At 71.3% G+C, this 115,343-nt stretch carries 98 protein-coding genes and 3 pseudogenes (2 of these 101 only partly in view); 50 read left to right on the top strand and 51 right to left on the bottom strand.

Translation table 11 applies throughout. The features are described 5' to 3' along the window. The 5 genes from O3597_RS01110 to O3597_RS01130 all read right to left on the bottom strand — a co-directional run. Positions 1-584: the 5' portion of a substrate-binding domain-containing protein gene (locus O3597_RS01110; RefSeq protein ID WP_281603030.1), read on the bottom strand. It extends 511 nt beyond the left edge of the window; the window shows 584 of its 1,095 coding nt (coding positions 1-584); its start codon is at positions 582-584; its stop codon lies off the left edge, out of view. Positions 585-796: 212 nt separating this feature from the next. Next, positions 797-1,276 carry a Cys-tRNA(Pro) deacylase gene (ybaK, locus tag O3597_RS01115; protein ID WP_281603031.1) on the bottom strand — a complete coding sequence of 160 codons (480 nt, stop codon included), beginning with the start codon at positions 1,274-1,276 and terminating at the stop codon, positions 797-799. Between the two features lie 76 nt (positions 1,277-1,352). Next, entirely contained in the window at positions 1,353-2,561 is a 1,209-nt protein-coding gene (locus O3597_RS01120) for a methyltransferase domain-containing protein (protein WP_281603032.1), read from the bottom strand. A 463-nt stretch (positions 2,562-3,024) separates the two neighbouring features. Further along, complete coding sequence (locus tag O3597_RS01125; RefSeq protein WP_164447833.1) at positions 3,025-3,210, bottom strand: DUF397 domain-containing protein; 186 nt, start codon at positions 3,208-3,210, stop codon at positions 3,025-3,027. Next, positions 3,201-4,001 carry a helix-turn-helix transcriptional regulator gene (locus O3597_RS01130; protein WP_281603033.1) on the bottom strand — a complete coding sequence of 267 codons (801 nt, stop codon included), beginning with the start codon at positions 3,999-4,001 and terminating at the stop codon, positions 3,201-3,203. The genes O3597_RS01125 and O3597_RS01130 overlap by 10 nt, the downstream gene beginning before the upstream one ends. A 370-nt stretch (positions 4,002-4,371) precedes the next feature. Between O3597_RS01130 and groES the strand changes: the two genes are divergently transcribed. The 3 genes from groES (at position 4,372) to O3597_RS01145 (ending at position 8,264) form a co-directional block, all read left to right on the top strand. Further along, entirely contained in the window at positions 4,372-4,686 is a 315-nt protein-coding gene (gene groES / locus O3597_RS01135; RefSeq protein ID WP_089155197.1) for a co-chaperone GroES, read from the top strand. 72 nt (positions 4,687-4,758) lie between these two features. Beyond that, positions 4,759-6,408, top strand: a complete 1,650-nt coding sequence (gene groL / locus O3597_RS01140) for a chaperonin GroEL (protein ID WP_281603034.1) — start codon at positions 4,759-4,761, stop codon at positions 6,406-6,408. A 140-nt stretch (positions 6,409-6,548) separates the two neighbouring features. Continuing rightward, the gene (locus tag O3597_RS01145) at positions 6,549-8,264 is read left to right on the top strand and encodes a molybdopterin-dependent oxidoreductase (RefSeq protein WP_281603035.1); all 1,716 of its coding nucleotides are present in this window, start codon (positions 6,549-6,551) and stop codon (positions 8,262-8,264) included. 181 nt (positions 8,265-8,445) lie between these two features. On the opposite strand, the gene O3597_RS01150 is transcribed toward O3597_RS01145, so the two are convergent. Next, positions 8,446-8,829, bottom strand: a complete 384-nt coding sequence (locus tag O3597_RS01150; RefSeq protein ID WP_164447830.1) for a WhiB family transcriptional regulator — start codon at positions 8,827-8,829, stop codon at positions 8,446-8,448. Between the two features lie 252 nt (positions 8,830-9,081). Between O3597_RS01150 and O3597_RS01155 the strand changes: the two genes are divergently transcribed. After that, positions 9,082-9,882, top strand: coding sequence for a helix-turn-helix transcriptional regulator (locus tag O3597_RS01155; RefSeq protein ID WP_281603036.1), 801 nt, complete (start codon positions 9,082-9,084; stop codon positions 9,880-9,882). Positions 9,883-9,981: 99 nt separating this feature from the next. On the opposite strand, the gene O3597_RS01160 is transcribed toward O3597_RS01155, so the two are convergent. Further along, positions 9,982-10,392: a DUF5319 domain-containing protein gene (locus tag O3597_RS01160; protein WP_281603037.1), complete on the bottom strand. Its 411-nt coding sequence runs from the start codon at positions 10,390-10,392 to the stop codon at positions 9,982-9,984. Between the two features lie 196 nt (positions 10,393-10,588). Between O3597_RS01160 and guaB the strand changes: the two genes are divergently transcribed. The 3 genes from guaB (at position 10,589) to O3597_RS01175 (ending at position 14,825) form a co-directional block, all read left to right on the top strand. Beyond that, entirely contained in the window at positions 10,589-12,151 is a 1,563-nt protein-coding gene (gene guaB / locus O3597_RS01165) for an IMP dehydrogenase (RefSeq protein ID WP_164447828.1), read from the top strand. 37 nt (positions 12,152-12,188) lie between these two features. Continuing rightward, positions 12,189-13,307 (top strand): GuaB3 family IMP dehydrogenase-related protein, encoded by a 1,119-nt coding sequence (locus tag O3597_RS01170; RefSeq protein WP_164447827.1) that lies wholly within the window; start codon positions 12,189-12,191, stop codon positions 13,305-13,307. Between the two features lie 132 nt (positions 13,308-13,439). Then, positions 13,440-14,825 carry a M1 family metallopeptidase gene (locus tag O3597_RS01175; RefSeq protein ID WP_281604439.1) on the top strand — a complete coding sequence of 462 codons (1,386 nt, stop codon included), beginning with the start codon at positions 13,440-13,442 and terminating at the stop codon, positions 14,823-14,825. A gap of 28 nt (positions 14,826-14,853) precedes the next feature. Here O3597_RS01175 and O3597_RS01180 read toward each other — a convergent pair whose 3' ends face one another. Beyond that, complete coding sequence (locus O3597_RS01180) at positions 14,854-15,966, bottom strand: LCP family protein (RefSeq protein ID WP_281603038.1); 1,113 nt, start codon at positions 15,964-15,966, stop codon at positions 14,854-14,856. 213 nt (positions 15,967-16,179) lie between these two features. Between O3597_RS01180 and O3597_RS01185 the strand changes: the two genes are divergently transcribed. Next, complete coding sequence (locus O3597_RS01185) at positions 16,180-17,877, top strand: GMC family oxidoreductase (protein ID WP_281603039.1); 1,698 nt, start codon at positions 16,180-16,182, stop codon at positions 17,875-17,877. A 143-nt stretch (positions 17,878-18,020) separates the two neighbouring features. Next, entirely contained in the window at positions 18,021-19,577 is a 1,557-nt protein-coding gene (guaA, locus tag O3597_RS01190; protein WP_164447823.1) for a glutamine-hydrolyzing GMP synthase, read from the top strand. Between the two features lie 222 nt (positions 19,578-19,799). On the opposite strand, the pseudogene O3597_RS01195 reads toward guaA, so the two are convergent. Next, positions 19,800-20,141, bottom strand: a pseudogene (locus tag O3597_RS01195) (PspC domain-containing protein); the annotation flags it as partial. Between the two features lie 144 nt (positions 20,142-20,285). Between O3597_RS01195 and O3597_RS01200 the strand changes: the two are divergent. From O3597_RS01200 to O3597_RS01210, 3 genes are all read left to right on the top strand, one after another. Further along, the gene (locus tag O3597_RS01200; protein ID WP_164447822.1) at positions 20,286-21,233 is read left to right on the top strand and encodes an NUDIX hydrolase; all 948 of its coding nucleotides are present in this window, start codon (positions 20,286-20,288) and stop codon (positions 21,231-21,233) included. 153 nt (positions 21,234-21,386) lie between these two features. Beyond that, positions 21,387-22,295: an NUDIX domain-containing protein gene (locus O3597_RS01205; protein WP_281604440.1), complete on the top strand. Its 909-nt coding sequence runs from the start codon at positions 21,387-21,389 to the stop codon at positions 22,293-22,295. Between the two features lie 363 nt (positions 22,296-22,658). Then, positions 22,659-23,606 carry a CDP-alcohol phosphatidyltransferase family protein gene (locus O3597_RS01210; RefSeq protein ID WP_164447936.1) on the top strand — a complete coding sequence of 316 codons (948 nt, stop codon included), beginning with the start codon at positions 22,659-22,661 and terminating at the stop codon, positions 23,604-23,606. Between the two features lie 65 nt (positions 23,607-23,671). Here the strand turns inward: O3597_RS01210 and O3597_RS01215 are convergent, their stop codons facing one another. From O3597_RS01215 to O3597_RS01225, 3 genes and pseudogenes are all read right to left on the bottom strand, one after another. After that, positions 23,672-24,919 carry a phosphatidylserine decarboxylase gene (locus O3597_RS01215; RefSeq protein ID WP_281603040.1) on the bottom strand — a complete coding sequence of 416 codons (1,248 nt, stop codon included), beginning with the start codon at positions 24,917-24,919 and terminating at the stop codon, positions 23,672-23,674. Between the two features lie 407 nt (positions 24,920-25,326). Continuing rightward, positions 25,327-25,536: pseudogene (locus tag O3597_RS28505) on the bottom strand (hypothetical protein); the annotation flags it as partial. Then, a complete protein-coding gene (locus O3597_RS01225; protein WP_281603042.1) occupies positions 25,533-27,278 on the bottom strand; it encodes a PspC domain-containing protein in 1,746 nt (581 codons plus the stop codon). The pseudogene O3597_RS28505 and the gene O3597_RS01225, both read right to left, overlap by 4 nt. A gap of 170 nt (positions 27,279-27,448) precedes the next feature. On the opposite strand from O3597_RS01225, the gene O3597_RS01230 reads away from it, so the two are divergent. The 8 genes from O3597_RS01230 (at position 27,449) to O3597_RS01265 (ending at position 37,112) form a co-directional block, all read left to right on the top strand. Further along, positions 27,449-28,714 carry an ATP-binding protein gene (locus O3597_RS01230; protein ID WP_164447934.1) on the top strand — a complete coding sequence of 422 codons (1,266 nt, stop codon included), beginning with the start codon at positions 27,449-27,451 and terminating at the stop codon, positions 28,712-28,714. Then, positions 28,714-29,400, top strand: coding sequence for a response regulator transcription factor (locus O3597_RS01235; RefSeq protein ID WP_164447933.1), 687 nt, complete (start codon positions 28,714-28,716; stop codon positions 29,398-29,400). Before O3597_RS01230 ends, O3597_RS01235 begins: the two co-directional genes overlap by 1 nt. 176 nt (positions 29,401-29,576) lie before the next feature. Beyond that, positions 29,577-30,761, top strand: coding sequence for a thioester domain-containing protein (locus tag O3597_RS01240; protein ID WP_164447820.1), 1,185 nt, complete (start codon positions 29,577-29,579; stop codon positions 30,759-30,761). A gap of 418 nt (positions 30,762-31,179) precedes the next feature. Further along, positions 31,180-32,817, top strand: a complete 1,638-nt coding sequence (locus O3597_RS01245; RefSeq protein WP_164447819.1) for an ABC transporter substrate-binding protein — start codon at positions 31,180-31,182, stop codon at positions 32,815-32,817. 100 nt (positions 32,818-32,917) lie between these two features. Continuing rightward, complete coding sequence (locus tag O3597_RS01250; RefSeq protein ID WP_164447818.1) at positions 32,918-33,979, top strand: ABC transporter permease; 1,062 nt, start codon at positions 32,918-32,920, stop codon at positions 33,977-33,979. 72 nt (positions 33,980-34,051) lie between these two features. Continuing rightward, positions 34,052-34,987 carry an ABC transporter permease gene (locus O3597_RS01255; RefSeq protein WP_164447817.1) on the top strand — a complete coding sequence of 312 codons (936 nt, stop codon included), beginning with the start codon at positions 34,052-34,054 and terminating at the stop codon, positions 34,985-34,987. Between the two features lie 84 nt (positions 34,988-35,071). After that, positions 35,072-36,109, top strand: coding sequence for an ABC transporter ATP-binding protein (locus O3597_RS01260; protein ID WP_164447816.1), 1,038 nt, complete (start codon positions 35,072-35,074; stop codon positions 36,107-36,109). After that, positions 36,102-37,112 carry a dipeptide ABC transporter ATP-binding protein gene (locus tag O3597_RS01265; RefSeq protein ID WP_164447815.1) on the top strand — a complete coding sequence of 337 codons (1,011 nt, stop codon included), beginning with the start codon at positions 36,102-36,104 and terminating at the stop codon, positions 37,110-37,112. Before O3597_RS01260 ends, O3597_RS01265 begins: the two co-directional genes overlap by 8 nt. 147 nt (positions 37,113-37,259) lie before the next feature. Here O3597_RS01265 and O3597_RS01270 read toward each other — a convergent pair whose 3' ends face one another. Further along, the gene (locus tag O3597_RS01270) at positions 37,260-37,586 is read right to left on the bottom strand and encodes a chorismate mutase (RefSeq protein ID WP_208020912.1); all 327 of its coding nucleotides are present in this window, start codon (positions 37,584-37,586) and stop codon (positions 37,260-37,262) included. Positions 37,587-37,881: 295 nt separating this feature from the next. Between O3597_RS01270 and pcrA the strand changes: the two genes are divergently transcribed. Continuing rightward, positions 37,882-40,284: a DNA helicase PcrA gene (gene pcrA, locus O3597_RS01275; protein WP_281603043.1), complete on the top strand. Its 2,403-nt coding sequence runs from the start codon at positions 37,882-37,884 to the stop codon at positions 40,282-40,284. 5 nt (positions 40,285-40,289) lie between these two features. On the opposite strand, the gene O3597_RS01280 is transcribed toward pcrA, so the two are convergent. Continuing rightward, complete coding sequence (locus O3597_RS01280; RefSeq protein ID WP_281603044.1) at positions 40,290-41,006, bottom strand: M23 family metallopeptidase; 717 nt, start codon at positions 41,004-41,006, stop codon at positions 40,290-40,292. Between the two features lie 344 nt (positions 41,007-41,350). Further along, complete coding sequence (locus O3597_RS01285; RefSeq protein WP_164447811.1) at positions 41,351-42,064, bottom strand: M23 family metallopeptidase; 714 nt, start codon at positions 42,062-42,064, stop codon at positions 41,351-41,353. Positions 42,065-42,535: 471 nt separating this feature from the next. Between O3597_RS01285 and O3597_RS01290 the strand changes: the two genes are divergently transcribed. The 3 genes from O3597_RS01290 to sucD all read left to right on the top strand — a co-directional run bounded on the left by O3597_RS01290 (position 42,536) and on the right by sucD (position 45,531). Continuing rightward, complete coding sequence (locus tag O3597_RS01290) at positions 42,536-42,940, top strand: cobalamin B12-binding domain-containing protein (protein ID WP_164447810.1); 405 nt, start codon at positions 42,536-42,538, stop codon at positions 42,938-42,940. 521 nt (positions 42,941-43,461) lie between these two features. Continuing rightward, positions 43,462-44,640, top strand: coding sequence for an ADP-forming succinate--CoA ligase subunit beta (gene sucC / locus O3597_RS01295; protein WP_164447809.1), 1,179 nt, complete (start codon positions 43,462-43,464; stop codon positions 44,638-44,640). Between the two features lie 3 nt (positions 44,641-44,643). Next, positions 44,644-45,531: a succinate--CoA ligase subunit alpha gene (sucD, locus tag O3597_RS01300; protein ID WP_164447808.1), complete on the top strand. Its 888-nt coding sequence runs from the start codon at positions 44,644-44,646 to the stop codon at positions 45,529-45,531. A gap of 42 nt (positions 45,532-45,573) precedes the next feature. Here the strand turns inward: sucD and O3597_RS01305 are convergent, their stop codons facing one another. Further along, positions 45,574-45,834, bottom strand: a complete 261-nt coding sequence (locus O3597_RS01305) for a DUF4190 domain-containing protein (protein ID WP_164447807.1) — start codon at positions 45,832-45,834, stop codon at positions 45,574-45,576. Between the two features lie 179 nt (positions 45,835-46,013). On the opposite strand from O3597_RS01305, the gene O3597_RS01310 reads away from it, so the two are divergent. Next, positions 46,014-47,306 carry a DUF6350 family protein gene (locus tag O3597_RS01310; RefSeq protein ID WP_281603045.1) on the top strand — a complete coding sequence of 431 codons (1,293 nt, stop codon included), beginning with the start codon at positions 46,014-46,016 and terminating at the stop codon, positions 47,304-47,306. Between the two features lie 130 nt (positions 47,307-47,436). Here the strand turns inward: O3597_RS01310 and O3597_RS01315 are convergent, their stop codons facing one another. Then, positions 47,437-48,156 carry a DUF4190 domain-containing protein gene (locus O3597_RS01315; RefSeq protein WP_281603046.1) on the bottom strand — a complete coding sequence of 240 codons (720 nt, stop codon included), beginning with the start codon at positions 48,154-48,156 and terminating at the stop codon, positions 47,437-47,439. 7 nt (positions 48,157-48,163) lie between these two features. Continuing rightward, positions 48,164-48,463: a CD225/dispanin family protein gene (locus tag O3597_RS01320; protein WP_164447804.1), complete on the bottom strand. Its 300-nt coding sequence runs from the start codon at positions 48,461-48,463 to the stop codon at positions 48,164-48,166. A 154-nt stretch (positions 48,464-48,617) separates the two neighbouring features. Between O3597_RS01320 and purN the strand changes: the two are divergent. Beyond that, a pseudogene (purN, locus tag O3597_RS01325) lies at positions 48,618-49,223 on the top strand (phosphoribosylglycinamide formyltransferase); the annotation flags it as partial. Positions 49,224-49,232: 9 nt separating this feature from the next. Then, the gene (gene purH / locus O3597_RS01330; RefSeq protein WP_281604441.1) at positions 49,233-50,804 is read left to right on the top strand and encodes a bifunctional phosphoribosylaminoimidazolecarboxamide formyltransferase/IMP cyclohydrolase; all 1,572 of its coding nucleotides are present in this window, start codon (positions 49,233-49,235) and stop codon (positions 50,802-50,804) included. An 88-nt stretch (positions 50,805-50,892) separates the two neighbouring features. On the opposite strand, the gene O3597_RS01335 is transcribed toward purH, so the two are convergent. From O3597_RS01335 to O3597_RS01360, 6 genes are all read right to left on the bottom strand, one after another. Continuing rightward, positions 50,893-53,190 (bottom strand): EAL domain-containing protein, encoded by a 2,298-nt coding sequence (locus tag O3597_RS01335; protein ID WP_281603047.1) that lies wholly within the window; start codon positions 53,188-53,190, stop codon positions 50,893-50,895. A gap of 165 nt (positions 53,191-53,355) precedes the next feature. Beyond that, positions 53,356-54,384 carry a dipeptide ABC transporter ATP-binding protein gene (locus tag O3597_RS01340; protein WP_281603048.1) on the bottom strand — a complete coding sequence of 343 codons (1,029 nt, stop codon included), beginning with the start codon at positions 54,382-54,384 and terminating at the stop codon, positions 53,356-53,358. Next, positions 54,368-55,405: an ABC transporter ATP-binding protein gene (locus O3597_RS01345; RefSeq protein WP_281603049.1), complete on the bottom strand. Its 1,038-nt coding sequence runs from the start codon at positions 55,403-55,405 to the stop codon at positions 54,368-54,370. The genes O3597_RS01340 and O3597_RS01345 overlap by 17 nt, the downstream gene beginning before the upstream one ends. Positions 55,406-55,528: 123 nt before the next feature. Further along, the gene (locus O3597_RS01350; protein WP_164447799.1) at positions 55,529-56,485 is read right to left on the bottom strand and encodes an ABC transporter permease; all 957 of its coding nucleotides are present in this window, start codon (positions 56,483-56,485) and stop codon (positions 55,529-55,531) included. A 15-nt stretch (positions 56,486-56,500) separates the two neighbouring features. After that, positions 56,501-57,439, bottom strand: a complete 939-nt coding sequence (locus O3597_RS01355) for an ABC transporter permease (protein ID WP_281603050.1) — start codon at positions 57,437-57,439, stop codon at positions 56,501-56,503. An 81-nt stretch (positions 57,440-57,520) separates the two neighbouring features. Next, a complete protein-coding gene (locus O3597_RS01360) occupies positions 57,521-59,125 on the bottom strand; it encodes an ABC transporter substrate-binding protein (protein ID WP_281603051.1) in 1,605 nt (534 codons plus the stop codon). Between the two features lie 524 nt (positions 59,126-59,649). On the opposite strand from O3597_RS01360, the gene O3597_RS01365 reads away from it, so the two are divergent. Continuing rightward, a complete protein-coding gene (locus tag O3597_RS01365; RefSeq protein ID WP_164447796.1) occupies positions 59,650-60,510 on the top strand; it encodes a bifunctional methylenetetrahydrofolate dehydrogenase/methenyltetrahydrofolate cyclohydrolase in 861 nt (286 codons plus the stop codon). A gap of 80 nt (positions 60,511-60,590) precedes the next feature. After that, positions 60,591-61,541 carry a malate dehydrogenase gene (locus tag O3597_RS01370; RefSeq protein ID WP_164447795.1) on the top strand — a complete coding sequence of 317 codons (951 nt, stop codon included), beginning with the start codon at positions 60,591-60,593 and terminating at the stop codon, positions 61,539-61,541. A gap of 68 nt (positions 61,542-61,609) precedes the next feature. Here the strand turns inward: O3597_RS01370 and O3597_RS01375 are convergent, their stop codons facing one another. Beyond that, positions 61,610-62,383 (bottom strand): TetR/AcrR family transcriptional regulator, encoded by a 774-nt coding sequence (locus O3597_RS01375; RefSeq protein WP_164447794.1) that lies wholly within the window; start codon positions 62,381-62,383, stop codon positions 61,610-61,612. Between the two features lie 82 nt (positions 62,384-62,465). Between O3597_RS01375 and O3597_RS01380 the strand changes: the two genes are divergently transcribed. Together O3597_RS01380 and O3597_RS01385 are read left to right on the top strand one after the other, a co-directional pair. Further along, positions 62,466-62,864, top strand: coding sequence for a VOC family protein (locus tag O3597_RS01380; RefSeq protein ID WP_281603052.1), 399 nt, complete (start codon positions 62,466-62,468; stop codon positions 62,862-62,864). Between the two features lie 184 nt (positions 62,865-63,048). Then, positions 63,049-64,266: an NADP-dependent isocitrate dehydrogenase gene (locus tag O3597_RS01385; protein ID WP_164447792.1), complete on the top strand. Its 1,218-nt coding sequence runs from the start codon at positions 63,049-63,051 to the stop codon at positions 64,264-64,266. 339 nt (positions 64,267-64,605) lie between these two features. On the opposite strand, the gene galT is transcribed toward O3597_RS01385, so the two are convergent. The 5 genes from galT to O3597_RS01410 form a co-directional block, all read right to left on the bottom strand. Beyond that, positions 64,606-65,682 (bottom strand): galactose-1-phosphate uridylyltransferase, encoded by a 1,077-nt coding sequence (galT, locus tag O3597_RS01390; protein ID WP_281603053.1) that lies wholly within the window; start codon positions 65,680-65,682, stop codon positions 64,606-64,608. Then, positions 65,679-66,467, bottom strand: a complete 789-nt coding sequence (locus O3597_RS01395; protein ID WP_281603054.1) for a DeoR/GlpR family DNA-binding transcription regulator — start codon at positions 66,465-66,467, stop codon at positions 65,679-65,681. Before O3597_RS01395 ends, galT begins: the two co-directional genes overlap by 4 nt. Before the next feature lie 94 nt (positions 66,468-66,561). Then, positions 66,562-68,091: an adenylyl-sulfate kinase gene (gene cysC / locus O3597_RS01400; protein WP_281603055.1), complete on the bottom strand. Its 1,530-nt coding sequence runs from the start codon at positions 68,089-68,091 to the stop codon at positions 66,562-66,564. Positions 68,092-68,274: 183 nt separating this feature from the next. Then, a complete protein-coding gene (locus tag O3597_RS01405) occupies positions 68,275-68,832 on the bottom strand; it encodes a DM13 domain-containing protein (RefSeq protein WP_164447788.1) in 558 nt (185 codons plus the stop codon). 46 nt (positions 68,833-68,878) lie between these two features. Further along, on the bottom strand, positions 68,879-70,423 hold the full coding sequence (locus O3597_RS01410; protein WP_281603056.1) for a glycosyltransferase family 2 protein: 1,545 nt from the start codon (positions 70,421-70,423) through the stop codon (positions 68,879-68,881). Positions 70,424-70,625: 202 nt separating this feature from the next. On the opposite strand from O3597_RS01410, the gene O3597_RS01415 reads away from it, so the two are divergent. From O3597_RS01415 to O3597_RS01430, 4 genes are read left to right on the top strand one after another with little or no spacing between them, the layout of a single operon-like run. Further along, on the top strand, positions 70,626-71,540 hold the full coding sequence (locus O3597_RS01415) for an ABC transporter ATP-binding protein (RefSeq protein ID WP_164447786.1): 915 nt from the start codon (positions 70,626-70,628) through the stop codon (positions 71,538-71,540). Continuing rightward, a complete protein-coding gene (locus O3597_RS01420) occupies positions 71,533-72,414 on the top strand; it encodes an ABC transporter permease (RefSeq protein ID WP_164447785.1) in 882 nt (293 codons plus the stop codon). The genes O3597_RS01415 and O3597_RS01420 overlap by 8 nt, the downstream gene beginning before the upstream one ends. Next, entirely contained in the window at positions 72,411-73,361 is a 951-nt protein-coding gene (locus O3597_RS01425) for an ABC transporter ATP-binding protein (RefSeq protein WP_164447784.1), read from the top strand. The genes O3597_RS01420 and O3597_RS01425 overlap by 4 nt, the downstream gene beginning before the upstream one ends. Beyond that, positions 73,361-74,071, top strand: a complete 711-nt coding sequence (locus O3597_RS01430; protein ID WP_164447783.1) for an ABC transporter permease subunit — start codon at positions 73,361-73,363, stop codon at positions 74,069-74,071. The genes O3597_RS01425 and O3597_RS01430 overlap by 1 nt, the downstream gene beginning before the upstream one ends. 97 nt (positions 74,072-74,168) lie before the next feature. Here O3597_RS01430 and valS read toward each other — a convergent pair whose 3' ends face one another. The 5 genes from valS to O3597_RS01455 all read right to left on the bottom strand — a co-directional run bounded on the left by valS (position 74,169) and on the right by O3597_RS01455 (position 83,043). After that, positions 74,169-76,733, bottom strand: coding sequence for a valine--tRNA ligase (gene valS, locus O3597_RS01435; RefSeq protein WP_281603057.1), 2,565 nt, complete (start codon positions 76,731-76,733; stop codon positions 74,169-74,171). Positions 76,734-76,791: 58 nt separating this feature from the next. Then, on the bottom strand, positions 76,792-78,669 hold the full coding sequence (locus O3597_RS01440) for an ABC transporter ATP-binding protein (protein WP_281603058.1): 1,878 nt from the start codon (positions 78,667-78,669) through the stop codon (positions 76,792-76,794). Then, entirely contained in the window at positions 78,666-80,516 is a 1,851-nt protein-coding gene (locus O3597_RS01445; RefSeq protein WP_281603059.1) for an ABC transporter ATP-binding protein, read from the bottom strand. The genes O3597_RS01440 and O3597_RS01445 overlap by 4 nt, the downstream gene beginning before the upstream one ends. A gap of 430 nt (positions 80,517-80,946) precedes the next feature. Further along, a complete protein-coding gene (locus O3597_RS01450) occupies positions 80,947-81,471 on the bottom strand; it encodes a methylated-DNA--[protein]-cysteine S-methyltransferase (protein ID WP_281603060.1) in 525 nt (174 codons plus the stop codon). Positions 81,472-81,561: 90 nt separating this feature from the next. Then, a complete protein-coding gene (locus O3597_RS01455; RefSeq protein ID WP_281603061.1) occupies positions 81,562-83,043 on the bottom strand; it encodes an AlkA N-terminal domain-containing protein in 1,482 nt (493 codons plus the stop codon). A gap of 149 nt (positions 83,044-83,192) precedes the next feature. On the opposite strand from O3597_RS01455, the gene O3597_RS01460 reads away from it, so the two are divergent. The 5 genes from O3597_RS01460 to O3597_RS01480 all read left to right on the top strand — a co-directional run bounded on the left by O3597_RS01460 (position 83,193) and on the right by O3597_RS01480 (position 87,587). Continuing rightward, positions 83,193-83,678 carry a hypothetical protein gene (locus tag O3597_RS01460; RefSeq protein ID WP_281603062.1) on the top strand — a complete coding sequence of 162 codons (486 nt, stop codon included), beginning with the start codon at positions 83,193-83,195 and terminating at the stop codon, positions 83,676-83,678. Between the two features lie 302 nt (positions 83,679-83,980). After that, the gene (locus O3597_RS01465; protein WP_281603063.1) at positions 83,981-84,982 is read left to right on the top strand and encodes a hypothetical protein; all 1,002 of its coding nucleotides are present in this window, start codon (positions 83,981-83,983) and stop codon (positions 84,980-84,982) included. 76 nt (positions 84,983-85,058) lie between these two features. Next, positions 85,059-86,144, top strand: coding sequence for a redox-regulated ATPase YchF (gene ychF / locus O3597_RS01470; RefSeq protein WP_164447776.1), 1,086 nt, complete (start codon positions 85,059-85,061; stop codon positions 86,142-86,144). Between the two features lie 41 nt (positions 86,145-86,185). Then, on the top strand, positions 86,186-86,554 hold the full coding sequence (locus O3597_RS01475) for a hypothetical protein (RefSeq protein WP_281603064.1): 369 nt from the start codon (positions 86,186-86,188) through the stop codon (positions 86,552-86,554). Positions 86,555-86,714: 160 nt separating this feature from the next. Then, positions 86,715-87,587, top strand: a complete 873-nt coding sequence (locus O3597_RS01480; protein WP_281603065.1) for an LPXTG cell wall anchor domain-containing protein — start codon at positions 86,715-86,717, stop codon at positions 87,585-87,587. A 22-nt stretch (positions 87,588-87,609) separates the two neighbouring features. Here the strand turns inward: O3597_RS01480 and O3597_RS01485 are convergent, their stop codons facing one another. From O3597_RS01485 to O3597_RS01500, 4 genes are all read right to left on the bottom strand, one after another. Next, positions 87,610-88,341 carry an ElyC/SanA/YdcF family protein gene (locus tag O3597_RS01485; RefSeq protein WP_281604442.1) on the bottom strand — a complete coding sequence of 244 codons (732 nt, stop codon included), beginning with the start codon at positions 88,339-88,341 and terminating at the stop codon, positions 87,610-87,612. A gap of 79 nt (positions 88,342-88,420) precedes the next feature. Then, the gene (locus O3597_RS01490) at positions 88,421-89,155 is read right to left on the bottom strand and encodes a class I SAM-dependent methyltransferase (protein WP_164447773.1); all 735 of its coding nucleotides are present in this window, start codon (positions 89,153-89,155) and stop codon (positions 88,421-88,423) included. A gap of 236 nt (positions 89,156-89,391) precedes the next feature. Continuing rightward, the gene (locus O3597_RS01495) at positions 89,392-89,754 is read right to left on the bottom strand and encodes a PH domain-containing protein (protein ID WP_093405480.1); all 363 of its coding nucleotides are present in this window, start codon (positions 89,752-89,754) and stop codon (positions 89,392-89,394) included. A gap of 39 nt (positions 89,755-89,793) precedes the next feature. Next, entirely contained in the window at positions 89,794-90,099 is a 306-nt protein-coding gene (locus O3597_RS01500) for a 4a-hydroxytetrahydrobiopterin dehydratase (protein ID WP_164447772.1), read from the bottom strand. A gap of 183 nt (positions 90,100-90,282) precedes the next feature. Between O3597_RS01500 and O3597_RS01505 the strand changes: the two genes are divergently transcribed. Further along, positions 90,283-90,723 carry a (deoxy)nucleoside triphosphate pyrophosphohydrolase gene (locus O3597_RS01505; protein ID WP_281603066.1) on the top strand — a complete coding sequence of 147 codons (441 nt, stop codon included), beginning with the start codon at positions 90,283-90,285 and terminating at the stop codon, positions 90,721-90,723. Positions 90,724-90,809: 86 nt separating this feature from the next. Here O3597_RS01505 and O3597_RS01510 read toward each other — a convergent pair whose 3' ends face one another. The 8 genes from O3597_RS01510 to O3597_RS01545 form a co-directional block, all read right to left on the bottom strand. Beyond that, positions 90,810-91,688, bottom strand: a complete 879-nt coding sequence (locus O3597_RS01510) for a hypothetical protein (protein WP_281603067.1) — start codon at positions 91,686-91,688, stop codon at positions 90,810-90,812. A 188-nt stretch (positions 91,689-91,876) separates the two neighbouring features. Then, positions 91,877-92,980: a succinate dehydrogenase/fumarate reductase iron-sulfur subunit gene (locus O3597_RS01515; RefSeq protein WP_164447770.1), complete on the bottom strand. Its 1,104-nt coding sequence runs from the start codon at positions 92,978-92,980 to the stop codon at positions 91,877-91,879. Between the two features lie 3 nt (positions 92,981-92,983). Further along, positions 92,984-94,945 carry a fumarate reductase/succinate dehydrogenase flavoprotein subunit gene (locus O3597_RS01520; RefSeq protein WP_281603068.1) on the bottom strand — a complete coding sequence of 654 codons (1,962 nt, stop codon included), beginning with the start codon at positions 94,943-94,945 and terminating at the stop codon, positions 92,984-92,986. 11 nt (positions 94,946-94,956) lie between these two features. After that, positions 94,957-95,763: a hypothetical protein gene (locus O3597_RS01525; protein WP_164447768.1), complete on the bottom strand. Its 807-nt coding sequence runs from the start codon at positions 95,761-95,763 to the stop codon at positions 94,957-94,959. 259 nt (positions 95,764-96,022) lie between these two features. After that, positions 96,023-97,465 carry a metallopeptidase TldD-related protein gene (locus O3597_RS01530; RefSeq protein ID WP_281604443.1) on the bottom strand — a complete coding sequence of 481 codons (1,443 nt, stop codon included), beginning with the start codon at positions 97,463-97,465 and terminating at the stop codon, positions 96,023-96,025. A gap of 82 nt (positions 97,466-97,547) precedes the next feature. After that, positions 97,548-98,984 carry a TldD/PmbA family protein gene (locus O3597_RS01535; RefSeq protein ID WP_281603069.1) on the bottom strand — a complete coding sequence of 479 codons (1,437 nt, stop codon included), beginning with the start codon at positions 98,982-98,984 and terminating at the stop codon, positions 97,548-97,550. Positions 98,985-99,016: 32 nt separating this feature from the next. Beyond that, positions 99,017-99,565, bottom strand: coding sequence for a Uma2 family endonuclease (locus O3597_RS01540; protein WP_164447932.1), 549 nt, complete (start codon positions 99,563-99,565; stop codon positions 99,017-99,019). Positions 99,566-99,663: 98 nt separating this feature from the next. Further along, positions 99,664-101,811 carry a prolyl oligopeptidase family serine peptidase gene (locus O3597_RS01545; RefSeq protein WP_164447766.1) on the bottom strand — a complete coding sequence of 716 codons (2,148 nt, stop codon included), beginning with the start codon at positions 101,809-101,811 and terminating at the stop codon, positions 99,664-99,666. A gap of 86 nt (positions 101,812-101,897) precedes the next feature. On the opposite strand from O3597_RS01545, the gene mshB reads away from it, so the two are divergent. The 3 genes from mshB (at position 101,898) to O3597_RS01560 (ending at position 103,852) form a co-directional block, all read left to right on the top strand. Then, the gene (mshB, locus tag O3597_RS01550; RefSeq protein ID WP_281603070.1) at positions 101,898-102,857 is read left to right on the top strand and encodes an N-acetyl-1-D-myo-inositol-2-amino-2-deoxy-alpha-D-glucopyranoside deacetylase; all 960 of its coding nucleotides are present in this window, start codon (positions 101,898-101,900) and stop codon (positions 102,855-102,857) included. Between the two features lie 14 nt (positions 102,858-102,871). After that, positions 102,872-103,309, top strand: a complete 438-nt coding sequence (locus tag O3597_RS01555; protein WP_281603071.1) for a hypothetical protein — start codon at positions 102,872-102,874, stop codon at positions 103,307-103,309. A gap of 78 nt (positions 103,310-103,387) precedes the next feature. After that, positions 103,388-103,852: a hypothetical protein gene (locus O3597_RS01560; RefSeq protein ID WP_281603072.1), complete on the top strand. Its 465-nt coding sequence runs from the start codon at positions 103,388-103,390 to the stop codon at positions 103,850-103,852. A gap of 10 nt (positions 103,853-103,862) precedes the next feature. On the opposite strand, the gene O3597_RS01565 is transcribed toward O3597_RS01560, so the two are convergent. Beyond that, positions 103,863-104,909: a GNAT family N-acetyltransferase gene (locus tag O3597_RS01565; RefSeq protein WP_281603073.1), complete on the bottom strand. Its 1,047-nt coding sequence runs from the start codon at positions 104,907-104,909 to the stop codon at positions 103,863-103,865. A 79-nt stretch (positions 104,910-104,988) separates the two neighbouring features. Here O3597_RS01565 and fdxA point away from each other — a divergent pair, with 79 nt between their 5' ends. Then, on the top strand, positions 104,989-105,315 hold the full coding sequence (gene fdxA, locus O3597_RS01570; RefSeq protein WP_030490464.1) for a ferredoxin: 327 nt from the start codon (positions 104,989-104,991) through the stop codon (positions 105,313-105,315). Next, the gene (gene dapC / locus O3597_RS01575; protein ID WP_281604444.1) at positions 105,312-106,415 is read left to right on the top strand and encodes a succinyldiaminopimelate transaminase; all 1,104 of its coding nucleotides are present in this window, start codon (positions 105,312-105,314) and stop codon (positions 106,413-106,415) included. Before fdxA ends, dapC begins: the two co-directional genes overlap by 4 nt. 101 nt (positions 106,416-106,516) lie before the next feature. Here dapC and O3597_RS01580 read toward each other — a convergent pair whose 3' ends face one another. Next, positions 106,517-108,361, bottom strand: a complete 1,845-nt coding sequence (locus O3597_RS01580; protein WP_164447762.1) for a M48 family metallopeptidase — start codon at positions 108,359-108,361, stop codon at positions 106,517-106,519. A 219-nt stretch (positions 108,362-108,580) separates the two neighbouring features. Here O3597_RS01580 and O3597_RS01585 point away from each other — a divergent pair, with 219 nt between their 5' ends. From O3597_RS01585 to O3597_RS01595, 3 genes are read left to right on the top strand one after another with little or no spacing between them, the layout of a single operon-like run. Continuing rightward, the gene (locus O3597_RS01585; RefSeq protein WP_281603074.1) at positions 108,581-109,750 is read left to right on the top strand and encodes a prephenate dehydrogenase/arogenate dehydrogenase family protein; all 1,170 of its coding nucleotides are present in this window, start codon (positions 108,581-108,583) and stop codon (positions 109,748-109,750) included. Positions 109,751-109,801: 51 nt separating this feature from the next. Beyond that, a complete protein-coding gene (locus tag O3597_RS01590) occupies positions 109,802-110,449 on the top strand; it encodes an SIMPL domain-containing protein (protein WP_281603075.1) in 648 nt (215 codons plus the stop codon). Continuing rightward, complete coding sequence (locus O3597_RS01595) at positions 110,449-111,096, top strand: nucleoside/nucleotide kinase family protein (protein WP_164447759.1); 648 nt, start codon at positions 110,449-110,451, stop codon at positions 111,094-111,096. The genes O3597_RS01590 and O3597_RS01595 overlap by 1 nt, the downstream gene beginning before the upstream one ends. On the opposite strand, the gene O3597_RS01600 is transcribed toward O3597_RS01595, so the two are convergent. Further along, positions 111,073-113,700: a hypothetical protein gene (locus O3597_RS01600; protein WP_281603076.1), complete on the bottom strand. Its 2,628-nt coding sequence runs from the start codon at positions 113,698-113,700 to the stop codon at positions 111,073-111,075. The genes O3597_RS01595 and O3597_RS01600 overlap by 24 nt on opposite strands. 101 nt (positions 113,701-113,801) lie before the next feature. Further along, the gene (locus tag O3597_RS01605; protein ID WP_164447757.1) at positions 113,802-114,359 is read right to left on the bottom strand and encodes a sugar O-acetyltransferase; all 558 of its coding nucleotides are present in this window, start codon (positions 114,357-114,359) and stop codon (positions 113,802-113,804) included. 140 nt (positions 114,360-114,499) lie between these two features. Between O3597_RS01605 and O3597_RS01610 the strand changes: the two genes are divergently transcribed. Continuing rightward, positions 114,500-115,343: the 5' end (the start) of a S8 family serine peptidase gene (locus O3597_RS01610; RefSeq protein ID WP_281603077.1), read on the top strand. 2,486 nt of this gene lie beyond the right edge of the window; only the first 844 of its 3,330 coding nucleotides appear in the window; its start codon is at positions 114,500-114,502; its stop codon lies off the right edge, out of view.

A 115,343-nucleotide genomic window follows, 5' to 3' on the forward strand; every position in this document is an offset into this window, starting at 1 on the left:
TCGAACTTCGGCTTGAGGACCGAGTCGTAGCCGTTCTTGAACAGGGTGGCGTTGTTGTCGGTCGGCGAACCGTTCAGGTACGCCACGACCGGCTTCTCGGCCTTCTGGTCGGTCAGGCACTTGACCAGGCCCTCGCCCTGGAGCTTGCCGACAGCCTCGTTGTCGAAGCTGACGTAGTACTCCGCCGAGCCGCCGAGGGTGAGGCGGTCGTAGTCGATGGTGGCGACGCCCTGCGACTTGGCCTTGTCGAGGACGGCCTTGCCGGTGCCGGAGTCCAGGTTGACGATCATCAGCGCGGTGACGCCACTCGTGATCATCTGGTCGGCGATGGTCTGGAAGGCGGTCTTGTCGCCCTGCGCGTTCTGGATGTCGTACTCGACGCCGGCGGCCTCGAAGGCGGCCTGGAGGAACTTGCGGTCGGCGCCCTCCCAGCGGGCGGAGGACTTGCTGTCCGGCAGGATCACGCCGATCTTCGGGGTCACGTCGGAGCCGGCCTGGTCGCCGCCGGACTCGTCGCCACAGGCCGTCAGGCTGCCGAGGGCCAGCAGGCCCACGGTGCCGACAGCGAGGAAGCCCTTGCGCATGTGCAGGGTCCTTTCGAGGGTGGGGAAGGGTGTCGGTGTTTTGTTTTGTTGTGTCCGGCAACGTATTCCGCGCCACACGCCAGCACAAGGCCGGGCCGGTCACGAGTTTGTTGTCGGCGGTAACAATTCAGCAACGCCAGCGACACCTCGCCGCCACCGTGCCGGCGACGACCCTGGTGTCCGGGTCCGCCGGCGGGATGGAACGGCGGCGGTCAGGCGCTCGCGAGGGGGGCGAACCGGGCGTCGGTGAGGGTGGCCAGGTCGGCCGGGGCCAGTTCCACCTGGAGCCCTCGGCGACCGGCGGAGACGTACACCGTCGGATGCGCCAGGGCCGAGACGTCGACGACCGTGGGCAGGTGCCGCCGCTGGCCCAGTGGGCTGATGCCGCCGCGTACGTACCCGGTGGCCCGCTCGGCTGCCGCCCGCTCGGCCAGCGTGGCCCGCTTGCCGCCCACGGCCGCCGCGAGCGCCTTGAGGTCGAGGTCGCCGGTGACCGGCACCACCGCCACCGTCAGTGCCCCGTCGACCTCGGTGACCAGGGTCTTGAAGACCCGCTCGGGCGCCACCGCCAGCGCGGCGGCGACCAGCGCGCCGTAGTTGGGCTCGTCGGGCGAGACATCGTACGGATGGGTGCGATGGTCGACCTTCCGCTTCGCCAGCAGCGCGGTCGCCGGGGTGCCACGTCCCGCCATGCCCGCCAAGGTAGCCGCGGCCCGATGTTCGAGCCAGCGCCTTCTCAGCCGATGGTTCGGCTCCGGGCCGCGGGGTTCAGACCGCTGGGCGGCAGACCAGGACCGTCGGGGCGGTGGCGACCCGGGTGAGCACCAGGCTCGCCGGCTGGTCGCCGGCCAGCCGCAGGTCGCGCCGGAGCCGCTCGGGCTCCAGCGCGGAGCCGCGCTTGAGGATCTCCACCCGGCCGACCCGCCGTTCCCGCAGCAGCGCCCGCAGCCGCTTGAGGGAGAACGGCAACACGTCGGTGACCTCCAGGCACCGGGCGTACGGGGTGCGCTGCGCCGCGTCGGCGTAGAGGTAGGCGATGCTCGGGTCGGCGAGGGTGGCGTCCAGGTCGGCGGCCAGCTCGGAGATCAGGTGCGCGCGCACCACCGCGGGGTCCGGGTCGTACACGAAGCGCCGCACCGCCCCGACCGGTGCTTCACTGGTGCCCGACCCCGCGAGCTGGTGCACCGACTCGCCGCTGGCCCGGCCGGCTCTGTCGGCGGTGAGCACGGTCGCGCGGCGGGGGACCTCGGCCAACTCGCCGCACCAGAGGGCCGCCTCGACCAGGTCGCCGTCGACGCTCACCCACTCCGCCTCGGCGCCGGGTGGGATCAGCGCGTGGTCGATTCCCGGCGCGACCTTCACCACCGTGCGCGGCACCCGCTCGGCCAGCCCGGTCACGAAGTCCCACGGCGGCGAGTACGAATTCGGGTCGAAGATCCGGCGGCCGGTGCCGGCCCGGCGTCGGGCCGGGTCGCAGAAGACCGCCTCGACCCGGCTCACGTCGAACGCGGTCGCGTCGCCACATTCGACGGTGACCAGGTCGGCCAGCCCGGCGGCCTGGGCGTTCGCCTCGGCCAGCGCGGCGGTGAGCGGGTCCGTCTCCACCGCGTACACCCGGATGCCGGTGCGGGCGGCGGCGAGTGCGTCGGCACCCAGCCCGCAGCCCAGGTCGGCGAGCGTGCTCACCCCGGCGGCGCGCAGCCGCCGCGCCCGCCGGTCGGCGACGACCCGCCGGGTGGCCTGCTCCAGCCCCGGCCGGGTGAAGAACATGCCGGCCGCCGCAGGCCCGAACTTGCCGGTCGCCCGGCGGCGCAGCTCCGCCTGGGTCAGCGCCGCCGCCGCGAGTCCGGCTGGCACTCCGGCCGAACGCAGCGCCGCCGCCGCGACCAGCGGATCGCCGCCGGCCACCCGGCCCGCCGCGTCGAGCGCGGCCGACCCCTCGGCCGTACGCAACGCGCCGAACTGCTCCAGATCCACCCGCCCATCCTCCCGCCCGCCCTGTCCGCCCCGCCCGAGGCCCAGGCCGGCCCCTCGCCGGCATGCCGGTCGCGACTCGCGGCATCTCGGGCCCTCACGCTGGCCGGAAGGCACGACTTGCGGCATCTCGGGATTTCGGTTCGCTCGGAGGCCGTTCGGCCCGGGGCCGCAGTCCGGCATGCCACGCGCGGCCGGCGGGCGCGGGTTGCGGCATCTGGGGCTGTCAGCTCGGCGGGAGGGCGCGTCATGCCGCAACCCGCGCGCACACCCGCGGAGGCAAGCGCGCACACCCGCGGAGGCAAGCGCGCACACCCGCGGTGGCAAGCGCGCACACCTGTGGGGCAAGGGCGGGCAACTCGGCGGTCCGAGCCGAGTCGGGCCGAGTTGGGCCGAGCCGAGCCGAGCCGGGCCGGAGGCGGTTACCGGGCGCGCGGCGCGGGCGGACGCGGCGTCCGGGTCGGGTCTAGCGGCTGTGGGTGGCGACGAAGGCGCGCCAGGCGGCGGGGGTGAAGGCGAGTGCCGGGCCGGCCGGGTCCTTGCTGTCGCGGACGGCGACGACACCGGGCAGGTTGTCGGCGACCTCGACGCAGGCGCCGCCATTCTGGTTGCTGCGGGAGGACTTGCGCCAGGCCGCGCGGGTCAGGTCCATGACTTCGCCACTTCCTCGATCAGGCGGGCGGACTGCCGGCGCGGCAGCGCCTCACCGGCCACAGTCTCCCAACGTCGCCCCAGGCTGGCAAGGTCGTTCGGGCTGTCCACTGTGTGCCCCCGGAGCTGGTTGTCCAGGTGGGCCACCTCGGTGCCGTCGGCGAGCCGGGCCAGCACGAACGGGCCGGCAAGACCGCCGTACCACGGGGTCTCGGCCGGCACGATCCGCACCTGGACGTGCGGGCGGTCGGTGAGGGTGCGCAGGTGCTCCAACTGCTCGCGCATGGTCGCGCGCTCGCCGACCTGCCGGCGCAGCACCTGTTCGTCGAGCACCGCGACGAGCTGCGGTGGCTCCTCGCGGGTGAGCACCTCCTGCCGGGCCATCCGGGCCAGCACCCGCTTCTCGATCTGCTCGTCGGTGAGCGGTGGACCAGCCCGGAGCATCGCCCGGGCGTACGCCTCGGTCTGGAGCAGGCCCGGCACCACGGCCGGGTCGTACCAGCGCAGCGCGACCGCCTCCCGCTCGATCTCACCCCACGACCGGAACCAGTCCGGCTCGGCGTGCAGCCGGATCAGCTCCAGCATGCCGACGAAGAGCCCGCCGGTCTCCAGCACCTTGTCGAACCGGGCCAGGTAGTCGGCGCTGAGCTGGTTCGGGCCGATCTCCATCGCGCTCACCGCCGACGTCGAATAGTTGATCATTTTGCTCAGCTCCTCCTGGCTGAGCCCGCGCACCTTACGCGCCCGGCGCAACTGGTCGCGTAGGAACCCCAGGGTTGGTACGTCCGCCATCTGTCCGCCCTCCGTGACGTGATAGCGCCGGAGAGTAAGGGCCGGTCCTCCGGCGGGAAAGTGACTGTCGGCGTGTTGCGGTGAACGCTGGCGAACGACCGCGGAACCGTGTGGAAGAAGTGGCGACGGGGTGCCGAGGAGCCGCGACACGAGGGTGGCGGATTGGCACTCTCCTTGACGGAGTGCTAGCCGAGGAATAACCTGCGATTAGCACTCTCACCCTGAGGGTGCCAACCTTCGGGCCCTGGTGTCCGGGGGTTGAACGCCAGGCGGACCGGCACCCGCGACGACGGCCCCGCCCGGTGGCATGTGGCAGATTGACGCCGGTCGGCATGCCGATCGGCAACGAAACCAAGTACCCCAGGAGGGTATGCCCGTGACTACCGCGACCAAGGTTGCGATCAAGCCGCTCGAGGACCGCATCGTGGTCCAGGCGAACGAGGCCGAGACCACCACCGCCTCGGGCATCGTGATCCCCGACACCGCCAAGGAGAAGCCGCAGGAGGGCACCGTCCTCGCTGTCGGCCCGGGCCGGATCGACGACAAGGGCAACCGCGTGCCGATCGACGTCTCCGTCGGCGACACCGTCCTCTACTCGAAGTACGGCGGCACCGAGGTCAAGTACGCCGGCGAGGAGTACCTGGTGCTCTCCGCCCGCGACGTCCTCGCGGTCATCGAGAAGTAAGACAGACCGATCAGTGTCGTTGCCCCGGTCCGGCTCGCCGGGCCGGGGCAACGTCGCTTCGAAGGGACATTAATGGCGAAGATCCTGAGCTTCTCGGACGACGCCCGGCACCTGCTGGAGCACGGTGTCAACGCGCTCGCTGACGCGGTCAAGGTCACCCTCGGGCCGCGCGGGCGCAACGTCGTCCTCGACAAGAAATTCGGTGCGCCGACGATCACCAACGATGGCGTGACCATCGCCAAGGAGATCGAGCTCACCAACCCGTACGAGAACCTCGGCGCGCAGCTGGTCAAGGAGGTGGCGACCAAGACCAACGACGTCGCCGGCGACGGGACCACCACCGCGACCGTGCTCGCCCAGGCCATGGTCCGCGAGGGCCTGCGCAACGTCACCGCGGGCGCCAACCCGGCCGGCCTCAAGCGCGGCGTCGACGCCGCCGCCACCAAGGTCTCCGAGGCGCTGCTCGACAAGGCCGTCGAGGTCTCCGACAAGAAGTCGGTGGCGCATGTCGCCACGATCTCGGCCCAGGACGCCACGATCGGTGAGCTGATCGCCGAGGCGATGGAGAAGGTCGGCCGCGACGGTGTGATCACCGTCGAGGAAGGCTCCGCCCTGCACACCGAGCTGGACGTCACCGAGGGCCTCCAGTTCGACAAGGGCTTCATCTCGCCGAACTTCGTCACCGACGCGGAGTCGCAGGAGTCCGTCCTGGAGGACGCGTACATCCTGATCACCACGCAGAAGATCTCCGCGATCGAGGAGCTGCTGCCGCTGCTGGAGAAGGTCCTCCAGAACAACAAGCCGCTGCTCATCATCGCCGAGGACGTCGAGGGTCAGGCGCTGTCCACCCTGGTGGTCAACGCGATCCGCAAGACCATCAAGGTCTGCGCGGTCAAGGCGCCCGGTTTCGGTGACCGGCGCAAGGCGATGCTCCAGGACATGGCGATCCTCACCGGCGCCGAGCTGGTCGCCCCCGAGCTGGGTTACAAGCTGGACCAGGTTGGCCTGGAGGTGCTGGGTAGCGCCCGGCGCATCGTGGTCGACAAGGAGAACACCACCATCGTCGATGGTGGTGGCCAGACCAGCGAGGTGACCGACCGGGTCGCGCAGATCCGCAAGGAGATCGAGGCCTCGGACTCCGAGTGGGACCGGGAGAAGCTCGCCGAGCGGCTGGCCAAGCTCTCCGGCGGTGTCGCGGTGGTCAAGGTCGGCGCCGCCACCGAGGTCGAGATGAAGGAGCGCAAGCACCGCATCGAGGACGCGATCGCCGCGACCAAGGCCGCGGTCGAGGAGGGTACGGTGCCCGGCGGCGGTGCCGCCCTGGCGCAGATCCGGTCGGTGCTCGACGACGACCTCGGCTTCACCGGTGACGAGAAGGTCGGCGTGTCGATCGTGCGTAAGGCACTTGTCGAGCCGCTGCGCTGGATCGCCCAGAACGCCGGCCACGACGGCTACGTCGTCGTGCAGAAGGTCTCCGGCAGCGACTGGGGCCACGGTCTCGACGCCGCCGTCGGCGAGTACGTCGACCTGACCAAGTCCGGCATCATCGACCCGGTGAAGGTGACCCGCAACGCGGTCACCAACGCCGCGTCGATCGCCGGTCTGCTGCTCACCACCGAAAGTCTCGTGGTGGAGAAGCCGGCCGAGCCGGAGCCCGCCGCGGGCGGCCACGGCCACTCGCACGGCCACGGTCACAGCCACCAGCACGGCCCGGGCTTCTGACCCGGCCGTACGCCGGACGTGGGGCGCACCGTCGACGAGACGGTGCGCCCCACGCGCTTTGAGTCGGCGTACCGGTGACGAGAGGTTACGAACGCTGACGCCGACTACCGGACCGTTGGTCGGTGGGAAACACTGGGCGGGTGAGCAGCACGACACCACGGTTCGCGGCCATGGCCGGCGTCGCCGCCGCCGCTGCGGCCATCGGCACCGCCGAACTGGTTGCCGCCCTGACCGGTCCCCGGTCGTCCCCGCTCGTCGCGGTCGGCGGTCTCGTCGTGGACACCGCTCCCGAGCCGGTCAAGCGGTTCGGCATCGAGGTCTTCGGCACGTACGACAAGATCGCCCTGCTGGTCGGCACGGCGCTGCTGCTCGGCGGCTTCGCCGCCCTGATCGGCATGGTGGCGGCCCGGCGGCTGATGGTGGGCCTGGCCGGCATCGTCGTCTTCGGCGGCGTCGGCGCGGCGGCGGCCCTGACCCGCGCCGGTGCGGACGCCGCCGACGTGCTGCCGTCGCTGTTCGGCGCGGCGGTCGGCGGGGTGGTGCTGTGGGCATTCGTCGCCGGTCCACTGGAACTCGACCCCTGGCCCTGGTCCCCGCCGACGCCGGCCGGCCCGCCCAAGGCGACCGGTCCCGCCGCCGTACCGGACCCGAATCCGGTCGGAACCGCCGGGGCCGCCGACGGGACGGCGACCGATCCGACCGCGCCCGCCGACGGGACGGCGACCGCCGGAAGCCCGCCGATCCTGGGAAGTCCGCCGGTCCCGGGAGGTGCGGGAGGCCGGGTCGACCCGGACTCTCGGCGGCGGTTCCTCACCGGCGTCGGCACCGTGCTCGGGGTGGCCGCCGTGGGGGGAGTAGCGGGGCGTTGGCTGGCCGGTCGGCAGGGCGTGTCGGCGGCCCGTGAGGCGATCACGCTGCCGGCCCCGGTCTCGCCAGCACCACCGGTGCCGGCCGGCGCCGACCTGGCCCAGCCCGGACTGGCCAGCTACGTCACGTCCAACCGGAACTTCTACCGGATCGACACCGCGCTTGTGGTGCCGCAGGTCGACCCGGAGACCTGGCAACTGCGCATCCACGGCCGGGTCCGCAACCCGGTCACGCTGAGCTATGCCGATCTGCTCGCCCGGCCGATGGTGGAGCGGTACGTGACGCTGGCCTGCGTCTCCAACGAGGTAGGCGGCGACCTGATCGGCAACGCGCGCTGGCTCGGCGTACCGATCCGGGAACTGCTCGACGAGGTGGGGCCGCTGGACGGTGCCGACCAGGTGGTCGGGCGTTCGGTCGACGGTTGGACCTGCGGCACCCCGACCGCCGTGCTGCGCGACGGGCGGGACGCGCTGCTCGCCGTCGGCATGAACGGCGAGCCACTGCCGGTGCAGCACGGCTTCCCGGTCCGGATGGTGGTGCCGGGTCTCTACGGCTACGTGTCGGCCTGCAAGTGGATCACCGAGCTGGAGCTGACCAGTTTCGCGGACTTCGACGCGTACTGGGTGCCCCGGGGCTGGTCGGCGCAGGGGCCGGTGAAGACGCAGTCGCGGATCGACACGCCCCGCCCGCGTAACCGACCGGCCGCCGGCCCGGTGACGGTCGCCGGCGTCGCCTGGGCGCAGCACCGGGGCATCGACCGCGTCGAGGTCCGCGTCGACGAGGGGCCCTGGCAGCAGGCGCAACTGGCGCCGACCATTTCGGTGGACACCTGGGTGCAGTGGTCGTGGCAGTGGCAGGCCACCCCGGGCGAGCACACCCTCCAGGTGCGGGCGACGGACAGCACCGGCGAGACCCAAACCGGTGAGCCACGGGATGTCGCCCCCGACGGCGCGACCGGCTGGCACTCCGTCACCCTCACCATCACCTGACCCCGCGCACCACCCCGCCCACACCGCCCCCCGCCCACACCCGTTGATCATGAAGTTGTTGTCACCCCGTCGGCGTGTCGGGAACAACAACTTCATGATCAACCGGCTGGTGGTGGCGGGAGTGGGCGGACAGGGCGACGCCGCGTCCGGGTCGGGACGCGGCGTCGGTGGTGCGGTCTGGTCAGGCGACGTTGCGCTGGACGGGCACCGTCGACCGGTGCGAGCTGCCCAGCCTGGCCTCCAGTCGGTTGACGTCGACGCGGGTCTGGCGTCGGTCGGCGAGGTCCTCCCAGCCGACCGCGAGCAGTCGTAGCCGCTCGGACTCACTGAAGCCACCCCACACGCCGTACGGCTCGCGTACCGCGAGGGCGTGCGCGGCGCACTCGGCGCGGACCGGGCAGGCACGGCACACGGCCTTGGCGGAGGACTCCCGGCGCAACCGGGACGAGCCCCGCTCACCGTCAGGGTGGAAGAACTGGGCGCTGTCGCGGCCTCGGCAGGCACCGAGCCGCTGCCAGTCCCAAAGGTCGATGATGGGTCCGGGCAGTCTACGTACGTTCGACATCAGCACCCCTCCTCTCGCGCGGCACCGCGAGACGCTTGTGGCCGGTTGTCCGGGCGGCGGGCCGCGCAGGCGCACCGTTCCCGGCCTGGCCCCTCCCTACCCTGCTGCCTCACGCCTCACACGTCTTTGATCCAAAACGTCCAACGGATTGCGTCATATGCCCTATCTGTCGGAAAAGTTGGGAGGATTGCCCGGAACCTCCTCCCGACCGGGGCTGCTCATGGTCTGCTCGTCAGCGGAGAGGAGATGCCTGTGCGTACCGTTCTCGTGTGCGTTCGAACGCCGCTCGCGGCGCAGCACCTGACCTCCGCGGCAGCGCGGTTGGGATTGTCGGGTGCCGTCCGGACGGCGGTCTCCGACCCCGAGGTGATGTTGCGGCTGGCCGAACGTCCGGCCGATGTGGTGCTCGCCGACACCGCGCTCACCCGCCCGGACAGCGTCGGCTTCGTCCGGCGGGTGCTGGCCCGCGCCCCGCAGGCCGCCGTCCTGCTGCTCGGTGCCGAGGAGTCCGAGGCGGCGGCGGCGACCATCGGCGCCGGGGCACGCGGGCTGATCCAGGGGGTCGACCAGGATCTGACCAGCGCCGTCGCCAAGGCGTTGCTGCTGCTGGCCGCGCCCGGCCGGGCCAACCGGCACCGGATCGCTGATCCCGCCCGCGACGCCGCGGCGGTCGGCAGCCCGGCCCGCCCGGCACCCGGTGGTCGCACCGCGGGCGAGGCGCCGACCGCCTGGCCGGGTACGGACGCGGCGGGCGGCCCGGCGGTGGTGCCGGTGCAGCGGGGCGACGATCCGGCCGAGTCTGGTGCCGAGCCCGAGCCGGACAAGCCCGCGTCGGCAGCACGGGCCGACCGGTCCGCGATCGGCCTCACCGAACGGGAGCTGCAGGTGCTGCTCGGCATGGCCGAGGGCAAGAGCAACGCCGAGATCGGCCGGGAACTGTTCGTCTCCGAGGACACCGTGAAGACCCACGCCCGGCGGCTGTTCCGCAAGCTCGGTGCCCGCGACCGGGCGCACGCCGTGGCCGCCGGATTCCGGGCCGGGCTGGTCGCGTAGCTGGTCGGCCGGATCGGTCCGGCCGTGCCGGTCGGTCAAGCCGGCGGGCCGAGTCCGCCGGGCGGGTTGGCCCGGCCGGGCTGAGCTGTCGGTGGCCGGTCAGCGATCCCCGCCGGGCTCGTCCTCGGTGCCTTCGCTGAGGGTGTCGTGCACGCCGTCGGCGTAGCCGCGAGCGTAGTCCCAGGTGACGTAGTGGTCCGGGTCGGGATCGTAGGCCGGCTCGTGCACCCGGGGTCGACCGGAACTGAGCAGGTGCCGCAGGTTGCCCCGGAGCAGGTCCCAGTCGAAGTAGTGCGGTTCCCGGCAGTCCTCACACTCGATGACCAGCCCGCGTACGCCGATCGGCGCGAGCAGCGCCTGGTAGATCTCCAGGTCGGCGAGGTCCTCAAGCACGTCCTGGCGCTCGACGTCGGTCAGTGGGTCCAGCGGCGCGTCGTCGCCGGGGGCCTCCAGGTCGGCCGCCGGATCGGTCGGGTCGCCGGTGAACGGGTCGATGGGATCGTCGTGCACCCCCTCACCGTAGTCCCCTGCCCCGGTCGACGCCTGTCCCCCGGTCGCGCGAGCCGTTACCGGTGCCGGCACCGCGCGGTTCAAGGGACAAAGCTTCAGTGGGTACGATGAGGCCGACGCACCCTCGCCCGGCGTTCGCCGGTGCCCACCGTGCCACCTCGCTGAAGCCCGGTTCAAGCAGCTCAGGAGAGCAATCGTGGAGAATTCGCCCCGTACCGACCGTTCCGCCGGCGTCGAGGGCGGCGAGCTGGGCGGCCATCTGCCCGAGCTGCCCTCCGGTTCGGCCAGGGTGGTGCCGCTGGGGTTGACCTTCGATGACGTGCTGCTCCAGCCGGGCGAGTCCGACGTGGTACCGAGCCGGGTGAACACGATCACCCGGTTGACCCGTAACGTCTCGCTCTCCATCCCGCTGCTGTCCAGTGCCATGGACACGGTCACCGAGGCCCGGATGGCGATCGCGATGGCCCGCCAGGGTGGCATCGGGGTGCTGCACCGCAACCTCTCGGTGGAGGACCAGGCGCTCCAGGTCGACCTGGTGAAGCGGTCCGAGTCCGGCATGATCACCAACCCGGTGACCGCGAGCCCCGACGACACCCTGCGCGAGGTCGACCAGCTCTGCGGGCGCTACCGCATCTCGGGGGTGCCGGTGGTGGACGCCCAGGGGCAACTGGTCGGCATCGTCACCAACCGGGACATGCGCTTCGTCTCCGACCCGGCCATGCCGGTCCGCGAGATCATGACCAGGGCACCGCTGGTCACCGCCCCGGTCGGGGTGAGCAAGGACGAGGCGCTCGGCCTGCTGCGCCAGCACAAGGTCGAGAAGCTGCCGATCGTCGACGACTCCGGCAAGCTGCGCGGGCTGATCACCGTCAAGGACTTCACCAAGAGCGAGCAGTACCCGAGCGCCACCAAGGACGAGGCGGGCCGGCTGCGGGTGGCGGCGGCCATCGGCGTCGGCGAGGACGCGTACAAGCGCGCCCGGGCGCTCGTCGACGCCGGTGTCGACGTCATCATCGTGGACACCGCCCACGGCCACCAGCGCGCGGTGCTGGAGATGGTCAGCCGGCTCAAGAGGGACGTCACGGTCGACATCGTCGGCGGCAACGTGGCGACCTACGCCGGCACCAGGGCGCTGGTCGAGGCCGGAGCCGACGGCGTGAAGGTGGGTGTCGGCCCGGGTGCCATCTGCACCACCCGGATCGTGGCGGGCGTCGGCGTCCCACAGATCACGGCGATCATGGAGGCCGCCCGGGCGGCCCGCCCGGCCGGCGTACCGGTCATCGGTGACGGCGGCATCCAGTATTCCGGCGACATCGCCAAGGCGCTTGTCGCCGGCGCGGACACGGTGATGCTCGGCAGTCTGCTGGCCGGCTGCGAGGAGAGCCCCGGCGAGCTGATCTTCGTCAACGGCAAGCAGTTCAAGGCGTACCGCGGCATGGGCTCGCTCGGCGCCATGCAGTCCCGTGGGCAGGCCAAGTCGTACTCCAAGGACCGCTACTTCCAGCAGGACGTGACGAGCGACGAGAAGTTGGTCCCGGAGGGCGTCGAGGGTCAGGTGCCGTACCGTGGGCCGTTGGCCCGGGTGGCCCATCAGCTGGTCGGTGGCCTGCGGCTGGCGATGGGGTACGCGGGCGCGGAGAGCATCCCCGAGCTGCACCAGCGGGGACAGCTCATCCGGATCACCGCGGCCGGGCTCAAGGAGAGCCACCCGCACGACATCCAGATGACCGTCGAAGCGCCCAATTACCACACCCGCTGACCTCTCCCACCACCCCCGAAGACATCTGGAGTGCCCCATGCGTGACGTGGTCGAGATCGGGCTGGGCAAGACCGCGCAGCGCGGCTACCACCTGGACGACATCGCCATCGTGCCGTCCCGTCGGACCCGCGACGTCGACGACGTCTCCACCGGGTGGCAGCTGGACGCGTACCAGTTCGGCATCCCGTGCGTCGGGCACCCCTCGGACGCGACGATGAGCCCGGCCTCCGCGGTGAAGCTCGGTCAGCTCGGCGGGCTCGGCGTACTCAACGTCGAAGGGCTGTGGACCCGCTACGAGAACCCGAGCAAGGTGCTCGAGGAACTCGGCGGTCTCGACGAGGACGCCCGCGCCACCAAGCGGCTCCAGGAGGTGTACGCCGAGCCGATCCGCCCGGATCTGATCACCGAGCGGGTCCGTGAGCTGCGCGACGGCGGCGGCACGGTGGCGGTGCGGGTGTCGCCGCAGCACACGCTGGCGCTGGCGCCGGTCATCCTCGACGCGGGCGTCGACATCCTGGTCATCCAGGGCACCATCGTCTCGGCCGAGCACGTGTCCACCACCGACGAGCCGCTCAACCTCAAGGAGTTCATCGCCGACCTCGACCTCCCGGTCGTCGTCGGCGGGTGCACCGACTACAAGACTGCCCTGCACCTGATGCGGACCGGCGCGGCCGGCGTGATCATCGGTATCGGCGGGGACGAGTGGTCCACCACGGAGTCGGTGCTCGGCATCCGGGTGCCGATGGCCACCGCGATCGCCGACGCCGCCGCGGCCCGACGCGACTACCTCGACGAGACCGGCGGGCGGTACGTGCACCTCATCGCCGACGGCGACATCCGGACCTCCGGCGACATCGCCAAGGCGCTCGGCTGCGGCGCCGACGCGGTGATGCTCGGCGAGCCGCTCTCGCTGTGCGAGGAGGCGCCGGCCGGCGGGTCCTGGTGGCACTCGGCGGCCAGCCACCCGTCGCTGCCCCGCGGCGCCTTCGAGACCGCCGGTGAGCCCATCGGCTCCATGGAGCGTCTCCTCTTCGGCCCGGCCGACGAGCCGGACGGTCAGCTCAACCTCTTCGGCGGCCTCCGCCGGGCCATGGCCAAGTGCGGCTACCGCGACCTCAAGGAATTCCAGAAGGTCGGCCTGGTCCTCGACCGCTGACCCGCACCCGGTTGGATGGCTGATGCCCGATTCGCCACGTGCCACAACTCCATGATCGACGGAGCGGGCGGCAGTAGGCTCGGGCTGGTGAGCAGCAGGGTTGGCAGGTGGTGGGGGGCCGGCGCGGCGGCGGTGGCCGCTGCCGTGGTGGCGGCGGTGGTGCTGGTCAGCGGCATCGGGGACCGGGACGCGGCGGAGCCGGGCGGATTCCGGGCGGGCAGCGTCGATCTCGGCGACCCGTACGTGCCGGGCAGCGGCAACGGCGGATACGACGTCGCCCACTACCGGCTCGTGGTGCGCTACGACCCGGCTGACGACCGGCTCACCGGCAGCGCCGAGATCACCGCGACCGCGACCCACGGGCTGTCCCGGTTCAACCTGGACCTGTCCGGGTTGCAGGTCGGTTCGGTGACCGTGGACGGCGCGTCGGCCGAGCACCGGCGGGACGACGGCGAACTGGTGGTCACTCCGGCCCGAGGGCTCGACGCCGGCAGCCGGTTCACGGTGGACGTCGCCTACGGCGGCGTACCCGAGGCGGACGCCGACGGCGTGCTCGGCAGTGGCGGTTTCCAGCACACCGACGACGGCGCGATCGCCCTCGGCCAACCGCACTCGGCGGCCACCTGGTTCCCGGTCAACGACCACCCGTCGGACAAGGCCACCTACGACCTCGAGGTGACCGTCCCGGACGGGCTCGCCGCGCTCAGCAACGGAGTGCCGGGGGAGCGGACCAGCGCCGACGGCTGGACCACCTGGCGCTGGGCCGAGCGCTCACCGATGGCGAGTTACCTGACCACGCTCGTGATCGGCGACTACCGGGTGCGCAGCGAGGAACACGCCGGCAAGCCCATGGTCACCGCCGTACCGGACGGGCTTCCGGTGACCGGGCCGGCGGCCACCTCGCTGGCCCGCACCGGCGAGATCGCCGACTTCCTGGCCACCCGTTTCGGCCCGTACCCCTTCGAGTCGTACGGCGGCGTGGTGGTCTCGGACGGGCGGATCGGATACGCGCTGGAGACCCAGTCCCGGCCGGTCTACGGACCGGGGTTCTTCCGTGGCGGCGAACCGAACTACAGCGTGGTCGCCCACGAACTGGCCCACCAGTGGTTCGGCAACAGCGTGGCGCTGGCCCGCTGGGGTGACATCTGGCTCAACGAGGGCTTCGCCAGCTACGCCGAGTGGCTGTGGGAGGAGCACGACGGCGGGCGCAGCGCCCAACGCAACTTCGAGATCCAGTACGCGGCCACCAACTGGTCCCGGCGCACCCTCGATCCCGGCCCCGGGCAGATGTTCAGCACCGCCGTCTACAAGCGCGGGGCGCTCACCGTGCACGCGCTGCGGCGTACCGTCGGCGACGACGCCTTCTTCGAGATCCTGCGGACGTGGACCAGCGAACGCCGGGACGGCACGGCCACCACCGCCGACTTCGTCGCCCTGGCCGAGCGGGTCTCCGGCCGCGAGCTGGGACCCTTCTTCGACGCCTGGCTGACCGGCACCGCCGCACCCGGCCAGCCCTGACCGGAGACCCCGTCTACGGTCGTTCCGGTCAGCTCTTGACCTTGAGTTTCGGATTGTCGGCCAGGAAGGCGTCTGCCTTGCCGGCGCGCAGTTGGGTGAGGAAGCGGCGGCCGACGGAGGTCAGTTCCTCGCCCCGGTAGGCGTTGCCCCGACCCACCGACGCTCCGGGCAGCCCGACCAGCGTGACCGCCTGCGGCGACAACGAGCCGAGGGCGTACGCGAAGTCCACGATTCGCCGGCCGCCGACGTAGAGCAGCGCGTCGCCGAGCGCCGCGACCACCTGTTCGACCCGCTCGGGCTGCCGGGCCAGGTTCTGGTCGAGGATCTTCCCGAGCAGCGCCCGGATCAGCTGCTGGTGGTGGCGTTGCCGGGCGTAGTCGCCGCCGGGCAGGTAGCGCTGGCGTGCGTAGTCGAGCGCCTGCCAGCCGTTGAGGTGTCGTTCGCCGGGCTCGTAGACCATCTGCGGCCCGACGTAGCCGCCGACACCCGGGCCCGGCTCCCGGTGCTTGCCGTCGGGCTGCCGGTGCCGGGACACGACCCGCTGGTCGACCCGGATGTCCACGCCACCCAGGCTGTCGACCAACTCGTCGAAGCCGCCGAAGGTGAGCACCGCGCCCGCGTCGATGCGCAGGCCGGTGTACTCGCTGACCGTCCGGCGCAGCAGCTCGTACCCCTGGGCGGGGTCGGGTCGCTTGGGACGGTCCGGCACCCGGCTGCCGTAGCTCATCGCGTGGGTGAGCTTGGTCCGCCCGCCCGGGTAGCCGGCGGGCTTGTAGGCCGGGATGTCCACCACCAGGTCGCGGGGGAGGGAGAAGAGATACGCCTTGGACAGCCCCGCCGGTACGTGCAACACGAGTACCGCGTCGGCGTGCGGTTCCCAGCCGGGCACGCTCACCCGGGTGTCGACCCCGACCAGCAGCAGGTTGAGCGGGCCGGTGATGTCGGCACCCGGCGGCGGGCTCGGGCTCGGGCTGGCGCTGGGACTGGGCGAGGTGCTCGGGCCGCCCGTGGCGGCGGTCGGCGTCCGGGGGTCGTCGCCGACCGTACGGGCCACCACCACGCCGATCACCGCGACCACCACGAGCGTGACCAGACCGGCCAGCGCCAACGTCAACCGTCTCCGGTCTGCTCCGAGCATCATCCCCCGCCTCCTTGGGGCGTCCGTCGAAGTCCCTGCCCGACCGCTGAGGTCACCGACGGCGGACTTCGACACTCGCCCTGGGTCGATACCGGTCCAACGCGCTGAACCGGGCTCATGGTTGCGTCCCGGTCGGGCGAGAGTGACGCGGTGCGGAGCATGATCGCGCGGAATGAGGTCCTGGCGCGAGAGCTACTCGCGAGTAATGATGCGTCCATGCGGTACGACGTGGTGGTCATCGGGTCGGGGTTCGGCGGCAGCGTCGCCGCGTTGCGGCTGGCCGAGAAGGGCTACTCGGTCGGCGTCCTGGAGGCGGGCCGGCGGTTCGCCGACGACGAGTTCCCGCAGACGTCGTGGCGGCTGCGGCGCTTCCTGTGGGCGCCGAGGCTTGGTTGTTTCGGCCTCCAGCGGATCACCCTGCTCCGGGCGGCCGATCGGCGAGCCGGCGGCGGCGTGCTGGTGCTCTCCGGAGCGGGCGTCGGTGGTGGCTCACTCGTCTACGCCAACACCCTCTACGAACCGCTCGACGCCTTCTACGACGACCCGCAGTGGCGGCACCTCGCCGACTGGCGGGCCGAACTCGCCCCCCACTACGACCAGGCCAAGCGGATGCTCGGGGCGACCACGTACCCGGTCACCACCGGAGCGGACCGGGCGATGCGGCGGGTCGCCGAGCGGATGGGAGTGGGGCAAACCTTCCACGCCACCCCGGTCGGGGTGCACCTGGGACGGCCGCGCGAGCGGGTCACCGACCCGTACTTCGGCGGGGCCGGCCCGGAGCGGACCGGCTGCACCCACTGCGGCGCCTGCATGACCGGCTGCCGGATCGGCGCCAAGAACACGCTTGTCAAGAACTATCTGTGGCTGGCCGAGCGGCTCGGTGTCCGGGTTCATCCGTTGACTACGGTCCGCGCGGTCCGGCCGGTCGACGGTGGTTACCAGGTCGACACCGAACGTACCGGCGCCTGGCTGCGCCGACGGCGGCAGGTGGTCCACGCCGACCAGGTGGTCTTCGCGGCCGGCGCGCTGGGCACCCAGCGACTGCTGCACGAGATGCGGGAACGTGGTCACCTGCCCAACCTCTCACCCCGCCTCGGCGAGCTGACCCGGACCAACTCGGAGGCGATCCTCGGCGCCTCCGTGCCGCACCGGCGGGCCCGCAAGCGTGGCGTGGACTTCACCCAGGGGGTCGCCATCACCAGCTCGTTCCACCCGGATCCGCAGACCCACGTCGAGCCGGTCCGCTACGGCCGGGGTTCGAACGCGATGGGGCTGCTCCAGTCGCTGCTGGTCGACGGCGGGCCGCACCGGCTGCGCCGATGGCTCGGGCAACTGCTCCGGCAGCCGCGGGTGGCCGCCCGGATGCTCTCCGTCCGCCGCTGGTCGGAGCGTACGGTGATCGCCCTGGTCATGCAGTCGACCGACAACTCGCTCGCCCTCCGGCTGCGGCGCGGGCCGCTCGGCCGCCGGCTCGTCTCCGGTCCGGGTCACGGCCCTGCCAACCCGACCTGGATCCCGGCGGGCAACGAGGCGGTCCGGCTGCTCGCCGAGGAGATCGACGGTACGCCGGGCGGCGCGCTGACCGAGCCGTTCGACATCCCGGTGACCGCGCACATCCTGGGCGGAGCGGTGATCGGTGCCACCGCCGCCGACGGCGTGATCGACCCCTACCACCGCGTGCACGGCCACCCCGGCCTGCACGTCGTCGACGGTGCCGCCGTCTCGGCCAACCTGGGCGTCAACCCGTCGCTCACCATCACCGCCCAGGCCGAACGCGCCCTGTCCCTCTGGCCCAACAAGGGCGACCCCGACCCCCGCCCCGCCCCCGGCACCCCGTACCGCCGCCTCCCTCCCATCCCTCCCCACCGCCCCGCCGTCCCCCCGCACGCCCCCGCCGCCCTCCGCCACCCCTGACCCCAGCGATCTTGCACTTTGTGTCCCCGCACAGCGCCATGTAACGGGCATAACAGCGACCAAAAGTGCAAGATCGACGGGGGTGCGTTGACGGGGGCGGTCAGCGGGGGGAGGGAATGTCACGCTGGGTAGGATTGCCGGCTATGAGCCTGCCGCGTCCTGTCCTCGTGGTCGACTTCGGAGCCCAGTACGCCCAGCTGATCGCGCGTCGGGTGCGTGAGGCGAAGGTCTACTCCGAGATCGTTCCGCACACCATGCCCGTGGCCGAGATGCTGGCCCGCGATCCCGCCGCGATCATCCTCTCCGGCGGCCCGGCCAGCGTCTACGAGCCGGGCGCACCGCAGGTCGACGACGGGCTGTTCACTGCGGGCGTGCCGGTCTTCGGCATCTGCTACGGCTTCCAGGCGATGGCCCGCTCCCTCGGCGGCACGGTGGCGCGCACCGGCAGCCGCGAGTACGGCGGCACCCCGCTGCGCCCCCGTCTGCTCGACCCCGGCGTACTCCTGCGGGATCTGCCGGCCGACCTGCCGGTGTGGATGAGTCACGGCGACTGCGTGACCGAGGCGCCGGCGGGCTTCACGGTGACCGCCGAGTCGGCCGGCGCACCGGTCGCCGCATTCGAGGACGTGGCCGGTCGGCGGGCCGGCGTGCAGTTCCACCCGGAGGTGGGGCACACCGCGCACGGGCAGGAGATGCTCACCCGCTTCCTCTACGAGATCGCCGGGATCGAGCCGACCTGGACGGCCGAGAACATCATCGACGAGCAGGTGGCCCGGATCCGTGAGCAGGTCGGCGAGAAGGAGGTCATCTGCGGTCTAAGCGGCGGAGTGGACTCTGCGGTCGCCGCCGCGCTGGTCCACAAGGCCGTCGGCGACCAGCTCACCTGCGTCTTCGTCGACCACGGGCTGCTGCGGGCGGGCGAGGCCGAGCAGGTGGAGAAGGACTACGTCGCGGCGACCGGCATCAAGCTGAAGGTGGTCGACGCGGCCGACCGGTTCCTCGGTGCGTTGGCCGGGGTGACCGACCCGGAGCAGAAGCGCAAGATCATCGGCCGGGAGTTCATCCGGGTCTTCGAATCCGCCGCCCGGGAGATCGCCTCGCACGGCGACGTCGAGTTCCTGGTGCAGGGCACCCTCTATCCGGACGTGGTCGAGTCGGGTGGCGGCACCGGCACCGCGAACATCAAGAGCCACCACAACGTCGGCGGGCTGCCCGAGGATCTGAAGTTCGCCCTGGTTGAGCCGCTGCGCACGCTGTTCAAGGACGAGGTCCGTGCGCTCGGCCTCCAGCTCGGGCTGCCGGAGGCGATGGTCTGGCGGCACCCGTTCCCCGGCCCCGGTCTGGCCATCCGGATCATCGGGGCGGTCGACCGCGAGCGGCTCGACGTGCTCCGCCGGGCCGACTTCATCGCCCGCCAGGAACTCAGCGCCGCCGGCCTCGACCGGGGTGTCTGGCAGTTCCCGGTGGTGCTCCTGGCCGACGTGCGCAGCGTCGGCGTGCAGGGTGACGGGCGCAGCTACGGGCATCCCGTGGTGCTGCGCCCGGTCTCCAGCGAGGACGCGATGACCGCCGACTGGTCGCGGTTGCCCTACGACGTCATCGCCCGGATCTCCACCCGGATCACCAACGAGGTGGCCGAGGTGAACCGGGTGGTGCTGGACGTCACCAGCAAGCCCCCGGGCACCATCGAGTGGGAGTGACGCGGTAGCCCGTCCTGGTGCCCTGAGGGTGCCTCACGCCGGCGGCTGCGGTGCCGGTCGCGGTGCCGGCTCCGGCGTCGTCCCGGTCTCCGGCGTGGTGTCCGGATGGGCCGCTTCGGTGTCGGTTGGCGCCGAGCCGGGCGGGGCGTCGGGGTGTTGGACCGGTGCTGCCGGCGGTGCGGGCGGGCTGGCCGCCGGGGGCCAGGCGGTCGGTGCCGGCGGTCCGGCGTGCGGCACCGGGCCGGTCGGCCCGGGGAACGGCCAGGCGGGGTGCGGTGTGGCGGCCGGCTGGGGCGGCGCGCCGGCGGGTCCGTGTGGCGCGCCGGGCGCCGGGTGCGGCCAGGCGGGTGCGCCGGCCGGCTCCTCGGGCATCAGGAACCACATGATCGGGTACGCCAGGGCGGCGATCCCGCCGGTCACCAGCGTGACGACGGCGAAGGCCACCCGGACCAGGGTGGGGTCGACGGCGAAGTAGCGGCCGAGTCCGCTGGCCACACCGGCGATCATCCGGTCGGTGGTGGGGCGTCGGAGTTGCCGGTACGGAGCGTGAGGTGTGGAGGTCATGTCTCCACGGTCCTCGTCGCGCAGCGTATCGACCTCGGTGACCGCCCGGATCCTTACCCTGAACCAAGTCTCAGGGGCGAGCCATCAGTCAGGAATCCGACTCTTTTCCGCGTCGGTAACCGGTTGCGGGGAGAATTTGGCTCCGTGACCACCATGCTGGAGCCGCTGCGCAGGATCGCGGCATACGCAGTCTGTACTGATTCCGTAGACCGAGTGTTGCTGGTCCGCGCATCGGAGCGCTCCGGCACCCCCGGCACGTGGTCCCTGCCCGGCGGGGCGGTCGACCACGGCGAGGACCCGCACCACACCGTCGTCCGCGAGACCGCCGCCGAGACCGGCCTGTCGGTGGCCGTCGCCGGTCTGCACGACGTGCTGGCCGACATGCGGGCACTGCCGGAGCGAGGCATCACCATCCACACCGACCGGTTGGTCTACCGGGTGTCGGTGCGGGGCGGCTCGCTCTCCGACCGGGTCGACCGGCCCACCGACCTGGCCCGCTGGTTCACCCGGGACGAGGCGGCACGGTTGCCGCTTCGCTCGTTCACCGCCCGCGCTCTCGGGCTGCCGGCCTCCTCGGCGGACATCGTGCCGGACGAGCCGCCGGAGTTCCCCTCCTTCTACGCGGTACCCGGCCCGGACGGGCTGCACCGGGCGCAGCGCTTCGCCGCGTACGCCGTGGTGACCGACCCGGAGGGGCGGGTGCTGCTGACCCGGGTCTCCGACGGCTACCCGGGCGCCGGCTGCTGGCACCTGCCCGGCGGCGGTACCGACTACGGCGAGCAGCCGGGCGCGGCGCTGATCCGGGAACTGGTCGAGGAGACCGGGCAGACCGGACGGCTCGTCGAGTTGCTCGGCGTGGCCAGTCATCGGGATGCCGCCTCGCTCGGCCCCGAGGGCTACCCGATCGACTGGCACGGGGTACGCGCCTTCTACCGGGTGGTGGTGGACCAGCCGGCCCCGCCCACCGTCGGCGACGTCGGCGGCTCCACCTGCGAGGCCCGCTGGTTCGCCCGGGAGGAACTCGGCGCCCTGCCCACCGACCGCCTCACCGAGGTCACCGCCGAAGCCGTCCAAGCCGCCCACCTAACCTGACCCACCCCCACCCCCTGCGCCCCCGCGCCCTGCCCGCGCCCTGCCCCCCGCCCATGCGTCGATCATGAAGTTATTGTCGGGACACGCCGATGACGAAGGCGATAACTTCATGATCGACGCGGCGTGGGGCGCGGGGCGGCGGGGGTGGGGGAGTTGGTGGAGCGGGTGCGGCGGGTGGGGGCGTACGGGGTCCTGCGGGACACCGGGCGGCGGGTGTTGCTGGTGCGGGGCTCCGCGTCGGCGGACTTTCCCGGGGTCTGGTCGCTGCCCGGAGGTGGGCTGGAGCACGCCGAACATCCCGCGCACGCGGTGGTCCGCGAGGTCGCCGAGGAGACCGGGCTGACCGTCGAGGTGACCGGGTTGCGGGCGGTCGTCGCGGACGTGGTGCCGTACCCGGACCTCGGGGTCGCCCTGCACACCGATCGGATGCTGTTCGACGTGACCGTGGTGGGCGGGCGGCTGCGTGCCGAGCGTGACGGCAGCACCGACCTGGCCCGTTGGCTGACCCTGGACGAGACGGCCAAGCTGCCGCTGCTGCCGTTCACCGCCGAAGCCGTCGGTCTGCCGGTCGTTCCGCTGCCGGCCGGTGCTCTGCGTCGCCGGGAGCCGTTCCCCGGCCCCGCTGGCGACCGCCGGCAGCGCTTCGGAGCGTACGGAGTGGTCACCGATCCGGCCGGACGGGTGTTGCTGACCATGATCGCCGAGGGCTATCCCGGTGCCGGGCGATGGCACCTGCCCGGCGGAGGCACCGATCACGGCGAACAGCCCGTCACCGCGTTGCTACGGGAGCTGGTCGAGGAGTCCGGCCAACTGGGCCGGGTGACCGAGCTGATCGGGGTGGACAACCTGCACAACCCGGCGGCCCTGGGACCGGAGGGGTACCCCCTCGACTGGCACGGCGTCCGGGTCGTCTACCGGGTGGCGGTCGACGTGCCGACCGAACCGGCGGTGACCGAGACGGCCGGCGGCTCCACCGCCCGCGCCGCCTGGTTCACCCCTGCTGAGCTGCGCACCCTTCCCTTGACTGAGATCGCCGTCATTGCCCTGGACTCGTCGAGGTGACCCGTCGTGGCCCTGCCGCGTCGATCTCACCACCGAGCCGGGACGGACCACCTCCGGTACAGTCGAGGCAGGGCAGGCGTAGAAAACGGGCGATCGTGTCCCGGATGGGAATAAGACGGCGGTTCGCGCGGTTAAAGGAGATATAAGTACCGCCGGCAGCTATCGCCATTCCCCCACCCCCTGTGCGATGGTGTACTCCGCAAAACGGCTGCCGGGCCAGGAAGGTCCGGCACGAGACAGCCGGACGCCCGCCACATGGCGGTAAGCCGATCCGGTGATGGAGGAAACGTGCCGAGAGCCCCATGGCGCCGGCGTCGTACGACTGACAGCCCGCGTCCCGCAGGGCGAAGCTGGACGGGCCCGCTGCGCCGCAGCGGCACCCTCGCCCGCCAGGTCCTGCTGGTTCGCGTCGGCCGCCGAGATGCAGAACTGCACGGCGTGACCGACGTGTTGCCCGAGCCCCGGTACCAGGACCGCCCGCGTCGCCGGTACGGCCTGAGGCGGTTCCACCGCACCGGGATGGAGACCATCGCCCCGGTCGCCCCGCTGGTCGGCCCGGTCACGGTCAACCCACCCGTCGCGCCGACTCCGGTGCCGGCCGCGTCGACAGTGACGCCGGCACCGCTGCTGCCGGGCGAGCGGACACCGGCCCGGCGGATGAAGTTCGCCCTGGTCAACGCGTGCACCCTGGCCAGCCTGCTGCTCGGCATCAACGCGATCTTCGTCGCCATGCAGGGCGAGGTGCGACTGGCCGCGTTGCTCCTGATCGCCTGCGTCGCGTTCGACGGCCTGGACGGCGCGCTGGCCCGCAAGCTCGGGGTGTCCAGCCCGTTCGGCGCCCAGATGGACTCGCTGGCCGACATGTGCTCCTTCGGCCTCGCCGCCCCCGTGGTGGTCTACGCCTCGTTGGCCGGTTCCGCGCCGACAGCCGCCGCCGCGGTGGCCGCCGCGCTCGTCGCCGCCTGCGCTGCCATCCGGCTGGCGCGGTTCAACGTCTCGCCCAACGACGGGCGGTTCTTCTCCGGCGTACCCACCACGATGGCCGCCGCCGTGCTCGCCCTGATGGTGGTGATCGGCATGCCGGTGCCGGGGGCGGTGCAGATCGCCGGGGTGGCGCTGCTCGCCTTCACCATGGTCAGCAGCTTCCCGTACGCCAAGCTCGCCCGGCTGGTCAAGCTACCGCCGTGGGTCTGGCTCGCGCCGGTGGTCGGCGCCCTGATCGACGTCCGGCTCACCTTCGGGCTGATCGTGGTCGGGTACCTGATCAGCGGTCCGGTGCTCTGGGTGCGCCAGCGCCGCACCGTCGTCTGACCCGTACCTGCGAAAGGGCGCCGCGGCTGAGCCGCGGCGCCCTTCCGTCTCCCGGGGTCCGAAACTCAGCGCCAGCGGGCGATCACGGTCGATCCACCGATCACCTTGTCACCCGGCCCGACCAGCGGTTCCGCGGCCTCCGCCGGCAGGTAGACGTCGGTACGCGAGCCGAAGCGGATCAGCCCGAACCGCTCGCCACGGGCCAGCAGCGCGCCGATCGGAGCGCGTTGCACGATCCGGCGGGCGATCAGGCCGGTCCGCTGCGCCACCACCACGGTGCCGTGGGTGGTGTCCAGCACCGTGTAGGCGGCCACGTTGTGCTCCGCATCCGGCTTCATCGCGTTGACGAACCCACCGTCCGCCACGAAGTAGTCGACCACCTTGCCGGCCACCGGAGACCGGTTGACGTGCACGTCGAGCACCGACAGGAAGACCGCGACGCGCAGGAACTCGCCGTCGCCGAAGCGTTCGTCGGTCAGGCGCTGCACCGACAGGACCTGCCCGTCGGCGGCGGCCACCACGGCCGACGGATCCTCCGGCACGTCCCGTTCCGGATCCCGGAAGAAGGCGGCCACCGGCGCGGCGGCCAGCGCGGGCAGCAGCCAGAGCTTCGACTTCGGTCGGGCCAGTCGGGTGAGCGCGGCCAGCCCGAGGGCGATGCCGGCGGCGGCGACCCCGTTGGAGTCGATGTGCATGTCCCGGCTGAGCGGCACGCTCGACGGCCGGTAGGCGGGAGCGAGCTGCTCCGCCGCGGCGGCCTCGGCCGGGGTGAAGCGGAGCCGGTACACGCGGACCGGCGGGTTGTTGCGCAGCACCAGGTCGTTGCCGACGCCGTACAGCACGCCCTGCCGGTCCAACTCGGCGGCGGCGCCGGCGGTCCGCGCGACGGCGGTGGCGACGCTGAGCACCGCGCCGTCGGCCAGGTACTTGGCGAGTGCCCCGATGGTGGTGCGGGCCTCCTCGGCGGTGCCGGTGAACGCCTCGGCGGCGATGACCACCGCGGCGGCCTCCGCCTCGGCCAGGCTGTCCACGACCCGGACCCGCTCGGCGACCCAGCGGCCCTGGGCGGTGACGTGCTCCCGCAGCGTGGTGGCGCTGACCCGCTCGGCGGGCACCACGGTGAGGGTGTCGCCGGGCAGCAGCGCTTCGATCGCCGCGGCCAGCACCGCGGACTCCGGAGCCGCGCCGACCAGCAGGGCGGCCTTCGGGTCGTTGATCCGGGCAAGCTCGGAGACGAGGGTACGGGCGGCGCGCTCGCCGAGGCGGACCGAACCGGAACGGTCGGGCGTACGCACGGCGGGGGACTGGGTCATCTCGAACGGGCTCCTGACGGGTAGAGGCGACTGACGCAAGGGTCACCGCCGGCGGCGAGGTCGGCCCGGCCGCGGACGGCCCGGGCACGCCGACGACCCGCGGGGGTCACCCTGCGGCGCGGGCCGGCCAGCGCTGGCGGGAGCACACCGGCCAGCATAGGCGGCGCGCGACCGCTGCCGCACGGTCAGGCGTCGCGCCCCTGCCGTCCGGACGGTGGCGTCTCCTCCGCCGCGCCGAACAGATCGAGCGTGCGGTCCTCCAGCGGCTCCGGCTCGGCTGTCCTGGCCGAGCTGACCGGGGTCGGCTCACCCGTCGAGGTGTCGACGTCCGCCCGGTCCGGGAGCGGATCGGCCGCGTCGTCGCCGGTGTCGCGCGCCGGGTCGTCCTGGCCGGTGTCGGCACGGGGATCGGCCGGTGCCGGCCGGCTGTTGTACCGGCTGGAGCGCAGGGCACCGATCAGGCCGAGCCCGCCGACCAGGATCAGTCCACCGGCCAGGAACCAGCCGACCGGTGGCAGCACGAGACCGAGCACCTGAGCGAGCAACCACCAGGCGGCCAGGGCGACGAAGAGCAGCCCGAAGGCGAACGAGACCAGGTCGGTGCGGTGGCTCCTCACCTGCTCACCTCCATGTGTCCGGCGTTGACGTGCAGGTTGAGGCGCAGCTTGCCGCCCCCGGCGCCGTCCGGGCCGAGATCGACGGTGTCTACCGGGCGGTTGTCCATGCCCTGCGTCCGCTGGCCGAGGATGTTCGCGTCACCGGCGGTCACCCTGGTCACCGCGGTGACGTCCACGTTGGGTGGCAGCACCACGGTGGCCTCGCCGAAGTTGATGGCGACGGTGATTTCCGTCTCCTGCTGGCTGAAGTCGATCGCCCGCAGGTCGAGCACCGCGTCGCCGAAGCTCTGTTCGTACCGGTTGGCGAGGTCGCGGTGACTTGTCGGTGCCCAGGTGACCGCGCCGTCCACGCCGCGGACCCGGTCGTAGGACTCGACGACCGTGACCACCGCCAGGGCGGCGGCGGTCACCAGGCCGAGCGCGATGAGCCAGCGGGCCCGGCCGAACCAGGTCCCCACGAGCAGGCCGAGCCCGATCACCGCGAGCGCCGCGGCGAAGTAGGCCGACGCGCCGATCCCGAAGACGTCCAGCAGGTCGAGAACGCCGACCAGCCCCAACGCGACAAAGATCAACGAGAAGGTCACCGCGCCCAGGGCCGACCGCTCGCGGGGCTTGCGGGGCGGCTTCGACTTGGGTGGTGGCGGCGCAGCCACCTTCGGCGGACCGGCGTAGGGGCCGTGCGGCGCGAACGGGGGACGGTAGGTCGGTTGGGCGACCGGCGGGCCCGACGCGGCAGCGCTCGTCGGCCATGCCGGAGCCGACGGCAACCGCATGGTCGACTCGTCCGGTCCGCCGGGCCCCGACGGTGGCGAGGAAACGCCGGGCGTCGAGCCGGGGAGGTGGAAGGCGGGCGGTGTGACGGTGGCCGTCCGACCGAATTCCGGGTACGCCTGATAGCCGGTCGGAGCTGGATAGCCGACCGGAGGCACCGGACCGGGGGGCGGTGGAGGACTGGCGGGCACGCCTGCACCGGGTGCGGCCGACTGGGGCCGGGCTTCGCGCTGCTGACGGTTCAGCAGCAGCGCGCCGCCGACCAGGATGGCCGCGCCGAGCAGTACCGCGCGGAAGGCGTCGGTTACGACGAAGCCGAAGCCCACCGCGACCACCACGCCGAGGATGATCACCGTGACCGGGGACATGCTGGAACGCCCGCGGCCCAGCATGGATTCGATGGGCGAGGCGGTGTCGCCCTCGCCCGGAATGATCAACCAGGCGGCGACGTAGACCAGGATGCCGACGCCGCCGAAGAAGCCCAGGACCGCCAGCAGCACCCGCCAGAGCACGGGGTCGGTGTTGGTGGCCCGGCCGACGGCAGCACAGACGCCGGCCAGGTAACGACCCTCCCGAGGCCGGACCAGACCGTACCGGGAGGTGAAGCCGGTGCCTCCGAAGGATCCGCCCGGCCCGCCTCCCGGCGGCCCGCCCGGCCAGCCAGGTCCGCCATGCCCGCCGGGCGGCCAACCAGGTCCACCAGGTCCGCCCGGCCCCCCCGGCCCGGCGGACGGTGGTGCGGCGGTGGTCTCCCACGCCGTCGCTCCGCCGGGTGGCGGCGCGGCGGCGACGGGTGGAGGTGCGTCGTCCCACGCCGTCCCGTCGGCGGGCGCTTGCCCGCCGGGCGGCACGGCCGGGCCGTCCGCCCCGGCACCGGACGATTCGGGTACGGCCGACCGGGTGGCCGCCGGAGGCGTCGGCTCCGGTTCGGTCGGCCCCGGCCGGTACGGCTGGGCAGCGTCGTCGGTCATACCTCGATCCTGCTGCGCCCGAGGCCCGAGCGTCCTCCGGCGGCGACCCTGACCCCACCCTGAGATCCGGGCTGCCCGAATGTCGGGGGCGTCCCCGTGGTCGGGTGGCCACACCACGTGTGACGATCGGATCGGCGCCGGAACTTCGCCTCGCGTCCGGCCCGACCGTCCTGACCAGGGAGCTCGCGATCAGCAGCAGCAGTCAACCACCCCGCCTCTACCGCGCTCCGGAGCACCGGATGGGCGCCGGGGTGGCCGCCGGCATCGCCGAGCATCTCGGCGTCCCGGTGGTTCGGGTCCGGATCGCCTTCATGGTGCTGCTCGGGCTGAGTGGGCTTGGTCTGCTGCTCTATGCGGCCTTCTGGGCGGTCGTGCCGCTGCGGCCCGGTGACACCGCCGTACCGCCGCGCCGCGACGTCGGCCAGTTGCTGCCCTTCGTGGCCATCGGGCTCGGCGTGCTGCTGATCCAGGTGATGGTCTTCGACTCGGTCGGCGCGACCGGCACCGCGGGCTGGTTGGTCGCCATCATCGCGGTCGGTGCCGGCGTGATCTGGCACCAGTCGGCACCCGAGCGGCGACGGCAGTGGGGCGAGTCGATGCCCGTGCCCTGGCTCGGCGCGGTGATAGAGGAGAGCGACCGGCGGGCGTTCGTGCTGCGCTTCGTCGGGGGCGGGGTGCTGGTGGCGGTCGGCATCATCGGCGTGGCCGCGGTCTACTCCCCGGCACAGAACCTCGACGCCGTGATCAACGGTGTGATCTTCGCGTCGGTCGGGCTGGCGGGTGTGGGGGTGGTGGCCGCGCCGGTGCTCTGGCGTACCTGGAACCAGCTTCGCTCGGAGCGCGAGGGCCGCATCCGCGAGCAGGAACGGGCCGAGCTGGCGGCCATGGTGCACGACCAGGTGCTGCACACCCTCGCGTTGATCCAGCGCAACGCCAGCGACGTCAAGACCGTGCAGCGGCTCGCGCGGGGTCAGGAGCGCTCGCTGCGCAACTGGCTCTACAAGCCCACCGCCTCACCCACCGAACGCCTCGCCGCCGCGCTGGAACAGGCCGCGGCCGAGGTGGAGGACACCTTCGCGTTGACGGTGGAGGCGGTCGTGGTGGGCGACCGGGAGACCGACGAGCGGATCGGTGCCCTGGTGGCGGCGGCGCGCGAGGCGCTGGTGAACGCCGCGCGGCACGCCGGGGTGCAGACCGTCTCGCTGTACGCCGAGGTCGAGCCCGAGCAGGTAAGCGTTTTCGTGCGGGACCGGGGTGTCGGGTTCGACCCGGATACGGTGGAGGACCATCGGCACGGTGTCCGAGGCTCGATCGTCGGGCGGATGAAGCGGCACGGTGGCCGGGCGGAGATCCGCTCCCGGCCTGGAGAGGGGACCGAGGTCCGGTTGATCCTGCCGATCTCCCGGGACTCGGCCACGGCGGAGAGGGACAGATGATGGCCGAGCAGTCGACACCACCGGTCGAACCGGAGGGCACCGGGCCCGGACGGCTGCGGGTCTTCCTGGTCGACGACCACGCCATGTTCCGCGCCGGGGTACGCGCCGAACTCGGCGCGCACGTCGAGGTGGTGGGGGAGGCCAGCACGGTGGCCGACGCGGTCAGCCGGATCGCGGCCACCGGGCCGGACGTGGTGCTGCTCGACGTGCACATGCCCGACGGTGGTGGTCGGGCCGTGCTGGAGGCGATGCGCCGCAGCCATCCCGAGGTCCGCTTCCTGGCGCTCAGCGTCTCCGACGCGGCCGAGGACGTGATCGGGTTGATCCGGGCCGGTGCACGCGGGTACGTCACCAAGACCATCTCGCCGGACGAGCTGGCCGCGGCGATCCGGCGGGTGGCCGACGGCGACGCGGTGTTCAGCCCACGCCTGGCCGGGTTCGTGCTGGACGCCTTCGCGGCCCGGCCGGACGCCCCGGTCGCCGATCCGGAGCTGGACCAGCTGACCAACCGGGAACGCGAGGTGCTGCGGCTGCTCGCTCGGGGGTACGCGTACAAGGAGATCGCCCGGGAGCTGTACATCTCGATCAAGACCGTCGAGACGCACGTCTCGAACGTGCTGCGAAAGCTCCAGATGTCCAATCGGTACGAGTTGTCCCGCTGGGCAGCGGACCGCCGGCTGGTATAAGCGACCTTTTGGGCATAAGCGGCCAATTGCGCCGCAGGGCGTGACAAGTGATCAAGCAGCGGCCGATAATGCCCCTCGCCTTCCCGCGTGCGGATGCCGCTCATCCCGCAGGAACGGTGACTCAGGCCGCCCGCGCGTACGCGGGTCACTCCCTGCCCGAGAGGTGCACGAAACTCATGAACGGACAACGAGGACGGCGCTGGGCGCGGATCGCGCTCGCCGCCGTCACCGGTGGCGCGCTCGCGCTCGGTGCCGCCGCCCCTGCCGCCGCCGAGGACCCGGCCACCGGCGTGGCGAAGTCGGTGCCGGGCAGCAGCGTCAAGCTGCTGCTCGACAACAAGGTCAAGTCGACCTCGGCGCTGGCCATCAAGATCGACGGCAAGCTGCTCCCGGCGTTCTGCATCGACTACCACACCCGGGTCGCGATCGACGGGAAGTACCAGGAGGGCACCTGGGACGAGTCCCAGGTGAAGAACCTGGCGAAGGTCCAGTGGGTGCTGACTCACGGGTACCCGAACGCCGACTCCGACGCGTTGCTGGCCGCCGCCGGTGCCACCGTGCCCGCCGGGACGAACGAAAAGGTACGCCGCAACCTGCTCTACTTCGGCACCCAGACCGCCGTCTGGCACTTCAGCGACGGCATCGAGCTCGGCGACTGGGTCGCCGGCCGTGGCCTGGTCGGCAAGCAGCGGTACGACGTGATCAAGAAGGTTCACGACTACCTGGTCGCGAACGCCACCGACCAGCCCGAGCCGAAGGCCGAGCTGAGCATCGATCCGACCAGCGCCACCGCGCAGGTCGGTGAGAAGGCCGGCCCGTTCACCGTGAAGGGGCCGGCGGGTGAGATCACCCTGGCGGTGACCGGCGGGTCGGCGGTCGACGCCGAGGGCAAGCCCGTGACCACGAGCGTCAACGGCGGCCAGTTCTGGCTCACGACCGAGCAGGCCGGCGAGGTCGGCGTGACCGCGTCCGCGGCTGACTCGGTCTCCTTCGGCCGGGTGTTCCTGTACACCGGGCGCAAGGCGGCCCAGAAGCTGATCCTGGGCGGCAGCACCGGCGCCACGGTGACCGCCGAGGCGAAGGCCACCTTCACGGCGCCGCAGCCGAGCCCCGAGCCGACGACGCCGGAGCCGACGCCGTCCACCCCGACGGAGTCCCCGTCGCCGGAGCCGACGCCGAGCACTCCCGAGGAGTCGCCGGCGAGTCCTGCCCCGTCCACCTCGCCGGCCTCGAACGACGGCGGCCTGCCGCTGACCGGTGCACCGATCGTCACCGCGATCGCCGCCGGACTGGTGCTCCTGGTCGCCGGTGCGGTCACCGTACTGGTGCTGCGTCGTCGCCGGATTCACTTCACGGCCTGATCGCCAACACCGCACCTCGTCCGACCCCGGATCCCAATCGAGTGGATCCGGGGTCGGATCGCTTCGGGGCACAAGGCCCTTCACCCGACCACGTTGATCGGCTTTCGGTCTGGAATCAGACTCATACTTTCGGGTAGCATCCAGCCAATAGTGGCGGGGTTCACGTCGATAGTCCGGCGGGTTCGCGGAGACGTCGACCCCACGTCATCCGACGGCCGGCCGAGCGTGGAAATGTGGTTGACGAGCAGCTCATACCATGCGTCGGGGGTGCCGGAGAGGCACCCGCGGGTCGATGTCGGCCCCGTCCCGGGCGGGTATCGGGTTGATAACACGCCTTCCCGCCTGGGCGCATCGGGTGTCACAGTTGCAGGCACCTCACAACCCCCTCGTGAGCCGAGCGCCCTGAGGAGGCACTCCCATGCGCGGGAAATTCCTGAAGGTGGCGGTCGCGGCGACCGCCACCGCCATGTTGGCCACCGCCTGTAGCGGCGGTGGCGACGACAACAACGAGCCGGCCGGCGAGTCCGGCGGCACGCTGCGGGTGTACAACGCCGAGCCGGCGTTCCTGACCCCGTCCGGCGGCGACGACGAGCCGTCGTTGTATGTGATCCGTCAGCTGTACCGCGGTCTCGTCAAGTACAACGCCGAGACCTCCGCGGTCGAGATGGACCTGGCCGAGTCGGTCGACTCGACCGACCAGAAGCTCTGGACCATCAAGCTCAAGAGCGGCTACACCTTCGACAACGGTGAGCCGGTCAACGCCGACGCGTTCCTCCGCTCGTGGAACTACGCCGCTTACGGGCCGAACGCCCAGAACAACGGCTACTTCATGAAGCGGATCGCCGGTAAGGCGGACGTGGCGCCGGCCGACCCGGACGGCGAGGGCCCGAAGGAGGCTCCGAAGCCGACCGCCGAGACCATGTCGGGTCTCAAGAAGGTCGACGACCTGACCTTCACCGTCGAGCTGGACGCGCCGTTCTCCGGTTTCCCGACCACGATCGGCTACCCGGGCTTCTTCCCGATGGCTCAGGCCTGCGTCGACGACATCGCCGCGTGCAACGAGAAGCCGATCGGTAACGGCCCCTACAAGATCGATGGCAGCTGGCAGCACAACGTCGCCATCAACCTGGTGCGCAGCGACAGCTGGAAGGGCGAGCCGGGCAAGCCGGACCGCATCGAGTACCGGATCTTCGCCGACATCGACGCCGGCTACGCCGCCTTCCAGGCCGGCGAGCTGGACGTGCTCTACACGCTGCCCCCGGCCCGTTACAAGGAGGCCCAGGCGCAGTACGGCGACCGGATGTACGAGCAGCCGGGTGACAGCTTCACCTACGTCGGCATGCCGCTGTACCAGGACACCTTCAAGGACAAGCGGATCCGCCAGGCGCTGTCGCTGTCGATCGACCGGCAGTCGATCATCGACGCGGTCTTCGACGGCCGGTTCACCCCGGCCAGCGGCTACGTGGCCCCGACCTTCGAGGGTGCCCGCGAGGGCGTCTGCAAGTACTGCACCAAGGACGTCGAGAAGGCCAAGCAGCTGCTCGCCGAGGCTGGCGGCTGGCCGGCCGGTGAGAAGCTGATCCTGTGGGCCAACGCCGGTGCCGGCCACGACCTGTGGCTGCAGGCCGTCGGTGACCAGATCAAGGAGGCCCTGGGCATCGACTACGAGCTCAAGGTCAACCTGCAGTTCGCCGAGTACCTCGAGACCGCGGACCAGAAGAAGTTCACCGGTGGGTTCCGCCTCGGCTGGGGTCCGGACTACCCGTTCATGGAGACCTTCCTCTACCCGCTGTACGGCACCGGTGCCGGCAGCAACAACTCGGGCTACTCGAACGAGGCCTTCGACAACCTGATGAAGCAGGGTGACTCGGCCGAGTCGATCCAGGCCGCCATCCCGTCGTACCAGCAGGCGGAGGACATCCTCGGCGAGGACCTGCCGGTCATCCCGATGTGGTGGAACAAGGTTGGCGCGGTCTACAGCGAGAACGTCGACCAGTTCGTCTGGAACGCCGTCTCGGACGCCGACTACGGTGCGATTTCGCTGAAGCAGAACTGAGCTTCAGACTCCTGATCATGCCGTAATACGACGTGGCGGCAACGGTTACCCCACCAGGGTGATCGTTGCCGCCACGTCAGCGCCGAGAGGAGACCCCGTCATGGGGCGCTACGTCATTCGACGGTTGCTCCAGTTCATCCCCACCGTGCTGGGCACCATGTTCCTACTGCACTACATGACCTCGCTGGCGGTCCAGTTCAGCGGGAATCCGGTCCGGGCGCTGTTCGGGGACCGGACGCCGGATCCCGCGCTGCTTGCGGCGATCACCGAGCGGCTCGGCTACGCCGATCCCTGTCTGGACAAGCGGGGTGACCCCTGCCTCTGGCGTGAGGCGGAAAGTGGCAGCGGCTGGTTGGGCACCGGCTACGAGCCGGGACTGTTCTTCGACAGGCTGGGCAACATTTTCTTCCACTTCGACTTCGGCATCAACCTGCGCCAGCGGGAGGTCACCGACCTGGTCGCCGATGCCATTCCGTTCACCCTGAAGCTGCTGGTCATCGCGATCGTGTTCGAGGCGGTCGTTGGCATCGCGGCGGGTGTGCTGGCCGGTCTGCGCGGCGGCAGCTTCACCGACTACGCGGTGAAGATCAGCACGGTGTTCGTCATCTCGGTGCCGATCTTCGTGCTGGGCGTGGTGGTCCGGGAGTTCGTCGGGGTGAAGTTCGGAAACGTGCTGCGCGACCAGGACTGGATTCCCGACGTGATCTCCGTCGGCGTCTTCACGCCTGGTTTCAAGCCCGACTATCCGCTGGCCAGCCTGGTGATCCCGGGCATGGTGCTCGGTGCGCTCTCGCTGGCCACGACGGCTCGGCTCACCCGGACCAGCATCATGGAGAACATCCGTGCCGACTACGTCCGCACCGCGAAGGCCAAGGGCCTGACCAACAAGCGGGTCATCGGCGTGCACACGCTCCGCAACTCGCTGATCCCCGTGATCACCTTCCTCGGCGTCGACATCGGCGCCGCGATGGCCGGCGCGGTCGTCACCGAGACCATCTTCAACGTGCCGGGCATCGGCCGGCTGGTGACGATGGCGGCGCGCAGCGGTGAGTCCTCGGTGGTGGTCGGCGTGGTGACCATGCTGGTGCTTGTTGTCCTGGTCGCCAACCTGCTGGTCGACCTGCTCTACGCCGTGCTCGACCCGAGGATCCGCTATGAGTGACCGAATCACGGTGGCGGACGCAGGTCTTCCGACCGTTCCTGATGGCCGGGTGCAGCGAAACGAGGTGTGGACATGAGTGACCTGACGAGTGCGGGCTCCGCCGTCGGCGGTGCGCCGGTGGCCGGTGACGGCCCTACGCCCGACGCGCCGGGCGGCAAGGAGCGCAACGCGAGCCTGTGGGCGGACGCCCGGCGGCAGTTGCTGCGCGACCCGGTCTTCGTGATCGCGTCTCTCTACATCCTCGCGGTCGGGTCGATGGCGCTCTTCCCGAAGCTCTGGACCAGCCAGGACCCGCGGGCGTGCAGCACCGACCGGTCCCGGGTCGCGCCGAGCTGGGACCACCCCTTCGGCTTCGACATCCTGGGCTGCGACTACTACTCGCACGCGATCTACGGTGCCCGCCCGTCGATGGTGATCGCGGTGATGGCGACCAGCGGCATCGTGCTGTTCGGTGGGGTGCTCGGCCTGCTCGCCGGCTACTACGGCGGCTGGGTCGACGCGGTCATCTCCCGGGTGATGGACATCTTCTTCTCGCTGCCGTTCCTGCTCGGCGCGATCGTGTTCCTCACCGTGATCAAGCGGCAGAACATCTGGACCATCACGGCCGTGCTCTTCCTGCTGGCCTGGCCGACCATCGCCCGGATCATCCGGGGTAGCGTCATCTCGTCGAAGGACTTGGACTACGTGCACGCGGCGAAGGCGGTCGGTGCCCGCAACTCCCGGTTGATGTTCCGACACATCCTGCCGAACGCGATCGCACCGATGCTGGTCTACGCCACCATCGTGCTGGGCTCGTTCGTCGCCGCCGAGGCCACGTTGACCTTCCTCGGCGTCGGACTCCAGCCGCCCACCCAGTCCTGGGGCATCATGATCAGCCAGCACCAGGTCTACTTCCTGGACGACCCGTGGCTGCTGCTCTTCCCCTGTGGTCTGCTGGTCGGCACGGTGCTGTCCTTCATCCTCATGGGTGACGCGCTGCGTGACGCCCTCGACCCGAAGTTCCGGTGAGTCCGATGAGTGAGTCGCAGCGAGCGAATCATCAGCCAAGGGCGACGGTGCCTCACGAGGGCACGGAGCGAGCGGAGTGCCGGCATGAGCACTGATGTGAACGTCAAGATGGAGGCGCTGGCGGGCGTCGACCCGGACGCGCTGCCACTACAGGTCAAGGACCTGCACGTGGAGTTCCGCACCCGCAACGGCATCGCCCACGCCGTGAACGGTGTGAGCTTCGACCTGCGGGCCGGCGAGACCCGGGCGATCCTCGGCGAGTCCGGCTGCGGCAAGAGCGTGACCGCTCAGGCGATCATGGGCATCCTGGACACCCCACCCGGCTTCATCACCGGCGGCGAGATCCTCTACCGGGGGGTCGACCTGCTCAAGCTGCCGGAGTCGGAACGCCGCAAGGTGCGGGCGAACCGGATCGCGATGATCTTCCAGGACGCACTCTCCGCGTTGAACCCGGTCTTCACCGTCGGTTTCCAGCTCGCCGAGCTGTTCCGCAAGCATCGGGGCATGTCTCGCCAGGACGCCAAGGCACGTGCCGTCGAGCTGCTGGACCTGGTGAAGATCCCGGCGGCGAAGCAGCGGGTGAACGACTATCCGCACCAGTTCTCGGGTGGCATGCGGCAGCGCGTCATGATCGCTATGGCGCTGGCGCTCGACCCCGAGGTGCTGATCGCGGACGAGCCGACCACCGCGCTGGACGTGACCGTGCAGGCGCAGATCATGGCGCTGCTCGCCGAGCTTCAGCGGGAACGGAACATGGGCCTCGTGCTGATCACCCACGACATGGGGGTGGTGGCCGACGTGGCGGACCGGATCTCGGTGATGTACGCCGGCCGGGTCATCGAGGAAGCCGGCGTGAACGACATCTACGCCAGCCCCGCCCACCCGTACACCAAGGGTCTGCTGGAGTCGATTCCGCGCCTGGACCTCAAGGGCCACGAGCTCAGCGCCATCAAGGGCCTGCCGCCGATGCTCACCAACATCCCGCCGGGCTGCGCCTTCAACCCCCGGTGCGGGTACGCGCAGGAGGTCTGCCGGCAGGACCCGGCGCCACCGCTGTACCAGGTGTCGCCGAGCCGGACGGCTGCCTGCCACTTCTGGAAGGAGGTCAAGGGTGATGAGTGACGTGGTGCTGGAAACCCGTGACCTGGTCAAGCACTTCCCGCTGACCCGGGGCATCGTCTTCAAGAAGCAGTACGGCGCGGTTCAGGCGGTCGACGGGGTCAACCTGCAGCTGCGGCGCGGCGAGACGCTCGGCGTCGTCGGTGAGTCCGGCTGTGGCAAGTCGACGCTGGCCCGGCTGCTGGTCGGGCTGGAGACGCCGACCTCGGGTGACCTGTTCGTGCAGGGCAAGAACATGTCGAAGGTCAGCGCCGAGGAGCGACGTCGGGGCCGGCGCAACATCCAGCTGGTGATGCAGGACCCGTACACCTCGCTCAACCCGCGGATGACCGTCGGCGACATCGTCGGGGAGCCCTTCGAGGTGCACCCGGACGTGCTGCCGAAGGCCAGGCGACGGGCCAAGGTGCAGGAACTGCTCGATCTGGTCGGTCTCAACCCGGACCACATCACCCGGTACCCGCACCAGTTCTCCGGCGGCCAGCGGCAGCGGATCGGCATCGCCCGGGCGCTGGCGCTCAACCCGGAGATCATCCTGTGTGACGAGCCGGTCTCCGCGCTGGACGTCTCCATCCAGGCCCAGGTGATCAACCTGCTGGAGAAGCTCCAGAAGGAGCTCGGGCTGTCGTACATCTTCATCGCCCACGACCTCTCGGTGGTCCGGCACATCGCCGACCGGGTCGCGGTCATGTACCTCGGCAAGATCATCGAGATCGGCACCGAGGACGAGATCTACGACAACCCGACCCACCCGTACACGCAGGCGTTGCTGTCGGCGGTGCCGGTGCCGGATCCGAGGCTGCGCGGGCACCGGGATCAGATCGTGTTGACCGGTGACGTGCCGTCACCGGCCAACCCGCCCTCGGGCTGCCGATTCCGCACCCGGTGCTGGAAGGCCCAGGACGTCTGCGCCGAGCAGCAGCCGCTGCTGGAGATCCGCGACAAGTCGGGTCACCCGAGCGCCTGCCACTTCGCCGAGGTGCGCGACGTGGTGCACGCGTCGGAGTAGCCCCACAGACGCCGCCGCTCCGTCCATCCGTACCGGAAGCAGCGGTGAAGGTAGTGCCTCCTCAGTGATTCGGGGCGTCGGCCGTCACCAGCAGCCGGCGCCCCGGTCCACACTTACCTGGATGGTGCGGGAGGCGGGTGGGGTGGCTCAGAGGGGGCCGCGGCCGGCGCGGAGCAGCAGCAGGGCCAGTTGGGTGCCGTCCGCGCCCAGGGCTGACCGGAAGCGCTCCAGGATCTCCTGTTCGCGGGAGAGGACGAGCCGGGTACCGCCTGAGGCCATCCGGGTCGCACCGACCTCCCGGGAGAGTGCGGCCCGCTCCTGCCACAACTCGATCAGCGCTCGGTCGATCTCGTCGATCCGTACCCGGATCTCGGCGATCCGACTGGCGGCGTCCGGCTCGGCGGTGCCGGTGGCCGGGGCACCAGCCTCGGGCCCGGCGGGACCGGCCCCGTTCGCGCTGCCGTTCTGCTCCATCACGTCTGTCATCTTCGGGTACCTCTCGCGATGTGGTGCCCGTTGCCCGGATCCCGGGACGCGAAATGCCCCGGGCTCCGAGAGCCCGGGGCATTTCGTAGGTCTGATCGATCAGGCGCGACCTACGGCTGCCGGACTCCCGGAGCCGTAGTAAAAGTAGAAGCGCTCATCGAACACGCTGTCGAGTATGCCGCTCTCCGGGGTGGCACGCAAGGAAAGCCGTCCCTTCCCCACATCTGGTCGGTGGGTGCCGTGGGCGGGGGATGTCGGGCCGGCGGCATAGACTCGCCGTGCGATGCATCCTCTCTTCGACATCCCCGCGTCCCCGCCCGAGCCCGAGCCTGCCCGGGCGTTGCCACCCCACCGGCCCACGCCCGGCCGCCTCGATCCGGCGGAGCTGGTCGAGGGGCTCAACGGTCCGCAGCGGGACGCGGTGACCCACGCGGGCTCGCCGCTGCTGATCGTGGCCGGCGCCGGGTCCGGCAAGACCCGGGTGCTGACGCACCGGATCGCGTACCTGCTCGCCGCCCGGGACGTGCACCCCGGCGAGATCATCGCGATCACCTTCACCAACAAGGCCGCCGGCGAGATGAAGGACCGGGTCACCGCCCTGGTCGGCCCACGGGCCCGGCTGATGTGGGTCTCCACGTTCCACTCCGCCTGTGTGCGGATCCTGCGTGCCGAGCACGAGCAGGCCGGCCTGAAGTCCACCTTCTCGATCTACGACGCGGACGATTCCCGCCGGCTGATGCAACTCGTCGCCCGTGAACTCGACCTCGATCCGAAGCGCTATCCGGCGCGGGGTCTCGCCGCCCAGGTCTCGAATCTGAAGAACGAGCTGGTCGACCCGGAGACGTTCGCCGCACGGGCCAACGGACCCAACGAACGCGCCCTGGCCGAGGCGTACGCCCTCTACCAGCGGCGGCTGCGCGAGGCCCACGCGCTCGACTTCGATGACCTGATCATGACGACGGTGCATCTGCTCCAGTCGCATCCGCACGTCGCGGAGAGCTATCGCCGTCGTTTCCGGCACGTGCTCGTCGACGAGTACCAGGACACCAACCACGCGCAGTACATCCTGATCAAGGAGCTGGTCTCCGGCACCGAGGGCCTCGACCCGGCGGAGCTGTGCGTGGTCGGCGACGCGGACCAGTCGATCTACGCCTTCCGGGGCGCGACGATCCGCAACATCCTGGAGTTCGAGCGCGACTTCACCGACGCCCGCACCATCCTGCTGGAGCAGAACTACCGCTCCACCCAGACCATCCTGAACGCGGCGAACGCGGTGATCGACCGCAACACGTCGCGCAAGCCGAAGCGGTTGTGGAGCGATGCCGGCGCGGGTGAACCGATCGTCGCGTACGTCGCCGACACCGAGCACGCCGAGGCGGACTGGGTGGCCCGGGAGATCGACAGGTTGGTCGACGACGGGGAGACCCGACCGGGCGACGTGGCGGTGTTCTACCGCACCAACGCGCAGTCCCGGGTCTTCGAGGAGGTGTTCATCCGTCTCGGTCTGCCCTACAAGGTCGTCGGCGGGGTGCGCTTCTACGAGCGCAAGGAGGTCCGGGACGCACTGGCCTACCTGCGTTCGGTGGTGAACGACGACGACACGGTGAGCCTGCGCCGGATCCTCAACACCCCGCGCCGGGGCATCGGCGACCGCGCAGAGGCCTGTGTGGAGGCACTGGCCAGCCGGGACCGGATCTCCTTCGGTGCCGCGTTGCGGCGAGCCGGTGACGCGCCGGGCATCTCGACCCGGGCGGCCAACGGCATCGCCGACTTCGTGGCGCTGCTCGACTCCGCCCGTGAGCTGGCCGTCGACGGCACCCCGGAGGAGGTGCTGGAGGCGGTGCTGACCCGTTCGGGTTACCTGACCGAGCTGGAGGAGAGCCTCGACCCGCAGGACGCCGGCCGGGTCGACAACCTCCAGGAGCTGGTGAGCGTCGCGCGCGAGTACACCGAGCGGATCGAGGCGACCGGCGCGGAGGGCGAACGGGCCACCCTGGCCGGCTTCCTGGAACAGGTCGCACTGGTCGCCGACGCCGACCAGGTGCCCACCGACGACCCCGAGCACCAGGGCGTGGTCACCCTGATGACGCTGCACACCGCCAAGGGCCTGGAGTTCCCGGTGGTGTTCCTGACCGGCCTGGAGGACGGCGTCTTCCCGCACCTACGCTCGCTCGGCGACACCCGGGAGCTGGAGGAGGAGCGCCGGCTGGCGTACGTGGGCATCACCCGTGCCCGGCAGCGGCTCTACCTCTCCCGGGCGGTGACCCGCTCCGCGTGGGGCCAGCCGTCCTACAACCCGCCGTCCCGGTTCGTCGAGGAACTGCCACCCGAACTCGTCCGCTGGGAGCGGACCGAGGGGTCGTACACCTCGTGGGGTGGGGGTGGTGGCGGCGTGGGCGGCCGTGCGGACCGGGCGCCCGGCGGTCGCGGTGGTTTTGCCGGCGGTACGCCCCGGGCGGTCCAGCTGGCCCGCAAGCTCGGGGTGGACGGCAGTCGGTTGGCCACCGCGAGCGAGCTGCCGCAGGGGCCGAAGGTCACCGCCGGGGACCGGGTCAACCACCAGCGGTACGGTCTCGGCCGGGTGGTGACCGTGGAGGGGCACGGCCCGGGTGCCCGGGCGCAGATCGACTTCGGCGACCAGACGCTGTGGTTGGTGCTGCGCCACGCCCCGATCGAGAAGATCTGACCCGGTCAGCCGGAGCAGGCCACGTCGATGCCCCGAGCGCGTAGGAAGGGCGCCGGGTCGATCTGGTTCCACATCTGACCCTGGTGCACCTCGAAGTGCAGGTGCGGGCCGGTGGAGTCGCCCGTGGAGCCCTCCAGACCGATCGTCTGCCCGGTGCTGACCTTCGCGCCCACGCTCACCCTGGCCGTGCTCAGGTGGGCGTAGTGGGTGAGGTAGCCGTTGCCGTGGTCGATGACCACCGAGATGCCGTACCCGTCACCGACGTCGCCGGCCTTGGTCACGGTGCCACCGAAGGCGGCGCGCACCGGGGTGCCGGCGGGCATGGCGAAGTCGATGCCGGCGTGCAGGGTGCCCCACCGGGGTCCGTAGCAGGAGGTGACCGCACCTCCGGACATCGGCAGGACCCAGGAGGATTTCGGCTTCGTACTCTTCTTCGGCTTCGGCTTCGGCTTCGGCTTCGGCTTGGCGGTGGCCGTCCGGCTGGCCTTCGGCTTCGGGCTGGGCTTCGCGGTGGGGCTGGCGCTCGGCGACGGGCTGCCCGAGGCGGCGGGCTGGCGGGCCGACCGGTCGGCCCGCTCGGCGGCCGCTGCCCGGGTCGCTGGGTCCAGGGCGACCGGGCTGGTGGTCGGCCGCTCATCGCGGTCGGTCAGGACGACACCGCCGACGCCGAGCGCCGCCAGGGCGACCGCACCGACAGCCAGCAGGCGGGAACGCCGGCTCATCCGTCGACGGTGGCGTGCCGGGGCGTGGGGGATCTCGCGGGTAGGGGTGGGGCTGTCGTCCTGCACGGGTACGGACCTCACTGGCTTCGAGTGGTACGTGACCTCGAAATCCTGGTGTCGGTCCGGGCGGTGCCGGGTACCGGGGGTGTGAGCGGCGCGGGCGGTGGCCGGCGCCGCTGTCCGTCTTCGTGCCGGACTGGTCCCGACTGCCCGATGCTGATCTGGTCGGCCGTTGTGCCGTCCGTCACAGTTGTCGGAGTGAGCTGGGACACTTGTCCGTCCCGGGCATCACGCGAAACCGCCCGGATCGACAGATCCGGGCGGTCAACGGACGTCACGGCCGGTCAGGACGCGGCTACCTCGCTGTAGATTGCCTCGACTTGCAGCTTGATGTCCACTCCGCGCTCCTGCAGCCACGGCACCGGGTCGAGTGGCTCCCCCTTGACATGGATCTCCAGGTGCAGGTGGGAACCGTAGGAGTGACCGGTGTTGCCGACCAGGCCGAGCTGGTCACCGGCCTTGACCTGCTGCCCCTCGCGCACACTGAGCGCGGAGGAGTGGCCGTAGATGGCTTCGCTGCCGTCGGCGTGCTGGACGATCACCGCGTTCCCGTAGCCGCCGAACCAGCCGGCCTTGGTGACGGTGCCCTCGTGGATCGCGACGTACGGGGTGCCCTCCGGCGCCACCAGGTCCACGCCGGTGTGCAGCTTGCCCCAGCGCATGCCGTAGGGGGAGTTGAAGTCGTAGCCCTGCAGGGGCAACAGCCAGACGCCGGTGTCCTCGACGCTCTCCGGGGCATCGCGGCCGTCCCGGGAGGCCCGGTCGGCGGCGTCGGCCCGGTCGGCCACGCCCTGGTTGCTGATCGAGGCCTGCTTGAGCTCGTCGAGCACCGTCGGGCTGACGCTCTTGGCGTCCGGCATCGCGCTGGCTCCCAGCGCCACCACACCGGCGCCGACGAAGGCGGTGGTGACGACCGCGGCGTAGCGGCTGCGCGGGGGTGTGGGTACGCGGCGGCGGCCGCGATATCGATCGGGCTCAGACGACAGGCGCTGGCGCACGCATACCCTCCGTTGTCGGGGTTCCGATGCGGATCAACCGTCGTCCGGATCTGGTGACCGTCCGTCGGCTGGTCGCGTCGTCACCCGTCCGTAGACCTGATGACAACCGTGGACACGGTAGCCAACCGTCAGTCCCGTCACAAGCCGGAACGCCGAATTGCTTGCAACGTTCTGTCCGCTTCCGTCCGAGATTGTCATGGCTCGCGGGTGTAGTGGAGTGTCCTCGTTATCCTCCGTTCGTCGCACACCGTGACCGATCGGCGGAGGCGTCCCGCTTGACGCCCCCCGTGCCCGTCGTGCCTCTGCGTGAGGTGACAGTGGTACCTACGTGACGCGGCAGGGGGTTGCGGCGAATCCGTACGGCGACCCCTGTTTACCGCTCGCCCTGCCGGCCCCGGTTCCCCGGCCGAGGCCGGGCGGGTTACCGTTCGTTCAGGTGAATGCCGCAGAGCCGGTGAAAGGGATGCCCAGATGAGCTCTCGTGTTCGGGTCGTCGTCGCCAAGCCGGGCCTGGACGGCCACGACCGTGGTGCCAAGGTGGTGGCGCGGGCTCTCCGCGACGCCGGCATGGAGGTCATCTACACCGGCCTGCACCAGACCCCGGAGCAGATCGTGGAGACCGCGATCCAGGAGGACGCCGACGCGGTCGGCCTCTCGGTGCTCTCCGGGGCGCACATGACGCTGTTCCGCCGGGTCCTCGAACTGCTCGACGAACGGCAGGCCCGGGACATCGTCGTCTTCGGCGGGGGCATCATCCCGGAGGCCGACCTGCCGGAGTTGGAGCGGCTCGGCGTGGCCAAGATCTTCACCCCGGGCGCCACCACCACGTCCATCGTGGAGTGGGTGCGGGACAACGTCGCCCAGCCGGTGGCCTGAGCACAGGGGGAGGGGCCGGACGCACCCCTCACACGTCCGGCCCCTCTATGCACGATGCCCCGCCGCCACCCCTCGACCGACAGGGCATCGGCCGTTTCCGTCTTCGCGCTCACCAGCGCTCCGACACCTGACTCAACGACGTCCCTCCAGCGGGGTTACGCGGGACCGCGGAGAACCGTCACCACCCAGGCAAGATCGCTCGAACGGGTGACGTGGCTCGGTCCGCGCCCTGACGGGTGCGCTCCGGTGTGACCCGACGCCAACCTGGTTTGTGCATTACCGCACACCACACACCCGCTCGGTTGCCGGAGGTGCCGGCATCGCTAGGCTGCGCCCAATGAACCCTTTCCGACCTCCCCTTGCGGGCCGCACCGTCAGGTCGGCGGCGGCGCGTGGTCGCGGTGGCGAGGGTTCGACCGCCTGCGTCAACTTCAACTGATGTCGGGCATCACACTGTTTTCTTTCCATACGCTGGTGGCGGCGCGACGGTGCGCCGCAGAGACGGGACGGGACGCGCAATCGTGGACCTGTACGAGTACCAGGGGCGGGACCTGTTCGAGCGGCACGGACTTCCCGTGCTCGCCGGCGGCGTCGCCACGACCCCGGAGGAGGCCCGCGCGATCGCCGAACGCCTCGGCGGCCGGGTGGTCGTCAAGGCACAGGTGAAGGTCGGCGGACGAGGCAAGGCGGGCGGCGTCAAGCTGGCCGAGGGCGCGGAGGAGACGGTGGCCCGCGCCACCGACATCCTCGGCATGGACATCAAGGGTCACACCGTCCACAAGGTCATGATCACGGTGACCGCGGACGTGGCCGAGGAGTACTACTTCTCGTACCTGCTCGATCGGGCGAACCGCACGTTCCTCTGCATCGCCAGCGTCGCCGGCGGTATGGACATCGAGCAGGTCGCCGCCGAGACCCCGGAGAAGGTCGTCAAGGCGCCGATCGACGCCGTCAAGGGCGTGGACGAGGCGAAGGCGCGGGAGATCGTCGAGGCGGCCGGCTTCCCGGCCGAGGTCGCCGACCAGGTCGTCGACGTCGCGGTCGGCCTGTGGCGGGCCTTCGTCGCCGAGGACGCCACCCTGGTGGAGGTGAACCCGCTGGCCAAGACCGCCGAGGGCAAGCTGCTGCTGCTGGACGCCAAGGTGTCGCTGGACGAGAACGCCGGCTTCCGGCACCCCGACCACGAGGCACTTGTCGACCAGGCGACGGTGGACCCCCTGGAGCAGGCGGCCAAGGAGAAGGACCTCAACTACGTCAAGCTCGACGGCGAGGTGGGCATCATCGGCAACGGGGCCGGCCTGGTCATGTCGACCCTCGACGTGGTCGCCTACGCCGGGGAGCGGCACGGCAACGTCAAGCCGGCCAACTTCCTCGACATCGGCGGCGGTGCGAGCGCCGCGGTGATGGCCAACGGACTGGAGATCGTGCTCTCCGACCCGTCGGTCAAGAGCGTCTTCGTGAACGTCTTCGGCGGCATCACCGCCTGCGACGCGGTCGCCAACGGCATCGTGCAGGCGCTGGAGCTGCTGGAGCAGCGGGGCGAGCAGGTCACCAAGCCGCTCGTCGTCCGCCTCGACGGCAACAACGCCGAGGCCGGTCGGGCGATCCTCGACGGCGCGAACAACCCGCTGATCGAGCGGGTCGACACCATGGACGGCGCGGCCGAGCGGGCCGCCGAGCTGGCGGCTGCGGGGGTCTGACACATGGCTATCTGGCTGACCAAGGACTCGAAGGTCATCGTCCAGGGGATGACCGGTTCCGAGGGTTCCAAGCACACCCGCCGGATGCTCGCCGCCGGCACGACCGTGGTGGGCGGTGTCAACCCGCGCAAGGCGGGCACCACCGTCGACTTCGACGGCACCGAGCTGCCGGTCTTCGCCGGCGTCGCCGACGCGATGAAGGACACCGGCGCGGATGTCACGGTCATCTTCGTACCGCCGCAGTTCACCAAGGCCGCGGTCATCGAGGCGATCGACGCCGAGATCCCGCTGGCCGTGGTGATCACCGAGGGGGTGCCGGTGCACGACACCGCCGCCTTCTGGGCGTACAACGTCGCCAAGGGCGAGCGGACCCGGATCATCGGCCCGAACTGCCCCGGCATCGCCTCGCCGGGTGCCTCGAACGCCGGCATCATCCCGGCGGACATCACCGGCTCCGGCCGGATCGGTCTGGTCAGCAAGAGCGGCACGCTGACCTACCAGATGATGTACGAGCTGCGCGACATCGGCTTCTCGACCTGTGTCGGCATCGGTGGCGATCCGATCATCGGGACGACCCACATCGACGCGCTGGCCGCGTTCGAGGCCGACCCGGACACCGACGCCATCGTCATGATCGGTGAGATCGGTGGCGACGCCGAGGAGCGGGCGGCCGAGTTCATCAAGGCCAACGTGAGCAAGCCGGTGGTCGGCTACATCGCCGGGTTCACCGCCCCGCCCGGCAAGACCATGGGGCACGCCGGTGCGATCATCTCCGGCTCGGCGGGCACCGCCGACGCCAAGAAGGCGGCGCTGGAGGCGGTGGGCGTGAAGGTCGGCAAGACGCCGACCGAGACGGCCAACCTGATGCGCGAGATCATGTCCGCGGGCTGAGCGGGAAACACGCGCTGAGGGGCCGACCGGAAGGTCGGCCCCTCAGCGGTTCCAGTACGGGTAGTTCCCGGTGGCCTGCAGGATCAGGCTGACGACGATGTTCAGCACGCCCAGCCCGATGGCCACGTAGCCGAGCACCGGCGACTGGCGGTACCGGCGTGCGTCGCGGATCGACAACCAGCCGAAGACGATGCCGAGGATGCCGCAGCAGAGCACACCGGTCACGATGCCGATTACGCCCCAGAGGGTCGTACGGTCCCGGCCGACGGGTGGCGGCGGGGGCGGTGGATACGGAGCGTTCACGACTCCCCTTCCGGTCACATGCTGCCGCGACGTCGGTCACGGCCCCTGTGCCGAGGCTAGATGAGACGGTGCCCGCCCACGCCGGATCAGCCGAACTCGGGTGTTCGGCGCGCCGGCTGCCCGACACGACGGGCGGTGTCGGGCAGCCGGGGCCGGCCCGGCATGCCAGAGTAGAGCCGATGTCCTTTGTCACCCCTGACCAGCCTCGCCGGGCCACCGACGCCCGTGGCGCCGGTGGCCGGCCACCCGGCCGCGCCGGCCCGCCGCGCCGGGTGCCGGCCGCGCGGACGGCACCTTCCGGGCGCAGTCACGCACCGCTCCCGGTCGCCGCACTTGTCGCCGCCATCGGGGCGGCCGTGACCACCTGGTTGCCCGTGGCGCTGGCGCTGTGGCTGTTCCAACTCAGCGAGGACGCCGGCAGCCTGCTCGACGCCGCACGGGCGGGAGCGGCGGGTTGGCTCCTCGGGCACGGGGTGCCCCTGGTCATGGCCACCGGCCCGCTCGGCCTGGCGCCGCTCGCGGTGACGGTGTTGGCGGTCTGGCGGCTGGTCCGGGCCGGGGTGCACGCCAGCCGCGCGATCGGTGCCCGCGGCGGCCGGTCGCCGGGCCGTACGCTCGCCGCCGCCGCTGCCGTCGGCGTCGCGTACGGACTGCTGGGAGCGCTCGCCGCCATGCTCGTCGGAGCCGGTGGGCCCAGCGTGTCGCCGGTGCGCGCCGGGCTGACGCTCGCGACCGTCGGCACCCTCGCCGCCGGTTTCGGTGCGGCCCGGACGACCGGCGTGGCGGAGGTCTTCGCCGAGCAGACGCCGATGCCGCTGCGCGAGGGCGTACGTGCCGGCCTGGTCGCCGCCCTGGTGCTGCTCGGCGCGGGCGCTGCCGTGGCCGGGCTGGCCGTGGCGACCGGTGGTGGCGACGCGGCCGACCTGATCGGCGCCTACCAAACCGGTGTCGCCGGTCAGGCCGGCATCACCCTGGTCAGCCTCGCGTACGCGCCGAACGTCAGCGTGTGGTCGGCCAGTTACCTCCTCGGCCCCGGCTTCGCGGTCGGCACCGACACGGCGGTACGCACCAGCGAGGTGTCGGTCGGCGCGCTACCGGCACTGCCGTTGTTCGCCGGCCTGCCCAGCGGGCCGGTGGCCGGGCTCGGCGCGGTCACCGTCCTCGCGCTGCCCGTCCTCGTGGGAATGGCCACCGGTTGGCTGCTCGCGCGCCGCCTACTGCGCCTGGCCAACGCCGAACGGAGATCGCTGTCCTGGCGGCGGCTGCTCGTGCCGGCGGCGCTCGCCGGACCGGTGGCCGGCCTGCTGCTGGGCGCGGCGGCGAAGGCGTCCGGTGGGCCGCTGGGCGGCGGCCGGCTGGCGCAGGTCGGGCCGGTCGGTTGGCAGGTGGCGCTCGCGGCACTGCTGGTCACCGGTGCCGGCGCACTGCTCGGTGCCGCCGCCACCCGCTGGCTCACCCGACCCGCGACCTGACCCTCTCCGCCGCCCGGAGGGGCGGCGGTGTGCGGATTCCGCACGAGGTGGGGCGGTCGAACTGGCCCGCTGACGCGCCAGGGGCGTCCCGGACGCACCGGGACGCCCCTGGCTGCGGGCAGGCTGCTGATCAGGGATACAGCGCCGACCCGCCGACATTCAGTGCGACCACCACGATCTGCAGCAGACCCAGCAGCAGCCCGACCGCGCCACAGATCAGGCCGGCGAGTGCCTGACCGGAGCTGCCGGCCAGGCCCTGGTCGGCCTTCTGCTTACCGAGCCAGCCGGTCACGAGCGCGGCCAACCCGAGCGGGATGCCGAGGTAGCAGCAGCTCAACGGAATCGAGGCGATGCCGAGGATCATCGCGACCAGGCCGAGGGTGTTCTGCTGCCCCTGCGCGCCGGTGAAACCCGCGTTCGGGTACATCGGCGTGCCGCCGTAGGGCTGCGGGCCGTACGGGTCGGCGTAGGGCTGCCCGTAACCCGGTTGCCCGTACGCCGGTTGCCCGTAGCCCGGTTGCCCGTACGCCGGTTGGCCGTACGCCGGGGGCTGCCCGGCGGCCGGCGGGGGACCGGCCGGCGGCGCGTACGGACCGTAGGGCCCGGGGGAGGCCGGCGGCTGGGCCTCCGGTTGCTGACCGTACGGATCGGCCGGGGGCTGCTGACCGTACGGGTCGGCCGGGGGTTGCTGACCGTACGGGTCGGCCGGCTGGGCGTACGGGTTCGCCGGCGGTGGCGCGTACGGGTTCGCCGGGGGTGGCGCGTACGGGTTCGCCGGCGGGGGCGTGGTCGGGTCCCCGTACGGCGGCTGCTGGCCGTACGGGTCCTGACCGGGTTGACCGGGCTGCATCCGGTGCTCAGAAACCGCTGGCGTTGCTGCCGCTCATCGAGCCCAGCAGGCCGCCGCCCAGGCAGCACACCAGGACGATCGCGATCCAGGCGATACCGACGATCAGGGCCCACTTGGACCACTTCTTCGACTCGGCCGCCGCAGCCTGCGCGCCGGCGTAGTCACCCTGCTGAACCAGCGGGTTGACCTTCGAAGCGTTGATGATCGCCGGAATGGCCAGCGGCCAGAACAGGAAGATCGCGACGATCGACATTGTCATGTTGTTGTCGACCGACTGCGGTGGCTGTGACTGGTATTCGGGCTGCATGACGACGTGCTCCTCACGGTTGTTCGCTGACGGGTGTGGGACCGGACATGCGCCGGTCCCAAGCGACCGGCAGCGTACCTGCTTTCGGCCAGTTCGGTGGTCACGCGCGCCGCGCTGCCCAGCGGATGGGCACCGGCCAGCGGCCGGATAGGGTGTGCCGGTGAACCAGCCCGCCCGTATCGTCGTCCTTGTCTCCGGCTCCGGCAGCAATCTCCAGGCCCTGCTGGACGCGACCGCAGACCCGGCGTACGGGGCGCGGGTGGTCGCGGTCGGGGCGGACCGCGACGGGATCGCGGGCCTGGACCGGGCCGCCGCCGCGGGGGTGCCGACCTTCGTCGAGCGGTTGAAGGACCACCCGGACCGCGATCGGTGGGACGTCGCGCTCACCGACCGGGTCGCCGAGCACCGACCCGACCTGGTCATCTCGGCCGGGTTCCTGAAGCTTGTCGGTCCGCGTTTCCTCGCCGCCTTCGGCGACCGTTACCTGAACACGCACAACACCCTGTTGCCGGCGTTCCCCGGCATCCACGGCCCGCGCGACGCGCTCGCCTACGGGGTCAAGGTGACCGGGGCGACCCTCTTCTTCGTCGACGCCGGGATGGACACCGGCCCGATCGTCGCGCAGGTGGCGGTGCCGGTACGCGACGACGACGACGTCGACACGCTCACCGAACGCATCAAGGAAGCGGAGCGGAGCCAGCTCGTGGAGCAGGTGGGCCGGCTGGTCCGCAACGGTTGGACGATAACCGGAAGAAAGGTCATGGTCGGCGTGAACTCCATCCAGGACGGGCGTCGCCCGATCCGGCGGGCACTCGTCAGCGTCTACGACAAGACGGGCCTGGCCGATCTGGCCAAGGCGCTGCACGCGGCGGGTGTGGAGATCGTCTCCACCGGCAGCACCGCGTCGACGATCGCGGCCGCCGGAGTGCCGGTGACGCCGGTGGAGCAGGTGACCGGCTTCCCGGAGATCCTCGACGGGCGGGTGAAGACCCTGCACCCGGCGATTCACGGCGGGCTCCTCGCCGACCTGCGCAAGGACGCACACACCGCCCAGCTCGACGAGCACGGCATCGCCGGGATCGACCTGCTGGTGTCCAACCTGTACCCGTTCCAGGACACCGTCGCCTCCGGCGCCGGCCAGGACGAGTGCGTCGAGCAGATCGACATCGGTGGCCCGGCGATGGTGCGTGCGGCCGCGAAGAACCACGCCTCGGTGGCCGTGGTGACCGACCCCGGTGCGTACCCGATGCTGCTGGCCGCGCTCGACGGCGGTGGCTTCACCCTGGCGCAGCGCCGGGCGTTGGCCGCCCGCGCGTTCGCCGACATCGCCGAGTACGACGTGGCGGTCGCCGAGTGGTTCGCCTCGTCGGTGGCCCCGGCCGCCGACGGCATGCCGGAGTTCGCCGGTCTGGCGTTGCGCCGGCAGTCGGTGCTGCGCTACGGCGAGAACCCGCACCAGAGCGCCGCTCTCTACGCCGACCCGTCCGGCCCGGTCGGGCTGGCTCAGGCCGAGCAGTTGCACGGCAAGGAGATGTCCTACAACAACTACGTCGACGCGGACGCCGCCTGGCGGGCCGCGAACGACTTCGCCGATCAGCCCGCCGTGGCCGTCGTCAAGCACGCCAACCCGTGCGGGATCGCCGTCGGCGCGGACGTGGCGCAGGCGCACCGCAAGGCGCACGCCTGTGACCCGGTCTCCGCCTTCGGTGGGGTGATCGCCGTCAACCGCCCGGTCTCGGTCGAGCTGGCCGGGCAGATCGCCGAGATCTTCACCGAGGTCGTTGTGGCGCCCGACTACGAACCCGGTGCGGTGGAGACGCTGCGGGCCAAGAAGAACATCCGGCTGCTGCGTGCGCCCGCCTTCCAGCCGCGTCCGACCGAGTGGCGGCAGGTCAGCGGTGGCCTGCTCGTGCAGCTACCGGACGCGATCGACGCCGAGGGCGACGACCCGAGCACCTGGCGGCTGGCCACCGGCGAGCCAGCCGACGACGCCACCCTGGCCGACCTGGCCTTCGCCTGGCGGGCGGTACGCGCGGTGAAGAGCAACGCGATCCTGCTGGCCCACGACGGCGCCACGGTCGGGGTCGGCATGGGGCAGGTCAACCGGGTGGACTCGGCTCGCCTCGCGGTCAGCCGGGCCGGCGCCGAGCGGGCGCGCGGCGCGGTGGCCGCCTCGGACGCGTTCTTCCCGTTCGCCGACGGTCCGCAGATCCTCATCGACGCGGGCGTCCGGGCGATCGTCCAGCCCGGCGGCTCGATCCGCGACGAAGAGGTGATCGCGGCCTGCAAGCAGGCCGACGTCACCATGTACCTCACCGCCACCCGCCACTTCGCCCACTAGTGCGAGATCTTGGACAGTTTCCGTTAGCCGTTGACTGTTAGCCGTTGACGGAGACTGTCCAAGATCTGGACCGAACCGGTAACCGCAGTCAGGTCGTCGGTTGGACGGTTGCCACGGTCCGCTGACCGGCCAGTAGGCCGGAGATGCCTTCGGCGGTCATCGGTCGGGCCAGGTGGTAGCCCTGGCCACGGGTGTAGCCGAGGGCACGGAGCACCGCGACCTGCTCGGCGCTCTCCACCCCCTCGGCGACGGTCTCCAGGCCGAGGGCGTGGGCGAGTTGGATCACCGCCCGGGCCACCGCCTGCCGGGCGGCGGCTGCCCCTGCCTGGCCGTCGTCGATCTCGATACCGTCGACGAAGGACTTGTCGAGCTTCACGATCGCGGCGGGGAAGGCGCGCAGCAGACTCAGCGACGATTCGCCGGTGCCGAAGTCGTCGAGGGAGAGGCGGATGCCCATCCGGTCGAGTTCGACGAGGGTCCGGGAGACCTGTTGACCGCGCAGCACCGCCGACTCGGTCACCTCAAGGACCAGCCGTTCGCAGGGCAGCCCGCTGTCGGCGAGCGCGGCGGTCACGTCGGAGACGAAGTCGGGATCGTGCAGTTGCCGGGCGGAGACGTTCAGGCCCGCCTCCCGGAGTGCGTCCGGCCCGAACTCCCGTGACCACGCCGCCGCCTGGCGGCACGTCTCGCGCAGCACGAACCGGCCCAGCGGCACGATCAGACCGGTCCGCTCGGCGGCTGGGATGAACTCGGCCGGCCCGACGGTCCCGCGCGTCGGGTGGTGCCAGCGGACCAACGCCTCCACCCCGACCAGCCACCCGTCGTCCAGCCGCAGGATCGGCTGGTAGACGACCCGCAGTTCGTTGTGGTCAAGGGCCCGCCGCAGTTCGCCGCCGAGCTGCATGTGCGCCAGTACCGGCTCACCCATGCCGTCCACGTACCGTACGAAGCTCGCCTTCCCCCGCTGTTTGGCCGTGTACATGGCGACGTCGGCGTCCCGCAGCACCGAGTCGACGGTGGCACCGGGCCCGGTGTCGGCGATGCCGATGCTGGCCTGCACCAGCAGGCGGTGTTGGCTGATCGGCTGGTCGAGCGCGGCCAGCAGCCGGCCGGCCAACTTCTCGGGGTCGGCGTGCGGTCCGGTGAGCAGGACGGCGAACTCGTCACCGGCGACCCGTACCGGCAGGCCGTCGTCGCCGACCTCGGCACGCAAGAGCTCGGCGACCGACACGAGCAGCCGGTCACCGACGCCGTGCCCGAGCAGGTCGTTGACGGTCTTGAAGTCGTCCAGGTCGACCAGGAGCACCGACGCGGGTGTCGTGGCGGTGAGTGCGGACGCGAGCCGGTCCCGGAACAGCGCCCGGTTGGCCAGCCCGGTGAGGCCGTCGTGGCTGACCTCGTACTGCAGGCGCTCCTCCTGCAGCCGGGTGTTGCGCAGCAGTCGGGCGTTCTCCCGATAGGCGATGAACTGCCGGACGCTGACCAGCGCGGTCACCACCACGGCGGCGATCAGGACCACCCGGACCGGCCAGGTCAGCGGAGCGCCGAACGCGACGGCGAGCAGCGGCACGTCGACCGCCACCACCGCCAGGTACGGCAGCAGCACGCCGTTGCGGGTCGGATCGCGGCGGACACCGAGCTGGGCCCGCCACTGCGCCCGGACCCCGAGCGTGAAGAAGACCGGCGTCAGCGGCATCACGACCGCCTGGGCGGGGATGCCGGCGACATACCCGTACCGGACCGAGAGCACCGCGACGATCCCGGCGGTGACGCCGCCGCTGGCCGCGACGAACCGCAGGGCGACCCGGTCGACCGGACCGCCGGCCACGAAGGACACCTTCGTCGCGGCGCCGACCGCGACCAGGAAGGCGAGCCCGACCAGCGCCATCGCCTGCCGGCTCCACGGCTCGGCAGCGGTAAGCATCGGGGCCAGCCCGATGTAGCAGAGCAGGGCCGCGCAGCCGAGGAACGCGATCGTGCGGTCGAGCAGGAGACGCCATCGCTCGACACCGCCGGTCTCGGCGATCGGCACCCGGGCCACCGCCCAGATGGCGACGACGAATCCGATCGCCACGCACGCCGCCGCCGGCAACGGCATGCTTCGGGTACGGGCCTCGGCGGCATGCGTCAGCATGTCCAGCGCCAGCCAGCCGTACCCGATGGTGATGGTGACCGCCGCGACGAGGAGCGCACGCCAGAAGCGTCGGGTGACCGGGTCGAGGTCGGCGTGGCGGAGCAGGTGTACGACGGACCCGGCGGCGAAGACCCCGCCGACCGGAACGAACAGGTACGCCAGCGCCTCGGTGCCGGCACCGACGGTGAAGTTCGCGACGCACCAGGCGGTGCCGAGGGCGACGACCGCCACGGTGGCCTGCACAAATCGCATGGTGGTCCGACTGTTCGTCGCGGCGACCCCGACCGTGGGGCCCGTCGTCGGTCGTAGCGCCACCTGCGTCACGGCTGTAGACCCTAATGAGTGAGCAGAGGCTCGCCATCCGTCATCGGGTGCCTCTTCGATGCCGCAGTATCCACTGAGGAGGGAGGTTCGCGCTCACCGTCCCGGCCGGAGTTCGGCGAAATGGCAGGCCGAGGGGTGCGGGTCGGCGGCCCGCGGCACCGCCTGCGGGTCCTGGATGGCGCAGATGTCCTGGGCCTTCCAGCACCGGGTACGGAAGTGGCAGCCGCTCGGCGGGTCCGCCGGGCTCGGCACGTCGCCATGCAGCCGGATGATGCTGCGATGTTCCCGGGCGTCCGGGTCCGGCACCGGTGCCGCGGAGAGCAGCGCCTGGGTGTACGGGTGGGTGGCCCGATCGTAGATCTCGTCCTCGGTGCCGATCTCCACGATCCGGCCCAGGTACATCACCGCGATCCGGTCGGAGATGTGTCGCACCACCGACAGGTCGTGCGCGATGAAGATGTAGGACAGGCCCAGCTCGTCCTGAAGCTCCTCCAGCAGGTTGATCACCTGGGCCTGGATGGAGACGTCCAGCGCGGAGACCGGCTCGTCGCAGACGATCACCTCGGGCCGCAGCGCCAACGCGCGGGCGATGCCGATGCGCTGGCGTTGACCGCCGGAGAACTGGTGCGGATACCGGTTGATGTGTTCCGGGTTCAACCCGACGACGTCGAGCAGTTCCTGGACCCGCCGCTGGCGGCTGCCCTTCGGGGCCGCCTCCGGATGGATCTCGAACGGCTCGCCGATGATGTCGCCGACCGTCATCCGGGGGTTCAGCGAGGTGTACGGATCCTGCATGACCATCTGCATGTTGCGTCGGATCCGGCGCAGCTCACCGCCGGAGGCGGCGAACAGGTCCCGACCGGCCAGGGTGGCGCGGCCGGCGGTCGGCTTCTCCAACCGCATCAGCAGCCGGGCCAGAGTGGACTTGCCGCAACCCGACTCGCCGACGATGCCCAACGTCTCGCCCCGGCGCAGCTGGAAGCTCACCCCGTCGACGGCCTTGACCGCACCGGTCTTCTTCTTGAACACCACGCCCTGCGTGATCGGGAAGTGTTTGACCACGTGGTCGACGTCGAGGAGGGTCTCGCCGCGAACCGTGTTGGGGCTAGCCGGCGCGGTCATCACGTACCTCCTGGGCGAAGTGGCACGCGCTGGTCCGGCCGTCGCCGAGGACCAGGTCGTGCGGCACCACGTCCACACAGACCTGCTGCACGTACGGGCACCGGGGGTGGAAGGGGCAACCGCTGGGGATGCGCATCAGGTTGGGCGGCAGGCCACGGATCGTGGACAGCTTCCCGCCCCGCTGGTCCAGGCGCGGGATCGAGTTCAGCAACCCCTTGGTGTACGGGTGGGCGGGCGCCCGGTACAGCGACCGGACGTCGGCGTGCTCGACGATCCGGCCCGCGTACATGACCGCGATCCGGTCCGCGACGTCGGCGACCACGCCGAGATCGTGGGTGATCAGGATCATCGCCATGTCCAGGTTCCGCCGCAGGTCGGCGAGGAGGTCCATGATCTGGGCCTGCACGGTGACGTCCAGCGCGGTGGTGGGCTCGTCGGCGATCAGCACCCTCGGCTCCATCGCCAGCGCCATCGCGATCATCACCCGCTGCCGCATACCACCGGAGAACTGGTGCGGGTAGTCACCGAGCCGCCGAGCCGCCGCCGGGATCTGCACCAGGTCCATCAGCTCCACCGAGCGGCGGCGGGCGTCCGCGCGGGACATCCCGAGTCGCTGGCGCAGCGTCTCGCCGATCTGCCAGCCGACCGGGAAGACCGGATTCAGGGCGGAGAGCGCGTCCTGGAAGATCATCGCGATCTCCTTGCCCCGGATCTGCCGGCGCTGCTCCTCCGGCAGACCCAGCAGGTCGCGGCCGGAGTAGCGGATCTCGCCCGAGCTGATGTGCGCCGGTGGGGTGTCCAGGATGCCCATGATGGCCTGGGCGGTGACGGACTTGCCGGAGCCGGACTCGCCCAGCACGGCGAGCGTCTCGCCCGGGTCCAGGTGGTAACTGACCCCGTTGATCACCTTGGCCACACCCTCGCCGGTGCGGAACTCGACGTGCAGGTCACGCACCTCCAGCAGGTGCCCGCCGGGCGGAGTGGGCGAGGCCGGCGTCGGCCGGACGGCGTGCTGACTCACGGTGCCTGCCTTTCGCTCGCGACTGCGGGGCTCGCTGCGCTCACTCCTCGCGCTCGCGGTGCCTGCCTTTCGCTCGCGACTGCGGGGCTCGCTGCGCTCACTCCTCGCGCTCGCATGACCGCCTCACCGGAGCTTCGGGTCGAAGGCGTCGCGGATCGCGTCGCCGAGCATGATGAAGGCCAGGACGGTCAGCGCCAGGAAGGTCGACGGGACCACCAGCGGGGTCGCCGACTCCCGCATGTGCACCCGACCGTTGTTGATCTCGATGCCCCAGGAGATGGTGGGCTCCCGCAGCCCGATGCCGAGGAAGGACAGCGTCGCCTCGGCGGCGATGAACGAGCCGAGCGCGATGGTCAGCACGACGATGGCCGGGGCGAGCGCGTTCGGCAGGATGTGCCGCCACATGATCCGCCCGTTGCCGGCCCCCAGCATCCGGGCCGCGGCCACGTAGTCCTGCTCCCGGGCGGTGATCACCGAGGAACGGACCACCCGGGCGGCGGTGGTCCAGCCGAGCACCGCCAGCACGAAGATGACCGCGGCGACGCGTACCGTGGCGCTGTCGCTGCCGATGCGCTTGAGCAGGACGATCGCGGCCAGCAGCAGCGGGATGCCGAGCACGATGTCGATCACCCGGGAGAGCACCGCGTCGACCCAGCCGCCGAAGTATCCGGCGAGCATCCCCACGACCAGCGCGATCAGGCCGGTGAACAGCGCGCTGAGGGCACCGACCAGCAGCGACGCCCGGGCGCCGTGGACCGCCCGGGCGTACGTGTCGCAGCCCTGGAAGTCGTACCCGAAGATGGCTCCGCCGGAGGGTGCCGCGTGCTGTCGGGACAGCACGCAGTCGGCGGGGTCGTTGCTGGTGAACAGGCCGGGCACGGCGGCCATCGCGGTCACCAGCAGCACCAGGAGCAGGCTGATCCAGAAGATCGGCTTGCGGCGCAGGTCGCGCCAGGCGTCGCCGGCCAGGCTGCGCGGCTTGCGGGGGCGCCCCACCTGGTTCGGCGTGCCCGGCTCCCCGGAGGGCCCGCGCCGCGCGGCCTGGTTCTCCGACGCCGCCACCGTCTCGAAGTCGCTCACAGGTCCACCCTTGTCTCACTCATAGCGGATCCTCGGGTCCAGGACGGCGTACAGGATGTCGACCACCAGGTTGGAGATCAGGTAGACCACGACGAGCACGCTGACGATGCCGACCACCAGCGGGCCGTCCTCGGTGCGGATGCCGCGGAAGAGATTGAAGCCGACGCCGGGGATGTTGAACACGCCCTCGGTGATGATCGCGCCGCTCATCAGGTTGCCGACCTCGACGCCGAGGAAGGTGATCACCGGGATGAGCGAGTTGCGCAACACGTGCACGCTCACCACCCGCCGGTTCGGCAGGCCCTTCGACCGGGCGGTGCGTACGTAGTCGGCGCGCAGGTTCTCGGCAACCGAGGTGCGGGTCAGCCGCAGCGCGGTGGCCAGGGAGAGCGAGCCGAGCACGATGCCCGGCAGCAGCAGCGCGTAGAAGTCGGGGTCGGCGCCGGCGGTGGGCGGGAAGACCTGCCACTTGACGCCCAGGAAGTACTGCGCCAGCGGGGCGAGCACGATGGTCGGTATGCCGAGCACCAGCAGGGTCAGCAGCAGGGTGGCGTTGTCGAAGATGCTGGCCCGTCGGATGCCGGCGAGGACGCCCGCGGTGACGCCGAAGATGACCGCGACCGCGAGGGCGATCAGGGCCAGCCTGATGGTGACGGGCCAGGCGGCGGCGAGGATGTCGCCGATCGACCGTCCGGTGAGCGACTCGCCCAGGTCGCCGCGGAGCAGGTTGGAGATGTAGTCGAAGTACCGGTAGAAGAAGCCGCCGACCCCGGTGGCGTCCAGGTGGTACTTCTCCGTGAGGTACGCCCGCTGTGCGGCGGTGACCGGGCGCTCGCCGGCGAGCGCCTGGATCGGGTCGCCCTGACCGGCGAACATCAGCGCGTAGACGATCAGCGTGGTCCCGAAGAAGGCCAGGACCATCTGGAGCAGACGCCGCACGATGAAGCGGAACATACTTGGCAGTCTCTCTGAAAAGGGGCGAACCGCGTGGCGGGTCGGGTCACCTCGCGATGACCCGACCCGCCGGCGTGGGTGTTACTTGATGGCTTCGATCTTGGTCAGGTTGACCCGGTCGAAGAGATCCATCTCGACGTTCTTGACCTTTGTCGAGTGACCGAAGTTGTTCTGGCCGAACCGCAGCGGTACGACCGGCAGGTCCTCGGCGAGCAGGTCCTCGGCCTCCTGGTACTTCTTGATCGCCTCCTCCTCGCTGGGGGCGCTGGCGCCCTCGGCGAGCAGCCGGTCGAAGTCCGGGTTGCTGTAGCCGTAGTAGTTCGACGAACCGTTGGTGCTGTACAGCGGGCCCAGGTAGTTCTCCATGGACGGGTAGTCCATGATCCACCCCATCCGGAACAGGCCCACCGGCTGCTTGGCCTTGACCTTGGTCAGCAGGTCGGCGAACTTGGGCTCGGCGCTGCCGACGCAGTCCACGCCCAGGTTGGCCTTGAGCTGGTTGCAGGTGGCGTCGATCCAGTCCTTGTGGCCGCCGTCGCCGTTGTAGGACAGGGTGATCTTCGACGGTCCGCCGGCGGCCTGGTAGAGCGACTTGGCCTTGGCCGGGTCGAACTCGCCCGCGGCGCCGACGGTGTTCTCCCGGTAGCCGGCGACGGCCGGGGAGACGAACGCGCGGGCCGGCTGCTGCGAGTCCTTGAAGATCGACCGGGTGATCTCCTCGCGGTCGATCGCCATCGAGATGGCCTTGCGCACGTCCGGGTTGCTGAACTCATCCTGGAAGGTGGGGAACGCCAGGAAGTGCAGCGAGGACGCCGGGCTCTGCAGGAAGCGGTCACCCAGGTCGGTGCCGGCGGTGGAGAGGTTCTCCGTCGGGATGGTCTTGATCACGTCGAGGTTGTCCGACAGCACGTCCGCGTACGCCGCGGTGAGCTGCTGGTAGATCCGGAACTCGACGCCGGCAACCTTCGGCTGCTCGCCGGGGAAGGCGTCGTACCGCTCGACCTCGACCTTGGCGTCGTGCTGCCAGGTGCCCTTCATCTTGAACGGACCCTGACCGATCGGCGCCTGCTCGAAGCCCTCGGCCAGCTCGCCGGGAGCGCTGAACGCGGCCTCCGGCAGCGGGTAGAAGGCGGTGTAGCCGAGCATCGACTTGAACTCGCTGTACGGCTGCGCGAGCGTGACGGTGAAGGTCAGGTCGTCGACCTGCTTCAGCCCGCTGAGCGTCTCGGCCTTCGGGTTCTCACCCTGCAGGTCGTCGTAGCCGGCGATCTTCTCGAAGAAGTAGCTGGAGTTCTGCCCGTTCGGCGCGTACGCGCCGTAGTTCCAGGCGTCGACGTAGTTGTCGGCGGTCACCTGCTCGCCGTTGTGGAAGGTGTAGCCGTCCTTGAGCTTGATCGTCCAGGTGGTGTTGTCCTCGGACGTGATCGACTCGGCAGCCACCTCGTACGGCTTGTGGGCCTCGTCGTAGTCGACGAGCGGGCTGAACAGGGCGGCGAGCACCTGGGAGCCGCTCGTCTCGTTGGTGTTGGTCGGCACCAGGTGCTGCGGCTCAGCGATCTCGATCCGCACGGCCGCGTTGGGGTCGCTCTCGCCGGATCCGCCGTCGCCGCCCGAGCCGCAGGCCACCAGGCCCAGGGTCACCGCGAGCGGGAGGGCGGTCCAGGCGGCAAGCCTACGAACACGCATCTAGCCTCCTCATCTCCATTACGCTGCGCAGTCGGGCCCGGCATTGGGTGACGCTGCGCAACGACCGGCAACGGTAGGTCGTATGCCGCGACTCGGCAACGCAGCGGTTGCAAAGGGGTAACAGAACGCCACCCCCGGTCTTGTCGGTCTCGTGCTCCCGTGCTACGCCAACCGGTACTTTTCCGCTGCGAGGTGCGGTGATGTGGCTCAGCTCGGCAACATCGGAGGTCGGTTGGGAGGCTCGGCCCCCACTCGGCATGATCGCCAGATTGCGGGCCTTCATGCCCTGCAGTCCGAAATCGCTGTGCGGTGTCACACAAGTCGTCACGCTAAGTGATTAACGCCACGTGACTAAAAGTAATTGGTGATCTCGTCGGTCGGGCTGGCAGAGGCCGGCTGGCGCGCCACCCCCCCCGGCACCGCACCGGGCCACCGAGCCGCTCGCCGGGTGGCCGACCGTGGCCGACCGGTCGGGTCGCCGAGGTCGGGGGAGCCGGTGACGGTGGACGTGAGACGATCTGCTCGTGACGGCGACGCTTCTGGACGGCAAGGCGACCGCGGCCGAGATCAAGGACGAGCTGCGGGCGCGGGTGAAGGCGCTGGCGGAGCGGGGGACCGTGCCAGGGCTCGGCACGGTGCTGGTCGGGTCCGACCCGGGCTCCCAGGCGTACGTCAACGGCAAGCACCGGGACTGCGCCGAGGTCGGGATCGCCTCCATCCGCCGCGAGTTGCCGGCCGACGCCACCCAGGAACAGGTCGACCAGGTCCTCGCCGAGCTGAACGCCGATCCGGCCTGCCACGGCTACATCGTCCAGCTGCCGTTGCCGGCACACCTGGACACGCAGCGGGTGCTGGAGCTGATCGACCCGGACAAGGACGCCGACGGCCTGCATCCGGTCAACCTGGGTCGGCTGGTGCTCGGCTACGACGCGCCGCTGCCCTGCACCCCGCGCGGCATCGTGGAACTGCTCCGCCGGCACGACGTTCCGCTGCGTGGCGCCAACGTGGCCGTGGTCGGCCGGGGCAACACCGTCGGGCGCCCGCTGGGGCTGCTGTTGACGCGGCGAAGCGAGAACGCCACCGTCACCCTCTGCCACACCGGCACGCTGGACCTGGCCGCGCACACCCGGGCCGCCGACGTCGTGATCGTGGCGGCGGGAGTGCCCGGCCTGCTCACCGTGGACATGGTCACTCCCGGTGCCGTCGTGGTCGACGTGGGCATCACCCGGGTGATCGGCGCGGACGGCAAGGGTCGCTACACCGGTGACGTGGACCCGGAGGTCGCCGAGGTGGCCGGCAAGCTGGTGCCGATGCCCGGTGGTGTCGGTCCGATGACCCGCGCCATGCTGCTCACGAACGTCGTGGAGCGGGCCGAACGCCCATAACCGTCCGCCCCTGGCCCGATCGGTGCCAGGATGGCTGATACGGTCCGGAAAACCGACTGGTATCAGGGAGTGGGACGACCATGGGTAAGAAGGTCACTGTCGTCGGGGCCGGATTCTACGGCTCCACCACCGCGCAGCGCCTGGCCGAGTACGACGTCTTCGACACTGTCGTGATCACCGACATCATCGAGGGCAAGCCCGCGGGCATCGCCCTCGACCTCAACCAGTCGCGTGCCGTGGAGGGCTTCGAGACCAAGGTGGTCGGCGTCACGACCGGCCCGAACGGTGAGGGATACGAGGGCATCGAGGGCTCGGACGTGGTCGTCATCACCGCCGGCCTGCCGCGTAAGCCCGGGATGAGCCGGATGGACCTGCTGGAGACCAACGCCAAGATCGTCCGCCAGGTCGCCGAGAACGTGGCCAAGTACGCACCGAACGCCGTGGTCATCGTGGTCTCCAACCCGCTGGACGAGATGACCGCGCTGGCCCAGATCGCCACCCAGTTCCCGCGCAACCGGGTGCTCGGCCAGGCCGGCATGCTGGACACCGCCCGGTTCAGCAACTTCGTCGCCGAGGCGTTGCAGGTACCGGTGAAGTCGGTGAAGACGCTGACCCTGGGTTCGCACGGCGACACCATGGTTCCGGTGCCGTCGCAGAGCAGCGTGAACGGCAAGCCGCTGCGCGAGGTGATGCCGGCCGAGCAGATCGAGGACCTGGTCGTGCGTACCCGCAACGGTGGCGCCGAGGTGGTGGCGCTGCTCAAGACCGGGTCGGCGTACTACGCGCCGTCGGCGGCGGCGGCCCGGATGGCGAAGGCCGTCGCCGAGGACTCGGGCGAGGTCATGCCGGTCTGTGCCTGGGTGGACGGCGAGTACGGCATCTCCGGTGTCTACCTCGGGGTGGAGGCCGAGATCGGTGCCCAGGGCGTCAAGCGCGTGGTGGAGACCGACCTCGACGCCGACGAACTGGCCGCTCTCAAGGAGGCCGCCGAGGCCGTCCGCGCCAAGCAAGCGGACGTCGCGTCCATGTGACCCCGACGAGTTGAGCTGACCAGGAGGTTCGCGTCTCGGACAGTTGATCCGAGGGGCGAACCTCCTGGTCATTGCGGCGGTTTGGCGGTGGCGATCAGGGTGGTCAGGCCGTCGAGGACGCGGGCCAGACCGAACTCGTACGCCTGGTCGGGGTGGTACGCGGCGTTCTGCGCGGCACCGGCCGCGGCGCCGACCCGGACGGCGGTCGGAAAGCGCCGCTCGTCGAGCACCTGCGCCAACAGGGGGGCGTTCGCCGTCCACCACTGTTCGTCCGTCCAGGCGCTCTCCTGCTGGGCGGAGCGCGACTCGGCCGCCGAGCGGGCGCCAGCCCGCACGAAGTCGAGGACGAAGGTCAACGCGGCGTCGCGGGCCACGTCGTCCAGTCCGGTGCCGTCGAAGGCACGCAGCTCGTACTCGTACTTCGCCATCTGGCCCGGTCCGAGCGGCGGGCGGCCGGTGGCGACCTCGGCCGCCCAGGGGTGGGCGGTGAAGAGGGCCCGGTTGTCCGCCGCCACCGCTGCCACCCGCGCCCGCCAGGGGTCGCCGGAGCGGTCCGGCCGGGGCATGCCGGTGTAGATCGCGTCCAGCATCAGGTCGAGCAGCTCGGCCTTGCCCGGGACGTAGGTGTAGAGGGTCATCGGCGCCACGCCGACGGCCTGGGCGAGCGCGCGCATGGTCACCGCGTCCAGCCCTTCGGCGTCCGCCAGCTCGATCGCGGCGGTCACGATGTCGTCCAGTGAGCGGCCCGGGCGGGGGCCACGACGCGGGACGTCGCCGGTCTGGCGCCAGAGCAGGCGCAGGGTGTGAGCGGGGTCTCCGCCTCCGGTGCGGTGGTCGGGCACCCCACGATCTTCGCAGGTCGATTCGCCGTACGCAGTACGTTGTACAATGTACGTAGTTATTGTCTCCGCACAGGGGGTGCGCGTGCAGATCACGGCATCGGCGATCTCGCTGAACGTCGAGGACGTGCCGGCCTCGGCCGCGTTCGTCAAGCAGTACTTCGGATTCCACGAGCAGATGTCCGCCGACGGCTTCGTCTCGCTGGCCCGGGACGACGTCGGGTTCAACCTGATCTTCCTCCGTACCGGGTTGGCCAGTCTCCAGCCGGAAAGCCTGCGTACGCAGCGGGCCGAGGGGGTGCTCGTCGCCTTCGTCGTCGACGACATCGACGCCGAGTACGCCCGGCTCACCGCCGCCGGGGTGCCGATCGCCACCCCGATCCAGACCGAACCGTGGGGTGAGCGCTTCTTCCAGGTCGCCGATCCCAACGGGGTGATCCTGCAGCTCGTGCAGTGGGTGCACGGGCCGGAGGCCACCGACTGAGCCAGGCGGTCCGGGTGCTGGTGTGCACCGGGCCCGGCGGGGGTACTGCCCCACCGGGCCCGGTGCCCGCCCGTGGCGCCGGCACAGCCGGCGCGGACCGACCGGCGGGCGCAGCGTTCCTCGTCCGAGCCGATCCAGTACGCTCGTACTGCTTGAGCATGTCACCCGAGAGGAGCGCCGGCCGATGGCGAAGATCAAGGTAAACAACCCGGTCGTGGAGCTCGACGGCGACGAGATGACCCGGATCATCTGGAAGCAGATCCGGGAGCAGCTGATCCTGCCCTACCTCGACGTCGACCTGCACTACTACGACCTCTCGATCCAGCACCGCGACGCCACCGACGACCAGGTGACCGTCGACGCCGCCAACGCCATCGCCGAGCACGGCGTCGGCGTCAAGTGCGCCACCATCACCCCGGACGAGGCCCGGGTGGAGGAATTCGGGCTGAAGAAGATGTGGCGGTCGCCGAACGGCACCATCCGCAACATCCTCGGCGGGGTGGTCTTCCGCGAGCCGATCATCATGTCCAACGTGCCGCGGCTCGTGCCCGGCTGGACCAAGCCGATCATCATCGGCCGGCACGCCCACGGCGACCAGTACAAGGCCACCGACTTTGTCGTCCCCGGTCCGGGCACGGTGACCATCACCTACACCCCCGCCGACGGCTCGGAGCCGGTCGAGATGGAGGTCGCCAACTTCCCCGGTGGCGGCATCGCGATGGGCATGTACAACTACGACGACTCGATCCGGGACTTCGCCCGCGCCTCGTTCCGCTACGGCCTGGACCGCAACTACCCGGTCTACATGTCCACCAAGAACACCATCCTCAAGGCGTACGACGGCCGGTTCAAGGACATCTTCGCCGAGGTGTTCGAGAACGAGTTCAAGGCCGAGTTCGACGCCGCCGGGCTCACCTACGAGCACCGGCTGATCGACGACATGGTCGCGGCCGCGCTCAAGTGGGAGGGCGGCTACGTCTGGGCCTGCAAGAACTACGACGGTGACGTGCAGTCCGACACCGTCGCGCAGGGCTTCGGCTCGCTCGGCCTGATGACCTCCGTCCTGCTCTCGCCCGACGGTCGCACCGTCGAGGCCGAGGCCGCCCACGGCACCGTCACCCGGCACTACCGGCAGTGGCAGAAGGGCGAGAAGACCTCGACCAACCCGATCGCGTCGATCTACGCCTGGACCCGGGGCCTGGCCCACCGGGGCAAGCTGGACGACACCCCGGCGGTCACCGAGTTCGCCAACACCCTGGAGCAGGTCATCGTCGACACCGTCGAGGGCGGCCAGATGACCAAGGACCTCGCGCTGCTGATCTCGCGCGACGCGCCGTGGCAGACCACCGACGAGTTCATGAACACGCTCGACGAGAACCTGGCGCGCCGCCTGGCCGCCTGAGGCTCACCCGCGTCACACCGAGCCCGCCGGCCCGAGCGCCGGCGGGCTCGGCGGCTCATGACGGCGGCGTGTCGCGACCGACGCGCCAGTCGGCGTCACTTCGTCCGGCGCGCCTCGTTGACCTGAGTGGACGAGATGCCAGTCCCGTCCAGGAAGGTTGACAGTCGCCACCGCGCGACGCGCGTGCCCAGCAGCCAGCCTTCCCGGCTGTCGAGTACAGCCAGCCGTCCCTTCCCTGCGGGGGGCCCTGTCCCGGGCCCCCCGCGCCCTGCTGCCTCCAGCCCTGCCGGCGCAGGACACCTGGCGCGGGCCGGCACGGTCTCCTGCGGCGACCGTCCGTCACACCGCGCGCAGCAGCTCGGCGGCCCGTTCCGGGGCGATGTCGTTGATGAAGACCCCCATGGCCGACTCGGAGCCGGCGAGGTACTTCAGCTTGTCGGCGGCCCGCCGGACGCTGAACAGCTGCAGGTGCAGATGCCCCAGCTCACGCTCGACGCGTACCGGTGCCTGGTGCCAGGCGGCGATGTAGGGCATGGGCGTGTCGAACAGCCCGTCGAAGCGACGCAGCAGGTCCAGGTAGAGCGGCCCGAACGCGTCGCGTTCCGCGTCGGTGAGCGCCGGCAGGTCGGGCACCGTCCGGTGCGGCGCGAGGTGCACCTCGAACGGCCACCGGGCGGCTGCCGGGACGTACGCCGTCCAGTGCTGGTTCGCCGCCACCACCCGCTCGCCGGTGGCGCGTTCGGCGGCCAGCACGTCGGCGTAGAGATTGCCGCCACCGGTGCGCTCGGCGTGTCGGCGGGCCGCGTCCAGCAGCGACCGCGTCCGGGGGGTGATGAACGGGTACGCGTAGATCTGCCCGTGCGGGTGGTGCAGGGTCACCCCGATCTCCACGCCCCGGTTCTCGAAGCAGAAGACCTGCTCGACGCCGGGGAGCTTGCCGAGCACCGTGGTCCGGTCGGCCAGCGCGTCCAGCACGGTACGCACCCGGCTCGGCGGCAGCGCGGCGAAGGAGGCGTCGTGGTCGTCGGTGAAGCAGACCACCTCGCAGCGCCCCTGCCCCGGTCGGGCCGCGGTGAACGGGGTGATCGCCGCCGGCTCCGCCACCACCCGCTCGCTCAGCGCCGGGAACCGGTTCTCGAAGACCGCGACCGCGTACTCCGGGGCCGGGATCTCGCTGAGCCGGTCCGCCGTCGAGGGGCAGAGCGGGCACTGGTCGGCCGGGGGGAGGAAGGTCCGGGTCTGCCGGTGCACCGCCAGCGCCACCCACTCGTCGGTGAGCGGGTCGTAACGCAGTTGGGAGGCGGGTGGGGGAGGCGGCAACGGGCGCCGGTCCGGCTGGTCCCGGACGGCGTCGTCGCGCTCGTCGAAGTAGATCAGTTCGCGGCCGTCGGCCAGGCTGATCGCCGTACGCTTCATCGTGGAGTCCCGCCGTCGGGGACCGGCACGACGATCAGCTCGCCGACCCGGTCGCTGAGCAGTCGTCGGGCCTGCGGCGTCAACCGGTCGTCGGTGACCAGCACATCCGCGGTGCCCAGGTCGGCGATGGCGGAGATGCCCACCGTCTGCCACTTGGTGTGGTCGGCGAGCACCACCAACCGGTCCGCCGCCGCGACGAGCGCCCGGTTCGTCTCGGCCTCGGTCAGGTTCGGGGTGGTGAAACCGGTCCGCTCGGTTATCCCGTGCACGCCGAGGAAGAGCAGGTCGAGGTGCAGGGTGCGGACGGCGCCGACGGCAAGTGGCCCGACCAGGGCGTCGGAGGGAGTGCGTACCCCACCGGTCAGCACCACCGTCTGGTCGGCGCGGCCCCGCTCGTGCAGGATGTCGGCCACCGGCAGCGAGTTGGTCACCACGGTCAGCGCCGGCACGTCGACCAGATGCCGCGCCAGCTCGGCGGTGGTGGTGCCGGCGGAGAGCGCGATCGCTGCTCCGGGGCGGACCAGCTGGGCGGCCCGCGCCGCGATGGCCGTCTTCTCGGCCTGCTGGCGTACCGACTTGGCCTGGAAGCCCGGCTCGTCGGTGGCGCCGGCGACGGTGGCGCCACCGTGCACCTTGGCGAGCAGCCCACGTTCGTGCAGCAGGTCCAGGTCGCGGCGGACGGTCATCTCGGAGACGCCGAACTCGGCGGCCAGTTCGCCGACGCGCACACCGCCGGTCACCCGGACCCGGTCGAGGATCGCCGCATGGCGTTGCCGCGCGAGCATCGACCCCTCCCCGCAGTCACATGAGCGAACACATCCGAACGGAAACAAACACTAGCGTCCGGAGTCGATCACTGGAAGGGCGCTGTCCCGGGCGTCAGAGGGCGGGCAGCCGCGGCTCCACCCAACCGGTCTCGGTCAGGTGGTGCAGGACCCGCTGCACCGCCTCGTCGACGGTCAGATCGGTGGTGTCCAGCACCAGATCCGCGTCGGTCGGCTCCTCGTACGGGTCGTCGATGCCGGTCATCCCGGTGAGCAGTCCCGCCCTGGCCCGGGCGTACAGGCCCTTGCGGTCGCGTTTCTCGCAGACCTCCAGTGGCGTGGCGACGTGCACCAGCACGAACCCGGCCCCCGCCGCCATCGCCATCTCCCGGGCGATCGCCCGGGCCTGGGCGTACGGGGCGATCGGGCAGCAGATGCCGATCCCGTGGTGCCGGGCGATCTCGGCGGCGACCCACCCGATCCGTCGCACGTTCGTGTCCCGGTCGGCCCTGCTGAAGCCCAGCCCGGCGGTCAGCTCTCGACGCACCACGTCCCCGTCGAGCAGCGTGACCGTACGCTCGCCCTCCTCGCGCAGCGCGTCGGCGAGCCCCCGGGCGACAGTCGACTTGCCGGAACCGGAGAGCCCGGTCAGGAACACCACCAGGCCACGGTGCCGCCGGGGCGGTCGGGCCCGACTCAACTCCTTGGCCACCGCCGGAGGGGTGTGCCACTCGGGCAGCGGGAAACCCCGGTCCAGCAGGTCCTCGATCTCCGCCTGGCTGAGCGCCAGTCGCCGGTTGCGCGGCGGGATGTCATCGCGCCAGCGCCACTGACCGTCCCGGTTGTCGTAGGCCAGCTCACGGGGCACCAGCACCCGCAGCCCGGCCCCGGAGAGCATCTCGCCGGTGGAGAGCAGGTGGGTGACGCCGTACGCGGCGGAGACCCGGGCCAGCAGCAGGGCGTCACTGATCTCGTCGCGTCGCCGGGAGAACGGCACGGCGACCAGGGTCGCCGGAGGCATCCGGTCCCGGGCGGCGAACACGCTGCGGACCAGCGCCTCCGGCGGCAGTCCGCCGGTGCCGTCCTCGCCCACCGGAATCATGATCAACAGGTGGGCGCTCAGGGTGCGTACCGCGTGCGCGATCTGGGCCAGTTGCGGCCGGTGCAGCGGGCGGTCGGCGACCACCCCGAGCACCCGACCCGGCGGCAGCAACGCGCGGATCTCCTCGGGCGTACGCCGCAACCGCTGGAACGGGCCGTGCGCGCCGTCGCCCAGCCGGCGCACGGTACCGCCGACCCCGGCCACCGCGTCGCGGATCGACCAGACGTCGGCCACCTCCAGGGCCGCCATCGGTGCGCCCTCGCTGTCGGTGAGTACCAGGGCCCGACGGGCCGGATCGGTGAGGTCGAGTTGCTGCGCCAGCGTCGCGGGCACCTGAAGGGTGACGGCGACCGGCCACGGGGTGTCGTCGACCAGCCGGCCCCGGCGGCTGACCGAGACCAGGTCGGCCCGGGTCATGAAGCCGGTCAGCGGCGCGTACGCACCGATCAGCAGCAGCTCGAGATCCGCGAGCTCACCGGGACGCGGCGTGTACGTCGGTGCCTCCCGCAGCACCTCGTCGGGCAGCACCCACCCGTTGCTCATCAGACCCCCAACTCCGGCGACCGGCACACAGTTTCGCAGCCGGCCGCCGATCGGTCGAGAGCGCCACCACGTCCGCCGGGCCACCGGTGCCGACGGGTGCCCGTCGTCCCGCGAGTCGACTGCTCACAGCGGCCGGCAACCGGGCTGGCAGTGCCCGTCGCCGGCCGCTCCGCGCGCTCGACCTCAACCCAGGGTGGCCGCTCCGAACGAGACGGCGAACCGCTTGCACCAGATGGAGACGCTTGTCAGGTCGGTCAGCTTGACGTCGTCCGGGATCGCGTAACCCTGGTCGCCACGATTGCCCTTGAGCCGCCCCAACTCGACCCAGCGGCCGTCGTCGAACACGTGCCACCCGTCCCGACCCTCGATCACCGGCTGGTCGGTCAGCCAGACCCGCAGGTCCGGGCCGTTGGAGGTGTTCAGACCGACCAACTCCAGCCGGTGCCGCCCGTCGGCGGTGCGCACGATGCGCGCGCTGCCGGAGGTGTCGTGTTCGTGACTGACGAAATCACCGGAGCTGACCAGCGTCGCCGCCGTGGCGTCGGGGGAGGCGGGCGCGGCGGAACCGGTCGGCGCGGCGGAGTTCGCCGGGGTGGCGACCGTCGTCAGTCGCTCGGACACCTCGGCGTCGGTCAGCAGCTTCCAGGGCTGGAACCAGTACAGACCGAAGGCCGAGCCGGCGGCCACGACGGTGATCGCGATCCACGTCAACGGGGTGCGGAACAGGCGGCGACTGAGCATGTCCCAGTTTGTCGCGGGTGACCGCGCCGTGTCAGCCGCGCAAACCTTACGAACTGCGAACCGACTGCCGGGCGCGGCGGAGTCGTCGGCGCACGGCCCGCTTCAGCCGTTGCCACCGCCCGGCCCTGGCCGACGGCGGCCGCCGCCTCTCGACCACGGTCAGCGTGCCGTCGGCGGCACAGGACACCGCCAGCGGTAGCTTCGCGTCCCGGGTCAGCCCGGCGGCGGTGAGCCGCGCCTTCAGGGTCCACTCGCCGTAGGACCGACCGTCGTCGAGCGAACGGAAGTCCGCGGTCGCCTGTCCGCGCCACCGCAGGTGCGACTCGCCGGACGCGGCGGTCACCCGATCGACCTCGAAGCTCACCGGGAGGAAGAACTCGTCGCCGTCGAGCCGCCGGGCGATGACTTCGAGCTTTGCCCGGTTCAACTCGTCGGTGCAGTCCAGCAACTCGTCCGCGATGCCGCTGACCGGCAGGACGAGTCGATCCCGACCGCCGATGTCGGTGTAGGAGACAGGTCCGGTGCGGGTCCGGAGTTTTCCGGTGAGCGTGACCGTCAACGTGTTGTCGGTCGACTCGTGCGCGGTCATCCGGACCTGGGCGCGAATCCCGGCCTCCCACTCGGCCAGCCGGAACAGCTCCTCCACCAGGCCCTGCTCGGCAAGACTCGCGATGGTGCGCTCAAGCGCCGGTAGCGCACCGGCGACCCCCGGCGCGAAGTGCTCTCGGATGGTCTTCTGCACCTGCACGACGACCTGCTCGGCCCAGTCCCGGGGCGCATCGCGCAGACGCGCGCCGCGTAGCCGGCGAATCATGGCGCTGCGCAGCCAGCGCCGGTGCATCTTGTCTCGCAGCGGCCCCGGTTCGGTATGCGCGTCGACGATGTCGAGCACCTCGCGGAGGCTGCCGAAGTAGCCGGCGGGCTCCAACCGGTTGGCGGTCAGGTTGGCGCCGTCGGAACGCCGCGCGTGGTGGTAGCACGTGTAGTCCGACAGGACGCAGGTGCGGCGGGAGAGCAGATACGCCCGGGTGACCAGGTGATGGTCCTCCAGCCGTTTGCGGCCCTCCTCCGGGAATCGTAGGTCGTGTTCGAGCAGGAACGCCCGGCGGAACATCTTGTGGCAGGTGAGGCTCTCCATCAGCGGGGACTTGTCCAGCTTGGCGTCGGGACGGTTGACCCGGAACAGCGATCGGGGCACCGACCGGCCATGCCCGGCCATCCGGCCGATCGCGATGTCCGCGTCGTTCTCTCTGGCGTACCCGTACAGCCGCTCCAGGGCCTCGTCGGCGAGCCAGTCGTCGTCGTCGACGAACTGGACGTACTCCCCGCGGGCCTCGGCCACCCCCAGGTTGCGCGGGCGGGACGGCCAGCCGGAGTGTTCGACATGCAGCACGCGAAGGTGCGGGTGGGCGGCGGCCAACTCGTCCAGCCGGGCGGGCGTGGAGTCGGTGGAACCATCGTCCACAAAGATCGCCTCGAACTCGGTGGCGGGCAGCGACTGGCGCAGCAGCGAGTCGATGAGCTTGTCGATTGAGGTGCCCGGGTTGTACGTGGGTACCACCACTGTCACCTTGAGTAAACCGTCGGTCATTGCTCTCCCGATGAGTGCGTTGTCTTCACGGCCTCCACATGACGGACAGTCTGTCTCAGCAACCTCCACTCGTGGGGCACCGGCTGCCACCGGGCACGCCCCGGCGGCTGCCTCCCTAGGGGGAGTCGGCGTACCGGTATCAGGGGAAACGGGGGTTGCTTCCGGAGCGCGGCGCATTGTCCGACACCTCTAGGCTGACGACGTGACACTGATCGCAACCGAGTCGTTGACGAAGGTCTACGGCGGCGGGGTCACCGCACTGTCCGATCTGACGGTCGCGGTGGAACCAGGGATCGTCGGTCTGGTCGGCGCCAACGGCGCCGGCAAGTCGACCCTGATCAAGCTGCTGCTCGGCCTGCTCACTCCCACCCGCGGCCGGATCCAGGTACTGGGCCTGGACCCGACCGCCGATACGGCGGCGGTGCGGGCCCGGGTCGGCTACATGCCCGAGCACGACTGCCTGCCGCCCGATCTCTCCGCCGCCGAACTGGTCACCCACCTGGGGCGGATCAGCGGCCTGCCACGCACCGTCGCCCGGGAACGGGCCTCCGAGGCGCTACGCCACGTGGGTCTGCACGAGGAACGCCACCGGCCGGTGGGCGGCTACTCCACCGGTATGAAGCAGCGGGTCAAGCTCGCTCAGGCGCTGGTGCACGATCCCGACCTGCTGCTGCTCGACGAGCCCACCAACGGCCTCGACCCGGCCGGACGGGACGCGATGCTCGCGCTGGTACAGCGGATCGGCACCGAGTTCGGCATCTCCGTACTCGTCTGCTCGCACCTGCTCGGCGAGGTCGAGCGGATCTGCGACACCCTGGTCGCCATCGAGGGCGGGCGGCTGCTGCGGGCCGACCACATCGCCGCCATGACCTCGGCCACCGACGTGCTCGCGGTCGAGGTCAGCGAGGGCACCGAGGCGCTGGCAACCCGGCTGGCGGCGCTCGACCTGCCGGTCGGCCGGGAAGGCAGGCTGCTGCTGGTGCCGCTGGCCGACCAGGGCACCTACGACCTGATCCTCGGTGCGGTGGCCGAGCTGGACCTGCCGTTGCACCGGCTGGACCAGCGGCGGCACCGGGTGGCCGAACTCTTCGCCCGGAGGGAGCACAGCCATGCCTGAGCCGACCGGCGTCATCCACGACATCGGCTACCAGCGCTACACCGGTCCCCGGCTCGGCCGCCGACACGTCTTCGGGGCGCTGTACCTGCACGGGGTGCGGACCGCCTTCGGGCTGGGTCGCAGCGCCAAGGCGAAGATCTTTCCCTGGCTGGTGGTCGGCATCGTGCTGCTGGTCGCCGCCGCGGTGACCGCGATCCGCAGCCAGATCGGCGAAGTGATCATGACGTACGCCCAGTTCGCCGACGCGATGAGCTGGCTGGTCATCTTCTTCGTCGCGGTGGCCGCGCCCGAACTGGTCTCCCGGGACATGCGCAGCGGGGTGCTGCCGCTGTACTTCTCCCGGCCCCTGCCGCACGCCGACTACCCGCTGGCCAAGCTGCTCGCGCTCGCCACCGCACTCTTCCTGCTGCTCGGCGCGCCGCAACTGCTGATGTTCCTCGGCGGTGCCTTCACCGCCGACGGCATGGGCGCGGTCTGGGACGAACTGCTGGACCTGCTGCCCGGGCTGCTGTACGCCGGACTGTGGGCGGTGGTCTTCTCCTCGGTCGGTCTGCTGATCGCCTCGCTGACCGGCAAGCGGGCCTTCGCCGCCGGCGGGATCGTGGCCGTGTTTCTGATGACCACGCCGATCGTCGGCATCCTGACGGTCCTGCCCTCGCAGACGGCGAACCAGCTCGCCGGCATCGCCTCGCCGCCCACCCTGGTGCAGGGCGTCGGCCTCTGGACGATGCGCGACCTGCTGGTCACCGAGGCCAACACCGCCGACCTCGACCTCGGGCCGTTCGGCCCGGTGTACGCGCTGGCCGCCGTCGCGCTCGTGGCGGGCTGCGTCGCCCTGCTGCTGGCCCGCTACAAGAAGGTGGCCGCACGATGACCATGACGAACACCGCCGCACCGGCGGCCACCACCACCAGCACCCTCGACCTGGCCGGCGTCTCCCGCTGGTACGGCAACGTGGTGGCGGTGAACAACGTGAGCATGAGCCTCGGGCCGGGGGTGACCGGGCTGCTCGGCCCCAACGGGGCAGGCAAGACCACCCTGCTGCACATGATGGCCGGCTTCCTCACCCCGTCCCGGGGCGCGGTGACCCTGGACGGCCGGCCCACCTGGCGCAACCCTGAGGTCTACCGGCGACTCGGTCTGGTGAGCGAGCGGGAGGCGGTGCACAGCTTCCTCACCGCGTACGAGTTCGTGCTGGCCACCGCGAAGCTGCACAAGCTGCCGGATCCGCAGGCCGCGGCCCGCCGCGCCATCGACCTGGTGGAGATGGCCGACGCCCAGGACCGCCGCATCGGCACCTACTCCAAGGGCATGCGGCAGCGCACCCGGGTGGCGGCGGCGCTGGTGCACGACCCGCAGGTGCTGCTGCTGGACGAGCCGTTCAACGGCATGGACCCGCGCCAGCGGTTGCACATGATGGAGTTGCTGCACTCCCTCGGCGACGCGGGTCGGACGATCCTGTTCAGCTCACACATCCTGGAGGAGGTCGAGCAGGTCTCCGGCACGGTCCAGGTGATGGTCGCCGGCCGGCTGGCCGCCTCCGGCGACTTTCGGACCATCCGGCGGCTGATGACCAACCGGCCGCACGTCTTCGCCATCCGTTCCACCGACGACCGGGCGCTGGCCGTCGCGTTGATGGCCGAGACGTCGGTGAGCGGGGTCGAGTTGGGGCGCGACGGCCTGACCGTACGCGCCGGTGACTACGGCGCCTTCACCCGGATGCTGCCGAAGGTCGCGCTGGCCCGGGGCATCCGGGTCCAGCAACTGATACCCGAGGACGAGTCCCTGGAGAGCGTCTTCTCCTACCTGGTGGAGGCCTGATGTCCACTGTCTCCTGGATCACCGTGCGCGGCCTGTTCGGGCGTCGTCGGTTCCTGCTGCTGCTGCCGCTTCCGGTACTCCTGGTGGGGCTGGCCGTGCTCTCCCGGGGGCTCGGGGTCGAACCCACGGACTGGGGTCCGCCGGTGCTGGTCGGCCTCGGGTTGGCCGTGGTGCTGCCGGTTGTCTCCCTGATCGTCGGCACCGGCGTGCTCGGCGCCGAGATCGACGACGGCACGGTGGTGCACGTGCTCACCACGCCACTGCCGCGCTCGCAGATCGTGCTGCCGAAGCTGGCCGTCGCGGCCGGGGTCACCGCGGTCACCGTCGCGGTCCCGCTGTTCGCGGCGGGCCTGCTGGCCGATTCGGTACGCCTCGGCGCGGCGCTCGCCGTCGCCGCGTCGGTCGGTGCGCTGGCCTACACGGCGTTGTTCGTGGCGGCCAGCCTGCTCACCCGGCGACCGGTGCTGCTCGGTCTGGTCTACGTGCTGATCTGGGAGGGGCTGCTCAGCAACGTGGTCACCGGCACCCGGGTGCTGTCGATCCAGCACTACGTGATCGCTTTGGCCGACCGGCTCGCCCCGACCGACCTGCTCGCCACCACGGTCTCCGTGCCGGTGGCGGCGGTGATGACCGCACTCATCATCCTCGCCGCCACCTTCCTCTCCATCGACCGCCTCCGCTCCTTCTCGGTAGCCGGCGAAACCAGCTGACCTACGTTCAGGCGGGTGTCGGGAGGCAGCACTTTCGGGGGAAGTGCTGCCTCCCCGGCTGTCGAGGCAGCACGTCTCCCGATGTTGCGCGGCTGCCTCAGAAGGCGCAGGCGATGACCAGTTCGGGGGTGCGGTCGGGGAGCAGGTCGAGCTTGTTGATGCGGCCGGCGGCGCGCAGGTCGTCGATGACCAGCGTGAGCTGGTCGAGCAGGGCCGCCGGGCCGAGCGCCTCGGCCAGCGGCACCTCCGCCCTCATCGACAGCTTCCGCTCGGACTTGGCCCGGCGGACCTGCCCCAGCGCGTCGGCGGCGAGCCGGAGCAGGTGTGGATCACCGTCACCCTGGATCGTCCGGCCCACCTCGTACGTGGTCGGCCATGGCGCGCGGTGCACCGAGCCGTACCGCCACCACGACCAGACCTCCTCGGTCGCGTACGGCAGCACCGGCGCGAACAGCCGCAACTGCACCGACAGCGCGGTGGCCAGCGCCGCGCGGGCCGAGTCGGCCCCGGCCCCGCTGCCGTAGGCGCGTTCCTTCACCAACTCGATGTAGTCGTCGCAGAACCGCCAGAAGAACGACTCGATGGCCTGGAGCGCGGCCGTGTGGTCGTACCCCTCGAACGCCGTCGTCGTAGTGGCCACCACCTCGGACAGTTCGGCGAGCATGGCCCGGTCGAGTGGTTCGGTCGCCGGGGCGCGCAGCGCGTCGGCGGCGCCCAGGCCGAGCGCGAACTTCGACGCGTTGAGCAGCTTGGTGGCCAACCGCCGGCCGATCCGGATCTGGGCCGGGTCGTAGGCCAGGTCGGTGCCGGGCTTGCCGCTGGCCGACCAGTACCGCACCGCGTCCGAGCCGTGCTGTTCCAGCAGCGCCATCGGGGTGACCACGTTCCCCTTGGACTTCGACATCTTCTTGCGGTCCGGGTCGAGGATCCAGCCGGACAGCTCCGCCGTCCGCCAGGGCAGCTCGCCGTGCTCCAGGTGCGACCGGACCACCGTGGCGAACAGCCAGGTGCGGATGATGTCGTGCCCCTGCGGGCGCAGGTCCATCGGGAAGACCCGCCGGTACAGGTCCGGATCCCGTTCCCAGCCGCCGACGATCTGCGGGGTCAGCGACGAGGTGGCCCAGGTGTCCAGCACGTCCGGGTCGCCGACGAAACCGCCCGGCACTGCGCGCTGCGACTCGTCGTACCCGGGCGGGGTGTCCTCGGACGGGTCGATCGGCAGCGCGGACTCCGCCGGCGTGAGAGGCTGGGTCCAGTCCGGTTCGCCAGCGTCGTCGAGCCGGTACCACACCGGCACCGGCACCCCGAAGTAGCGTTGCCGGCTGACCAGCCAGTCGCCGGTCAGACCGCCCACCCAGTGCTCGTAGCGGTGCCGCATGTGCTCCGGCACCCAACGCAGCTCCCGGCCGCGGGCCAGCAGTTCCTCCCGCAGGTCGGTGTCGCGGCCACCGTTGCGCAGGTACCACTGCCGGGTCGAGACGATCTCCAAGGGGCGGTCGCCCCGCTCGTAGAACTTCACCGGATGACTGATCGGACGCGGCTCGCCGACCAGATCGTCCGCCTCGGTGAGCTGCTCCACCACGATTCGCCGGGCACCGTTCACGGTCTGCCCGGCCAGCGCCGCGTACGGCCGCGCGGGCACCCCCGCCGGTGGCTCCGGCGACAGCCGGCCGTCCCGGCCGATCACCACCCGGGTGTCCAGGTCCAGGTCCCGCCACCAGGTCACGTCGGTCAGGTCACCGAAGGTGCAGACCATCGCGATGCCGGTGCCCTTGGCCGGGTCCGCCAGCGGGTGCGCGCGCACCGGCACCTCCACCCCGAAAACGGGGGTACGCACAGTCGCGCCGACCAGGTCCGCGTGCCGCTCGTCGTCGGGGTGGCAGACCAGCGCGACGCAGGCCGGCAGCAGCTCCGGCCGGGTGGTGTCGATCAGCACCGCCCGCCCGCCGGGGCCGTGGAAGCGCAACCGGTGGTACGCGCCGGGGCGTTCCCGGTCCTCCAGTTCGGCCTGTGCGACGGCGGTGGCGAAACCGACGTCCCACAGTGTCGGTGCCTCGGCCTGGTACGCCTCGCCCCGGGCCAGGTTGCGCAGGAACGCCCGCTGGGAGGTGGCCCGGGCCACCGGGCCGATGGTGGTGTACATCAGCGACCAGTCCACCGACAGGCCGAGCCGCCGCCACAGCGCCTCGAAGACCTGCTCGTCGGCGACGGTCAGCCGCTCGCACAGCTCGATGAAGTTACGCCGGGAGATGGGGTTCGGGTTCTTCCGCGCGGCGTCGTCGACCGGGTCGCCCGGCGGTGCCCAGTCCGGGTCGTACGGCAGCGACGGGTCACAGCGCACCCCGTACACGTTCTGCACCCGACGTTCGGTGGGCAGCCCGTTGTCGTCCCAGCCGATCGGGTAGAAGACCGTCCGGCCGCGCATCCGCTGGAACCGGGCGACCAGGTCGGTGTGCGTGTACGAGAAGACGTGCCCCATGTGCAACTCGCCCGATACGGTCGGCGGCGGGGTGTCGATCGCGTATACGTCCGACCGCTGCCTGCTGCGGTCGAACGCGTACGTGCCCTCCTCCTGCCAGCGGCGCGACCAGGTCTCCTCGAGCCCGTCCAGGGTCGGACGCTCGGGGACGCCGGTGCGGGCCGTCCTCGCCGTATCAGTCATTCGCCGATCGTAGGCACCGGGACCGTGCCGGGCACGCCATTACCTGATCACGAACGGGTCAGAGCAGCGAGTCACGCCACTGACGGTGCAGGTCGGCGTACCGGCCCCCACCCGCGATCAGCTCGGCCGGCGGCCCGTCCTCGACGATCCGGCCCTGGTCGAGGACCAGCACCCGGTCGGCGGTCTCCACCGTGGAGAGCCGGTGCGCGATCACCAGCGCGGTCCGGTCCCGCAGGATGCTGCCGAGCGCGTGCTGCACCAGACGTTCGGTCGGCACGTCGAGCGACGAGGTGGCCTCGTCGAGGATCAGCACCGCCGGGTCGGCCAGGAACGCCCGGGCGAAGGCGACCAACTGCCGCTGTCCGGCGGAGAGCCGGCCACCGCGCCGGTGCACCTGGGTGGCGTACCCGTCGGGCAGCGCCGAGATGAAGTCGTGCGCGCCGATCGCCCGGGCGGCGGCCTCGACGGCGTCGTCGTCGGCGTCCGGGCGACCGAACCGGATGTTGTCCGCGATGGTGCCGCCGTACAGGTGGGTCTCCTGGGTGACCAGCACCATCGCCCGGCGCAGGTCCGCGTCGGCCACCTCACGCAGATCCACACCGCCGAGCGTCACCGTGCCGGTGTCCGGGTCGTGGAACCGGGCGAGCAGCTTGGCGACGGTGGACTTGCCGGCGCCGGTCGGCCCGATCAGGGCCACGGTCTGCCCGGCGGGAACGGTGAGGTCCAGCTCGGTGAGGATCGGCGAGTCCGGGCGGTACCCGAACGACACCGCGTGGAAGCGGACCGCGCCGCGGGTGGGGCCGTCGGGCAGCGGCACAGGTCGGGTCGGTTCGGCGACCGAGGGCCGCTCGTCGAGCACCCCGGCGAGCTTCTCCAGCGCCGCCGTCGCCGACTGGAGCGAGTTGTAGAACTGGCTCAACTCCTGCATCGGCTCGAAGAACCGACGCAGGTAGAGCAGGAAGGCGGCGAGCACACCGACCCCGGTCTCGCCGCCCACCACCCGGGCACCGCCATAGCAGAGCACCACCGCGACGGTGACGTTGCCGATCAGCTTGATGCCCGGTGAGTAGGTCGCGATCAGGTGGAACGCGTGCCGGCTGGACCGCCGGTAGTCGTCGCTGACCGAGTCGAAGATGTGCTGGTTGCGGGCCTGGCGGCGGTACGCCTGCACCGCCCGGATACCCCGCATCGACTCCACGAAGTGGACGATGACGAGCGCCATCGCCTCCCGGGTACGTCGGTACGCCGAGGCCGAGGCCCGAGCGAACCAGCGGGACAGCCAAAACAGCAGCGGGAAGGCGAGCAGGGTCACCGACGCCAGTGGCAGGTCCAGCCAGAGCAGGATGCCGGCCACCGAGACGATCGTCAGAGCGGCCATCACCAGGCTCTCCACACCCCCGTCCACCAACTCGGCTATCGAGTCGATGTCACTGGTCAGGCGCGAGATCATCCGCCCTGACGTGTACCGCTCGTGGAACGCCACCGGCAGGTGCAGGAAGTGCGCGTACACCCGGCGGCGCAGGTCGAGCAGGACGGCCTGGCCGATGCGGGCGGAGATGGAGAGGAAGCCGCGCCGGGCCGCGTACTCGATGCCGGCGGCGGCGGCGAACGAGACGGCCACGGTGATCAGCGGGCCGGGCTGGCCGGCCCGCAGCGGCTCGATCGCCCGGTCGATGCCGAGCATGACCAGGTACGGCCCGGACATGGCCGCCGCGTTCTGGGTCAACAGCAGCGCGACCGCCGTGCCCAGCCGGGCCCGGTGCGGGCGCAGCACGTCCGCCAGCAGCGCGCGGCTGCGGGTCCGCAGCCGTGCCACCGCCGCCGGGTCGGTGTCCTCGGCGAGGCTGCGGTCGGCGTGCGGATCCGGTGCCACCCCTCGCCAGTGGGCCGGGTCCGCCTCGGGCGGTGGATCCGGTACGGCTGACGCGGCGGTCACGAGAGCACCAGGGGAGAGCTGCCGGGTGTCGGATCGGCCGATGTGGGTGTCCCGGCGATCGACGTCGCGGCCGGCTCGGCGCAGAGCAGCCCGCGGTAGGTGGGCACGGTGTCGAGCAGTTCGGTGTGGGTGCCGACGGCGGTGATCCGGCCGTGCTCCAGCAGTGCGACCCGGTCGGCCAGGGCGATGGTGGAGGGGCGGTGCACCACCAGCAGCGCGGTGGTGTCGCGCAGCACCCGCCTGAGCGCCGACTCCACCAGCGCCTCGGTGTGCACGTCGAGCGCGGAGAGCGGATCGTCGAGGACGAGCACAGCCGGTCGGATCAGCACCGCGCGGGCCAGGGCGAGTCGTTGCCGCTGGCCGCCGGAGAGCGACAGGCCCTGCTCTCCGAGCCGGGTACGCAACCCCCACGGCAGGTCGTGGGCGAACTCGGCCTGGGCCAGTGCCAGGGCGGCCCGGACCTCGTCCTCGTCGGCGTCGGGCCGGCCCAGGGTGAGGTTCTCCCACACCGACATGGAGAACAGCGTCGGCTCCTCGAAGGCGACCCCGACCAGACCGCGCAGCGAGTCCAGCCGCAGTTCGCGCAGGTCGTGCCCGTCGAGGGTGATGCGGCCGGCGCCCACCTCGTGCAGCCGGGGTACCAGGGACAACAGGGTGCTCTTGCCGCTGCCGGTGGCACCGACCACGGCCATCGTCTCGCCGGGCTCGACGGTGAGATCGAGACCGCGCAGCACCGGGGCGGCGCTGCCCGGATAGCGGAAGGTCACCGCCTCGAAGCGGAGCCGACCACGGACCGTCGAGCGGGCCAGGGCGACGGCGATCGGGGGGTCGACGATGGCCGGCCGGGTGTCGAGCACCTCCTGGATCCGGTCGGCGGCGGTGGCCGCCTCCTGCCCGTTGGCGATGATCCAGCCCAGCGACTGCACCGGCCAGATCAGCATGAGCTGGAGGCTGACGAAGGCGACGAGCTGACCGATGGTGAGCCGTCCGCCGGCGACCGCCGCGGCGCCGGCCACCAGGACCGTGCCCAGGGTCAGGTTCGGCACCAGGTCGAGCAGCGCGGAGGTGCGGGCGAGCAGCCGGCCCTTGCCGACCCCGGTGTCGTGCAGCGCCTCGGTGGCGGCGGCGAACCGGTCGATCAGCTGCGGCCCCCGCCCGTACGCCTTCATCGTGCGCAGGCCCTGCGCGGTCTCCTCGACAAGCGTGGCCACGTCGCCCTGCTGGTCCTGCATCCGGCGGGAGGCGACGTGGTAGTGCCGGCCGAAGCGGCGGGCGATCAGGAACAGCGGCACCGCGCTGGCGGCCACCAGCAGGCCCAGCGCGGGGTGCAACCGGATCAGCAGCACCACCACGACCAGGTAGGTGACCACGTTGAGGACGAGGAAGAACAGGCCGAAGGAGAGGAACCGGCGCAGCACCGACAGGTCGCTGGTGATCCGGGAGAGCAACTGGCCGGACGGCCACCGGTCATGGAAACTGGCCGACAGCCGTTGCAGGTGGGCGTAGACGTCGGTGCGGATGGCCGCCTCCATCGCCACCGAGGACGACGACTGCACCCATCGACGGATGAAGATCAGCAGGGCTTCCGCCAGGCCGAGCAGCAGGGCCAGCCCGGCGAGCAGGAACAGCCCGGTCAGGTCACGCCGGGCCACCGGCCCGTCGACCACCTTCTGCGCGACCAGAGGTACGGCGATCCCGGCGGCCGTGGCGGCCAGCCCGGCCAGCAGCAGCCAAGCGAACTCGCCCGCGTGCGGACGCAGGTAGCGGCGCAGCCGCCAGAGGTTGCGCAGGGGATGTCGACGGATCTCGCCCCGGTCGGCCGGGACGCCGCCGCTCCCCGCAGCCACTACCCGACGGTAGCCGCATCTGGCAGCAACGCCGCTGTCGGCTTGCTGTCAGCTGCCTCGCCGCCCTCCCCGTCGCCGCCCTCCCCGTCCCGCCGTTCGCCGTACTGCCCCCTGCTCGCCGTTGCTCCGCTGCTTGTGGTCCTGCTCCCGCTGGCGCCGCCCTTTCCCCGGCTGGTTCTTGACGCTGCGTGTACGTCACGGTCCGCCGCCCTACTACCCCCGGCACCCTTTGCTCTGCTTCAACCCACGCAACGGTTACCCTCCGCACCGGGTGGCAGCTTCGTGATCGAAGTGCCGTTGCCGCATCACCGCTGCTCAGTAGTCTGTTGCGTGGAGTGAAGCAGAGCAAAGCGTGCGGGTGGGACACCTTTGATCGGCGGGCGACCGGCGGTTGTCGTCGCACCCCGTGATGGTTACCGACTGTGCGCTACTAGCCGGGTCGCTCGTGGTCGAGGAGCCAGCGTTTCACCGGCAGCCCCCAGCGGTAGCCGCCGAGCGTGCCGTCGGTGCGCAGCACCCGGTGACAGGGGACGAAAAGCGCGGCGGCGTTGCGGGCGCAGGCCGCGGCGGCGGCGCGTACCGCGATGGGCCGGCCGGCCAGGGCGGCGTACCCGGTGTAGGTGACCGGCGCGCCCGGTTTGACGTCGCGCAACACCTGCCAGGCATGTGCCATGAACGCCCCGCCGGTGTGCTGTTCCACCGGAACGTCGTCGATCGCGGCCAGGTCGCCGTCGAGGTAGTCGGCGACGGCCGCGCTGACCGGGCCGAGGTCCGGCCGATGTCGCGGCTCACCGCCCAGACTCGGGTGTACGAGCGGCAGCAGGTTCGCCGGGTCCGCGGTGAAACCCGACGCCCGCACCGCGCCGTCGGGGCCGACGAGTACGGTGAACGGCCCGGCGGGGGTGTCGACGACCGTGCTGTCGATCATGCTGCTCGTGGTGTTCGTCCTGCTCATACGGCGCTCCAGGTCTGGATCGATGCTGGCCCGCCCGGGGGACCGAGGCCTGGCCGGGCGGTTGGGTTCGGGTGGGGTCGGCGGCCGGGCTCACGCCGATCGCCAGAGGCGGATGACGGCGTACGACCGCCAGGGACGCCAGCGGCCGGCGTACTCGTCGAGGGTCTTGGGGTTGTCGGTGAGGCCGAGGGCGGCGGCGCCGCGACGTACCGCGAGGTCGGTGGGGAGAAACGTGTCGGGGTCGCCGAGCGCGCGCATGGCCAGGTAGCCGGCGGTCCACGCGCCGACGCCCGGTATCGCGGTCAGCCGCCGCACCGTCTCCTCCCGGTCGCCACCCGGCTCCAGGTCAAGCTCACCGGCCGCGACCGCCCGCGCCACCGCCCGGATCGTCTCGCGCCGCCCACCCGGCATCCGGAACCCCGAATCCGGCACCCCCAGCACCTCCGCCGCGGTGGCGAACCCACGTAGTGACCCGTCCGGTGGACCAAGAACTTCGCGTCGTCCGGAGACGCTCTCCGGGACCGAAACTCCTTGATCAACGGTGCCGGTGTGATCGAGCAGGTGGGTGAGGGTGGTGCGGGCGGAGGCCAGGGAGACCTGCTGGGTCGCGATGGCGCGAACGGCCATCTCGAAGCCGTCCACCGCGCGGGGAACGCGTACCCCGGGCTCGGCCGCCACCGGCGCGGCCAGCGCGGGGTCGGCGGCAAGCGTCTGGTCAACGGCAACCGGATCCGCGTCCAGGTCGAACAGGCGCCGGCACCGGGCCACGGCGGGGGCCAGGTCGCGCAGATCGGCCAGGCGCAGCGTCGCCGCCACGTGGTCGGTCGCCGGAGTCAGGGTGGCCTCGCCGGGGCCGTGCGGCAACCGCAACCCCCGCCGGTACGCCCCGTCGACCACCTCGTCGACCCCGGGCAGCGTGCGCCGGGCGAGGAAGTCCAGCAGCGCGGCGGCGTGCAGCGGCGGCCGGTACGCCAGCCGCAGGGTGACGGTGCCCGCGCCGCCGACCGGCGCGCCGTTTCCGGTGCGCAACTGCGACGGCGGTGCGCCATAGACCGCGCGTACGGTGTCGTTGAACTGCCGGACGCTGCCAAAGCCGGCCGCGAACGCTATCTCGGCCAGCCCCAGCCCGGTCGTCTCGATCAGGGTGCGGGCGGTCTGCGCGCGCTGTGCCCTGGCCAGCGCCAACGGTCCCGCGCCGAGTTCCGCCCGCAGCATCCGGTGCAGGTGCCGTTCGGTGTAGCCGAGCCGGGCGGCCAGCCCGGGTACGCCGTCGCGGTCGACCACGCCGTCGGCGATCAGTCGCATCGCCCGACCCACCACGTCGGCCCGTACGTCCCACTGGGGTGAGCCGGGGGAGGCGTCCGGGCGGCAGCGACGGCACGCGCGCAGCCCGGCCCGCTGGGCCGCCGCCGACGACGGGAAGAATCGCACGTTACGCCGCTTGGGGGTCATCGCCGGACAGGACGGCCGGCAGTAGATCCCGGTCGAGGTCACGCCGGTGTAGAACCAGCCGTCGAACCGCTGGTCACGGCTGTCGACAGCCCGGTAGCACCGCTCGAAGTCCAGTTCCACGTCACCGATGATGCGCCTGCCACCACCCACCCGGCTCGCGGAATTCGGACCACACCCTCCGTCACTCGGCTGGGCGGGACGGGCAGGGGGAGGAGAACTGTCGGTTGTGGTGGGTAGCGTGCGGCCACCAACTCCAGAAGGGTGCGGCAATGGTGAGCGTGGCGGGTCGGGCGGCGTCGGGACACGAGCACCCAGCACCCGACCCGACAGTCGTCGAGGGCTTCTATCGGCGGATGCGCGCCGTGGCTCCGGCCGCGGTCGGTGCCATCGAGCGGGACCGCGCCGACGACCCCGGTCGCGCCTTCGGCGACACCGCCTGCGGCCGGCTGGTGGGCTCGCTCGAACCGGACGGGGTGCGCGCGCTCGGGATGTGGGTGCACCACTGGTGCATGCGCTTCTACGACGACGACACCCGTGCCGCACGGCGGCTGCTCCGGGAGATCGCGGCCCGGCCGACGCTGGGCTGGACGGCCGACGAGGTCCACTGGATGCTGCGTGAGTCGTACGCGGCCAGCCCGGTGGCCGCCGACCGGTTCTCGCTGCCACTCGCCGCAGCGGGTGAACTCGCGCCACGGGTGTCGCCCTGGGCGGGTAGCGGGCCACCGCGCCAGCCTGCACCAGCCGAGCGGGACTGACGCCGCCACCGGCTCCCGACGGGAACGGCAGCGCGGGCGATCTCGTGTGTCGCGGTTTCCGTCACAATCTTCATCTGAACTCCCGCCGGTCGCTTGTTTTGATGTCCAGCGGTCCCGGCGGTACGAAACAGGTAGTTGATCCGACAGGCTGGTTGTCCATTCCCGGTCAGTTGCATAAATGTCGAGGTGGAGCCCTCGGAGTCGAATTGGCGGTCGTTCATGTGACTCTGGCCGCAACTTCGGTGGCTCTTTCTTCTACAGTTCAGGCACCCACGATTGTCGGACTTCTTCGGAGTCGATTCATGACCACAGCCTGGACGGTCGACGCGGTCGGCGCACACCTCACCCTCGATCAGGCCGGGCACGGCGAGATCGTCTTCACGGTGTCCAATCCCGGTGTGACACCGGACACTGCGGTGCTGCGCCTCGCCCCCGACGACGGTGTGTCACCGTCGTGGTTCACCGTCGACCGACCACAGCGCGCCGTCCCTGCCAACAGCACCGTCTCGTACCTGGTGACGGTGAACGTGCCGGCCGAGGTGCCGGCCGGCAGGTACGAGGTGCGTGCGTCGGTCTCCTCGGCCGATTCGCCCCCGGAGGAGAGTTCCCGGTTCAGTGGCCGGGTGGTTGTCGAGGTGCGCCGGCCGGCCGAGCGGCCGCGCCGACGGCGGTGGCTTCTCGCCACGGTCGGAGCGGCGGTTCTCGCGGTTGCGTTGCTGGCCGTCGGAGTGTCCCTGTTTCGCCCGGGCCGCGTGCCCGCGGCCGCGCAGCCGGTCAGCCCGCCGGCTACCTCGCCGGCAACCCCGTCGGTCAGCCCGTCCACCAGCGTCGTGGTGACTCTCAATATGGAGGCGTTGGTCGATGAGCCCGCGACGACGGTGACGGTCGGCGGGGCGCCGGCCCGCCCGGCATGTGACGGGCGGGCCTGCGAGCTGTGGGTCACCAACGACTGCTGCCACTACGGCTATACCGAAGGGTACGCACTGGGTTTCTTCGCCCGACCGTACGATTCATTCACCGTCACGGTCACCGTTGCCGAGGGCGGCGACTACGAGCTGTTCGACGTTCGCCTGCTCGGGCCGAACGCGGGGAGAACGATGTACCTCGTCGATGATCGGCCGGTTGGCGAGTTCGCCGAGTCGGCAGCCCGGTACCGGCTGACCGGCTGGACGTCGCACGGCACGGTCCGGCTCACCGCCGGCGCCCACCGACTGACGTTGCGGCACCTTCCCCTTTCCGCCGGCGACGAGAGGCTGGCCACCACGGTGATCGACCAACTCCGGCTGGTCAGGACCGGCTCCTGACCATCGCGCGCCCTGCGTCGGCCGCGCCGGGGCTGCCTGCCCAGGTTCTACGGCGGAGCGCGTAAGCTGGCTCGTCGTGAGTCTCACCATCGGCATCGTCGGCCTGCCCAACGTCGGCAAGAGCACCCTGTTCAACGCGTTGACCAAGAACGACGTGCTCGCCGCGAACTACCCGTTCGCGACCATCGAGCCCAACGTCGGCGTGGTCGGGCTGCCGGACGAGCGGCTGCACAAGCTCGCCGAGATCTTCAGCTCGCAGAAGGTGATCCCCGCCCCGGTGTCGTTCGTCGACATCGCCGGCCTGGTGCGCGGCGCCTCGAAGGGTCAGGGGCGGGGCAACGCCTTCCTGGCCAACATCCGTGACGCCGCCGCGATCTGCCAGGTGGTGCGGGCCTTCTCCGACCCGAACGTGGTGCACGTCGACGGCAAGGTCTCGCCGGCCGACGACATCGAGACGATCAACACCGAGCTGATCCTCGCCGACCTCCAGACGCTGGAGAAGGCGCTGCCCAGGCTGGAGAAGGAGGCCAAACTCCGCAAGGACCGGGCCGCCGCGGTGGCCGCCGCGAAGGCCGCGGTCGAGGTGCTGGACAACGGCACCACCCTCTACGCCGGTGCGGCGGCAGCCAACATCGAGCTGGAGCACCTGCGCGAGCTGCACCTGCTCACCACCAAGCCGTTCCTCTACGTCTTCAACGTCGACGAGGCCGAGCTGAACAACCCCCAGTTCCTCGACGAACTCCGGGCGCTGGTGGCACCGGCCGAGGCGGTCTTCATGGATGCCAAGATCGAGTCCGAGTTGGTGGACCTGCCCGAGGAGGAGGCCCGGGAGCTGCTGGAGTCGATCGGGCAGTCCGAGCCCGGGCTGGACCAACTGGTCCGGGTGGGATTCCGCACCCTCGGCCTCCAGACGTACCTCACCGCCGGCCCCAAGGAGGCGCGGGCCTGGACCGTGCCGATCGGCGCGACCGCCCCGGAGGCCGCCGGGGTGATCCACTCCGACTTCCAGCGCGGCTTCATCAAGGCCGAGGTGGTCTCCTACACCGACCTGGTCGAGGCCGGTTCGATGGCTGCGGCGAAGGCGGCGGGCAAGGTCCGCATCGAGGGCAAGGAGTACGTGATGCAGGACGGCGACGTGGTCGAGTTCCGCTTCAACGTCTGAGGCGGGCAGCGGGCGCCGCAGCGAGGCGGGACACTCGGCAGGTGCCGATGTTCACGCCGGAGGAGCCCTGGAAGACCAACCCCGGCCTCGCCCTGCTGCACCTGATCGTGTGGTACGCGGTGGCGGTGGGTGCCTTCTTCCTGCTCGCGTACAACCAGTCCGGCGTGCCTGACCCGGACTGCCAGGACACCTTCTGCGCGTCGCCGCGTGCTGGTGTGCTCATGGCGGGACTCTTCGTCGGGGCTCCGGCGCTGCTGCTGGCGCTCGTGGTCAGCCTGGTGATGCTCGGGCTGATCAGTGCGCGACGACCGCAGCGCCCAGCCCGATGGGTCGGGCTGCTCGCCGCCACTCCGGTCTTCGTGCTGCTCGCTGCCGCCGTCTGTCTGGTGGGTTCCGCAGCGGGTCGATAGCGCCGCGGCCCACCGCACCGAGTTTCGCGTCAACATTTAGGCCGGTCCATGACCGCGTCCGTCGACCGGTCCTTCCGAGATGGACCGCTGACGGTCTGCGCGGCGTGACCCGGCTCGTGTAGCGTGACGCGGTCATCGACGGAGATTCACGGGGGTTCCCTTGACCACGCCTCGTTCTGCCCTGTGCGCTGTCAGCGCCGCACTCCTCGCGGCCGGCCTCGCCGCCGCGCCCGCCGCTGCCGCTCCGGCCCAGCCGGCGCCCGACTCGGCGAAGCTCGCGGCCGGCACCGAGCAGCAGCCGCCGACCGACGGCCGCCGGGGCTACCTGGTTGGTCAGGGTGAGGACGTGCCCGCCCTGATCGGCGTCACCAACAAGGGGGACGCACCGGTCGACGGTCTGGTCGTGCATGTCCGGATCCTCAACGACCTGGACTTCACGAAGACGTACGAGAACTGCTGGTACGGCGTCGACAGCAACCAGGAGTCGGCCTGGTGCGAGTTCGACGTCGAGCTTGCCCCGGGCGCGAGCCTGGCGGCGCTGGGCGCCGGCATCTCCACCAAGCCGGACGCCCGCCCGGAGAACATCTCGTCGCTCATCCACTTCTGGCGCAGCAAGGAGTACGTCGACCGGCTCGGCGGCATCCAGAAGCTGGCCGACGACTGGGCCGGGCAGGGCACAAGTGCGGTCCGGGGCACCGGTGGCCCGCTGACGCTGGCCGCCCCGTCGGCACCGCTGGTCGGTCTGGAGCCGCCGAACCCGCTCGGCTTCGTCGGCGTCGTACTGAAGACCACCCCGACGCCGACCCCGACCGCTACGCCCACCGCGACCCCGACGGCCACGCCCACCGCTACGCCGACGGACGCCCCTCCGGCCAGCCCGGGCGCACCCGGCGACGATGACGGTCAGGGTGGCGGGTTGCCGGTTACCGGCACCCGGACCGGGACGGTGGCCGCGGTGGGTGGACTGCTGTTGCTCCTCGGCGGTGCCGCCTACCTGATCGCCCGTCGCCGCCGTACCCGCTTCGTGGCGTAGGCCCGCCGCCGTGGTGGCGGTGTCAGCCGGCGCGCAGGGCGTCGTCGACGCCGGTCTCCCGCTCGCCGAGATGCACCGGGTCGCGGCGGGAGAGCACGTCCAGCGCGGCCTTGAGACCGGCACCGTACTCCCGGGCGGAGCTGATCCGCCAGGTGCGGTGGCTCAGCTCCCGGGCGGTCTCGTCGCCGACGCCGTTGGCGTCGATGCCGAGGTGCCGGCAGACCGTGACGGCGCGGGCCAGATGGAACTGCTGGGTCACCACCGTCGCCCGCTCCACCCCGAAGATCCGCTTCGCCCGGGCGCACGAGTCGTACGTGTCGAAGCCGGCGTGATCGAGCACCACCTTGTCGGCCGGCACACCCTGCTCGACCAGCCAGCGCTGCATCGCCTCAGGCTCGTTGTAGTCGTGGCGCATGTTGTCGCCGGAGACCAGGATCGCCCGCACCTTGCCGGTGACGTACAGCTCGCGAGCGATCTCCAGCCGGGCGGCGAGGAACGGTGCCGGCGTGCCGTCGGGCTGGACCCGGGTACCCAGCACCAGGGCGACCGGTGCCTCGGGCACCGTCGCGACCGGATAGGTGCGCCCCTGTGCGCCGGAGCGGATCCAACTCGCGCTCGCCCACACGCCGGCCGTCAGCAGCGCCACACCGAACGCTCCGGCGAGCGCCGCCCGGCGTAGCCAACGCCCACGGCCTCGGTCCCGGATCTGTCGAAGTCTGGCCGTCAGTGACGCACGGATCGGCATGCAGGCCAGTATCCCAGCCCGGCGCGAGCCGTTCAGTGAGCGCTGTGGCGCGGGTACGACGGCCGGACCGTCGCACCCGCGCGGTGGATCACCCGAGCCGGTACACGGAGATGTGTGCGGTGCTGTCCGGGCCGGAGGGTGACCGGTCCCAGTCGGCGTACCGCTCGGTGAGCCGGAGACCGGCCTGCTCCGCCAGCTCGTCGATCTGCTCGGGCCACAGGTAACGCATCGCGAACGGGTGCAGGTGCACCCCGGCGGAGTGGAACGTGATGGTCTGCCGGAGGAACGTCTGCGCCTCCCGGTCGTACCGGTGCAGGCGGATGGTGGCCGAGTCCTCGGTCACCTCCCGTATCTGGACCTGTTCGTCGCGGTCGAAGTCCGCCGGGTCGGGCACGAACGTCTCGATGACGAACGCGCCGCCAGGCGCGAGCACGCGGGCCACGTTCCGGAAGCAGTCCGCCTGGCGCCGGGCGCGTACCAGGTTGAACAGGGTGTTGAAGACCAGGTACGCCATGGTGTACGGGCCGGTCACCGGCACGTCCGCCATGTCGCCGATGGCCACCGGGATGTCGCCACCACCGGGCTTGGCCCGCATCTTCGCGACCATTTCCGGCGACGCCTCGACCCCCTCCACGGCGATCCCGCGCTCGGCCAGGGGAAGGGCGACCCGACCGGTGCCGATGGCCAGTTCCAGCGCCGGGCCGTCGCCGGCCAGTTCGGCGAGGAACTCCACCGCCGGTGCCGGGTCGGGTAGGCCGCCCGGCAGGTCATAGGTGTCGGCCCAGAGCCGGCCGAAGTGTCCCGGGTCGTCGAAGACCGACATCAGCGGCCTCCGTCGTTGCTACCGGCGCCGCACGGCGCCTTGTCCGATGATTCCCACGTACGCACGAAGCCTCGATTCGATGGGGTTGACGATGCCTGTTCGCTGCCTGGGCGTCGTGCTGTGCCTCATGTCGTCGCTCCCTTCGTTCGGTTGGTTCGTGAGTCAATCGGCATCGATGGCCGGCGGCAACTGAAATTCACCGGGATGCTGATCCGCTGCGCGGCCCGGGAAGTCGGTCAGCTGATGTAGTGCAGGATCACGTTGTGGACGTGGTGGCTTTTCTGGTCGCCCCGGAACTCCACCTCGTAGGTGTGCGTACCGACGTGGATGGCGATCGCGCCGGTGGAGAAGAACGAGCCACCCCAGGACTTGTTGCTGACCACGCTCACGCTGGTGATCTTCGAGTACGGGATGCTGGTGATCGCGTACTTCTTGCCGACGAACGAGCGGTCCTGGATGATGACGCGCCGGTCGGTCAGCCCGATGAACCCGGTGCCGGTGCCGACGGCGTCGTAGACGGCGATGATCTGTTCACCGTCGAGCAGGCCGCTCTGGATCTGCTGGAACTGTTCCTTGCGGTCATAGGTCGCGTTGGCCATGACGCCCACCTTAGGCAGCGTCCGCCAGCGAACGCACCGTCAGCTCTCGGTGACCGCGCGGTAGGCGTCCTCGATGCGGGCGGCCAGCAGGACCTCGCCCTCGGAGAGGGGCTCGTTGCCGTGCCCGACCCGGATCTGGGTGTGATCGGCGCGCCGGCTGATCTCCGGGCGCAGATGCAGTGCGTCGGCGACCACCTTCACCCGCTCGGTGAGCGCCGCGTGTTGCGTGTCGTCGATGACGAGAGTCCGTCGGATCTGCTCACCCTCGCGCGTCCAACCGGACAGTAGGGTGAGGGCGTCGCTGAGGTAGTCGTGCTTCGTCCGACCGCCGAACAGCGCACGCATCACCGCTCCTCCCAGGCTTCGTTGCCGGCTTGTGGCCAAATCGTCGCCGCCCCGTGTCTTTGTCGGTGCTCCTAGTCTTACGTCGCACGGAGGGTGTGTCCACGCCCACACTTCCGGGTATTCCTGGCCTGACGGACGACCAAGCTACCCAAACCGCCGATTGATCTGGCACTCTGGACGGCCGTGCGGACCGAACGGGCGAACGGCGGCGGAAACGCTGTACGGCGCGATCCGAAGGTGATCGTCGGAGCGGCCATCATCAGGGACGGACGGGTGCTGGCCTGCGCCAGATCCGCCCCGCCCGAGGTGGCGGGCATGTGGGAGTTCCCCGGCGGCAAGGTGGAGCCGGGTGAGACCGAGCCGGCGGCGCTGGCCCGCGAGTGCGTCGAGGAACTGGCCGTACGCGTGGAGATCGGTGCGCGGATCGGCCGTGACGTCCGGATGGCGCACGGCCGCTCGGTCCTCAAGGTGTACGCCGCCCGCCTCCTGCACGACGACGAGCCCCAGCCCCTCGAACACTCCGCCCTACGCTGGCTCTCCGCCACCGACCTGGACACCGTCACCTGGCTCCCCGCCGACGCCCCCATAGTCGCCGCCCTCCGCCCCCTCCTCTCCCCCTCCTGACCCCCCGCCCCCCGCCCCCGACCGTCCCGCGTTGATCATGAGGTTAGCGGCAGTTGTCGATCTCCACGATGCCGCTAACCTCATGATCAACGGTGGCGGGAGGTGGCGAGGGCTTGGCGGACGATCCAGGGGATGTAGGCGGGGTCGAGGGTGTCCTGCCAGGTGAAGCGGAGGATCGTCCAACCGGCGTTGGCTAGACGGTTCTGGCGGCGGCGATCGGCGAAGACCGCGTCCGGAAGGCGGTGCGGTCCTTCGCCGTCGGCCTCCGCGATCACTTTGGGGGCGCGCCAGCCGAGGTCGCCTATGCCGAGCAGGTGTCCGTCGTCGTCGCGTATCTCCAGCTGTAACGCGTCGGGTGGCACCCGACCGTCGACGCAGCGCAATCTGGCGCGGGTCTCCAGCGGGGACTGGGCCCGCCCATCCGCCTCCGTGAGGTAACCGCGGGCCGCGATCGCACCCCGCCGGCGCCTGATCCGCTGCGCGATCGACGTCAGGTCGTCTGTGACCAGCAGCCCTCGGTTCAACGCTGAGTCCAGCACCGAGACGGCCGGGTACCGCCCCGCACGCAGGATCACGTCGCCGACTGTGGTGATGGCGTCGGTTGCGGGCAGCCCATCCAGGCTGACCAGGGACGTTGTCGGGTGTTCCAGTTGGTGCAGCACGATGTCTGGTTGCCCGACCCGCGCCCGCTTGGCGGCCGCCCCTGGCAGGCCGACGTGGATCTCGTCGGACCTGGGCAGGCCGGCAATGCCGTGTAGTTCAGCAGCGGTGCCGTGGACCGCGTAGGCAGCCGGACCCAGCGACAAGAGTGCGGCCCGGACCTGTTGACGCCGGGACGGCTTGACCGCCCAGGCCGGCTGCGGGAGATAGATAGCCCGAGCCGGCGACTGCCATCGCCCGGAGGTGACCAGGTTGTCGACCTCGTGCCGGGTGTAGCCGTACCTCAGCGCCTGCTCTCGGCGCACGAGCCCGTCCTGCTGGGCCCCAGCCCGCCGAATCCACCCCTTACGATCCACCCCTCAAGGCTGGCGAACCTCCCCGCCCCACCGCAGTCCCTGTGGATAGCCCTGATGATCATGAGGTTAGCGGCATCGTGGAGATCGATTACTGCCGCTAACCTCATGATCAACGCGGGTGGGCGTGCGGGTGAAGGTTAGTGGTTGGGTTTGTCCTGGTCGGGGTGGGCGAAGTTCAGGTGCTCGGGGGGGAGCGGGAAGGTGACGTCGTCGCCGAAGGGCGACGGAGCCGCCGCGCGGTCGAAGGTTAGCTCCGTGAGGGGGAGCTTGCCGCTGGCGTCGACCGCCGGGGCGGTCGGGTGGGGCACCTCGCGGTGCCAGTTGACGCCCTGCTGGGCCTGCACCTCGGCCTGGGCGTCGTGGGAGCCGCCGGCGTGTGAGTGCACACCGCCGCCCGCGGCGCTGGAGCGCACCGCGCCCGGGGAGTGTCCGCTGGTCACGCTGGTCTGAGGCACCTGACCCCTCCGGAAGATCTTGCTACCGAGCCACACGAGTGGATCGTACCTGCGGTCGACGACCCGTTCCTTCATGGGGATGATCCCGTTGTCGGTGATCTTGATGTGCTCGGGGCAGACCTCGGTGCAGCACTTGGTGATGTTGCAAAAACCCAGACCCTGCTCGGTCTGCGCGTAGTCCTTGCGGTCGGTCCTGGTGTCCAGCGGGTGCATGTCCAGCTCCGCGGCGCGGATGAAGTACCGCGGTCCGGAGAACGCCTGCTTGTTCTCGTCGTGGTCCCGGATCACGTGGCAGACGTTCTGGCACAGGAAGCACTCGATGCACTTGCGGAACTCCTGCGAGCGCTCCACGTCGACCTGCTGCATCCGGTAGTCGCCGGGAGCCAGATCGGCCGGGGGAGCGAAGGCGGGCGTCTCCCGCGCCTTCTCGTAGTTGAACGACACGTCGGTGACTAGGTCGCGGATGACCGGAAACGTCCGCAGCGGGGTCACCGTGATCGTCTCGTTCTCCTCGAACGTCGACATCCGGGTCATGCAGCCGAGCTTGGGCATCCCGTTGATCTCCATGGAGCAGGAGCCGCACTTGCCGGCCTTGCAGTTCCACCGGCAGGCCAGGTCGGGCGCGTCAGTGGCCTGCAACCGGTGGATCACGTCGAGGACCACCTCGCCCTCGTTGACCTCGACCGTGTAGTCCCGCAGGTCGCCGCCGTCGGCGTCACCCCGCCAGATCCGGAACTGGCGCTTGGCGCCCGGCTTGCCGGGCGTTCCAGACGTTTGGGTGCCCATTCCTCAGCGCTCCTTCTCGGCGTCTGCGTCGGTGGCCGCGTCAGCGGCAGCGGCATCGGCGGCGACGAGGGCGTCGAACTCGGTGAGCTCCTCGTCGGTGAGGTACTTGGCCAGCTCGGCGCGGTCGAACAGGCCGATCAGTTCGGAGCGCATCTTCGGCAGCGGCTTGCGCTCCAGCCGGACGGTGTCGCCCACCAGCGAGCAGACCAGGTTGACCCGCCGCCACTGCGGATCCATGGTGGGGAAGTCCTCGCGGGTGTGTCCGCCGCGCGACTCGCGACGCTCCAGCGCCGCCTTCGCGGTGCACTCCGAGACGACAAGCATGTTGCGCAGGTCCAGCGCCAGATGCCAGCCCGGGTTGTACCGCCGACCGCCGGAGGCGCTGACCTTCGCCACCCGCTCGCGCAGCTCCGCCAGGCGGACCAGCGCGTCCGCCAACTCGGCCTCCCGCCGGATGATGCCGACCAGATCCCCCATCACCGCTTGGAGGTCCTGCTGGAGGGTGTACGGGTTCTCGCCGGTGTCCCGCTGCAACGGTGCCAGGGCCGTCTCCACCGCGGTCTCCACCGCGGCCACCGCCACCCGGGGCCGGCCGGTGAGCTGGTCGACGTAGGTGGCCGCGTGGCCGCCCGCCCGCTTACCGAAGACCAGCAGGTCGGACAGGGAGTTGCCGCCCAGCCGGTTGGAGCCGTGCATGCCGCCGGAGACCTCCCCGGCGGCGAACAACCCGCGCACCGCGCCGTACGCGGCGCCGCTGTCCGGGTCGACCTCCACGCCGCCCATCACGTAGTGACAGGTCGGGCCGACCTCCATCGGCTCCTTGGTGATGTCGACGTCGGCCAGCCCCTTGAACTGGTGGTGCATCGACGGCAGGCGACGACGGATCTCCTCGGCCGGCAGCCGGGAGGCGATGTCCAGGTAGACGCCGCCGGCCGGCGTACCCCGACCGGCCTTGACCTCGCTGTTGATCGCCCGGGCGACCTCGTCGCGGGGCAGCAGCTCCGGCGGACGCCGGTTGTTGTCCGGGTCGTCGTACCAGCGGTCCGCCTCCTCGGGCGTCTCCGCGTACTGCTTGCGGAAGACGTCGGGGACGTAGTCGAACATGAACCGCTTGCCCTCGGAGTTCTTCAGGATGCCACCGTCGCCGCGAACCGACTCGGTGACCAGGATGCCCTTCACCGACGGCGGCCAGACCATGCCGGTCGGGTGGAACTGGAGGAACTCCATGTTGATCAGAGCCGCCCCGGCCCGCAGCGCCAACGCGTGACCGTCCCCGGTGTACTCCCAGGAGTTGGAGGTGACCTTGTAGGACCGGCCGACGCCACCGGTGGCGAGCACCACGGCGGGTGCCTCGAAGAGGACGAACTCGCCGGACTCGCGGTAGTAGCCGAAGGCGCCGGCGACCCGGTCGCCGTCGAGCAGCAGTTCGGTGATGGTGGTCTCGGAGAAGACCTTGATCCGCGCGTCGTACGAACCGTGGTCGCGCTTGTCCTCCTGCTGCAACGAGACGATCTTCTGCTGGAGGGTGCGGATCAGCTCGAGACCGGTCCGGTCGCCGACGTGGGCCAGCCGGGGGTACTCGTGGCCGCCGAAGTTGCGCTGCGAGATCCTGCCGTCCTTGGTGCGGTCGAACAGCGCACCGTAGGTCTCCAGTTCCCAGATCCGCTGCGGCGACTCCTTGGCGTGCAGCTCCGCCATCCGGAAGTTGTTGAGGAACTTGCCGCCGCGCATGGTGTCCCGGAAGTGCACCTGCCAGCTGTCCCGGCTGTTCACGTTGCCCATGGCCGCGGCGGCGCCGCCCTCGGCCATCACCGTGTGCGCCTTGCCGAACAGCGACTTCGAGATGATGGCGGTCTTCTTGCCGGCCAGCCGCGCCTCGATCGCCGCGCGCAGGCCGGCGCCGCCGGCCCCGATCACGACGACGTCGTAGTGGTGTCGTTCGATGCGAGTGGTAGTGGTCGTCATGTCAGGGGCCCTCAGTTGATGAACCGCAGGTCGGAGATCCACTCAGCGGAGACGGCCATGACGTAGAAGTCGGTCAGGGCCAGCGTGCCGAGTGTGATCCAGGCGAGCTGCATGTGCCGGACGTTCAGCCAGGAGACGTAGCCCCAGGCCCGGTAGCGGACGGGATGCTTGGAGAAGGTCTTCAGTCGCCCGCCGATGATGTGCCGGCAGGAGTGGCAGGAGATCGTGTACGCCCAGAGCATGACCACGTTGCCGAGCAGGATCAGGTTGCCCAACCCGAAACCGAAGCCCTCGGGGCTGTGGAAGGCCAGGATCGCGTCCCAGGTGTTGATCAGCGAGATGATCGCGGCGAAGTAGAAGAAGTACCGGTGCGAGTTCTGCACGATCAGCGGGAACCGGGTCTCACCGCCGTAGGAGGCGTGACCGTCGGGCACCGCGCAGGCCGGCGGCGACAGCCAGAACGACCGGTAGTACGCCTTGCGGTAGTAGTAGCAGGTCAGCCGGAACAGCAGCAGGAACGGCAGGGTGAACGCGGCGTCCGGGATGATCCACCAGCCGGGCAGGTACTGCCCGAAGTGGGAAGCCTCCGGCAGGCACCGGTCCGTCACGCACGGCGAGTAGAACGGGGTCAGGTAGTGGTAGTCCTCGACCCAGTACCACTTGTGCATGAAGACCCGGACCGTTGCGTACGCTACCCACGCACTGAGCCCGATGACCGTGATCAGCGGGGCAAACCACCAACGGTCCGTCCGCAACGTCTTCGCCGCGATGGCGGCGCGTGCGCGCACACCCCGCGGTTTCGTTGCCGATGATGTCATTCGCGTCGTCTCCCTGACGGGGCCCTGTCACGGGCGGCGGAACACTTACGGGCGGCACGCGGACCCGGGCGAACCCGCACCCGCCTGTCGCGTCATGCGCGCACCAACGACCGCGCCGGCGTACCGGAGCAGCTAAGTGACACACGTTACGCCGATCTAGGCGGGCCGTCCGCGCAAGGCAGTGTCCCGTGTGTCCCGCACTTTGGAAAGCCTCTCGTCAAGATCGATATGCGAGCGTGCGGAAAAGATCGACAAACGGTCAGCCGGACGCCCCGCCGGTGAAGTTCCACGAGGCCAGCCGCAACGACGGCGCCTCCCACCAGACACCGTCCGTCCGGTCCGGCAGGCGTACCGCGCGCCGGCCCAACTCCAGCACCGCACCGGGCGCGAGCGCCCTGGGGTACGACTCGGTGAAGCGCAGATCGCGGACCGCCCGAGTCACCCGACCGTCCTCGACCAGCCACAGCCCGTTGCGGGTCAGGCCGGTGACGACCAGGCTCAACGGATCCAGGACCCGGGTGTACCAGAGGTCGCTGACCAGCAGGCCGCGTTCCATCCGGGAGACCAGGGCGGCGGTGTCCGGATCCCCGATCGCGCCCGTCGTCACGTCGTCCGCTGCCGGGCCACGGGTCGCCGCCCGGGAAACACCCGTCGGGTCGGCGGTGCCGGTCGTGCCGGCGGGAGCGAGGCGCAGGTTGCGGGGGATCGGGCCGAAGGTGGCACCGCCGGCCCAGGCGTGCCCGGTCGAGGCGACCCCCAGCTCGGTGGCGCTGCGCCGGTCGTGGGTGACGGCCCTGGTGGTGCCCGCGTCCACCAGGGTCAGTGCCCCGGTCGGCGTGCCCTCCAGGTCGAACGGCAGCCCCGAGGCCGCCAACGGATCGTCGACCAGGGTCACCGCGCGATCGAACTGGACCGTGCCGGGGACGGCGAAGGACTGATGTTCGGCGTACCTTCGGCCGTTGAAGCCGTACCAGGCCAGATTCTGTAGCAGGTCCGCGACGGCTGCCGGCTCCAACACCACCGGGTAGCGCCCGGGAGGCAGCTCGACCGGGTCGGCCGCCGCCCGGGCCTTCGCCGCGGCCCGCCGCCCCAGGCCGGCACCGTCGAGATCGGCGACCCGGTCGACGTGCTGTCGGGCGGTGCCGTCCGCACCGCCGGCCCGGGCGATTCCGTCCATCGCCGCCTCGGCCGCCTGCCCCTGGGTCGAGTGACCGGCAGAGTTGGCGAAGGCCGTGAACCGGTGACCCGTGCGGCAGTAGCCGGCGGTCACCAACCCGGCCGCCGCGTCCACGAACGCCTGGACCAGGGCGGCCCGCTGGTCCGGCCCGGCGTGGGCGGTCGCCGGATCCCATTCCGGCGCGGGCGCCACCGGTGTCGCGGGGGTGAGTCCCGGCCAGGCCGGATCCGGTGGGGTGAACCGGGCCGCCGTCAGCACCCGCTCCACCAACGCGCGCAGCCCGTCGGCGGTGACCACGTTCCCGCTGCCGGCGGCGGTACGCCCGGCCAGGTGGACCCGCAGCCGAACGTCCACGGCGGACGCGACCACGTTCTGGTGGATCGCCGAGTTGGCGAACCGGGTCAACGCCGACTCGGCCCGGGTCACCGTCACCTCCGCCTGCGCGGCCGGCCCGGCCAGCCGGGTGACCAGATCCACCACCCGGCCGGCGATGTCCAACTCGTCGTCACCGGCTCGCACCGGCACGCCACTCACGCCGTCTCCTCGGGGTCGGCGACACCGTCCGGCGTCACCACCGCGCATCGACGGGTCGTCCGTCGGCGATCGGTCATGCGCGTACCCCCACCCGGACGTTGCGGAAGCGGGCAGGTGCCGACGGGTGTCCGGTGTGCCCGACCTGGCCGGGCTGGCCCTTGCCGCAGTTCGGGGTGCCCCAGGGGACCGTCTCCGACGAGAGCATGTCCATCGAGCGCCAGAACAGCGGTCCGATGCCGGTGTAGGTCGGGTTACGCACCATCCGCCCACGCCGGCCGTTGCGGATCTCCCAGCCGATCTCGCAGCCGAACTGGAAGTTCAGCCGTTTGTCGTCGATGGACCAGGACCGGTTGACGTCCATCAGCACCCCGTTGTCGGTGGCGGCGACGATCTCCTCCAGGGTGTGCGGACCGGGCTCCAGGCCCACGTTCGTCATCCGCACCATCGGCAGCCGCGCCCATCCGTCGGCGCGCACGCTGCCGCCGTGGTCCAGGCCCGCGACGGCCGCCGAGTCCCGGCCCGCCAGCACACCCACCCAACGACCGTCCCGTACCGCGTCGCGCTTGACCGCCGGTGAGCCCTCGTCGTCGTAGCCGAAACTGCCCAGCGCGCCGGGAATGGTCGGGTCGATGGTGATGGTCATCAGCTCGGAGCCGTAGCGCAGCGAGCCGAGCTGCGCGAGGTCCAGCCACGAGGTGCCGGCGAAGGCCGCCTCCCAGCCGAGGATCCGGTCCAGCTCGATGGCGTGCCCGACCGACTCGTGGATCTGCAGGGCCAACTGCTCGCCACCGAGGATCAGGTCGGTCTCGCCGGTGGGGCAGAGCGGCGCGGTCAGCAGCGCCCGGGACTCCTCGGCGATCCGCGCCGCGTGCGCGCCCAACTCCAGCGAGTCGACGAGTTCCCAGCCGGTGGTGCCGTACTGACCGCGGTAGCTCGGCCAGGATCGGCGTTGGGTCTCGTCGGCACCGACGGAGGTGGCCGAGATGCCGCCGCCGCACTCACGGATGCGCTGGTCGATGCGGTGCCCCTCGCTGGAGACGAACCACTTGGCGGTGTCCCAGATCTGGTAGAGCCCCTCGGCGAGGTCGGCGCCGTGCTCGGCCATGGTGCGGGTCGCCGCCACCAGCAGGTCACCCTTGACGGCGAGGGAGACGTCGAGCGGATCGACCGCACAGGGTGCGGACCAACTCGCCGTGGTCGGGGTGACCGCGACGAGGTCGACGGGCGGGCCCGGGACCAGCGCACTGGCCGCCGCGGTCCGCGCGGCCCGGTGGCCGGCGTCGCGCGCGGCCCGGTCCGACAGTTCCGGTACGGCGTGGAAGCCCCAGCTCGAACCGACAAGCGCGCGTACGCCCAGACCGACGCTCTCGTCCTGGGTCAGCGACTCGACGTCGCCGTTGCGGGCGGTCATCGACTCGTAGCGCCGGTGCATCACCCGGACGTCGGCGTAGCGGGCGCCCGCGTCGAGCGCCGCCTGCACGGCCACCTCGGCCGCCCCGAACTCGCTCATGGCCCGACCCTAGGCCAGCCGACCGACAACCGTCAGGGAAGCAGGTCCTCAGGACGGATGGTCACCTTGACCGGTTCGTTGAGCACCAGAACCTGGCCCGGCTCGGTGGCACTCTCCACCACGTAGTGCCTGCCGCGTTTGCGGTAGAGGTGGAGGGCGCCGCTGGCCTGCTCGATGAGCAGGTACCACTCGATGCCTGCCGCGGCGTAGTAGTGCATCTTCAGCACCTTGTCGGTGGCCGCGTTGCTCGGCGAGATGATCTCGCAGACGAGGTGGACGTCGGCTGCCTCGACGTTGGGGGCGTCGAAATCGATCGGGCCGGTGATGACCAGGTCGGGGATGGGGATGCGACCGGGCCGAAGCCGCACGTTCACCCCCTCCAGTACGTGCAGGCCGGCCTCTTTGGCCGGACCACGTAGTGTCGCGCGCAGTTCACCGGAGATGTTCTGGTGGCGTGGGGTGGGGGCTGGGGTCACGTGCAGGCTCCCGTCGAAGAGTTCGACGCGCTGGGAGGTCTCGCCGAGGGCGAGGTACTCCTCCTCGGTCCACGGGCCCTCGTGGTCGAACACCGCCACGGTCATGGTCACCTCCGCTCGTCTCGCCGGGATCCTGCCTGCCGGGTCGTCTCCATCGTCGCACCCTTCGTGCGAGTGGCACGGCGCCGAACCGTAGCTGCGGCTCACGTCCCGAGGTGGGTGCGGAGGAAGTCGAGTTCAAGGTGGAGGAGACGTTCGGCGAGGCCGCCGGCGGCCATGTGGGTGGCGCCGGTCAGCGGCAGCACCGAGTGCGGCCGGCCGGTGGCCAGCAACGCCGCCGACAGCCGTAGCGTGTGCGCCGCCACCACGTTGTCGTCGACCATGCCGTGCACCAGCAGCAGCGGGCGGGCCTGCGCCGGGTCGGTGACCGGCTCGGCGGCCAGCTCCACGAGTGAGTGGTGCGCGTAGACGTCCTCCCCGTCGGCGGGCAGACCCAGGTACCGCTCGGTGTACGCGGTGTCGTACAGCGCCCAGTCGGTGACCGGCGCGCCGGCGATGCCGCACCGGAACAGCTCCGGATGCCGCAGCACCGCCAGGCCGGCCAGCCAGCCTCCGAACGACCAGCCACGCACCGCGACCCGGTCCAGGTCGAGATCCGGGTGCTTGCCGGCGAGCGCGGTGAGCGCCTCCACCTGGTCGAGCAGGATCACGTCGGCGACCCGTCGGTGGATGGCCTTCTCGTACGACGGTGCGATGCCCGGCGTACCCCGGTTGTCGGTGACCACCACCGCGAAACCGGCGTCGGCCCACCACTGCCGCTCCAGCCAGGCCGAGCGTGCGGCCACCACCTCCTGATGCCCCGGACCGCCGTAGACGTCGAGCAGGACCGGCAGCCGACGGCCGGTGACGTGGTTGTCCGGATAGAGCACCGCCGCGGGGAGCCGCCGGTCGGTCACCCGTTCCAGCAGCGGCAGCGGGGAGTAGCTGGGCGTGGCGGCCAGCGACCGCAGCGTGCCCACCTCCCGATCGCCCTGGAACACCGTCCACCGCACGCCCGCGTGGTCCAGTGAGGCGCTGCCGATGACCAGCACGCCACCACCGACCGCGCCGACGTGCCAGCCGGCGTCGCTGGTCAGCCGGCGGGCGTCCACTCCGCCGCCGATGCTGGTGCGGACCCGGAACAGGTGCTGTTCGCTCGGTTCGCCGTCGCTCGCCTCGACCAGCAGGTCCGCCGGGCCGCCGCCGCCGGCCAGCCGGCCGACCACCCGGCGCACGTACAGCGAGGGCGGGGTGAGCAGCGTGCCGTCGGCGAACAGGCAGCGCGCGTCGTACCCGTCGTGGGCCAGTTCGCCACCGACCAGCACCCGCCCGTCGGGCAGGTGCGCGGGGGTGCCCGGGACCGGCTCGACCCAGCGTGGGTCGGCCAGCTCGGCGTGCACCTGGGTCTCCCCGGTACGCGGGTCGACCGCGAGCACCAGCCCGTGCTGCTGGGCGCGGCGCAGCACAGTGATCAGCGGGGCGCCCTCGCCCCAGTGCACCGCGGTCAGGTACGGATAGGTCTCCCGGTCCCAGTGCACGTCGACCCAGCCGCCGTCGAGGTCGAGCAGGTGCAGGCTGACCTCGGCGTTCGGGCCACCCGCCACCGGGTACGCGACGCTTGTCGGCGGGCTGCCGGGCTGCGCCGGATCGTGCAGGTGCCAACGGGGCAGCCGGGTTTCGTCGACCCGGGCGGCGAGCACCGACCGACCGTCGGGAGCCCACCAGTAGCCGCGGTGCCGCCCGAACTCCTCCGCCGCGATGTGCTCGGCCAGCCCCCAGAGCACGCCGGAGTCCTCGCCGGCCAGGATGGTGTCGGCGCCGTCGCTGTCGATCACCCGTAGCTCGCCGCGGCGGACTCCCTCGGCGGCGTCGGTCACGTAGGCCAGCCGCTGTCCGCTCGGGTCCGGCCGGGGGTCGAGCACCGGCCCGACGGTGGGCACCTCGATCACGTCGCCGTGCACCAGGTCGGCCCGGAAGAGCCGACCGGCCAGCGCGAACACCGCCACCCGACCGGCGGCGTCGAGGGCGTACGAGCCGATGCCGGAGGCACTCAACCGCAGCCGCTCCCGCCGGGCCCGTTCCCCCGGGCTCAACGCGTCCGGGTCGACGTCGGTGCCGAGCAGGGCGCCCGGATCGGCGACCAGCCGTTCCGTGCCGGTTGCCACGTCCAGCAGCCAGAGCGCGTCGGCCGGATCCTCCGGCCCGGCCGAGCGTAGGAAGACCACCCGGGCACCGTCTTCGGCTACGGACACGGCACGCGGCGCCCCGTGGCTGAACCTGCGGGTGCGGGCGGCCAGCTCGGGAAAGTCCACAGGCCAGATCGTAGGCTGGTACCGAGCGCGATGTGAGCGACCTGCGCGGACGCGTCTGGGCCGGTGGGCGAGAACCGCCGGTTAGAGTGACCGTCGTGACGACGCTGCCTGACCGCCGCCTGCTGCTGGTCCACGCGCATCCCGACGACGAGTCCATCGGCACCGGCTCGACGATGGCCCACTACGCGGCCACGGGTGCCCACGTCACTCTGGTGACCTGCACGCTGGGCGAGGAGGGTGAGATCCACGTACCGGAGCTGGCCGGGCTCGCCGCCGCCGAGGCCGACCAGCTCGGCGGGTACCGGATCGCCGAACTGGCGGCCGCCTGCGCCGAGCTGGGCGTCACCGACCACCGCTTCCTCGGCGGGGCCGGCCGCTACCGCGACTCCGGCATGATGGGCCTGCCGACCAACGAGCATCCCCGGGCCTTCTGGGGGGCCGACCTGGACGAGGCCGCCGGCCAGTTGTTGGAGATCATCCGGGAGATCCGCCCGCAGGTGGTGGTCACGTACGACGACAACGGCTTCTACGGCCATCCCGACCACATCCAGGCGCACCGGGTCACCATGCGGGCCGTGGAGTTGGCCGCCGCCGAGGGGCTCGCGCCGGCGAAGGTCTACTGGACGGCGATGCCGCACAGCGTGCTGGAGGCCGGCATGACGCACTTCGCGGAGGCGTCGGACAACCCGTTCGCCGGCATCGCCGACGCCACCGAGCTGCCGTTCTGCACGCCGGACGCGGAAATCGCCGCCCGCATCGACGCCACCGAACAGCACGCCGCGAAGGAGGCGGCGATGCGCGCCCACGCCACCCAGATTCCGGCCACCTCCTGGCTGTACTCGATCGCCGGCAATTTCGGCGCCGAGTTCATGGGGGTGGAGTACTTCACCCTGGCGCTGGGGGAGAAGGGGGCGGGCAGCGGCCCGTACGGCTGGGAGTCGGACCTGTTCGCCGGGGTGGACGTCGCGGCGTCGGACGGGGTCGGCGAACTGGGTGTCGTCGGCGGTCCCGGCCGTAGACCGGTCACCCCGGCCGGTCACCGGTGACGCTGCCCGCCGCGATGTCGGTCGCACCGCAGGAGCAGCAGCCGCCCCGGCCGATTCGGAGGTGGCGACGTCCGCTGGACATCGGTCTGCGGGTGGCTGGCGGCGGGTTCGCCGTCGTGGCGGCGGCGCTGAGCGCGGTGCTGGAGTTGCTGCTCGCACCGCTGCGGATCGGCGGGCACCTGATCGGCGTCACGGTGGCCGTGGCCGTGGCCGTGAACATCGCGTTGAGCTGGTTGGCCGTCGAGACCGTCGGCCGCCGCTGGGCGGTGGCGCTGCCGGCGCTGCCCTGGGTGGCGATCATGGTGATCGCCGCCGACCGGACCAGCGAGGGTGACGTGCTGCTCGTCGGCAACTGGGTCGGACTCACCCTGGTGGTGGGCGGTGCGATGACCTTCACGGTGATGGCGTTCCGGTCGATCCTCGCGCCGGCTTCGGCGCCCGGACGGTACTGACGTCGCTCAGCGACGGGTGGTAGATATTCCTGCCAGGAGACCCGCCATCCGGGCGGGCGGTACGGCGGGAGGCGTGTGATGGGACAGCGGTGGCGTGCGGTCGGGGTGCTCGCGATCGCACTGTTCGCGGTCAACGTGGTCGCCCGGTTGGTCATCCGGTTCGGCTTCGACGGCGACGACACCGTCGCCGACCGGGTGTCGCTCGGGATGTTCGTGGTGATCGGTCTGCTGCTGGCCGGTGTGGCCTTCGTCTGGGGTGCGCGGCGTCCGTTGGCCCGCTGGGCCGGCGAGGTGGCCGCCGCGATCGGCATCGCGGTCGGGCTGACCGTGCTGGTCGGGCCGCTGCTGGTGGGCGACAACCCGTTCGCCGGTGGCGGCGGTACGTTCTTCGCGCAGATCGGGCTCTATCTGGTGGCGACCACCGTCGGGGCGATGCTGGGCTACCTGCTGCTGGTCACCCTCGGCCGCGACCACCGTTCGCGCAGCCTGCAACGGTACGCCGAGAACACCGCGGCCAAGCCCCGCCGGGTGGTCCGCCGCTGACCGTCGGGGGTCACTGCGGCGCGATCCGGGTCAGATAGGTGTGGTGGGTGGTGAAGCCCAGCTTGCGGTAGAGCGCGACCGCGCCGGCGTTGCTCTGCTCGACCTGGAGGAACGCGTCCGTCGCACCGGTCTCGGCGGCCCAGTCGGCGAGTGCCCGGATCAGCCGGACGGCGAGTCCCTGCCGGCGTGCGGCCGGCAGCACCTCGACCAGGCACAACCCGAGCCAGCGCCCCTGGCCGGTCACGGTGCCACGGCCGACGGCGACGAGCACGCCGTCGAGATACACGTGGGCGAAGCGGACGTGGTCCACGGCGGTGAGCACGTGCCGGGCGGCGTCCGGTAGCCCGCCCTTGCGGCCGGCCGCGACGGCGAGCCAGTCCGCGGACGGCGCGCCGGCCAGCTCGACCACCGGGCCGGCCGCGCCTCCCGCGCCTCCCCGGCGGCCCGTGCCGGTGGTGCCACCCGGGTCGCCGCCGGAGTCGGGGACGCCGGCCGCTGCGGGAATCGCCTCGTCGGACGCGGCCGCGAGGAGGGCGGCGAGTGGCGCGGTCTGCACCAGCACCGGTGGGCGGCTGCCCCAGCCGCGCCGGTCGAGTTCGCCACCGACCGGTGCGGCCAGTGGCAGCGGGGTGTTGACCATGGCGGGGCGGCCGTGGCCGGCGTACCAGCGTTGCACCTCGTCCAGCGCGGCCGGCAGCGGGCGGTCCGGATCTCCCACCGGCAGGGCCGAGTTCGCCCGGCCGGTCCAGCCGTCGGCGGCCCGCAGCAGCCAGTCGCCCAACCGGGCCCGCACGGGCGCCGGCCACGCCTCGTCGGCGGCGAGTTCCAGCTCGATCATGGCGGCGGCGGTCGGCCGTCGGGCGGCCGGAACCCGCTTGGCCCGGTGCACCTCGGCGATCGGCACCCGCAGCCGCCCCTGTCGGGTGGTGAGCGTGAGATGTGTCTCGTTCAGCTCGACCAGCTCACCGAGGGCATCGGCGTAGACCGGACGACCACCGCGTACGCCCACGCGACGCCGCACCACGATCCGGTGTCCCACGTCTTGCTCTCGGAGCACGATCGACCTCCTCCCCGGCGAGATACTAGGCTCTTACCGTCGCGGGTGATCGCGGCGTGTCTTGCGGAGGAGAAGACCGGTGACCTACATCATCGCCGAGCCGTGCGTGGATGTGCTCGACAAGGCATGCATCGAGGAGTGCCCGGTCGACTGCATTTACGAGGGCAACCGGATGCTCTACATCCACCCCGACGAGTGCGTCGACTGTGGTGCCTGTGAGCCTGTCTGCCCGGTGGAGGCGATCTTCTACGAGGACGACGTCCCGGAGCAGTGGAAGGACTACACCGGCGCCAACTACGAGTTCTTCGAGGATCTCGGTTCGCCCGGCGGGGCCTCCAAGGTCGGCAAGGTGGAGAAGGACGCCACCTTCGTCGCCGCCCAGCCGCCCCGCGGTGAGGGCCACTGAACCGGCCCGGCCCCGTCTCGTCGCGGCTGCCCGAGTTCACCTGGGACACCCTGGACGCCGCGGCCACCTTGGCTGCGGCGCACCCGGACGGCCTGATCAACCTCTCCATGGGTACGCCGGTCGATCCGGTGCCGCAGGTGATCCGGCAGGCCCTCGCGGACGCCTCGGACGCGCCCGGCTATCCGCTGACCGCCGGAACCCGGGCGCTGCGGGACGCGATCACGGGTTGGGTGTCGCGGGTCTGTGGCGCGGGCGCCGACGGGCTCGGAGTCCTGCCGACGATCGGCTCGAAGGAGCTGGTGGCCTGGTTGCCCACCCTGCTCGGGGTGGGGCCGGGCGACGTCGTGGTGGTGCCGTCGATCGCCTATCCGACCTATGAGGACGGTGCCCGGTTGGCCGGCGCCACCACTGTACGCGCCGACTCGCTGACCGCCGTCGGTCCGACGTCCCGGGTGCGCCTGGTCTGGGTCAACTCACCGGGCAATCCGACCGGACGGGTGCTGCCCGCCACGCACCTGCGCAAGGTGGTGGACTGGGCGCGTGAGCGCGGTGCGGTGGTGGCCAGCGACGAGTGCTACCTGCCGTTGGGCTGGGACGCCGAGCCGGTGTCGGTGTTGGCACCCGAGGTGTGCGGCGGCTCGTACGACTCCGTGCTGGCGGTGCATTCGCTGTCCAAGCGTTCCAACCTGGCCGGCTACCGGGCCGGTTTCGTGGCCGGCGACCCGGCGCTGGTGGCCGAACTGCTCAAGATCCGTAAGCATGCGGGGATGATCGTGCCGGCGCCGGTGCAGGCGGCCATGGTGGCGGCCCTGCGCGACGAGCGGCACGCCGACGAGCAGCGGGAGCGGTACCGTGCGCGGCGCGAGATGCTGCGGGCGGCGTTCGTGGGCGCGGGCTTCACCGTGGAACACTCCGAGGCGGGGCTCTACCTGTGGCTCACCCGTGGCGAGGACTGCTGGGACACCGTCGACTGGCTGGCCCGACGGGGGATTCTGGTCGCCGCCGGTGTCTTCTACGGTCCGGGCGCGCGGCAGTACGTCCGGGCGGCGCTGACCGAGTCCGACGAGCGGATCGCGGCGGTCGCCGCCCGCCTGGCCTGACCACGGCCGAGGGCTGTCGGAGGCTGGCCCCTGGTCGTCGACAAGCTGCCGAGGTCGTGCCCGGACACCTCCCGGGCACGACCTCGCCTGACCTCGTCGGCTCAGTCCTCGTTGATCCGCTCGAACACCCGCAGCAGGTTGTCCCGGCTGTGCCGCTCCAGCAGCTCGCTGCCGTACAACTCCTGCAGGGCCACCGTCCGGCCACCGTGCAACGTCAGCTCGGCCTTGAGCGGAATCTCCCTGGTCACGTTCACCGACACCAGCTCCTCGTACGGCAGGAACTGGTGTCGGGTGGCCAACGTCGCCACCGGCGTGGATTCGAGCAGGTTCCTCAGTCGCTTCTCGCCGTCGCCGGCCTTGCCCGGGCCGCCGATGAGGATCAGACCACGGTCGAGGATCAGCAGGTCGTGCTGCACTCCGTCGACCTTCATGTTGCCGATGGCGCCGATGACGCCGGCGTTGTCGGCGGTGGCCCGGCTCTGCACCACGGTGGCGGCGGAGGGATCGATGCCCATCTCGGCCAGCCGGACCAGGGCCTCGTCGAGGGTTTCCGCCGACACCGCCAGCTTGGCGATCTCGGCGAGGTCCAACGGCTCACCGTCGGTGCCGACGAACTGGGCCGGACCACCCCAGGACAGCTGCCAGCGGGCCCGCTGGGCGCGGACGGCCGCGTTGTCGAGCAGCATCTCCATCGGTCCGGCGAAGCGGGCCGCTGCCTCCCGCCGGGTGGCGTCGCCGAAGAACTGCTCGGCGAACTCGCCGAGGCGGCCCGCCCGGACCAGGTCGAGCACGGTCGTCAGGCCCGGCTCCGCACTGCCGGTGAACCGGCCGGCCGCCCGGTAGATGCCGTCCGCCTGACGTTGCATCCCGGCGGCGATCGCCGCGTGGGTGAACTCGGGCCAGGGCAGCACCTGACGGTTGCCGAGATCCACGACCAGGCTCTGCAGCCGGCGGCCGGCGTCCAGGACGTCGGTGACCAGCACGTGTGCGGGACGGTCGTCGGCGAAGGCGGCACCGGCCGGCAGCTGTGCCATCGCCTCGATCCGGATGCCGATGGGCGGGTGGGTGTCCCACCGGGACGGCTCGCGGTCCGGTACGTCCTGCTGAAGCTTGCCGATCTGCTCCCGGCGGGCCTCCAGCAGTTGTCCGAAGCCGCCGAACAGGTCGTCCGGGGCGAGGCCGGCCTGCCAGCCCGAGTCCACGTAGCGGTCGGTGAAGAAGTTCCAGGCCGCGTCGAGCGCCGGCAGGCTCCGCAGCGCGGACGTGGCCGCCTCGTGACCGGCGAGTTGGACGGAAGCCCGGTCGGCCTCCAGTTCCTGCCGCCGCGACGCGGCGTTGTCGACCATCAGGTACAGCTTCGCGTACCCCTTGAAGACCAGGCCGATGGGGTTGCGGGGCTTGATCCGCTCGATGGTGCCCTCGATCGCCAGCCGTCCCCGGTAGGCGACGCCGCCGAGCCGGGTGTGCTTGCCGGAGTAGTGACCCAGCTCGTGCGCCAGCACCGAGCGAAGTTGGTCGACCCGCATCGCCTGGAGCAGCGGCAGACCCACGTAGAGGGTGCGTCGCCCGCCGATCAGCCCGAGCAGCCGGCTCTGCTCGCCGACCGCCGCGTTCACCTCGGGCACCAGCCGGATCTCGTCCGGCGCCCGGGTACCGACCGCGTCGGCGAGCTCCCGGACGGTGGCCCACAGCTGCGGCGCCTCCCGCTCGTCGAGCACCAGGCCGGGTGCCGGTTCGTTCTTCGTCCGGATCGCCCGCCAGAGCCCGACCGCCACCGCACCCAGCGCGACGACCAGCGGCAGCAGCAGCTTCCCGGTGACCAGTCCGTTCGTGTGGCCGTACAGCCAGACGCCGAGAGCGGCGACGGCCGCCAACTGAAGCAGCGCGACCACGTAGAACCCGATCAACATGACCACCGAGGCGAGTGCCCGGTACGTCGCGGCCATGGCCGTTCCTCCCCGTTCCGTGCCCGCCTGGCTGCGGGCGGCGCAGGGACCGTACGACGTGGATCTTTGCCGGACAACCCCCTTCCGGTCCGGTTCGGTCGGCTTCACGATCTTGCCGATCCGGATCGGGGAGGGAAGCCAAACGCCTCCCACGTCTCGGTGCGGGCCGGCGCGTTCAGCCGCTCCCGGGACAAGGCGTACGCCGCACGTGCCTGACCGTTGGGCGGGCGTACCGGTCCGACCGTCGACCCGGCCGGCGATATCCTCGGCGCGGACGTAGGGCGTGTCTGCGGACGTCGTGGCGGTTCCGCGCGGATCCGGCAGGCACGCCGCGGGGCCGGCCGGCTCCGTGACGACACGGAACGCCGAGGTACGCGGATGGTGCTCAGGGCTGACGCACGGCTGCGGGTGGCGGTGGTCGGCACCGGCCTGATCGGTGGTTCGGTGCTCCTCCGACTGCACGCCGTCGGCGTCGACGTGACCGGCTGGGATCCGGACGAGCAGACCCGCCGGCAGGCCCGGTTGGCCGGCGTACCGACCGCGGAGCGGCTGGTCGACGCGGTGGCCGGCCGGGACGTGGTGTTTCTCGGCGGACCGCTGCCCACGCTGCCCGCGACCCTGGTCGAGGTTGCCGCCGCCACCGCCGAGGACTGCCTGCTCACCGACGTGGGCAGCACCAAGGCCGAGTTGGCGGCGTTCGCCGCGGAACAGGGGTTGACCAGCCGGTTCATACCCGGGCACCCGATGGCGGGCACCGACCGGGCTGGTCTCGCGGCGGCGCTGCCGGACCTGTTCACCGGCGCCGCCTGGGTGCTCTGCCCGGCACCGGACGGGCTGGCCGCGTTCCGCCGCCTCGTCACCCTGGTCACCGACGTCTTCGCCGCCCGGGTGGTGCCGATGGCGGCGGACCGGCACGACGCCGTGGTGGCGCTCGCCTCGCACGTGCCGCACCTGCTCGCCGGGGCGCTGGCCGGTGCGGCGCACCGGTCGCCGTCGCGCGACGCGGTCCTGGCGCTGGCCGCCGGGAGCTTCCGGGACGGCACCCGGGTCGCCGGCACCCCGGCGCACCGCACCGGCAACATGCTGCGCGGCAACCGCGACCAGGTGCTGGCCGCGTTGACCCAGGTCACCGGGTTCCTCGACGAGTTGGCCGCCGCCCTGCGCTGCGACGACGTCGACGCCCTCACCGCCCGGTACGCCGAGGCCGCTGCCGCCCGCGCCGAGTTGGCCGGCCGCCCGTACGACGAGCAGGTCATGTCGTTCCCGGTGGGCGCGGCGGCGGCCGAGGTGGCCTGGCTGTACGACGTGGGGGCGGCCGGTGGCCACCTGAGCGGATGCCGGGCCGGGGCCGACACCGTCTCCTATGTCGCTCGACGTCCGCGGGTCTGAAGCCCGGCTCATCGAGGGGCGCGGCGACGGGCCCGCCAGTAGGGTGAGGGCATGGTGGACGGACCAGTCGTGACCGTGCGTGGCGAGGCGTACCGTGAGGTCGCGCCGGAACTCGCCCGGTTCACCGTGACCGCGCTGGCCCGGGACCGGGAGCGGGAGCCGACGTTGACCCGGTTGGCCGAGCGGGCGGCGGCGATCCGGGTGCTGCTCGACTCGTACGGCCCGACCATCGACCGACGCGAGACCGGCGAGCTGCGGGTGCGACCCGAGACCCGCCGCTCCGGGGAGCGGGTGGTGGCCTGGCACGGCTCGGTGGTGACCACGGTGACGGTGAGCGACTTCACCAGCCTCGGCGAGTTGATGCTGCGCCTGGCCGACCAGGACCAGGTCGAGGTGGCCGGCCCGTGGTGGTCGCTGCGCCCGGACAGTCCGGCCTACCGACAGGCCCGGCACACCGCGATCAGCGATGCGTTGCAACGGGCCCGCGAGTACGCCGAGGCGCTCGGTGCCCAGGTCACCGACCTGGTCGAGTTGTCCGACGAGGGCGGCACCGCCCAGCCGATGATGGCCCGGATGGCGTTCGATACCGGCGCAGTGGAGTCCGGTGGCCCACCGGAGCTGGAGCTTGACCCGCAGCCGCAGGGCGTGCACGCGGCCGTCCGGGCCCGGTTCACGATCAGCCGGCCGGTCCTGTCCTGATGACCGTCGCGGAGGTGTTGTCGGTCGAGGCGCTGCTGGAGCGGGCCCGAGGGCTGGCCGATGCCGGGCCGCGGCAGCTGCTCGGCATCACCGGCGCACCCGGTGCCGGCAAGTCCACGCTGGCCGCACAGGTGGTCGAGGCGGTCGGCCCGGCCGCCCGGCTGGTGCCGATGGACGGCTTCCACCTCGCTCAGGACGAGTTGCGTCGGCTCGGCCGGGAACTGCGGAAGGGTTCGATCGACACCTTCGACGCCAACGGTTACGTCTCGCTGCTGCGTCGGCTGCGGCGCAAGGAGCCGACGTCGGTCTGGGCGCCGCAGTTCCGCCGGGAGCTGGAGGAGCCGATCGCCGGTGCGATCGAGGTGCCGCCGGAGGTGCGGCTGGTGGTCACCGAGGGCAACTATCTGTTGATTCCGAACTGGCCCTGGGACGAGGTACGCGCCCTGCTGCACGAGGCGTGGTTCCTGGACCTCGACGCCGACCTGCGGCGTCGGCGGCTGGTCGCCCGGCACATGGCCTACGGCCGGTCGGAGCAGGACGCCCGGGCCTGGGCGCTGGGCAGCGACGAGGCCAACGCGGCGCTGGTGGCCGGCACCGCCGACCGCGCCGACCTGGTGGTACGCCTAGCCGAGCCCCCGCCGGGGTGACGGGACCGCACGCCGCAGCAGCCACGCCACCCGGGATCTCTCCCGTTGGAACTCGGCGGCCTCCGGATAGCCACTGTGGCTGCGGATCGGTGGGTCGGCGACCTCGCCGTCGCTCGGATGCAGGGCCTCCGGGTCGGTCACCGCGATGTCCCGTTCCCCGGCGGTGACCGGCCAACCGAGCGGGTCGGTGTCCCGCCAGAAGTTCGTCCACCGGGTGCTGCCGCCGGGGCGGGTCAGCGCCTCGGCCAGCACCGGTAGCCGGTCCGGGCCGAAGTAGGCGGGGAAGATCCGGCCGTAGAGGCGGGTCAGTTGGCAGCCGTAGGAGAAGAACCAGATCCGGTGCCGCCAACGGTTCGGCATCTGGAGGATGACCGCGGTGCAGATCACCGTGCCCTGGCTGTGCCCCGACAGGATGATGCCGTCCACCCGGCGCGGGTCGGGCTCGGCCAGCGCGATCAGACCGGCGGTGCGGGTGAGTAGTTCGGGCACTGCCCGTTCGGCGTAGCTCGGTGGCGCCAGGGGATGTGCGGCGCGCGGCCAGAAGGTTCCCACGTCCCAGATCACGCCGACGGACCGGCGGATGGTGTTCTTGCGATAGACGAGCAGGCCGACGGCGGCCACCGCGACCGGCAGCCAGCCGAGCAGCGCGTCGCCGACGTTCGCGACCGCTTTGGTCACGACGGCCGGTCCGTCCGTCCCGTCGAGGGGGAGAGGGCGGGCGAGAACTGCCGCGCAACCCAGCACGGCTAGGACGGCCATCGCAGCGGCGTACCACCCGGTCAGCCGCAGTGCGTGTTCGCCGACCAGTCGGTGCAGCGCCTGGTGGGTGCTGACGTCCCGGGCGCGACGCAGGTCGTGCGCGGACAGTCGGCCGCCACGGGCGCTCAGTTGGGCGTACTCCCGGCGGCGTAGCTGGTGAAAGAGCACCGCGGCGCGGATGGCGACCAGGGCGAGTATCAGCAGCGCGGCGGCGAAGGTCAGGCCGGCCCAGGTCACCGGGGTTGGCAGGAACACCAGGGATCGGCCACCGGGCGTGTCCCCGTCGTTGAGTCGGTTGGTGAACCAGTAGAGCACCCCGTTGCTGTACGCGAGGCAGAGCAGCCAGCCGGAGCCGGCGATGACGGCGGGTGCCTGACCACGCCAGGCCAGGTCGGTGTGCGGTTCGAGCGGTTGTTTGACAGTGGTGGGGCGGGTCCGGGGTAGCAGCAGGCCGATCCCGGCGAGGGCGAGCAGTGGCAGGGCGAACTGCCACATCATCACCGGGCTCGGTGGTGCGGTGGGTAGCCAACCGTGGCACCAGGCGGCGGCGAGGGCGATCAGGAGCGCGGCGGCGGCCGGAGCGGCGCCGCCGCGTCGGCCGGAGCGGGCGGTCGCGCCGATCGCGATGAGCAGCAGCAGCTGACCGGTGCCCAGCCAGGCGATGATCCGGTCGAAGCCGGGTAGCGATCGATCGGTCCGGCATCCGGGCTGGGTGGGGTCCTGGTCGCAGCCGGCGGGTGGACGTAGTCCGGCAAGTGCGCTGCCCGTGGCGGCGTCGGGTAGCAGCAGCACCGCGAAGGTGCCGGCCACGCCGAGTCCGGTGAGGATGATGACCGCGATGCTCCATCGGCCGAGCGGGCTGGCACCCTCACGCTGGGTCAGGAAGGACCGGCCGATGGCCACCAGCGTGACCGTCAGGACGGTGGTGAAGGCGGCCACGGCTGCCCAGGTGACCACCGCCCGAGCACCCTGCGGCGGGTCGAGCACCGTGATCGTGCCGAGCGGGACCGCCGCCGCCACCACGGTGCCGGTGCACAGGTGCAGCACGGCGGTTCGGCGTAGTTGTCCCTCGCCGCACCAGAACGTCGGATCCTGGAGGGGGTTGGTCGGGGTCCCGGGGGGTGGGTCGGGCAGGGGCGGTGGCTCCGGTGCCGGCTGACCGACCGGCACGTCGGCGTCGGCTGGCGGCGGGGTACGGCGTCCCGCGGGATTCGTGGTGGGGTCGGCCGGCATCACCGCCTCGTACTGGTAGGTGCGCCAGGTGACCAGGCCGAGGACTCCGATCATGGCGAGTGGCACGGTCAGGCCGACGGCCAGGGCCCGGCCGCCCTGCTGCCACCAGGCGTCGGCGAGGAACTCCCACGGGCCGGGGATCCGGCTCAGGCAGACCTCGTCCACGCACTGCCAGCCGATGAGATCGACGCCGACACCGGTCATCGCGAGCACCGGGGTGGCGGTCAGGCTCAGGCAGAAGAGCCTGATCAGCCAGGCCGTCACGCCGGATCGGCTGGCCAGTCGTTCGGTGGCGGGGTCCGCCGGTATCCCCGGCCGGGCGTGCAGCGCCACGTTGGCCAAGGTGAAGGGCAGCAGCAGCGTCCACAGGGCGCGCTCCACGTCGCGGGCCGTCCGCGCGCCGGAGGTCAGCTGCCCCCAGCTGTACGCCTCGACGACGATCGGGTCGAGCGGCGTGGCGGTCGGCAGGCGGTAGAAGCTGGTGACCGGGCCGCCGGCGACGAGCCGTGGCTGGGGCGGCTCGCTCCCGGGTTCGCCCGTCAGGCCCAGGGTCTCGGCGGGCGGGGTGTTGGACACTCCGTGTACGCGTAGTTCGAGGATCCGACCTCCCATGCGAGCCTCCCGGTGACGCACCTGTCACCTACAGTGCCCGATGTGGTGCGGCGGTGCCACTCGTCATGGAGTTGTTTGCGCAGCTAAAAGGCTGATTGTGGTCAGTCGAGCTGGCGTACCGGTCGAGCCGGATTACCGACCGCGACGACGTTGGCGGGCAGATCCCGGGTCACCACGGCGCCCGCGCCGACGACGGTGTTCTCACCGACGGTGACTCCGGCGAGGACTATCGCTCCACCGCCGAGCCAGGCGTTGTCGCCGATGGTGATGGGCCGGGCCGCCTCCCACTTCGCCCGACGCGGTGCTGGCTCCACCGGGTGGGTGGGGGTGAGCAGTTGCACGTTCGGGCCGATCTGCACGTCGGCGCCGATGGTGATCGGCGCGACGTCGAGGAAGACCGCGTGATAGTTGACGAAACTGCGCGGCCCGATCCGGATGTGGTAGCCGTAGTCGCAGTAGAAGGGTGGCCGGATACCAGCCTCCGCGCCGATCTCGCCGAGCAGCTCGTGCAGGGCCGTCCGCCGTGTCTCGTGGTCGTCGACGCCTCCGCCGTTGATCCGCTCCATCAGGCGCAGGGCACGGAGGTGATCGGCGATCAGTTCCGGGTCGTCGGCGAGGTAGGGCTCGCCGGCGAGCATCCGTTCCTTCATGGACGTCATCCGTCCGATCATGCCGGGCGCCGCGGCGACGAGGACTCAACTTCGTCGAATTCTTGACTCCCTTTTGCATACTCGGTATGCAACCCTGATGGATGTCGATGTGTCCTACATCGATGTAGACGCTCCAGAGGAGGATTCAGTTGCGACAAAGGAGCAAACTGTCCGCCACCGGACTCGTGCTGGGTCTGGTGCTCGGCCTACCGGCGGCGGCCACGGCCGCACCGGCGGCGCCGACAGCGGCCCCACCGACCCCCGCGCCGACCGGCCGGCCGGACAACGGCCGCACCTCGGCAACCGTCACTCTGGTCACCGGTGACCAGGTCACGGTCACCGCGACCGGGGCGAGCGTACGCCCGGCCGAGGGCCGCGAAGGCATCCGTTTCCTCACCCAGCGGCAGCGGGACCACCTCTGGGTGCTGCCGCAGGACGCCCTGCCGTTGATCCGCGACGGACGGGTCGACCGCCGGCTCTTCGACGTGGCCGGGTTGATCGCCGCCGGGTACGACGACGCGCACCGCGACGACCTGCCCCTGCTCATGACCTACGGGGCGGCCGCCCGGCGGGCCGGCGCACCCGACGGGGTGACCGTCACCCGCGACCTGACGGCCATCGGTGGCGTCGCGGCCACCGCGGACAAGCAGCGGGTGGGCCAGCTCTGGGCCACGGTCGCCGGTGCCGGTGGCGCCCGGTTCGACGCGGCGGGGGGTGTCGAGCGGATCTGGCTCGACGGCCGACGGCAGCTGACGCTGGAACACAGCGTGCCGCAGATCGGGGCGCCCGCCGCCCACCAGGCCGGCTTCACCGGTCAGGGGGTACGCGTCGCGGTGCTCGACAGTGGGGTCGACGCCGCGCATCCCGACCTCACCGGCCGGGTCGCCGAGTCGAGGAACTTCACCGAGGAGGCGAACCCGGGCGACATCGTCGGGCACGGCACCCACGTCGCCTCGATCATCGCGGGCAGCGGTGCCGCCTCAGAGGGCCGGA

It is taken from the genome of Verrucosispora sp. WMMA2044 (genome assembly GCF_027497155.1).
In the GTDB taxonomy this organism is placed as follows: domain Bacteria; phylum Actinomycetota; class Actinomycetes; order Mycobacteriales; family Micromonosporaceae; genus Micromonospora; species Micromonospora palythoicola.

Coding starts and splice junctions, on each gene's coding strand:
- O3597_RS01355 (WP_281603050.1), bottom strand. CDS start 57,439: ATGTTCCGCTTCATCGTGCGGCGTCTGCTCCAGATGGTCCTGGCCTTC.
- O3597_RS01310 (WP_281603045.1), top strand. CDS start 46,014: ATGTCCTTTGTCACCCCTGACCAGCCTCGCCGGGCCACCGACGCCCGT.
- groL (WP_281603034.1), top strand. CDS start 4,759: ATGGCGAAGATCCTGAGCTTCTCGGACGACGCCCGGCACCTGCTGGAG.
- O3597_RS01395 (WP_281603054.1), bottom strand. CDS start 66,467: ATGCTCGCGCGGCAACGCCATGCGGCGATCCTCGACCGGGTCCGGGTG.
- O3597_RS01245 (WP_164447819.1), top strand. CDS start 31,180: ATGCGCGGGAAATTCCTGAAGGTGGCGGTCGCGGCGACCGCCACCGCC.
- O3597_RS01410 (WP_281603056.1), bottom strand. CDS start 70,423: ATGACCGACGGTTTACTCAAGGTGACAGTGGTGGTACCCACGTACAAC.
- pcrA (WP_281603043.1), top strand. CDS start 37,882: ATGCATCCTCTCTTCGACATCCCCGCGTCCCCGCCCGAGCCCGAGCCT.
- O3597_RS01260 (WP_164447816.1), top strand. CDS start 35,072: ATGAGCACTGATGTGAACGTCAAGATGGAGGCGCTGGCGGGCGTCGAC.
- O3597_RS01430 (WP_164447783.1), top strand. CDS start 73,361: ATGTCCACTGTCTCCTGGATCACCGTGCGCGGCCTGTTCGGGCGTCGT.
- O3597_RS01290 (WP_164447810.1), top strand. CDS start 42,536: ATGAGCTCTCGTGTTCGGGTCGTCGTCGCCAAGCCGGGCCTGGACGGC.
- O3597_RS01250 (WP_164447818.1), top strand. CDS start 32,918: ATGGGGCGCTACGTCATTCGACGGTTGCTCCAGTTCATCCCCACCGTG.
- O3597_RS01460 (WP_281603062.1), top strand. CDS start 83,193: ATGGTGAGCGTGGCGGGTCGGGCGGCGTCGGGACACGAGCACCCAGCA.
- O3597_RS01270 (WP_208020912.1), bottom strand. CDS start 37,586: ATGGAGCAGAACGGCAGCGCGAACGGGGCCGGTCCCGCCGGGCCCGAG.
- guaA (WP_164447823.1), top strand. CDS start 18,021: ATGAGCCTGCCGCGTCCTGTCCTCGTGGTCGACTTCGGAGCCCAGTAC.
- O3597_RS01180 (WP_281603038.1), bottom strand. CDS start 15,966: ATGATGCTCGGAGCAGACCGGAGACGGTTGACGTTGGCGCTGGCCGGT.
- O3597_RS01280 (WP_281603044.1), bottom strand. CDS start 41,006: ATGAGCCGGCGTTCCCGCCTGCTGGCTGTCGGTGCGGTCGCCCTGGCG.
- O3597_RS01320 (WP_164447804.1), bottom strand. CDS start 48,463: ATGCAGCCCGAATACCAGTCACAGCCACCGCAGTCGGTCGACAACAAC.
- O3597_RS01215 (WP_281603040.1), bottom strand. CDS start 24,919: ATGACCCAGTCCCCCGCCGTGCGTACGCCCGACCGTTCCGGTTCGGTC.
- valS (WP_281603057.1), bottom strand. CDS start 76,733: ATGACTGATACGGCGAGGACGGCCCGCACCGGCGTCCCCGAGCGTCCG.
- O3597_RS01370 (WP_164447795.1), top strand. CDS start 60,591: ATGGGTAAGAAGGTCACTGTCGTCGGGGCCGGATTCTACGGCTCCACC.
- O3597_RS01580 (WP_164447762.1), bottom strand. CDS start 108,361: ATGGCCGCGACGTACCGGGCACTCGCCTCGGTGGTCATGTTGATCGGG.
- O3597_RS01490 (WP_164447773.1), bottom strand. CDS start 89,155: ATGTCGGTCTTCGACGACCCGGGACACTTCGGCCGGCTCTGGGCCGAC.
- O3597_RS01225 (WP_281603042.1), bottom strand. CDS start 27,278: ATGACCGACGACGCTGCCCAGCCGTACCGGCCGGGGCCGACCGAACCG.
- O3597_RS01590 (WP_281603075.1), top strand. CDS start 109,802: ATGGTGGACGGACCAGTCGTGACCGTGCGTGGCGAGGCGTACCGTGAG.
- O3597_RS01315 (WP_281603046.1), bottom strand. CDS start 48,156: ATGCAGCCCGGTCAACCCGGTCAGGACCCGTACGGCCAGCAGCCGCCG.
- O3597_RS01385 (WP_164447792.1), top strand. CDS start 63,049: ATGGCGAAGATCAAGGTAAACAACCCGGTCGTGGAGCTCGACGGCGAC.
- O3597_RS01125 (WP_164447833.1), bottom strand. CDS start 3,210: ATGGACCTGACCCGCGCGGCCTGGCGCAAGTCCTCCCGCAGCAACCAG.
- cysC (WP_281603055.1), bottom strand. CDS start 68,091: ATGAGCAACGGGTGGGTGCTGCCCGACGAGGTGCTGCGGGAGGCACCG.
- O3597_RS01235 (WP_164447933.1), top strand. CDS start 28,714: ATGGCCGAGCAGTCGACACCACCGGTCGAACCGGAGGGCACCGGGCCC.
- sucD (WP_164447808.1), top strand. CDS start 44,644: ATGGCTATCTGGCTGACCAAGGACTCGAAGGTCATCGTCCAGGGGATG.
- O3597_RS01520 (WP_281603068.1), bottom strand. CDS start 94,945: ATGACGACCACTACCACTCGCATCGAACGACACCACTACGACGTCGTC.
- ybaK (WP_281603031.1), bottom strand. CDS start 1,276: ATGGCGGGACGTGGCACCCCGGCGACCGCGCTGCTGGCGAAGCGGAAG.
- O3597_RS01335 (WP_281603047.1), bottom strand. CDS start 53,190: ATGCGATTTGTGCAGGCCACCGTGGCGGTCGTCGCCCTCGGCACCGCC.
- O3597_RS01555 (WP_281603071.1), top strand. CDS start 102,872: ATGTCGGTCGCACCGCAGGAGCAGCAGCCGCCCCGGCCGATTCGGAGG.
- O3597_RS01540 (WP_164447932.1), bottom strand. CDS start 99,565: ATGACCGTGGCGGTGTTCGACCACGAGGGCCCGTGGACCGAGGAGGAG.
- O3597_RS01525 (WP_164447768.1), bottom strand. CDS start 95,763: ATGACATCATCGGCAACGAAACCGCGGGGTGTGCGCGCACGCGCCGCC.
- O3597_RS01340 (WP_281603048.1), bottom strand. CDS start 54,384: ATGACCGCGCCGGCTAGCCCCAACACGGTTCGCGGCGAGACCCTCCTC.
- O3597_RS01240 (WP_164447820.1), top strand. CDS start 29,577: ATGAACGGACAACGAGGACGGCGCTGGGCGCGGATCGCGCTCGCCGCC.
- O3597_RS01535 (WP_281603069.1), bottom strand. CDS start 98,984: ATGAGCGAGTTCGGGGCGGCCGAGGTGGCCGTGCAGGCGGCGCTCGAC.
- O3597_RS01465 (WP_281603063.1), top strand. CDS start 83,981: ATGACCACAGCCTGGACGGTCGACGCGGTCGGCGCACACCTCACCCTC.
- O3597_RS01265 (WP_164447815.1), top strand. CDS start 36,102: ATGAGTGACGTGGTGCTGGAAACCCGTGACCTGGTCAAGCACTTCCCG.
- O3597_RS01170 (WP_164447827.1), top strand. CDS start 12,189: ATGCGTGACGTGGTCGAGATCGGGCTGGGCAAGACCGCGCAGCGCGGC.
- galT (WP_281603053.1), bottom strand. CDS start 65,682: ATGAAGCGTACGGCGATCAGCCTGGCCGACGGCCGCGAACTGATCTAC.
- O3597_RS01150 (WP_164447830.1), bottom strand. CDS start 8,829: ATGTCGAACGTACGTAGACTGCCCGGACCCATCATCGACCTTTGGGAC.
- O3597_RS01255 (WP_164447817.1), top strand. CDS start 34,052: ATGAGTGACCTGACGAGTGCGGGCTCCGCCGTCGGCGGTGCGCCGGTG.
- O3597_RS01495 (WP_093405480.1), bottom strand. CDS start 89,754: ATGGCCAACGCGACCTATGACCGCAAGGAACAGTTCCAGCAGATCCAG.
- O3597_RS01360 (WP_281603051.1), bottom strand. CDS start 59,125: ATGCGTGTTCGTAGGCTTGCCGCCTGGACCGCCCTCCCGCTCGCGGTG.
- O3597_RS01405 (WP_164447788.1), bottom strand. CDS start 68,832: ATGCTCAGTCGCCGCCTGTTCCGCACCCCGTTGACGTGGATCGCGATC.
- O3597_RS01560 (WP_281603072.1), top strand. CDS start 103,388: ATGGGACAGCGGTGGCGTGCGGTCGGGGTGCTCGCGATCGCACTGTTC.
- O3597_RS01185 (WP_281603039.1), top strand. CDS start 16,180: ATGCGGTACGACGTGGTGGTCATCGGGTCGGGGTTCGGCGGCAGCGTC.
- O3597_RS01500 (WP_164447772.1), bottom strand. CDS start 90,099: ATGCGTGCGCTGTTCGGCGGTCGGACGAAGCACGACTACCTCAGCGAC.
- O3597_RS01595 (WP_164447759.1), top strand. CDS start 110,449: ATGACCGTCGCGGAGGTGTTGTCGGTCGAGGCGCTGCTGGAGCGGGCC.
- O3597_RS01515 (WP_164447770.1), bottom strand. CDS start 92,980: ATGGGCACCCAAACGTCTGGAACGCCCGGCAAGCCGGGCGCCAAGCGC.
- groES (WP_089155197.1), top strand. CDS start 4,372: ATGCCCGTGACTACCGCGACCAAGGTTGCGATCAAGCCGCTCGAGGAC.
- O3597_RS01605 (WP_164447757.1), bottom strand. CDS start 114,359: ATGACGTCCATGAAGGAACGGATGCTCGCCGGCGAGCCCTACCTCGCC.
- O3597_RS01130 (WP_281603033.1), bottom strand. CDS start 4,001: ATGGCGGACGTACCAACCCTGGGGTTCCTACGCGACCAGTTGCGCCGG.
- O3597_RS01450 (WP_281603060.1), bottom strand. CDS start 81,471: ATGAGCAGGACGAACACCACGAGCAGCATGATCGACAGCACGGTCGTC.
- O3597_RS01420 (WP_164447785.1), top strand. CDS start 71,533: ATGCCTGAGCCGACCGGCGTCATCCACGACATCGGCTACCAGCGCTAC.
- O3597_RS01425 (WP_164447784.1), top strand. CDS start 72,411: ATGACCATGACGAACACCGCCGCACCGGCGGCCACCACCACCAGCACC.
- O3597_RS01600 (WP_281603076.1), bottom strand. CDS start 113,700: ATGGGAGGTCGGATCCTCGAACTACGCGTACACGGAGTGTCCAACACC.